The 115,343-nt window shown below is 35.0% G+C and carries 104 protein-coding genes and 1 tRNA gene (2 of these 105 only partly in view); 42 read left to right on the top strand and 63 right to left on the bottom strand.

Annotated features, from left to right (window positions below; genetic code table 11):
• The 3 genes in view from ACFSQS_RS10350 to ACFSQS_RS10340 are tightly spaced (at most 35 nt apart) and all read right to left on the bottom strand, a layout consistent with a single transcriptional unit that may run on beyond the window.
• Window positions 1–443 carry the 5' portion of a DUF4252 domain-containing protein gene (locus ACFSQS_RS10350; RefSeq protein ID WP_388018091.1) on the bottom strand. Its footprint begins 118 nt before the window's first position, so 443 of the gene's 561 nt are visible here — the first part of the coding sequence; its start codon is at window positions 441–443; the stop codon falls past the left edge of the window.
• A 35-nt stretch (window positions 444–478) separates the two neighbouring features.
• The gene (locus ACFSQS_RS10345) at window positions 479–955 is read right to left on the bottom strand and encodes a hypothetical protein (protein WP_388018088.1); all 477 of its coding nucleotides are present in this window, start codon (window positions 953–955) and stop codon (window positions 479–481) included.
• On the bottom strand, window positions 942–1,451 hold the full coding sequence (locus ACFSQS_RS10340; RefSeq protein WP_388018085.1) for an RNA polymerase sigma factor: 510 nt from the start codon (window positions 1,449–1,451) through the stop codon (window positions 942–944). Before ACFSQS_RS10340 ends, ACFSQS_RS10345 begins: the two co-directional genes overlap by 14 nt.
• Window positions 1,452–1,815: 364 nt before the next feature.
• Between ACFSQS_RS10340 and ACFSQS_RS10335 the strand changes: the two genes are divergently transcribed.
• The 4 genes from ACFSQS_RS10335 to ACFSQS_RS10320 all read left to right on the top strand — a co-directional run bounded on the left by ACFSQS_RS10335 (window position 1,816) and on the right by ACFSQS_RS10320 (window position 6,873).
• Window positions 1,816–3,315, top strand: coding sequence for a S41 family peptidase (locus ACFSQS_RS10335; protein WP_388018082.1), 1,500 nt, complete (start codon window positions 1,816–1,818; stop codon window positions 3,313–3,315).
• Window positions 3,308–4,024, top strand: coding sequence for a Dph6-related ATP pyrophosphatase (locus ACFSQS_RS10330; RefSeq protein ID WP_388018079.1), 717 nt, complete (start codon window positions 3,308–3,310; stop codon window positions 4,022–4,024). Before ACFSQS_RS10335 ends, ACFSQS_RS10330 begins: the two co-directional genes overlap by 8 nt.
• Window positions 4,025–4,174: 150 nt before the next feature.
• Window positions 4,175–6,352, top strand: a complete 2,178-nt coding sequence (gene scpA, locus ACFSQS_RS10325) for a methylmalonyl-CoA mutase (RefSeq protein ID WP_388018076.1) — start codon at window positions 4,175–4,177, stop codon at window positions 6,350–6,352.
• A 149-nt stretch (window positions 6,353–6,501) separates the two neighbouring features.
• Window positions 6,502–6,873 carry a DUF2200 domain-containing protein gene (locus ACFSQS_RS10320; protein WP_388018073.1) on the top strand — a complete coding sequence of 124 codons (372 nt, stop codon included), beginning with the start codon at window positions 6,502–6,504 and terminating at the stop codon, window positions 6,871–6,873.
• Window positions 6,874–6,970: 97 nt separating this feature from the next.
• Here ACFSQS_RS10320 and ACFSQS_RS10315 read toward each other — a convergent pair whose 3' ends face one another.
• Complete coding sequence (locus tag ACFSQS_RS10315; protein WP_388018070.1) at window positions 6,971–9,238, bottom strand: aconitate hydratase; 2,268 nt, start codon at window positions 9,236–9,238, stop codon at window positions 6,971–6,973.
• Window positions 9,239–9,531: 293 nt separating this feature from the next.
• On the opposite strand from ACFSQS_RS10315, the gene ACFSQS_RS10310 reads away from it, so the two are divergent.
• A complete protein-coding gene (locus ACFSQS_RS10310) occupies window positions 9,532–11,226 on the top strand; it encodes an LIC_10190 family membrane protein (protein ID WP_388018067.1) in 1,695 nt (564 codons plus the stop codon).
• 52 nt (window positions 11,227–11,278) lie between these two features.
• Here ACFSQS_RS10310 and ACFSQS_RS10305 read toward each other — a convergent pair whose 3' ends face one another.
• From ACFSQS_RS10305 to ACFSQS_RS10290, 4 genes are read right to left on the bottom strand one after another with little or no spacing between them, the layout of a single operon-like run.
• Entirely contained in the window at window positions 11,279–12,232 is a 954-nt protein-coding gene (locus ACFSQS_RS10305) for an AAA family ATPase (RefSeq protein WP_388018064.1), read from the bottom strand.
• Window positions 12,233–12,235: 3 nt separating this feature from the next.
• Window positions 12,236–13,669, bottom strand: a complete 1,434-nt coding sequence (locus ACFSQS_RS10300; RefSeq protein ID WP_388018061.1) for a peptidylprolyl isomerase — start codon at window positions 13,667–13,669, stop codon at window positions 12,236–12,238.
• Complete coding sequence (locus ACFSQS_RS10295) at window positions 13,653–14,507, bottom strand: peptidyl-prolyl cis-trans isomerase (protein ID WP_388018058.1); 855 nt, start codon at window positions 14,505–14,507, stop codon at window positions 13,653–13,655. Before ACFSQS_RS10295 ends, ACFSQS_RS10300 begins: the two co-directional genes overlap by 17 nt.
• Before the next feature lie 3 nt (window positions 14,508–14,510).
• Window positions 14,511–16,463, bottom strand: a complete 1,953-nt coding sequence (locus ACFSQS_RS10290) for a peptidylprolyl isomerase (RefSeq protein ID WP_388018055.1) — start codon at window positions 16,461–16,463, stop codon at window positions 14,511–14,513.
• A 146-nt stretch (window positions 16,464–16,609) separates the two neighbouring features.
• Between ACFSQS_RS10290 and ACFSQS_RS10285 the strand changes: the two genes are divergently transcribed.
• On the top strand, window positions 16,610–16,855 hold the full coding sequence (locus tag ACFSQS_RS10285) for a hypothetical protein (protein WP_388018052.1): 246 nt from the start codon (window positions 16,610–16,612) through the stop codon (window positions 16,853–16,855).
• A 206-nt stretch (window positions 16,856–17,061) separates the two neighbouring features.
• Here the strand turns inward: ACFSQS_RS10285 and ACFSQS_RS10280 are convergent, their stop codons facing one another.
• From ACFSQS_RS10280 to ACFSQS_RS10250, 7 genes are all read right to left on the bottom strand, one after another.
• The gene (locus ACFSQS_RS10280; protein WP_388018049.1) at window positions 17,062–17,364 is read right to left on the bottom strand and encodes a monooxygenase; all 303 of its coding nucleotides are present in this window, start codon (window positions 17,362–17,364) and stop codon (window positions 17,062–17,064) included.
• Between the two features lie 101 nt (window positions 17,365–17,465).
• Window positions 17,466–18,221, bottom strand: coding sequence for a LytR/AlgR family response regulator transcription factor (locus tag ACFSQS_RS10275; RefSeq protein ID WP_388018046.1), 756 nt, complete (start codon window positions 18,219–18,221; stop codon window positions 17,466–17,468).
• Between the two features lie 298 nt (window positions 18,222–18,519).
• On the bottom strand, window positions 18,520–18,849 hold the full coding sequence (locus tag ACFSQS_RS10270) for a 2TM domain-containing protein (protein ID WP_388018043.1): 330 nt from the start codon (window positions 18,847–18,849) through the stop codon (window positions 18,520–18,522).
• A gap of 17 nt (window positions 18,850–18,866) precedes the next feature.
• Window positions 18,867–19,163, bottom strand: a complete 297-nt coding sequence (locus ACFSQS_RS10265) for a 2TM domain-containing protein (protein WP_388018040.1) — start codon at window positions 19,161–19,163, stop codon at window positions 18,867–18,869.
• 14 nt (window positions 19,164–19,177) lie between these two features.
• The gene (locus ACFSQS_RS10260) at window positions 19,178–20,518 is read right to left on the bottom strand and encodes a histidine kinase (RefSeq protein WP_388018037.1); all 1,341 of its coding nucleotides are present in this window, start codon (window positions 20,516–20,518) and stop codon (window positions 19,178–19,180) included.
• 23 nt (window positions 20,519–20,541) lie between these two features.
• Window positions 20,542–21,165: a tetratricopeptide repeat protein gene (locus ACFSQS_RS10255; protein WP_388018034.1), complete on the bottom strand. Its 624-nt coding sequence runs from the start codon at window positions 21,163–21,165 to the stop codon at window positions 20,542–20,544.
• Between the two features lie 12 nt (window positions 21,166–21,177).
• The gene (locus ACFSQS_RS10250) at window positions 21,178–21,603 is read right to left on the bottom strand and encodes a DUF2141 domain-containing protein (protein ID WP_388018031.1); all 426 of its coding nucleotides are present in this window, start codon (window positions 21,601–21,603) and stop codon (window positions 21,178–21,180) included.
• A gap of 159 nt (window positions 21,604–21,762) precedes the next feature.
• On the opposite strand from ACFSQS_RS10250, the gene ACFSQS_RS10245 reads away from it, so the two are divergent.
• Window positions 21,763–22,164, top strand: coding sequence for a hypothetical protein (locus ACFSQS_RS10245; protein WP_388018028.1), 402 nt, complete (start codon window positions 21,763–21,765; stop codon window positions 22,162–22,164).
• A gap of 68 nt (window positions 22,165–22,232) precedes the next feature.
• On the opposite strand, the gene ACFSQS_RS10240 is transcribed toward ACFSQS_RS10245, so the two are convergent.
• Window positions 22,233–22,961 (bottom strand): energy transducer TonB, encoded by a 729-nt coding sequence (locus ACFSQS_RS10240; protein WP_388018025.1) that lies wholly within the window; start codon window positions 22,959–22,961, stop codon window positions 22,233–22,235.
• Between the two features lie 466 nt (window positions 22,962–23,427).
• On the opposite strand from ACFSQS_RS10240, the gene ACFSQS_RS10235 reads away from it, so the two are divergent.
• Complete coding sequence (locus ACFSQS_RS10235) at window positions 23,428–23,724, top strand: DUF721 domain-containing protein (protein WP_388018022.1); 297 nt, start codon at window positions 23,428–23,430, stop codon at window positions 23,722–23,724.
• 130 nt (window positions 23,725–23,854) lie between these two features.
• Entirely contained in the window at window positions 23,855–24,046 is a 192-nt protein-coding gene (locus ACFSQS_RS10230; protein ID WP_034044451.1) for a cold-shock protein, read from the top strand.
• Window positions 24,047–24,233: 187 nt separating this feature from the next.
• Here ACFSQS_RS10230 and ACFSQS_RS10225 read toward each other — a convergent pair whose 3' ends face one another.
• A complete protein-coding gene (locus ACFSQS_RS10225; protein ID WP_388018018.1) occupies window positions 24,234–24,653 on the bottom strand; it encodes a nucleoside-diphosphate kinase in 420 nt (139 codons plus the stop codon).
• Window positions 24,654–24,741: 88 nt separating this feature from the next.
• On the opposite strand from ACFSQS_RS10225, the gene ACFSQS_RS10220 reads away from it, so the two are divergent.
• From ACFSQS_RS10220 to ACFSQS_RS10200, 5 genes are read left to right on the top strand one after another with little or no spacing between them, the layout of a single operon-like run.
• Window positions 24,742–25,761 carry a DHH family phosphoesterase gene (locus ACFSQS_RS10220; RefSeq protein ID WP_388018015.1) on the top strand — a complete coding sequence of 340 codons (1,020 nt, stop codon included), beginning with the start codon at window positions 24,742–24,744 and terminating at the stop codon, window positions 25,759–25,761.
• On the top strand, window positions 25,754–26,302 hold the full coding sequence (gene gldI / locus ACFSQS_RS10215; protein WP_388018012.1) for a gliding motility-associated peptidyl-prolyl isomerase GldI: 549 nt from the start codon (window positions 25,754–25,756) through the stop codon (window positions 26,300–26,302). Before ACFSQS_RS10220 ends, gldI begins: the two co-directional genes overlap by 8 nt.
• 30 nt (window positions 26,303–26,332) lie before the next feature.
• Window positions 26,333–27,448, top strand: a complete 1,116-nt coding sequence (locus ACFSQS_RS10210) for a peptidylprolyl isomerase (RefSeq protein WP_388018009.1) — start codon at window positions 26,333–26,335, stop codon at window positions 27,446–27,448.
• 50 nt (window positions 27,449–27,498) lie between these two features.
• Window positions 27,499–28,428 (top strand): prolipoprotein diacylglyceryl transferase, encoded by a 930-nt coding sequence (lgt, locus tag ACFSQS_RS10205; RefSeq protein WP_388018006.1) that lies wholly within the window; start codon window positions 27,499–27,501, stop codon window positions 28,426–28,428.
• A gap of 27 nt (window positions 28,429–28,455) precedes the next feature.
• Window positions 28,456–28,995, top strand: coding sequence for a DUF192 domain-containing protein (locus ACFSQS_RS10200; RefSeq protein ID WP_388018003.1), 540 nt, complete (start codon window positions 28,456–28,458; stop codon window positions 28,993–28,995).
• A 37-nt stretch (window positions 28,996–29,032) separates the two neighbouring features.
• Here the strand turns inward: ACFSQS_RS10200 and ACFSQS_RS10195 are convergent, their stop codons facing one another.
• The 3 genes from ACFSQS_RS10195 to ACFSQS_RS10185 form a co-directional block, all read right to left on the bottom strand.
• Window positions 29,033–29,836 (bottom strand): lysophospholipid acyltransferase family protein, encoded by an 804-nt coding sequence (locus tag ACFSQS_RS10195; RefSeq protein WP_388018000.1) that lies wholly within the window; start codon window positions 29,834–29,836, stop codon window positions 29,033–29,035.
• 64 nt (window positions 29,837–29,900) lie between these two features.
• Window positions 29,901–30,542, bottom strand: coding sequence for an NUDIX hydrolase (locus tag ACFSQS_RS10190; RefSeq protein WP_388017997.1), 642 nt, complete (start codon window positions 30,540–30,542; stop codon window positions 29,901–29,903).
• Between the two features lie 14 nt (window positions 30,543–30,556).
• On the bottom strand, window positions 30,557–31,345 hold the full coding sequence (locus ACFSQS_RS10185; protein ID WP_388017994.1) for an alpha/beta hydrolase: 789 nt from the start codon (window positions 31,343–31,345) through the stop codon (window positions 30,557–30,559).
• A 256-nt stretch (window positions 31,346–31,601) separates the two neighbouring features.
• On the opposite strand from ACFSQS_RS10185, the gene ACFSQS_RS10180 reads away from it, so the two are divergent.
• The 4 genes from ACFSQS_RS10180 to ACFSQS_RS10165 all read left to right on the top strand — a co-directional run bounded on the left by ACFSQS_RS10180 (window position 31,602) and on the right by ACFSQS_RS10165 (window position 35,761).
• Entirely contained in the window at window positions 31,602–32,270 is a 669-nt protein-coding gene (locus tag ACFSQS_RS10180; protein WP_388017991.1) for a peptidylprolyl isomerase, read from the top strand.
• Window positions 32,271–32,705: 435 nt separating this feature from the next.
• On the top strand, window positions 32,706–33,782 hold the full coding sequence (locus tag ACFSQS_RS10175; protein ID WP_388017988.1) for an iron ABC transporter substrate-binding protein: 1,077 nt from the start codon (window positions 32,706–32,708) through the stop codon (window positions 33,780–33,782).
• 151 nt (window positions 33,783–33,933) lie between these two features.
• Entirely contained in the window at window positions 33,934–34,992 is a 1,059-nt protein-coding gene (locus ACFSQS_RS10170) for a FecCD family ABC transporter permease (protein WP_388017985.1), read from the top strand.
• Complete coding sequence (locus tag ACFSQS_RS10165) at window positions 34,982–35,761, top strand: ABC transporter ATP-binding protein (RefSeq protein WP_388017982.1); 780 nt, start codon at window positions 34,982–34,984, stop codon at window positions 35,759–35,761. Before ACFSQS_RS10170 ends, ACFSQS_RS10165 begins: the two co-directional genes overlap by 11 nt.
• 269 nt (window positions 35,762–36,030) lie before the next feature.
• Here the strand turns inward: ACFSQS_RS10165 and ACFSQS_RS10160 are convergent, their stop codons facing one another.
• The 5 genes from ACFSQS_RS10160 to ACFSQS_RS10140 form a co-directional block, all read right to left on the bottom strand.
• Window positions 36,031–37,359, bottom strand: coding sequence for a saccharopine dehydrogenase C-terminal domain-containing protein (locus ACFSQS_RS10160; protein ID WP_388017979.1), 1,329 nt, complete (start codon window positions 37,357–37,359; stop codon window positions 36,031–36,033).
• 8 nt (window positions 37,360–37,367) lie between these two features.
• Window positions 37,368–40,688 carry an FG-GAP-like repeat-containing protein gene (locus tag ACFSQS_RS10155; RefSeq protein ID WP_388017976.1) on the bottom strand — a complete coding sequence of 1,107 codons (3,321 nt, stop codon included), beginning with the start codon at window positions 40,686–40,688 and terminating at the stop codon, window positions 37,368–37,370.
• Window positions 40,689–40,794: 106 nt separating this feature from the next.
• Window positions 40,795–42,315, bottom strand: coding sequence for a RagB/SusD family nutrient uptake outer membrane protein (locus tag ACFSQS_RS10150; protein WP_388017973.1), 1,521 nt, complete (start codon window positions 42,313–42,315; stop codon window positions 40,795–40,797).
• Between the two features lie 16 nt (window positions 42,316–42,331).
• Window positions 42,332–45,409 (bottom strand): SusC/RagA family TonB-linked outer membrane protein, encoded by a 3,078-nt coding sequence (locus ACFSQS_RS10145; RefSeq protein ID WP_388017970.1) that lies wholly within the window; start codon window positions 45,407–45,409, stop codon window positions 42,332–42,334.
• Between the two features lie 268 nt (window positions 45,410–45,677).
• Window positions 45,678–47,372, bottom strand: coding sequence for a tetratricopeptide repeat protein (locus ACFSQS_RS10140; RefSeq protein WP_388017967.1), 1,695 nt, complete (start codon window positions 47,370–47,372; stop codon window positions 45,678–45,680).
• 221 nt (window positions 47,373–47,593) lie between these two features.
• On the opposite strand from ACFSQS_RS10140, the gene ACFSQS_RS10135 reads away from it, so the two are divergent.
• The 3 genes from ACFSQS_RS10135 to ACFSQS_RS10125 are packed head-to-tail and all read left to right on the top strand — an operon-like array spanning window position 47,594 to window position 55,788.
• Window positions 47,594–49,618 carry an MGH1-like glycoside hydrolase domain-containing protein gene (locus ACFSQS_RS10135; RefSeq protein ID WP_388017964.1) on the top strand — a complete coding sequence of 675 codons (2,025 nt, stop codon included), beginning with the start codon at window positions 47,594–47,596 and terminating at the stop codon, window positions 49,616–49,618.
• Window positions 49,619–52,645: an aminotransferase class III-fold pyridoxal phosphate-dependent enzyme gene (locus tag ACFSQS_RS10130; protein ID WP_388017961.1), complete on the top strand. Its 3,027-nt coding sequence runs from the start codon at window positions 49,619–49,621 to the stop codon at window positions 52,643–52,645.
• An 11-nt stretch (window positions 52,646–52,656) separates the two neighbouring features.
• Window positions 52,657–55,788: a glycoside hydrolase family 2 TIM barrel-domain containing protein gene (locus ACFSQS_RS10125; protein WP_388017958.1), complete on the top strand. Its 3,132-nt coding sequence runs from the start codon at window positions 52,657–52,659 to the stop codon at window positions 55,786–55,788.
• A 284-nt stretch (window positions 55,789–56,072) separates the two neighbouring features.
• Here the strand turns inward: ACFSQS_RS10125 and ACFSQS_RS10120 are convergent.
• A tRNA-Pro gene (locus ACFSQS_RS10120) sits at window positions 56,073–56,147 on the bottom strand.
• Window positions 56,148–56,599: 452 nt separating this feature from the next.
• Here ACFSQS_RS10120 and ACFSQS_RS10115 point away from each other — a divergent pair.
• The 14 genes from ACFSQS_RS10115 to ACFSQS_RS10050 all read left to right on the top strand — a co-directional run bounded on the left by ACFSQS_RS10115 (window position 56,600) and on the right by ACFSQS_RS10050 (window position 67,593).
• Window positions 56,600–57,346, top strand: a complete 747-nt coding sequence (locus ACFSQS_RS10115; RefSeq protein ID WP_388017955.1) for a LytR/AlgR family response regulator transcription factor — start codon at window positions 56,600–56,602, stop codon at window positions 57,344–57,346.
• 334 nt (window positions 57,347–57,680) lie between these two features.
• The gene (locus tag ACFSQS_RS10110; protein WP_388017952.1) at window positions 57,681–58,025 is read left to right on the top strand and encodes a hypothetical protein; all 345 of its coding nucleotides are present in this window, start codon (window positions 57,681–57,683) and stop codon (window positions 58,023–58,025) included.
• A gap of 107 nt (window positions 58,026–58,132) precedes the next feature.
• Window positions 58,133–58,495, top strand: a complete 363-nt coding sequence (locus ACFSQS_RS10105) for a hydrogenase maturation nickel metallochaperone HypA/HybF (RefSeq protein ID WP_388017949.1) — start codon at window positions 58,133–58,135, stop codon at window positions 58,493–58,495.
• Complete coding sequence (hypB, locus tag ACFSQS_RS10100; RefSeq protein WP_388017946.1) at window positions 58,476–59,177, top strand: hydrogenase nickel incorporation protein HypB; 702 nt, start codon at window positions 58,476–58,478, stop codon at window positions 59,175–59,177. The genes ACFSQS_RS10105 and hypB overlap by 20 nt, the downstream gene beginning before the upstream one ends.
• 49 nt (window positions 59,178–59,226) lie before the next feature.
• Entirely contained in the window at window positions 59,227–60,126 is a 900-nt protein-coding gene (locus ACFSQS_RS10095) for an urea transporter (RefSeq protein ID WP_388017943.1), read from the top strand.
• A gap of 95 nt (window positions 60,127–60,221) precedes the next feature.
• A complete protein-coding gene (gene ureA / locus ACFSQS_RS10090) occupies window positions 60,222–60,524 on the top strand; it encodes an urease subunit gamma (RefSeq protein ID WP_388017940.1) in 303 nt (100 codons plus the stop codon).
• Window positions 60,525–60,543: 19 nt separating this feature from the next.
• A complete protein-coding gene (locus ACFSQS_RS10085) occupies window positions 60,544–60,870 on the top strand; it encodes an urease subunit beta (protein ID WP_388017937.1) in 327 nt (108 codons plus the stop codon).
• 29 nt (window positions 60,871–60,899) lie between these two features.
• Entirely contained in the window at window positions 60,900–62,618 is a 1,719-nt protein-coding gene (gene ureC / locus ACFSQS_RS10080) for an urease subunit alpha (protein WP_388017934.1), read from the top strand.
• A gap of 503 nt (window positions 62,619–63,121) precedes the next feature.
• On the top strand, window positions 63,122–63,634 hold the full coding sequence (locus ACFSQS_RS10075) for an urease accessory protein UreE (protein ID WP_388017931.1): 513 nt from the start codon (window positions 63,122–63,124) through the stop codon (window positions 63,632–63,634).
• 3 nt (window positions 63,635–63,637) lie between these two features.
• Window positions 63,638–64,324, top strand: a complete 687-nt coding sequence (locus ACFSQS_RS10070) for an urease accessory protein UreF (protein WP_388017928.1) — start codon at window positions 63,638–63,640, stop codon at window positions 64,322–64,324.
• Between the two features lie 50 nt (window positions 64,325–64,374).
• On the top strand, window positions 64,375–65,007 hold the full coding sequence (ureG, locus tag ACFSQS_RS10065; RefSeq protein WP_388017925.1) for an urease accessory protein UreG: 633 nt from the start codon (window positions 64,375–64,377) through the stop codon (window positions 65,005–65,007).
• An 86-nt stretch (window positions 65,008–65,093) separates the two neighbouring features.
• The gene (locus ACFSQS_RS10060) at window positions 65,094–65,897 is read left to right on the top strand and encodes an urease accessory protein UreD (RefSeq protein ID WP_388017922.1); all 804 of its coding nucleotides are present in this window, start codon (window positions 65,094–65,096) and stop codon (window positions 65,895–65,897) included.
• Between the two features lie 12 nt (window positions 65,898–65,909).
• On the top strand, window positions 65,910–66,611 hold the full coding sequence (locus ACFSQS_RS10055; protein WP_388017919.1) for an urease accessory protein UreH domain-containing protein: 702 nt from the start codon (window positions 65,910–65,912) through the stop codon (window positions 66,609–66,611).
• 94 nt (window positions 66,612–66,705) lie between these two features.
• Window positions 66,706–67,593 (top strand): hypothetical protein, encoded by an 888-nt coding sequence (locus tag ACFSQS_RS10050; RefSeq protein WP_388017916.1) that lies wholly within the window; start codon window positions 66,706–66,708, stop codon window positions 67,591–67,593.
• A gap of 61 nt (window positions 67,594–67,654) precedes the next feature.
• Here the strand turns inward: ACFSQS_RS10050 and ACFSQS_RS10045 are convergent, their stop codons facing one another.
• From ACFSQS_RS10045 to ACFSQS_RS09980, 14 genes are all read right to left on the bottom strand, one after another.
• Window positions 67,655–70,609, bottom strand: a complete 2,955-nt coding sequence (locus tag ACFSQS_RS10045) for a response regulator (protein ID WP_388017913.1) — start codon at window positions 70,607–70,609, stop codon at window positions 67,655–67,657.
• 473 nt (window positions 70,610–71,082) lie between these two features.
• Window positions 71,083–72,669, bottom strand: coding sequence for a hypothetical protein (locus tag ACFSQS_RS10040; RefSeq protein WP_388017910.1), 1,587 nt, complete (start codon window positions 72,667–72,669; stop codon window positions 71,083–71,085).
• A gap of 18 nt (window positions 72,670–72,687) precedes the next feature.
• Window positions 72,688–73,335, bottom strand: a complete 648-nt coding sequence (locus ACFSQS_RS10035; RefSeq protein ID WP_388017907.1) for a hypothetical protein — start codon at window positions 73,333–73,335, stop codon at window positions 72,688–72,690.
• A gap of 880 nt (window positions 73,336–74,215) precedes the next feature.
• Complete coding sequence (locus tag ACFSQS_RS10030) at window positions 74,216–75,457, bottom strand: hypothetical protein (protein ID WP_388017904.1); 1,242 nt, start codon at window positions 75,455–75,457, stop codon at window positions 74,216–74,218.
• Window positions 75,458–75,537: 80 nt separating this feature from the next.
• Window positions 75,538–76,872 (bottom strand): OFA family MFS transporter, encoded by a 1,335-nt coding sequence (locus ACFSQS_RS10025; protein ID WP_388017901.1) that lies wholly within the window; start codon window positions 76,870–76,872, stop codon window positions 75,538–75,540.
• 381 nt (window positions 76,873–77,253) lie between these two features.
• The gene (locus tag ACFSQS_RS10020) at window positions 77,254–78,675 is read right to left on the bottom strand and encodes a sensor histidine kinase (RefSeq protein ID WP_388017898.1); all 1,422 of its coding nucleotides are present in this window, start codon (window positions 78,673–78,675) and stop codon (window positions 77,254–77,256) included.
• Between the two features lie 498 nt (window positions 78,676–79,173).
• Complete coding sequence (locus ACFSQS_RS10015; protein WP_388017895.1) at window positions 79,174–79,641, bottom strand: hypothetical protein; 468 nt, start codon at window positions 79,639–79,641, stop codon at window positions 79,174–79,176.
• A 50-nt stretch (window positions 79,642–79,691) separates the two neighbouring features.
• Window positions 79,692–81,503, bottom strand: coding sequence for a V-type ATP synthase subunit I (locus tag ACFSQS_RS10010; protein ID WP_388017892.1), 1,812 nt, complete (start codon window positions 81,501–81,503; stop codon window positions 79,692–79,694).
• The gene (locus tag ACFSQS_RS10005; protein ID WP_388017889.1) at window positions 81,500–82,111 is read right to left on the bottom strand and encodes a V-type ATP synthase subunit D; all 612 of its coding nucleotides are present in this window, start codon (window positions 82,109–82,111) and stop codon (window positions 81,500–81,502) included. Before ACFSQS_RS10005 ends, ACFSQS_RS10010 begins: the two co-directional genes overlap by 4 nt.
• Window positions 82,101–82,682 carry a hypothetical protein gene (locus ACFSQS_RS10000; RefSeq protein ID WP_388017886.1) on the bottom strand — a complete coding sequence of 194 codons (582 nt, stop codon included), beginning with the start codon at window positions 82,680–82,682 and terminating at the stop codon, window positions 82,101–82,103. Before ACFSQS_RS10000 ends, ACFSQS_RS10005 begins: the two co-directional genes overlap by 11 nt.
• A 3-nt stretch (window positions 82,683–82,685) precedes the next feature.
• Window positions 82,686–83,273, bottom strand: a complete 588-nt coding sequence (locus tag ACFSQS_RS09995; protein ID WP_388017883.1) for a hypothetical protein — start codon at window positions 83,271–83,273, stop codon at window positions 82,686–82,688.
• Entirely contained in the window at window positions 83,263–84,597 is a 1,335-nt protein-coding gene (locus ACFSQS_RS09990) for a V-type ATP synthase subunit B (protein ID WP_388017880.1), read from the bottom strand. The genes ACFSQS_RS09995 and ACFSQS_RS09990 overlap by 11 nt, the downstream gene beginning before the upstream one ends.
• Complete coding sequence (locus ACFSQS_RS09985; protein ID WP_388017877.1) at window positions 84,578–86,323, bottom strand: V-type ATP synthase subunit A; 1,746 nt, start codon at window positions 86,321–86,323, stop codon at window positions 84,578–84,580. Before ACFSQS_RS09985 ends, ACFSQS_RS09990 begins: the two co-directional genes overlap by 20 nt.
• A gap of 21 nt (window positions 86,324–86,344) precedes the next feature.
• Entirely contained in the window at window positions 86,345–87,484 is a 1,140-nt protein-coding gene (locus tag ACFSQS_RS09980) for a universal stress protein (RefSeq protein ID WP_388017874.1), read from the bottom strand.
• Window positions 87,485–88,026: 542 nt separating this feature from the next.
• Here ACFSQS_RS09980 and ACFSQS_RS09975 point away from each other — a divergent pair.
• The 4 genes from ACFSQS_RS09975 (at window position 88,027) to ACFSQS_RS09960 (ending at window position 94,285) form a co-directional block, all read left to right on the top strand.
• Window positions 88,027–88,680, top strand: coding sequence for a succinate dehydrogenase cytochrome b subunit (locus ACFSQS_RS09975; protein WP_388017871.1), 654 nt, complete (start codon window positions 88,027–88,029; stop codon window positions 88,678–88,680).
• A 7-nt stretch (window positions 88,681–88,687) separates the two neighbouring features.
• Window positions 88,688–90,595, top strand: a complete 1,908-nt coding sequence (locus ACFSQS_RS09970) for a fumarate reductase/succinate dehydrogenase flavoprotein subunit (RefSeq protein WP_388017868.1) — start codon at window positions 88,688–88,690, stop codon at window positions 90,593–90,595.
• A gap of 29 nt (window positions 90,596–90,624) precedes the next feature.
• The gene (locus ACFSQS_RS09965) at window positions 90,625–91,368 is read left to right on the top strand and encodes a succinate dehydrogenase/fumarate reductase iron-sulfur subunit (protein ID WP_388017865.1); all 744 of its coding nucleotides are present in this window, start codon (window positions 90,625–90,627) and stop codon (window positions 91,366–91,368) included.
• 496 nt (window positions 91,369–91,864) lie between these two features.
• Complete coding sequence (locus tag ACFSQS_RS09960) at window positions 91,865–94,285, top strand: T9SS type A sorting domain-containing protein (protein ID WP_388017862.1); 2,421 nt, start codon at window positions 91,865–91,867, stop codon at window positions 94,283–94,285.
• Between the two features lie 304 nt (window positions 94,286–94,589).
• Here ACFSQS_RS09960 and ACFSQS_RS09955 read toward each other — a convergent pair whose 3' ends face one another.
• Complete coding sequence (locus tag ACFSQS_RS09955) at window positions 94,590–94,787, bottom strand: hypothetical protein (RefSeq protein ID WP_084176766.1); 198 nt, start codon at window positions 94,785–94,787, stop codon at window positions 94,590–94,592.
• Between the two features lie 224 nt (window positions 94,788–95,011).
• On the opposite strand from ACFSQS_RS09955, the gene ACFSQS_RS09950 reads away from it, so the two are divergent.
• From ACFSQS_RS09950 to ACFSQS_RS09940, 3 genes are read left to right on the top strand one after another with little or no spacing between them, the layout of a single operon-like run.
• A complete protein-coding gene (locus tag ACFSQS_RS09950; protein WP_388017859.1) occupies window positions 95,012–95,767 on the top strand; it encodes a hypothetical protein in 756 nt (251 codons plus the stop codon).
• A 2-nt stretch (window positions 95,768–95,769) separates the two neighbouring features.
• Window positions 95,770–96,192, top strand: a complete 423-nt coding sequence (locus ACFSQS_RS09945) for a DUF5675 family protein (RefSeq protein WP_036123991.1) — start codon at window positions 95,770–95,772, stop codon at window positions 96,190–96,192.
• Entirely contained in the window at window positions 96,170–96,412 is a 243-nt protein-coding gene (locus ACFSQS_RS09940) for a hypothetical protein (protein WP_036123994.1), read from the top strand. The genes ACFSQS_RS09945 and ACFSQS_RS09940 overlap by 23 nt, the downstream gene beginning before the upstream one ends.
• 121 nt (window positions 96,413–96,533) lie before the next feature.
• On the opposite strand, the gene ACFSQS_RS09935 is transcribed toward ACFSQS_RS09940, so the two are convergent.
• The 22 genes from ACFSQS_RS09935 to ACFSQS_RS09830 form a co-directional block, all read right to left on the bottom strand.
• Window positions 96,534–97,523: a hypothetical protein gene (locus ACFSQS_RS09935; protein ID WP_336069713.1), complete on the bottom strand. Its 990-nt coding sequence runs from the start codon at window positions 97,521–97,523 to the stop codon at window positions 96,534–96,536.
• 476 nt (window positions 97,524–97,999) lie between these two features.
• The gene (locus ACFSQS_RS09930) at window positions 98,000–98,437 is read right to left on the bottom strand and encodes a DoxX family protein (protein WP_084176770.1); all 438 of its coding nucleotides are present in this window, start codon (window positions 98,435–98,437) and stop codon (window positions 98,000–98,002) included.
• A gap of 23 nt (window positions 98,438–98,460) precedes the next feature.
• On the bottom strand, window positions 98,461–98,925 hold the full coding sequence (locus ACFSQS_RS09925) for a ferritin-like domain-containing protein (protein ID WP_388017855.1): 465 nt from the start codon (window positions 98,923–98,925) through the stop codon (window positions 98,461–98,463).
• Window positions 98,926–98,932: 7 nt separating this feature from the next.
• On the bottom strand, window positions 98,933–99,373 hold the full coding sequence (locus tag ACFSQS_RS09920) for a MarR family winged helix-turn-helix transcriptional regulator (protein WP_036124002.1): 441 nt from the start codon (window positions 99,371–99,373) through the stop codon (window positions 98,933–98,935).
• 32 nt (window positions 99,374–99,405) lie between these two features.
• Complete coding sequence (locus tag ACFSQS_RS09915; RefSeq protein WP_036124004.1) at window positions 99,406–99,819, bottom strand: organic hydroperoxide resistance protein; 414 nt, start codon at window positions 99,817–99,819, stop codon at window positions 99,406–99,408.
• Window positions 99,820–100,600: 781 nt separating this feature from the next.
• Window positions 100,601–101,635 carry a DUF4238 domain-containing protein gene (locus tag ACFSQS_RS09910; RefSeq protein WP_388017851.1) on the bottom strand — a complete coding sequence of 345 codons (1,035 nt, stop codon included), beginning with the start codon at window positions 101,633–101,635 and terminating at the stop codon, window positions 100,601–100,603.
• A gap of 31 nt (window positions 101,636–101,666) precedes the next feature.
• The gene (locus ACFSQS_RS09905) at window positions 101,667–102,695 is read right to left on the bottom strand and encodes an RES family NAD+ phosphorylase (RefSeq protein WP_388017848.1); all 1,029 of its coding nucleotides are present in this window, start codon (window positions 102,693–102,695) and stop codon (window positions 101,667–101,669) included.
• Between the two features lie 2 nt (window positions 102,696–102,697).
• On the bottom strand, window positions 102,698–103,633 hold the full coding sequence (locus ACFSQS_RS09900) for a sce7725 family protein (RefSeq protein ID WP_388017845.1): 936 nt from the start codon (window positions 103,631–103,633) through the stop codon (window positions 102,698–102,700).
• On the bottom strand, window positions 103,594–104,499 hold the full coding sequence (locus ACFSQS_RS09895) for a sce7726 family protein (RefSeq protein WP_388017842.1): 906 nt from the start codon (window positions 104,497–104,499) through the stop codon (window positions 103,594–103,596). The genes ACFSQS_RS09900 and ACFSQS_RS09895 overlap by 40 nt, the downstream gene beginning before the upstream one ends.
• Window positions 104,500–104,582: 83 nt before the next feature.
• The gene (locus tag ACFSQS_RS09890) at window positions 104,583–105,266 is read right to left on the bottom strand and encodes an ATPase (protein ID WP_036124016.1); all 684 of its coding nucleotides are present in this window, start codon (window positions 105,264–105,266) and stop codon (window positions 104,583–104,585) included.
• 78 nt (window positions 105,267–105,344) lie between these two features.
• On the bottom strand, window positions 105,345–105,881 hold the full coding sequence (locus tag ACFSQS_RS09885; RefSeq protein ID WP_036124019.1) for a hypothetical protein: 537 nt from the start codon (window positions 105,879–105,881) through the stop codon (window positions 105,345–105,347).
• A gap of 147 nt (window positions 105,882–106,028) precedes the next feature.
• On the bottom strand, window positions 106,029–106,307 hold the full coding sequence (locus ACFSQS_RS09880; RefSeq protein WP_036124021.1) for a helix-turn-helix domain-containing protein: 279 nt from the start codon (window positions 106,305–106,307) through the stop codon (window positions 106,029–106,031).
• A gap of 147 nt (window positions 106,308–106,454) precedes the next feature.
• Complete coding sequence (locus tag ACFSQS_RS09875) at window positions 106,455–107,162, bottom strand: RteC domain-containing protein (RefSeq protein ID WP_388018305.1); 708 nt, start codon at window positions 107,160–107,162, stop codon at window positions 106,455–106,457.
• A 137-nt stretch (window positions 107,163–107,299) separates the two neighbouring features.
• Window positions 107,300–107,914: a TetR/AcrR family transcriptional regulator gene (locus ACFSQS_RS09870; RefSeq protein ID WP_388017838.1), complete on the bottom strand. Its 615-nt coding sequence runs from the start codon at window positions 107,912–107,914 to the stop codon at window positions 107,300–107,302.
• Window positions 107,915–107,928: 14 nt separating this feature from the next.
• Entirely contained in the window at window positions 107,929–108,810 is an 882-nt protein-coding gene (locus tag ACFSQS_RS09865; RefSeq protein ID WP_388017836.1) for a lysophospholipid acyltransferase family protein, read from the bottom strand.
• A gap of 148 nt (window positions 108,811–108,958) precedes the next feature.
• Entirely contained in the window at window positions 108,959–110,194 is a 1,236-nt protein-coding gene (locus ACFSQS_RS09860; RefSeq protein WP_388017833.1) for a Pycsar system effector family protein, read from the bottom strand.
• A 15-nt stretch (window positions 110,195–110,209) separates the two neighbouring features.
• On the bottom strand, window positions 110,210–111,868 hold the full coding sequence (locus ACFSQS_RS09855) for an ABC1 kinase family protein (RefSeq protein WP_388017830.1): 1,659 nt from the start codon (window positions 111,866–111,868) through the stop codon (window positions 110,210–110,212).
• A gap of 35 nt (window positions 111,869–111,903) precedes the next feature.
• Window positions 111,904–113,010: a mechanosensitive ion channel family protein gene (locus tag ACFSQS_RS09850; RefSeq protein ID WP_036124031.1), complete on the bottom strand. Its 1,107-nt coding sequence runs from the start codon at window positions 113,008–113,010 to the stop codon at window positions 111,904–111,906.
• Window positions 113,011–113,055: 45 nt separating this feature from the next.
• A complete protein-coding gene (locus ACFSQS_RS09845; RefSeq protein WP_036124034.1) occupies window positions 113,056–113,583 on the bottom strand; it encodes a DUF4833 domain-containing protein in 528 nt (175 codons plus the stop codon).
• 37 nt (window positions 113,584–113,620) lie between these two features.
• Entirely contained in the window at window positions 113,621–114,385 is a 765-nt protein-coding gene (locus tag ACFSQS_RS09840) for a patatin-like phospholipase family protein (protein ID WP_036124035.1), read from the bottom strand.
• Between the two features lie 52 nt (window positions 114,386–114,437).
• Complete coding sequence (locus ACFSQS_RS09835; RefSeq protein ID WP_336069735.1) at window positions 114,438–115,049, bottom strand: hypothetical protein; 612 nt, start codon at window positions 115,047–115,049, stop codon at window positions 114,438–114,440.
• A 29-nt stretch (window positions 115,050–115,078) separates the two neighbouring features.
• Window positions 115,079–115,343, bottom strand: the final stretch of a protein-coding gene (locus ACFSQS_RS09830) for a TolC family protein (protein ID WP_388017825.1). Its footprint extends 1,016 nt past the window's final position; 265 of the gene's 1,281 nt are visible here — the last part of the coding sequence; the start codon falls outside the window, past its right edge; it ends in the stop codon at window positions 115,079–115,081.

The following is a 115,343-nucleotide window of genomic DNA, read 5'->3' as shown; positions in this document are numbered from 1 at the left end:
TCTTTTCCGTTAATTTCAATTTTGTCTTCCATGACTTGGTCTATCCCGTTTACAAAAATTAAAAGCTCTTTTACGTGGTCGGCATCTTTTCCTTCCTTTACATAAAACTTTACTTCGGTGCCATCGTCTTTCACTTCCATTAATTCTTCCAAACCACCGGAGCGCGATTTAACCCATTTTGAAATATCGGCAGATATGGCTTTATTATCGGTTACAATAGTTCTAAAACTGGTAATGCTTTTTACCATGTCCATATAAGCTTTAGCTTCGGGATCGTCAACATTAATGCCCATTTTGGCTATCATTTGAAACATTTTGGGTTTAATGTTTACATAAGTAACATCGTTGTTGTCGCTATATTTATCAAATATATTTTTCTGCGCCATTGCGGTTATTGGCATTAACATAATGGCCATTACGAATACTATTAATTTATCTTTCATTGTTCTTGTTTTTAAGTTATTTGTGTTCATTAATTCTAATTATTTTTAAAAATTATACGTGTTGCGTTATCAATTTCGTTAAGATACCCAAGTGTTGCAGTGCCTTTGTTTACTTCATTTAAATAGCCAACGGTTGATGTGCCTTTATTTAAACTTTGGGAAATCATTTCCATAGATTTCGAAAATTCGTTAAAAGCCAATTGCGGGTCGTCATAAGTACCTAAATCATTCGCATTGAACGATTTGCCAAAATAAAACCCCAACATAAGAACCGCTACGGCGGCAACAGAAATCCACTTGTAGTTAAATACTTTTTTAGTTTTTAGCGGAACGTCTTTAGTAAATTGTTCTTGTTGATTTACCAAAAAATAGTCGAACATGGGTTTGTACATTTCCAAATGTGGCGCTACTGTGTCGCTGGTAAAATAGTTTTTCAACACTTGCTCTTCCTTTAGCGATGTCTCACCGTTCTCGTACTTTTCTAGTAATTTTTCTATATTATTTAATACCATAATTATGTGTATTAGTCAATTTTTCTCGTATTGTTTTTCTTGCTCTCGATAAGTTTACACGAACCGCCGTATTATTCATATCCAGCATTTTTGCAATCTCATCGTAATCGTATGCCTCTATATCTCTCAGCTGAATAATCATTCGTTGCTGCTCGGGCAAATCCTCAATAATCTTCGCCACCCAATTCACGCTGTCGTTTAATTCAACCTGTTTTTGTAACGCCGTTTCTTTGGCTTCGTAATTACTGTGCACAATTTTTAAATTCTGCGCCTGTTTAGATTTTAACTTGTCAAAACAAAAATTCTTCGTCATTGTCATCGAAAAGGCCTCCACGTTTTTATACTCGGCAATCTTCGATTTATTCTTCCACAGTTTCAACAAAACCTCTTGCGTTGCATCCTCAGCTTCCTCAGTCGATATCAGCAAGCGTTTCGCCAATCGAAATACTTTATCCTTAAAAGGCATTACAATATTTAAAAACTCTGTCTGAGTCATCTGTGGTTTGGTTTAGTTAAAACGGCTTAGTTAGGGCTGTTTAATGTTACGACGAGCATCTATTTGTTTTGTTACATCACAAATAAAAAAATAAATATTTGGGCGTAACCCTGCGCTTCGACTCCGCTCAGCGACCGTCGGGTCGGGCTTTCCGCTACAAGTCCTCGCTCGTACCTCGCTGTGGGCTTTCCACTGCAATCCCTTACGCGGGCATACTTGCTTAGTTTCTGTAAAACGCTATGTTCCATCCCAATTTACAAAAGCCACACCATAGCAGCCAACGAAATTTTAAGCGTTTATTTTTTATTATACAATAATGTAAGTAAATTTAGGGTTTTATAGACTACTTATATAAAATAATGCTATGCGACATTTAAAAGCCCTAATGGTACTATTTATAGTTTCATTTTTTACGGTAAGCTGTTTTGAAGATAACGACGACATACAAGTTACGGCCAGCCAAATAAACGACTTTGTTTGGAAAGGCATGAACGCTTTCTATCTTTATAAAGACGATGTGCCAGACCTTGCCAACAACAGGTTTACCTCAGATGGCGATTATGCCAACTACCTAAACACATTTTCTGAGCCCGAAAGCTTATTTGAAAACCTTATACACGAACGCAAAACCGTTGACCGTTTTAGTTGGATTGTTGATGATTACATTGCTCTAGAACAGCTTTTTAGCGGAATCGTTATCAGCAATGGCATGGAGTTTGGCACATTTCGCTTTTCAGCAAACGATACAAACATTTATGGCTTTGTACGCTATGTACTACCAAATACAAGTGCCGAAAGCCAGGGTATAAAACGCGGCGATATTTTTTACGGCATAAACGGCACACAACTTACCTTAGATAATTGGAGAACGCTGGCCAGCGCAGATAACTATATTATTAATTTAGGAACATACAACGATAACGGCACACCACAAACCAACGACGATACAGTTACCCCAACACAAGAAACCAAAACACTAGCCAAAATACAATACACAGAAAACCCAATATTACTTAGCAAGGTTTTAGATGTTGCCGGCACCAAAGTCGCCTATTTAATGTACAATGGTTTTACAGGAACAGATCAATTCAATACCGAATTAAACGATATTTTCAGTACTTACAAAAGTGCCAATGCCACCGAATTGGTACTCGATTTACGATACAACCCTGGTGGCTCCGTAAATACGGCCATACTATTATCCAGCTTAATTACAGGGCAATTTACAGGAAGTGTTTTTAGCACAGAACAATGGAATACAGAATTTCAGCAAGCTTTTGAGAACGAAAACCCAGAATTATTAATTAACAGATTTGTAAACAACAACGATGGCGCAGCATTAAACAGCTTAAAACTAACAAGGGTTTTTGTGCTAACAACTAGATCGAGCGCATCGGCAAGCGAGTTGGTAATAAACAGTTTATCGCCCTACATAAACGTGGTGCAAATAGGTACTGCTACGGCAGGTAAATACCAAGCGTCCAGAACCCTGTACGACTCGCCAAATTTTAGTCGTTCGGGTGCAAACCCAAGTCATACTTACGCTATGCAACCGCTTATTTTTAAATCGTTAAACGTAAACGGCGTAACAGATTATTTTAACGGACTGTCTCCAAACCCAAATAACATTTTAAGCGAAAGCATTAGAAATTTAGGTGTTTTGGGTGATAAAAACGAACCTTTACTGGCAAGAGCGATTAGTATTATTGATGGCTCGGGGAGGTTTCCAATTACCAAACCTACTAAAAGTGAAAACCTTATAGATATTACAGGTAGTAGTAAAGATTTGCTTCCGCTTTCAAACGACATGTATGTCGATAAAGAGATTCCAGACGAATTGATTAAAAGAATACGGTTTGATTAAACACAAAACCTATTTTAACTGGAGCTCTGGCAAAGACTCTGCTTTAGCACTTTATCATTTATTACAAGACGAGCGTTATGCTGTCGATGAATTGATTACAACAATAAACAGCCATTACAATCGGGTATCGATGCATGGTTTGCGGCAAGAATTATTGGTTGCCCAAACCCATGCCTTAAATATTCAGGCCAGTTTAATTGAGCTCCCGGAAATGCCAAGTATGGAAGTTTATGAGCAAAAAATGTTGGAAACCGTAACACGATTAAAAAAAGCCGGATTTACACACAGTGCTTTTGGCGATATTTTTCTTGAAGATTTAAAAACATATCGCGAAAAACAACTCGCCAAACAAAACCTAAAAACCATATTCCCACTTTGGAAACGAGACACTAAAAAACTCTTAAATGAGTTTATAGATATAGGTTTTAAAACCATTGTGGTTAGTGCCCATTCTAAATATTTTGATGAAGATTTTGTAGGTACAGTAATAGATAAAAACTTTATTGATATTTTACCCGAAGGTGTTGACCCTTGTGGTGAAAATGGAGAATTTCATACTTTTTGCTTTGACGGACCTATTTTTAATAATCCAATTGATTTTAGCATTGGTGAAAAAGTATATCGCGAATACGACAATCCGAAAACAGAAAACACCACTTACGAAAACAAAAAATATGGGGTTTGGTATTGCGATTTAATTCCCTGGTAAAGAAAGGCTGTCCGGTTTTTAAACCTTAGCACTAAACCCATGCAATACTCAAATTTACAAATACCATGCATAAGTTTCTTATATTTGCTTATAGCACAGATAAGACATAGGGCCTGAAAATTAAATCCAACGGCTTAGCAGAGTAACCAAATGCGAAAAAACATCCAAAATATCAATTTAAAGCCCGAAGCAAGAAACTGTAATTTAAAAACTTCAAAATTCTTAACTGCTGAAGGTATTCCTGTAAAATCAAATTATTCTAAAACCGATTTACAAACTATCGAGCACCTTAATTTTGTTGCCGGCATAGCACCATATCTTCGTGGACCTTACAGCACCATGTACGTACGGCGTCCTTGGACCATTCGCCAGTACGCCGGATTTTCTACCGCAGAAGAAAGTAACGCCTTTTACAGACGTAATTTAGAAGCAGGACAAAAAGGCCTATCTGTGGCTTTCGATTTGGCCACACACCGCGGTTACGATTCAGACCACCAACGCGTGGTTGGCGATGTTGGTAAAGCAGGTGTCGCCATCGATTCGGTTGAAGATATGAAAACGCTTTTCAACCAAATTCCGTTAGAAAAAATGTCGGTTTCCATGACTATGAACGGTGCTGTGTTACCTATTATGGCATTCTATATCGTAGCTGCAGAAGAACAAGGCGTTAAACCAGAGCAACTGGCCGGAACCATTCAAAATGATATTTTAAAGGAGTTTATGGTGCGCAATACCTACATTTACCCTCCAAGGCCTTCAATGAAAATTATTTCAGATATTTTTGAATTTACCAGCAAAAACATGCCCAAATTTAATAGCATTAGCATTTCGGGCTACCATATGCAAGAAGCTGGTGCCACCTGCGATATTGAACTCGCTTATACGCTGGCCAATGGTTTAGAGTATATTAGAAAAGGGTTAGATGCAGGCATGGATATAGATACCTTTGCACCCCGGCTTTCCTTTTTTTGGGCCATTGGCATGAATCATTTTATGGAAATTGCCAAATTGAGGGCAGCACGTATGTTATGGGCAAAATTGGTAAAACAATTTAATCCAAAGAATGAAAAATCGCTGGCATTACGCACCCATTGCCAAACCAGCGGTTGGAGTTTAACAGAGCAGGACCCTTTTAATAACGTTGCACGAACAACCATTGAAGCGGCGGCAGCAGCTTTTGGCGGCACGCAATCTTTACATACCAATGCGCTAGACGAAGCCATTGCCTTACCCACAGATTTTTCGGCACGCATAGCAAGAAACACGCAACTGTTTTTACAAGAAGAAACTAAAATTACCAAAACTGTCGATCCTTGGGCGGGTAGTTTTTATGTTGAAAAACTAACCCACGATATAGCTCAAAAAGCATGGGCTTTAATTGAAGAAGTTGAAGCACTTGGAGGTATGACTAAAGCCATTGAAACTGGTATCCCGAAAATAAGAATAGAACAAGCGGCAGCACGCAAACAAGCACGCATAGATTCAGGACAAGACATTATTGTTGGCGTAAATAAATATAGATTAAAAGAAGAAGCCCCTATTAACACCTTAGAAGTCGATAATCAAACGGTTCGTAATCAGCAAATAAGCAGTTTAAACAAGATTAAATCAGAAAGAAATAATAACAGTGTTAAAATGGCTTTATCGAAATTAACCGAAGCTGCCAAAGCGTGGTATAACCCAAACACTTCTAAAAAAGAAACCCCAAGTTCTGTTTTAAAAGATTCTCCATTTCATGAGAATTTATTAGCTTTAGCTGTTAAAGCTGCCCACAAAAGGGCTACTTTAGGCGAGATTAGCGATGCTCTAGAGGTTGTTTTCGGGCGCTATAAGGCACAAATTAAATCTTTTTCTGGCGTGTATAGCAAAGAAATAAAAAACGACGATAGCTTTAAAAAAGCAAAAGCACTAGCCGATGTTTTTGCCCAACAAGATGGGCGACGACCTCGAATTATGATTGCTAAAATAGGGCAAGACGGACACGATCGTGGCGCCAAAGTTGTGGCAACGGGTTATGCCGATTTAGGGTTTGATGTAGATATTGGCCCCTTATTTCAAACCCCGCAAGAAGCCGCCAAACAAGCCGTAGAAAACGATGTGCATATACTTGGGGTTTCATCGCTTGCTGCAGGACACAAAACATTGGTCCCACAAGTAATTGATGCTTTAAAAAAATATGGACGCGACGATATTATGGTTATTGTTGGTGGCGTAATACCAAAACAAGATTACCAATATTTATTTGATGCCGGTGCTGTGGCAGTATTTGGCCCAGGCACTAAAATTAGCAATGCCGCGATTAAGATTTTGGAGATTTTGATTGATTAGCTCATCTTCATTCTAAATGCAAAAAAACCATCTTCTTTTAAGATGTATTTTAATTAACTTTGATGTACCGTTGGCTATCAGGATTTATTTCAGTAAAAAAACTGGGTTTATAGACTTGAAAGCTTCAGCCCCACTAAATAAAGGCAGAAATGAAAGTTACAGACAAACACAATGAAAGAATCGCAAAAATAACGTTTGCCTCTGTTTACCCTCATTACTTGACAAAGGTATTAAAGAAAGGCAGAACAAAGGAAGAACTCCACCAAGTGATAGAATGGTTAACAGGTTTTGATGATTTGATAATTCAAGATCTTATCGATAAAAAGTCAAGCTTTGAAACATTCTTCCAAAAGGCAAAATTAAATGCGAATGCTCACCTCATTAAAGGCGTGATATGCGGTTATCGAATTGAGGACATAGATAATCCGTTAACTCAACAAGTCAGGTTTTTGGACAAGTTGGTGGATGAATTAGCCAAAGGGCGAAAAATGGATAAAATATTACGAGAAGAAATAAAATAAAACAGGCACCAAAAAAAGCAATAAAAAAAATCCAGCTAAAAAACTGGATTTTTTCTATTACGACCTGCAAGATTTCGCAACCTTGCCGATAAAAAAATTATGCATTTTGTTTCTTAATTAAATTAAGTGCCGAACCGTGATTGTACCATTCAATCTGAGCTTGGTTGTAAGTATGGTTCAATTTAATGGTATCTTTAGAACCATCGGTATGAACGGCTTCCAATGTTAATTGCTTTCCAGGAGCAAATTCGTTTAAATCTGTAAAGTTAAATGTATCATCTTCTTGAATCAAATCGTAATCGCTTTCTTTATCAAAAGTTAAGCCCAACATACCTTGTTTTTTAAGATTGGTTTCGTGTATTCGTGCAAACGATTTTACAATAACAGCAGCAACGCCAAGGTGTCTTGGTTGCATAGCTGCATGCTCGCGCGATGAGCCTTCTCCATAGTTATGATCGCCAACAACAATGGTTTTAATGCCTGCTTTTTTGTAGGCACGCTGTACATCTGGCACACCACCATAATCTCCTGTTAATTGATTTTTAACAAAGTTTGTTTTTTGGTTAAAGGCATTAACAGCACCTATTAAGGTGTTGTTTGCAATATTATCTAAATGCCCTCTAAAACGCAACCATGGTCCCGCCATAGAAATATGGTCTGTGGTACATTTGCCAAAGGCCTTTATTAATAATTTGGCCCCTGTAATGGTGTTTCCTATAGGCTTGAAAGGTGTTAATAATTGCAGGCGCTCTGAATCGTCTTTAACAGAAACTTGAACGTGGCTTCCGTCTTTTTCTGGTGCCAAATAGCCATTATCTTTTACATCGAAACCTTTTGGTGGCAATTCCCATCCTGTGGGTTCGTCGAACATCACTTCTTCACCATTTTCGTTAATCAACTTATCTTTAAGCGGATTAAAATCCAATCGTCCCGCAATAGCGATAGCTGCGGTTATCTCTGGTGAAGCAACAAAAGCGTGAGTGTTTGGATTACCATCGGCTCGCTTTGCAAAATTTCTGTTAAAAGAATGTACAATGCTGTTTTTTGGTGCATTTTTAGGGTCTGAATATCTTGCCCATTGCCCAATACATGGCCCACAGGCATTGGTGAATATTTTGGCGTCCAGCTTTTCGAAAACCTCAAGAATACCATCACGTTCTGCGGTGTAACGTACTTGCTCAGAACCTGGGTTGATTCCTAATTCAGATTTCATTTTCAAACCTTTATCCAAAGCTTGTTGTGCTATGGATGAGGCCCGCGATAAATCTTCATAAGAGGAGTTTGTACAAGACCCTATTAATCCCCATTCAACAGTAATTGGCCAATCGTTAGCCTTAGCTTTTTCGGTCATTTCACTACCAACAGTAGTTGACAAATCTGGAGTAAAGGGCCCGTTTAATAATGGGCCTAATTCAGAAAGGTTAATGTCTATAACCTGATCGAAATATTGTTCTGGGTTATCGTAAACCTCAGCATCGGCTGTTAAATGCTCTTTTACTGCGTTAGCAGCATCGGCAACATCGGCTCTATCGGTGGCGCGTAAATAACGCTCCATAGATTCATCGTAACCAAATGTTGATGTGGTTGCTCCTATTTCTGCTCCCATGTTACAAATGGTGCCTTTTCCAGTACAGGACATAGCAGTCGCTCCAGGCCCAAAATATTCAACAATAGCACCTGTTCCTCCTTTTACGGTAAGAATTTCGGCAACTTTTAAGATCACGTCTTTTGGTGCCGTCCATCCAGAAAGTTTTCCGGTTAATCTCACACCAATTAGTTTTGGAAATTTAAGTTCCCAAGCCATTCCCGCCATAACATCTACAGCATCTGCACCACCAACACCTATGGCCACCATACCTAATCCGCCTGCATTTACAGTGTGCGAATCGGTACCTATCATCATGCCTCCGGGAAAGGCATAGTTTTCTAAAACCACTTGATGAATAATGCCTGCACCAGGTTTCCAAAACCCGATACCGTATTTATTCGAAACAGATTCCAAGAAATTGAAAACTTCACTACTAACATCGTTGGCGTGTTTTAAATCGGTTACGGCACCGTCTTTTGCTTGGATTAAATGATCGCAATGTACTGTTGTAGGTACAGCTACTTTAGCTTTTCCTGCTTGCATAAACTGTAAAAGCGCCATTTGTGCTGTTGCATCTTGACATGCGATTCTATCTGGTGCAAAATCCACATAATCCTTACCCCTTGCAAAGGCTTTGGTAGGGTTGCCGTCCCATAAATGAGAGTACAATATCTTTTCGGATAAGGTTAAGGGTTTACCCACAATCTCGCGTGCTTTGTTTACACGTTCTGCCATTTTGGTGTAAACATCTTTTATCATATCAATATCGAATGCCATATTTTTTATGTTTTTAATTGTTCGGTTTTTTGAAAGTCTTGCAAAAATACAAATAATAGCAGGCTTTAAAAAATTCTAATCAAATCTATTATATTTTTGAATAATTCTTAACAACAACAATTAATTTACCATAAAATATAATGATTCGGTAAAAATTACACTTCAAAATTTTCAAATCAACAATAAATTATAGTTTTGATTTACATTACATATTATTGAAAAAAACTATTTTGGAATAACAACTGGTTATTTATCTACTTAATAATATTAAGTTTGTAACAAACAACTAGGGCATGCTACTTATTTTTTTAAGTTGGATTTACATCTTCTTTACAGCTAAAAACTTTGGAATCCTTTTTACAAAAATATTTAACATAAAGACTTGCAACTGTTTTGTTGTTATAGCTTTAGGGCTTTTATTTTATACGATAACTACAAGCTTTTTTGCTTTTTTTATTAGAATAAACATTGAATATTACCTACTTGTTTTATGTTTAAATCTGTTGCTTGCATACCGGTTTAAAAACATTATTATAGACTATTTGAGTTCTACATTTAAAACTTTTAAAAGCTTAAATATTCAACACAAAATTCTTTATTTATTTCTGTTTACTATTCTATTAGCACAAAGTAGCACCAAACCCTATTTAATTGATAATGAAACTTATTACATTCAAACCATAAAATGGATTAATGAATTTGGCTACGTAAAAGGATTAGCGAATGTACATATGTTTTTAGGACAAAATTCGTCGTGGCACACATTGCAAGCAGGGTTTAATTTTCCGTTTTTTTCAAATTTTCATAATGATATAAATGGTTTTTTGTTTGTTGTGTTTAGCATTTTCGCCGTTGAGAAATTGAGTAATAATAGTGAAAACATCCAAGATTTTAGTTTGGGATTGATACTCCTATTTTCGCTTTTCTTAATGCAATTTGTTAATGCGCCTTCGCCAGATTTAATTATCTTTTTAATAACGCCTTATATATTCTATCTGTTTATTGTAAATTATAAAAACATCAGTAAAAACGACTTTAAAATCTTTTTAAGCTTGGTGCTTTTCTTATGTTTTGTTAAAGTAACCATGGTGGTTTTATCAACATTAATATTAATACTTTTCTTAAATAATTATAACACTTTAAAAAGCCAATTGTGGCAATATTTATTTTTTAGCATTACTGTTTTAGTGCTATTTATCTCTAAAAACGCAATTGTTTCAGGGTATTTACTTTACCCCATTACACAAATCGATTTAGTTGACTTTGATTGGAAAGTACCCAAAGAACTTTTAAATTTTTATAAACTGGGCACCTATTTAGAAGGCATGAGCAATATGGATGTGTCGCAATTAGGTTTTTTAGAAAAAGTAAAAGTATGGCTAACCCTACCTAAATTAGATGGTTTATTCAACAAAGCATTTATACTTCTGTTAATTGTTTTTCCGTGGGCTGTTTACAAGAACAAAGACAAATCCAGTTTATTTATAATCTTTATTTTGGCCATTATCCAACTTGTATTATTATGGTTTACATCGCCACAGTACCGATTCTTTTTTGTGTTTGTTTCTTTTTTGGGCATTCAGGTATTTTTAAGGTTTTCAGCAATCAGAAAAGCTGGGCTTTACTTAGTTTACCTATCGGTAATTTTAAGTGCTATTCCTGTTTTTATAACCATTGATTTGAATGCGTTTACCAACAATAATTTTGCTATGGAATTAAATACGTTCAAACTTAAAAACATTATTATCCCAGAAGCAAACACTAAAACCGAAACTAAATATACCATGCATAATATTGATGGTTTTGAGTTTTATTCACCAAATGAAGATGTGTTTTTTTGGGCTACAGGAGATGGCAATTTGCCTTGTGTGAATAAAAAACAAATAGACTACATAAGATACTATTATAATTACGTGCCGCAAATGCGAACAGATAATTTAAAAGATGGTTTTAAATCTATTGCTATTGAAAAAACAATAAAAAACTAGATTTCGAGTGCAGTTCGATTACGCCGGTCGCTCAATTTATAATAAAAATAAACTAAAAAAGACTTTTAATAACTTGTTCTTCTGAAACACCTTCGGCTTCAGCCTTGTAGTTTTTAATAATGCGATGTCTTAAAATACTATGGGCCACGGCCTGAACATCCTCAATATCCGGAGAAAATTTACCGTGAATGGCAGCGTGGGTTTTAGCTGCCAAAATTAAGTTTTGTGATGCTCTCGGGCCTGCGCCCCAATCGATGTAATTTTTAACCAAATCGTTTGCCGCATCGGTATTTGGTCTCGTTTTTCCAACCATGGCTACGGCGTACTCAATAACGTTATCGGCAACGGGCATACGACGAATAAGCTGCTGAAAATCGATAATCTCTTGAGCAGAAAACAAGGCATTTACCTGTACTTGCTTATCCGTTGTGGTAGCTTTTACAACCTGTACTTCTTCTTTAAAGGAAGGATAGCCTAAATTTATGGCAAACATAAAACGGTCCAATTGGGCTTCGGGTAACGGGTAGGTACCTTCTTGCTCAATGGGGTTTTGTGTAGCCAATACAAAGTACGGCAAACTTAATTTATAATGATGCCCCGCAACGGTAACAGCACGTTCTTGCATGGCTTCTAATAAAGCGGCTTGGGTTTTTGGTGGTGTACGGTTAATCTCGTCGGCTAAAATTATATTGGCAAAAATAGGGCCTTTAATGAATTTAAAATGACGGTCTTCGTCTAAAATCTCACTACCTAAAATATCACTGGGCATTAAATCCGGTGTGAATTGAATGCGTTTAAAATCCAGCCCCAAAGCCTGTGCTATGGTATTTACCATTAAGGTTTTTGCTAGACCAGGAACCCCGATAAGCAAAGAGTGACCACCAGAAAATATTGAAATTAAAATTTGATTTACAACCTGGTCTTGCCCAACAATGACTTTGGCTATTTCGGTTTTTAAATCTTTATATCGTTTTACAAATTGGTTAACGGCAGCTACATCCGACATATTTTATTGTTTTAACCAGTTACTAGAAAAATTGCACTCTCTGTGTTTTCCGCTAATTTTAATATAAGTATCTAATATTTTTTCTTTTTGCCATTTTTCTATAGCGATAACTCGTTTTTCGTTTAAGGCTTGCTCTTTTATTTTTAGATAATCGCGTGCGTAATCTGCTTCGTGCTCATCTATTCTATCTGTAACTGTTAAAATTTTAAACTTTACTTTTCCTCTTCTATCTTCTTCTCTAAGCACCAAACTTACCTCGTTATCTTTTAGGTTTTGAATTTGGGCGTACAACTCGGGATCCATTCTAGTTAACTCAAAATTGTAGTCTTGAGTTTGCGGATTAATTAATTGTCCGCCATCAAATTTTGTTTCTTTTTCGTCACTCGATTCCCGTGCGGCCTCGGCAAAAGTAATATCGCCGGCTACAATTTTTTCCCTTACTTTTTCAAGGCGTTCTTTGGCTTCTTTAATAGCATCGTTAGAGACTTTAGGAATCAAAAGAACATGGCTCACATCGTATTGCTGCCCTCTTATTTTTTCGAGTTTAATAATATGAAACCCAAATTCTGTTTCAAAAGGATCTGAAACCTCTCCTTCTTGCAATGCGAAGGCAACATCTCTAAATTCTTTAACCATTCTAGGTTTTTTTCTATCTAAAGTATAGATATAACCAGACTCTTTCATTCCTGGGTCTTGACCATATAACACAACTTTAGATCTGAAACTGGCGCCATTTTCTACAACATCGGCTTTAAACCCTTTTAGGCGATCAATTATTTTTTGCTTTTCATCTTCAGACACTTTGGGTTCTGCTACAATTTGCGCCACTTTTAATTCGGTACCGAAAATGGGTCTTTCGTCTTTTGGAATGTTGTTGAAAAAAATTCGAACCTCATCGGGGGTAATATCAACATCTTCAACAATTTTAGCTTGCATTCTTGAAGCTAATTGATTGTTTTTTATAATCTCGAATATTTCATCTCTATAGCTTTTTTCGTCTTCTTTTCTGTGAATTTCCAGAAGCTTTTCCATAGAGCCTCCCGTTTGTTGCAAAAACTGCTGTATGGTATAATCTACCTGTTGGCGAATTTCGGCATCGGACACCTGAACACTGTCTTGAACGGCGTGGTGCGCATACAATTTATTCTCTAAAAGCTTGCCAAATAACTCGCAGGGTTTTATAGCTTTAATATCTACACCTTGGGCTTCTAATTGTTTGTATTCTTTATCCAAATCAGATTCTAAAACAATATAATCGCCCACAACGGCTGCAACACCATCTACTTTTTGTGCTTTAAAATTGTTCTTTACAGTATCTGTTTTTTTTGCTGTTTCTTTAACTTCGTCTTCAATAATCTCTTGCGCAGACACAACATTTACAGCGAGTAAGGTTATGCTTAAAATAAATATATGCTTCAAATTAATTGTAAATTTCAAATTGTTTGTTTTTAATAGCATCTTTTGTTATGTCTTTTTTTAATTCTCTAATAAGTTCCAACTTCCTTTTATTGATAACGATTTGCTTTATGGTGGGCTTTACATATTCCAAAGGTGCAGTATCGTTACGCAGCAAAACGTCGTTAATTTGCATCAAATATACTCCTAATGAATCTTTGAGTTGTAAAAAATTAGATTTTTTTAACAGTTCGTTTTTATTTTCGGGGTTAATTACAGCTATTTTACCCATAACCTGACTAACCCTAACCCAAATGGAATCGTTTAACGAAAACGATTTAAATTGAATGGACATAGAATCCAGTGCTTTTTTATCGTCTGGTTCGAAGCGTTTAAACTGCTCTTTAATGGTCTTGTAGTTAATCATGTTTTCATCTACATGCACATAGCGCAACTTTATCAGTTCTTCATTTAACTTAAAGGCTTCTTTGTTTTTTTCGTAATAACTCTGGGCCGCTTCTTTTGTAAGCGAGGTATCTAGGTTTTGCTTTACCAGCCCCTCTATGTAGGCCTTGGTAAATAAATCGGCTTTGTACTGCTCTACCAGCCTGTTAAAGGTTTCTTGTTCTTCTTCCCTTAAATTAAGCATGGCACCATCAATAAACAGTTGTTGGGTTGCCCAACGGTTAATAAAATTATTAACCAACAAAATGCTGTCTTCTTGGGTAGTGGCATTGGTAGTTAAATCTTTAATATCATCGTAATATAAATAGCTTTGGTTAACCCTTGCAACGGGCACGCCATTTTCTGTGGTTTTAAAAAAATTACAGGATGTAACCAATAGGCTTACCGCAATAATTATTAGGGTTTTTAATTTCAACTGTTAATTTTTAATTTGATTTTTAACTTTATTTAGCGCATTTTCATTAATTACTACGCTATACTTTTCTTTTAGCTGATTAACCCAGTTTTTTTCTTTAAAGGCTTGGTAATCGCTTAGCACCAAGCCTTTGGCTTCATCGAGGGTTTTTAGTTGTTTTGGGAAAACGGCGTTTACTTTAGCGACTATAAATGCTTTGTTGTGCTTGTAAATTTTTGAAATGCCCTTGGCAAACTGAAAATTATCGGGTAGCGCTTGATGGTTGGCATCCATTGTACCCGATGTAAAAACTACGTGCACTTTGCCATTATTGTTCACTAATTTTTTTATAACGTTTAAATCCATGTTTTCGTCTAGTAATTTGGCTACTTTTTTTAACACCCTTTGTTTGGCAGACGATGCCACTACAGCATCAATACGTTTTGGCAACATATACTTTTCTTTATTGGTGTTGTAGTAATCTTGAACCCCTAAAGAATCTGTTTTTGCGGTATTCCAAATGGTACTTTCCATTAAATCAAACAATAACAAGCCATCTCTATACTCGTTAACTATATGGGCAAATTCTTGGTTTTCTTCTTCTAAATGATTTTCTTGATATTGAATTAATCGTGTATTTAAAAAGGTATCGTATTTTTCTGAAACGATGGTTTTTAATGTAGATTTCGGATTAGCACCACGTTGTGTTTTTTCTAAATAATCACCAAAATCTTTAAATGTAAATGATGTGTTTCCTATTTTAATTAAAGACGAATCGCCTTTAAAGTTTGATGGTAGCTTCCAAGTGTTTTTAAAATAATCATTATTTAAAATCGACTCAAAATAGGCTAGTGCCGGTTGTTGGTCATCAATATTGTACTTCGTTTTTAGCTTATGGTGCAGGGCCGCATCGATTATTTTAGAGCGCGAATCTCGCTTTACCTTGGCTTCCAACTCCGATTTTATAACTTCAAATGGTGGGGTTAATTTTTTTGCGTGCAATTTAACAATGTGCCAACCGTATTTGGTTTTAAAGGGTTGAGACACATCGCCAACTTCTTTCAAATTAAAAGCGACGTCTTCAAATTCTGGCGAACTTAATTTACCACTGGAGAAAGCAGCCAATAAACCGCCTTTTGCTGCCGAATTTTTATCTTCTGAAAACTGTTTTGCCAAGGCTTCAAAATCTTCACCTTGATTTAACTTTTTGTAAATATCCTGTATTCTAGTTTCTGGGTTTTCGTTTAAAGTATCATTTTGCTTAATGCCTATCATAATATGTGCTACGGTGCGCTCGCCTCTAGATTTTCGCTTATCTAAAACGGTAACGATATGATAACCAAAACGGGTACGAAACGGTTGCGAAATTTCGCCAACTTTTGTATTGTAAGCAGCGTTTTCAAATTTATAAACCATTCTAAATCCAGAAAAATAACCTAAGGCTTCGCCAAAAACAGATGTTCCGTTGTGCACTTCTTTCCTAACCTTTTCAAAGCCTTCGTTTAAAGCTCTATCTCGTAATTTGCTAATCTTATTAAACGCCACCAAAGTATCTTGCGGGTTTGCGTTTTCTGGTATTTTTATTAAAATATGGTTGGCATTTACTTCGTAAGATATTCTATTGTAAGCCTCTTTAACCAAAGCATCGGTTACTTTATTATCGTAAATAAAATTTTTTGCGAGTTGTTTTTTATATGTGTTTAGCTCTCTTAAATACGATGGTTTTTTATCCAGCCCCAAAGTTTTGGCTTCTTTTAACTTTAATTTGTAAGCCGTAAAAAGCGATAAATATTCATCGATATCTTTTTGAGATTCGTCTTGAACCAAATCGAGGTTTTTATTATACACCCTTATAAATTCCGAGACATAAACCGGGTCGTTATCTACTGTAAAAAGCACCTCGTTAGTATCAGATTGCGCATTAATGTGCAACACCGTTGCTGTAAATAGTAGTGTAAAAAAATGTTTAAATTTCATGGATAAAAAATTTTTCGGACGGTTACAAAAATACTAATATAAAGCTATAATACAAGCTGCTTTAACAAACGTTTAAAAAGTAAAAATATTACTCCATTTATACTAAATATGGTTACTTTTAAACCTGTTTTTAATTAGAATAAACAATGCGCAAACTAAAACTTATTTGGGATTTTCGGGGTGCCGATGCTCTAAAAATTGCCGAACATCACGAAATACATTTAAAAGACTATATTAAATTGGAAAAGCTAGAGCCAAACATTACTGGTTTCAGGGCTATCTCAGGTTTTCACGCCATTGCTTTTATGGTTGTAACCGAAGCTAACATGAAACCTGTTAGAGATGCTTTAAAACCGCATCGCGGACAAGTTTACACAGAGCAACATGGCTAAAAATACGATGATGTTGGAATAGATTATAATGTGACGAGAAAAACAAACGATTATCTTGTTGAGCGATCAAGGCCGTGGAAGTATTAAACAAAAAACAGAAGCTTTAGGCTTAACCGAAAATTGAATTGATGCTGTAAAATATTGAATAGTATAAAAATATTGAAATAAACTATCCCCGAGGCAAAGCCTCGAGGTTTTATTTTAGGTTAAAAAGGAGCTTTACAAATTTTTGAGAGTTCTTGGTTTATTTCAAAAACTTTACCTCTAATATTGGAGTATCCAAATTTGGCCAGTCTTTCTGAGTGCATTTTAAGATATTTCTCGGCGTTTTCGCGAGAATCGAACATATAAACGCCTCCTGCCATTTCTTCTGTTTTGTTTTCTGTCCAGAATTTCCAGATAAAACCGGGTTCTGTGGTAATGCTGTTTGCAAGCTCTTCCATTTGAACCGCCATTTCTTTTCCCCAAATGCCTTTGTGCGGAAAATCTACATGCATAATTACTGCCATAATATTTCGTTTTTTTAAAATGAAATGCAAAGTTAAATATAAAATGATTGTTTTTAAAACTTATGCCAGCTTTAGTGGCATTGTTTAAAACACTTTAAAACTTACTCCAACCAAGCTTTAAAATCTTTAACGCGCTCGCGTGCCACAATTACATCTTGTTGGTTGTAATGGTTTAGTTTTATTTGCAAGCGTGAGTTGGTATAGCTTACCATATCTTTTATGGCATTAATGTTTACAAAGAATTTTCGGTTTATACGATAAAAGGTTTGTGGTTCCAACTCGTTTTCCAGTTCTTCCAAGGTGCTATCCAACAGGTAGTTACGCCCTTCGTTGGTGTATAAATACGTGCCTTTGTTTTCGCTGTAAAAACACTCTATATCGTCTATATTGACAAGCTTTAAATGCTGCCCCACTTTTACCGAAAAACGCTTTTTGTATGCTCTGTCGATGGGGTTTACAAGGAGTTTTTTAATATCGTTAAAATCGAGGGTTACGGCTTTTTGTTGGGGTGTGCGCTCTTGGTATTTTTTTACGGCCGAGGCCAAATCATCTTCGTCTATGGGTTTTAACAAGTAGTCGATGCTGTTTAATTTAAAGGCTTGCAGCGCATACTCATCGTAAGCTGTGGTGAAAATAACGGCGCTTTTAATGTTGATGGCTTCAAATATTTCGAAGGATAAACCATCGCTTAATTGGATGTCTAAAAATATTAAATCTGGATGTGGGTTGCTTTGAAACCAGTTGATGGATTCTTGGACGGAATGCAGCATGGTTTCGGTTTCTAAATTTAATTTTTGAAGCATGCGCTGTAAACGTCGTGCTGAGGGCTTTTCGTCTTCTATGATTATTAGGTTCATTGATAAGTTATTTTTTTTCATTTCCTCGAAGGAGGAAATCTTTTTTATTTTGCCTTGAATTTGCTGTTTTTTATGTACTGGCTTTTTTAAATATTTTTTGGTTGCGACCGATTACTGCCAACTGCTGACTTGCCCCGCGTTAGGGATTGATACGGCATCCTTTTTTGTGCTTAACTATAGGTTTGTGTTAAAACGTATTTATAATGTGGGAAACAAACCTTAGGAGTTACTGTAACAAGTTAAGCACAAAAAAGATATAGTGGAAAGCCCGACCCCTTTTTTTGGGGTAACGCCCTAATTATTTCCATTGTTTTTTATCTTTATCCATATATTCCCTGATTTTCCGATTTTCCCAAGATTTACTAAAAACCAGGTTTTTGCCAAAAACCCCTAAGGCATGAAAGCCCAGGCCTATGCCCCAAAAAATGGCTGTTGAAAAGGTGCCAAAGTGCCACAGATGGCCATTATTGGATACGATTATGGTTATAATGAAAATGTTAACCACAACATACCAGAATGCGTGCCAATAGAAACCTTTTAGTTCTTTAACGCGTTTTTTTGCTCGAACATAGGCTTGTTCTTTTTGGTAGTTTTTGTTTTGGTAGGGTTCTAATTTATTTGTTTGCATGGTGTTTTGTATTAATTTCAACGGTTTTCTTCTTTGCGCATCAATTCTTCAATTTTGCGGGCTTCCCATTGGCTTCCAAAAAAACCTTTTTTAACAAAAACCGACAATGCATGAACTGCCACGGCAATGCCCCAACCTATTACCGAAAACCAAAACCATTTATAGTCCCAGTAGGTTTTGTAGTTAATAAAAATGGTAAACGGCGTAAACAAACAATATGCGAAAAGATGCTGGTAAAAGCCTTTAATGGCTTCAACACGTTTGCGGGCTCTTAGGGCTTTTTTATTGGTTTCTGAATCTGCTATTCTTTTCATGGAGGTTTGTTTTTTTAGTCCCAATTGTTTTTTTCGTTTTTCATAAACTCTTCCATTTTACGTTTTTCCCATTTCCTGCCAAAGGCGCCATCGTTAACAAAAACCTTAAAGGCTTGTATGGCTATACCTATGCCCCAACCAAACATAGGGAACCAAAACCATTGGAATCCCCATGAGGTTTTATAGTTTATAAATATTAAAAACGGGATGACCAAACAGTACGATATTAGGCTGTAGTAAAAGCCTTTAAGTTCGTCAACATGGTCCAGGGCACGCATGTAACTGTCGTTTAGTGCGGGTTGTGTTTCTTGGGTTCTCATAATAGAAGTTTGTTTAGTAAGCATTGGTATGGCTACTGCAAAACGGTTTGCTTGTTTGTTAATGTTTATTTTTCGGTTGGTTAATAAATCGTAGCGTTGCATAATATTGCCCAAGCCCACACCACTGCTTTTTTTTAAGATTTGTTTGGGCTGTAAATTGTTTTCGACCACCAGATTGCCTTGGTCTTCGTAAATTTTAATATGCAAGGGTTTGGTAGATGTTACCATATTGTGCTTTACGGCGTTTTCCAATAGTAGTTGCAACGCTAGTGGCACTACTTTGCTTTCTGGGTTTTTTGCTTTTTCGGGCATAGTGAATACGATACTGTCTTCAAACCGCATTTTAAGCAGCGACATATAGGTTTTTGCGAATTGCAATTCTTCATCTACTGTTACCAATTCTTTGTTTTTCTGTTCTAAAACATAGCGATATACTTTGGATAGTGCTGTGGTGAACTTTTGTGCGCTATCTGGATTTTCTTCAATTAAACTGGTTAATACATTTAAGCTATTGAATAGAAAATGCGGATCCAACTGATTTTTTAAGGCATCGAACTTGGCACTTGCCGTACCTGCAATTACCTTTTGTTCTTTTATTTTGTTTTGCTGATACTTATTATAAAAATAAACAACATGAAAAATGATAACGATGGTTAAAGTTACCCATAAACCAAATTGGTAGTAATGAAGCTTTTCGTTGGCCAAAAAGTGCCCGAATGTTCTGCCCGAATAAAAAACCGCTGTAGAAGCCCTTAAAAGAAACAAGCCTATAAGCGTAATAATAGTAGAACCTAAAACACTAATTACTATGCGTTTTATGGTGTCTTCTCGTTTCCAGTGGCGCCTTCCTATAAGGTCGAAAAAATACATATTGGAGTAGCCCAAAACAAAAGCGTACAATTGGTAAAATGCAAAATTTATTAAAAAATCGTTTAGGCTTTCAAAATCGAATCCGTTAAAAATAAAGTTGGCCAATACAAATACAGCACACCCAATAACGAAAGTAATAATGATATTTTTAACAGATTTTGCCATGGTGTGTTTTTAGTGTTCCAAATTTACTCTTTACAAGATTTAAGCACTTGTTCTGCGCGCGATTTGCCCCAATTTGGGTGAAACGGTGTTTCTGGCTTAAAGTTAGCAAAAAGTTGAATAGAACGTTCTATATCTTTACAAAATGGCGTGGTATCTTGCCCAAAATAACGTGCGCCCCCCATGTCCCATTCTGCTTTGCTAAACACCACACGTGGGTTTTTTGGTGCTATTTGCGCTGCTTTTGTGTATAATTCTACTACTTTTCCCGAAAGCGTCATGCCGTAAGTTGCGCCATCGTAAGCTACCCAAGCGGTGTGCAATAAGGCCTGAAGCACTAGTATTTCAGCATTATCCTTCGATATAGCAGTGGCATCGTTAATTAAGTTTTGTGCTTTTTTTAGTTGTGCCGAAAGTTTTTCTTCGTCTTTTTCGCCAAAACTCTTTACAATATTTATTTGAGCTGCATAATACAAGGGCAACCAATTGTCTGGTTCTGCTTTTGCAATGCGTTCAAATAAATTTGCGGCTTCGGTGGGTTGGTTGTTTCCCCAAAGCTGAAATGCTTTTTGCATCCCTTTTTCGTAATTGGTTTGAGCAGGCATTAATGCAGAAACCATAAGAGCTGCGATAATAATTAGATGTTTCATAATTTTGGTTTTTTAAAGTTTAATGTGTTGAGTGATTGATTCGTTATGAATTTTAAATTTAGCGTCTTCCCATTTTGGTGGCCCCATAAAGCCTTTAGCGTTGTTCGAGCAAGCGTAATCTTCTTTGGGAATGCCAAATAAATTGGTGTCCATTTTATTGTTTTCGTTTTCATCATGAAACAAAGAAATGGCATAGGTGCCGTTAGGGATAGCTTTAAATACTACTTTACAACTGTTGTTTTTTATTGTGGTTTTGATGGATTTATATCCTTTGTTTAGAAAGCTTACTTCAGAATTGTAAATGGCTACAAATACATTTCCTTTGTTGCTCTTTAGGTTTGAGATGTTTACAACAACTTCATTATTGTTGTCGTTTTGAGAAAACCCGATAGCGGTATTTAATAGCAGTAAACAGATTATTGTGGCGAGATGTTTCATGTATTTAAGGTATTTGAATTTATTGATGGAACAAATATCAAGCATAAACCCAACCTTTAAAAAAGCAACTTACCGAATTGTTATTTTTTACAGATGAAATGTTAAACTATAGGTGTTGACTAAGAATAATTATTACATTTAAGAAAATAAAAAGCTACTATGAAAAAACCAATTTTTATAACGATTTTGCTGAGCTTTTACTTTGCAACAAGCCAGCCATCTAGCTCTGTTTCTATAATAGATTTTGTACAGGTTTTAAACAAAAACAAAGCCGAAGCACTTTTTTACTACCAAAACAATTGGCTACAGTTACGCATTAAAGCCCTAGAGAAAGGCTACATTGCTTCTTACCAATTGTTGGAAACCCAACCCACAGCCAAAACACCCTATACTTTTATGCTTATTACAACCTATAAAAACAATGCGCAATATAAGGCCAGCGAAACACATTTTAATGGTTTGATTGCAGCCAGCGATGGCCTAAAACTTTTAAACGAGAAAAAACCAAACACATTCAGAAAAGTAATATTAAACCACGATGCCGTAAAACATTGGCATTAAAAAAGGCAACCTAAAACTTAGGCCACCTTTTACTGTGCTTATTTTAAAACCACCAAACCAGCCCAATCTTACCCCTCTTGGAGCTTAAAAAATATAGGGACGGCATAACTTACTTTTACAGATTTACCACGCTGCTTCCCTGGCGTCATTTTTGGTAAAGCGCCAATAATACGTTCGGCTTCTTTCTCTAAAATTCTATCTGGGCCTCTTGACCTTACATTGGTTGTATTACCTTTAGAATCTATAACAAACACTACAGATACACGCCCTTGAATACCCATTTCCAGAGCGGTTTGCGGGTATTTAAAATTCTTTTTAACATGCTCTTGTACTTTTTTTTGAAAACAATCCTTCATTTTATTTTGTGGCAAACCTTCGCAACCGGGAAAAACCGGAACGTACTCAATGGCAGCAAAAGGCACCTCAACATCTTCTTCTACCTCTTCAACATCTACATCGCTTACTTCCACAATGCGCTCCTCTACCGCATCAGACTGGTTGGCCTCTGTACTTTCAATTATGGTCTCTTCTACTTCTTCAACATCTTCAACAATGGTAATGGCTTCTTGCACCACAGGGGGGGGCGGTGGCGGTGGCGGTGTATTAATGTTTAAAACAGGAATTTCTTCCTCTAACTCTTCGTCTATTTGCAGTACATCAATGGCAGAAAGGTCTTTATCGTAAGTTTTGTACTCTAGCGCTTGCCAAGACAAAAAAAGCATTACATTTAAACCTATAGCAAAGTACAGGCTGCTGTTGCGTCCTATCTCTAGTTCTGGGTTTTTTTTGGCTTTCATAACTCATGCATTTTATAACATTAAAAGTAATTTATAAGTCAATTATATACTATGATATTTATCATATTTGAGTGGTTTTTGAATGTGGATCTTGGGATTTGATTTTGTGCGAAAAAAATTGATATATTTGTTTAGTGTTGAATATAAATCATTAAAACGGATAGATATTCTAAAAAACATTAAACGTACCTTTACGAAAACAAAATAATTTTAAAATTTAAGGCAGCAAATAATTGCGTTAGGGGTTAGCCCGAAGTTTCGGGCACATCCTTTTTAAACTTGATCCAGCAATAACATTGAGCTAACTCAAGTTTAGCAGATTGCCTGCTGCTTCGTACTCCCATGGCGCAAAAAAATATAACCCAAAGCCCGAGCTGTTACCCTGGCCCACTTGTGTTTAACAGAGTAGAAGTAAGCCTAAGGGCAAAGGTAACGCCCAAAATAATATAAAAAATACGACAGTTTTATGGCAAAACGCAACAACGAACATATTAGCATACAAGAAGCCTTAAAGGAATTTGTAGAGACCAACAGACTGGAAAAAGGCCTTAACAAGGTAAATGTAGCCGATGCCTGGGCTAAACTTATGGGCAATGGCGTAAACCAATACACGAACGCCATTAATTTAGAACGCGATACGCTTTACGTGCAATTAAGCTCTAGCGTTCTTCGTGAAGAGCTAAGTTACGGCAAGCAAAAAATAATGGACATGCTTAATGAAGAATTGGGCAAAACCATTGTTAAAAAGATTGTTCTTAGGTAAGCTAATTAACTACCCACCAAACACTTAACATGCAATTAATTGAATTTCAATAAAATAAATTTAAAATAATCTGAAAAACTAGATTTTTTTACATTATCTTTGTAGCTTAATTATTTTAATACAAATTACAATGAGTAAAGGTACCGTAAAATTCTTCAATGATTCCAAAGGTTTTGGATTCATCACTGAAGATGACAACAACAAAGAACATTTCGTACACATTTCAGGACTTATCGATGAAATTCGTGAAGGTGATGCAGTAGAATTCGATCTACAAGAAGGTAGAAAAGGATTAAACGCCGTAAACGTAAAAGTAATCTAAGCATATACTTTTAACAATTACAACTAAAAGTCTATCATTTACTTGATAGACTTTTTTTGTGCGTTAAATTAAAGGCCGGGGCATTGCGCCCCTAAAGTTTGGAAAGGCCAACCAATAGCACCAAAAAAAATCCCGTAACAGCTGTGTTACGGGATTTTGCGACTGGAATTGTACATTTATGTAACGCTTAAAACATTTCCCTGCCAGAGAAATGGAATGCGCCTTCGATTGCGGCGTTCTCATCACTATCACTTCCGTGCACTGCATTTTCGCCAATAGAGGCTGCGTACAACTTGCGTATTGTACCTTCGGCGGCATCGGCAGGATTTGTTGCACCAATCAAGGTTCTAAAATCTTCAACTGCATTGTCTTTTTCTAAAATCGCAGCTACAATTGGGCCTCTGGTCATGTACTCTACCAACTCTCCAAAAAACGGGCGTTGGTTGTGTATCGCGTAGAAGGCCTCGGCATCAGCCTTGGTCATTTGGGTTAATTTCATTGCTACGATTCTAAAACCTGAAGCCGAAATTTTTTCTAGTATTGCGCCAATGTGCCCTTTTTCAACAGCATCTGGCTTAAGCATGGTAAATGTTCTATTTGTTGCCATTTTGTTATTTTAAATTTTGTGCAAAAGTAATACATTTCCAGTTAAAAACAAGCGTATCAAATTTTAAAAAATCGTATATTCGCTACCTATGACAAAAACCGATATACAAAGCATTAAACAACTATTGGCCACACCAAAAAACATAGTTATCGTGGCGCATAAAAATCCTGATGGTGATGCCATAGGCTCTACCTTAGCCTTATACCACTACCTAAAAAAAAGCAAACACAACACCACGGTAATAATGCCTAACGACTTCCCGGAGTTTTTAAAATGGGCTCCAGGAAACGAGGATATTTTAAAACACGACTCGCAAACCCAGGTTTGCGAGGGTTTTATCAAGGCTGCCGATATTTTGTTTACTCTAGATTTTAACGCCTTTCACAGAACAGGGAACATGGAAACCGTTTTGGCAAGCAGCAAAGCTCTTAAAATCATGATAGACCACCACCAATTGCCAGACAATTATGCAGCCTACAAGTTTTCAGATGTTAGCATGAGCTCTACCGCAGAAATGGTGTATCATTTTATAAACATGTTGGGCGATTCGCAAAACATCGATTATAATATTGCCACCTGTATCTATTTGGGGATTATGACAGATACCGGCTCCTTTAGATTTCCTTCAACAACAAGTAAAACGCATCAAATTATCGCTCAGCTTATAGACAAAGGCGCAAACAATGCTGAAATACACAATAATGTTTACGACACAAACAGTTACCAGAGGCTGCAACTTTTGGGCTGTGCACTAAGCAATCTAAAAGTCATTGAAACCTATAAAACAGCCTACATAACCTTATCGCAAGACGAATTAAATCGTTTTAATTACAAAAAAGGCGATACCGAAGGTGTTGTTAATTATGGCCTATCGCTACAAGATATTGTTTTTGCGGCTATTTTTATTGAAGACAAACAAGAAGGCATCATAAAAATATCGTTCCGCTCTAAAGGCAACTTCTCTGTAAACGAATTTTCTAGGGCACATTTTAACGGTGGCGGGCACAACAATGCCGCTGGCGGTCGAAGCGAATTAACATTGCAAGATACCGTAGAAAAATTTATTAGTATATTGCCCAGTTATAATAAAGCCCTTAACGATGACTAAACAATTAACCCTAATACTTGCGTTACTTTTTTTATGGAGCTGCAAAACCCCAGAAGCCCGCAAACCCATTTCTGTTAAAACGGGCTCTTTTATTGATGCTTCTGTTAAACGTAATAAACAACTAAACGCCAAAGAGCAAGCAAGCATAGAAAAGCTTATGGCACTAAAAAAAGAGCATGACTACATCGCCTCAGAAAGTGGCTTTTGGTATTACTACAATACAAAAACAGAAAACGATACTTTAAAAACCCCTAATTTTGGCGACATTATTAACTATAACTATACCGTTAAAGATTTAAACGGCAGGGTAATCTATACTAAAGAAGCCATAAAAACACAAACCTATGCCATGGACCAAGAAGAATTGTTTACAGGTTTGCGCGAAGGTTTAAAACTAATGAAAGCCGGCGAAACCGTAACCTTTTTATTTCCATCGCAAAAAGCTTACGGTTATTATGGCGACCAAAATAAAATTGGTACCAATACGCCATTAATTTGCAAGGTAACCGTAAACTCCATCACTCAAAATCAATCCAATTAAATTAACAACACTTAATAAATTTTTTAATACATGAAAATTATTAAATTTTTAGGCTTAGCACTATTAATAAGCTTAACGTCTTGCAAAGCCCAATACCCCGAACTTGAAGATGGCCTATATGCAGAATTTAAAACCAGCAAAGGCATCATGGTTGCTAAGTTAGAATACCAAAAAACACCTGTTACAGTAGCTAATTTTGTATCGCTGGCAGAAGGCACAAACACTATGGTTGACAGTATTTACAGAGAAAAAAAATACTTTAATGGCTTAATATTCCATAGGGTTATTAATGAGTTTATGATTCAAGGCGGAGACCCCTTGGGCAATGGCACCGGTAACCCAGGCTATAAATTTAATGATGAATTCCATCCTGATTTAAAACATAATAAACCCGGTATTTTATCTATGGCAAATTCTGGACCTAACTCTAACGGAAGCCAGTTTTTTATAACCGAAGTACCCAAGCCAAACCTAGATAATGTACACAGTGTTTTTGGTGAATTGGTAATAGGTTTGCATATTCAAGATTCAATTTCAAATGTAAAAACAGCATCAAGAAACAAACCCATTACAGATGTTGTTATTAAAGAATTAAACATAATTAGAAAAGGCAAAGAAGCCAAAAAATTTGATGCCCCAAACATATTTAAAAACCATTTTGCCGAAGTTGAACGTTTAGAAAAAGAAAACGCTGCAAAAGCCCAAGCCATTATAAAAGCCACTAGAGCCAAATTTAACCAGCAAAAACAAAAAGCCAATACCCTGCCATCTGGTCTGCAATATGTGGTTACCAAAAAAGGCAATGGCGAAAAATTAAAAGAAACCCACAAGGTTTTAACACATTATGCCGTATATTTTGAAAGCGGCAAACTGCTAGAAACAAGTAGCCTGGAAATAGCAGAGGCCTTAAACGCAGTTAACCCCAAACGTAAATTGGCCAACCAATACCAACCAATTACCGCCAATTTAAGCCCCGATGCAAGAATGATATCGGGCTTTAAAGAAGGTTTACAACAATTAAATGTTGGCGATAAAGCAACCCTGTTTATCCCGTATCATTTAGCCTACGGAGAAGCAGGAAACAGAGGAATTCCTCCAAAATCAAATATTATTTTTGAAGTCGAAATTTTAGAAATTGTTAAATAGCACCCATAAACCTCTAGCAAACCTTATATTTACGCCGAAAAACTAAACCTATGCATTTTTTAAAATTTAATTGGAACCCCATAACAGGAATTGATATTGCCGGCAATTTTAAACTCCATTTTTACAGCCTTATGTGGGTTATCGCGTTTGTAGCGGGTTGGTATATTATGAAGCGTATTTTTACCAAAGAAAAAGTATCGCTCACCTATTTGGATCCTTTGTTTATTTACACGGTTTTAGCCACTATGCTCGGGGCTCGTTTAGGGCATGTTTTGTTTTATCAATCCGAATTGATTTCTGAAGATTTTTTCAGCATATTTCTACCTTTCAAGTTTAAAGGTGGATTTGAATTTACTGGATTTCAAGGACTTGCAAGCCATGGTGCTGCCATTGGCATTATTATAGGAATGTACCTGTACAGAAAAAAATACAACTATAAATCTTTACTTTGGATTTTAGACCGGGTTGTAATATCTGTAGCCTCTGGAGCGGTTTTTATTAGGATTGGAAATTTTATTAATTCTGAGATTATTGGAAAAGTAACCGATTCTGCTTTGGGTGTTCGGTTTATTCAAGATTACTATTACAAAAGTCAAATTACACAACTTACCGGTATAAAAGATGCAAAAAAAGCTTATTCAGCGGTTACCAACAATCCGCAATTTGCTGAATTGTTAGAAGCTGTTCCGTACAGGCATCCGGCGCAATTATACGAATCGTTTTGCTATGTTTTCGTATTTTTAATTTTATGGTATTTTTATTCCAAAACGCCTAAAAAAGACCAAACGGGCTTTCTATTTGGGCTGTTTTTAATTTTATTATGGACAGTTCGTTTCTTTATAGAATTTACCAAAGAACCCCAAGGCGACGAGTACATTAACTGGTTTGGCCTAAACACAGGGCAATGGTTGAGCATCCCGTTTATAGCTATTGGCCTCTATTTTATGTTTGTTTACAAACCCAAATCTGCAAACAGGTAAAACCAAGGAAAAGAAACCAAAAAAACAATGCGCAAATTTATACTGCACGTAACATTTAACAACATGCATCTTAAAAACAATACAGTAACTGCTGTTTTATTTTTGAATCTTTTTTTACTTGCATTTACAGGATGTAAAAAAGATAATAAAACTATTAAACCAAACTTGGTTACATTTACCAAAGAAGGCGAACTTACACTCCATAAAACTACAACAGACTCAACAAAAGTGGTAATTGATATTGAAATTGCCGATAACGAATACGAAACCCAAACCGGTTTAATGTACCGCGATTCCATGGAAAAAAATCAAGGGATGCTGTTTGTTTTTGATGATCTTGAAGAGCGCTCTTTTTTTATGAAAAACACAAAAATACCCTTAGATTTGATTTTTATTGATGATAAAAAAACCATTGTAAGTTTTCAAAAAAACGCAAAACCTTTTGATGAAAGCTCGCTACCATCAAACGCTGCAGCCAAATATGTATTGGAAGTTAATGCAGGTTTGGTAGATTTTTGGAAACTTGCCGTTGGAGACCGCATTAGCTACACAAAATTAAATCAATAATTTTTTTTTTTTCACTTAAATAAAAATCCAGCAAAGCTTAAGCTTTCCATTTGCGTTTATTATTTAGTGCTTCTTGTGCTTCAATTTCTTTTTGCGGAATCACTTTTAAGAACGATGGATGCTGTTCTATGGCATACTCTATCTTTTTTACAATATCTTCGGTAGTTTCGTTATCGTAATCGATATCCAGGGGTTCTTTAATCTCGAAGGTTTGCAGTATGTTTTTCTTTTTAATACGCAGTCCTTTTTTATCAAAAGAGCGCCTAAACCCGTCAATAACAATAGGCACGACAATAGGTTTATAGCGTTTAATTATGTGCGCGGTACCTTTGCGAATGGGTTTAAAAGGCGTGGTTGTACCTTGCGGAAATGTAATAACCCAACCGTCGTCCAGCGCTTTACCAATATTCGAGATATCGCTCATTTTAACCTGTCTGTTCACTTCTTTTCCTTCAGATCGCCATGTGCGCTCAATACTAATAGACCCCACATAAGCCAATATTTTTGGCAGCAAACCCGCTTTCATGGTTTCTTTTGCCGCCACATAATAGATGTTGAGTTTGGGGTTCCAAAGATAGCCTACGTTTTTTATTGAATCTGTACGGCCGCTCAAACTTGCGTTAAACACATGAAACATAGCTACAACATCGGCAAAATAGGTTTGGTGGTTTGAAATAAACAGAACATTGGTATCTGGCAAGGTTTTAATAACTTCAGAGCCTTCAATTTGTAGTTCGTTAAAACCACGAAAACGTCTGTGCGTCATAGCTCCAAGAATTCTAATAAGCCATTTTTTTACAAAAAGGATATGGCCGAATGGATTTCGTTTAAATAATCCCATAAATCGCGCGTCAAAAAAAAAATATTGGTTAGTTAAAGTACGCAAATGTAATAAATATTGCAAACTACAGCATTTGTTTTAGCAGGTCTTTAATTTCGCTTAGCACCATTGCGGTAGCTCCCCAAACCACATAATTGTTCAAATTAAAAGCAGGCACCTCAACCTCAACACTATACGAGGTAGAAACTTTTTTTGTAACAAGTTGTTTATCATCTAAAAAATGTTGAAGCTCTACTTCTATTATGCTGTCAACCTCTTTGTCTTGCTTAATAAAATCGGGTGTTTTATAAGATATTCCAACAAAAGGATGGACAAAAAAATTACTTGGTGGTATATAAACTTGGGTTAGTGGCTTTACAACTTTAATGTCTTGTATGGGCACGCCTATTTCTTCAAAGGTTTCCCTTATTGCAGCGTCTTGTAACGAATTATCATCGTCTTCCAACTTACCTCCAGGAAATCCTACTTGTGCCGAATGCACACCATTATACGTTTTTCTTAAAATTAAAACCAATGTTGTTTTTTTGGTTTTATTGGGGTAAAACAAGGCCATTACGCCTGCTTGTTTGGCTTTTGTAATAGCTTTTTTTTGTTGGCGCAGTAATTCTTGACGAAACGGTGGCACCATTTTAAACTGAGACGCTTCGGCTGGAAGCGGTATATTTTCTATTTTTGATATGGATTTTAAAAAATCTTCGAAATTCATTTAGATAAAAGTCTTTATTTAATGATGTTTTTTAACCACTTTTCGGCTAAAACCGGCCATGTTTCTGCAGCTATGTTTCCTTTTCTTAAACCATATCCATGTCCGCCAGAATCTAATATATGTAGTTCTATAGGTATCTTAAAATCTATAAGTGCTTTTGATAGCACCAAAGAACCTTTGTTTGAATAAGCATCATCAGCAGTTGCGAATATAAACATGGGAGGTGTTTGTTCTGTAACCGTTAATTCTGGCGTTATTGTATTATTTTTACCTTTATTTAAATAGGCCGGATAAATAAGTACTGCAAAGTCTGGTCTGCAAGATACTTTATCAATTTCATCTAATTTTTTATAAGTTGATTTATTAAAATTGGTAGATGCCCGTGCAGATAAACTCCCGCCTGCAGAAAACCCTAAAACCCCTATTTTATATGATTTTACATTATATCCTTTTGATTTGCTTCTTACTATTTTAATAGCTCTTTGCACATCATTTAATGCTCCAAGATGGTTTTCTGGAACTCTATACTGCAACACAAAAGCAGTAAAACCCAATGTGTTTAACCATTTTGCGATTTCATAACCTTCCAAATCAATTGCTAAAATTTTATAGCCTCCTCCTGGACAAATAATAACACTTGCACCATTATTTTTAGCAGCATCAGGTCTAAAAACCTCTAAAATAGGATTGGTAACATCTGTTAACCTAACAATATTATTACTTGTATCTGGTGTTTTAACAGCATATTGCTTTTCATTTATTTCGTTTGGTACTTGGTTAGTCCATAGGTAAAGGGTTTCCATAGTTTGAGCAAAATTTTGTAACACGAAAAAGAGGCTGATAATACTTAAAAAAAAAGTTTGTTTTTTATTAATTTTCATAGAAACTTTATGCAAAAATATCTTTATTAAATGCATTTTAACAAAAGTATTACAAGATTAAAATTCTTCAAATTGTTTCATGTTTGTATATTCTTTACTTTTGATTTCGATTTTTAAAATCATCAAAAATTCATTTTAAATGCGCTTTAATTTATTCCTTTTGATTTTTTTACTTTTTATGAATTGTGAAGATAAACAATCTAAACAAAAAACCATTTCTGAACACAATCAAACTAGTTCTACAAAAAAAGCAGATAAACCTGTTGTTATTAATGAAGAAGAGGAACGCGAATACCCAAAACTAAATAATAAAAACGCCATGTTTTTCTTTCAAGAATACGATAAAAAGCATAAAGAAAACAAAGTGCGCATAACCACAGATTTTGGCGACATTGATATATTATTGTTTAACGAAACCCTATACCACCGCTCCAACTTTATTTTTTTAACAAAACAAAAGTATTTTAACGGTACGCAATTTTACCGTGTTATCGATAATTTTATAATTCAAGGTGGAAATAGCGATGATAGAAAGACCGCCAGAAAACGGGCCGATATTGGAAAATACTTACTACCAACCGATACTAAAAAGGGCTTTAAACACGAGCGAGGTGTTATTTCGATGCCTAGTGGCGAAATTGATAATCCGCATAAATTGGCATCGCCTTTTGAGTTTTTTATAGTTTGCCAAAAAGGTGGTGCACATTTTTTAAATGGGGATTATACCGTTTTTGGGAAAGTTATTAAAGGCATGGAGGTGGTCGATAAAATTGCTGCTGTAGAAACCGACGAAGGCGATTGGCCCGATAAAAACATTTATATACGTAATGTTAAAATTTTAAAATGAGTTTGGGCTGCCTTGTCTAGAAAAAAAAGGAAAGGCATAAGAAGTGATGCTAATGCTAGTTTTTTAAATACGTAATACCCGTTGTACATTTTGTAAAAATTCTGTTAATTCTTTAAAGTTAACTTATTCCAGTAAATATTTAGATTAAAATGAGTAATCCCGAATTTTTCGGTTGTATTGAAAACAAGGATTTTTAACCATAAATGGGTTCTCTATACAATTTTTGGTTCCTTAAATTTTTTCGAACTCAACTATTGGAATTATTTTCATTCAAAATGCACAATGGGTAATAGAAAGATTATCTATATTAGCCAAATATTACGAAAATACGTGAAAATATTATTTAACTTGTAGTCTGCTATTACAAATATAACAGCATTTTACTGGGGTTCTCCAAGAGCATTTTCTGGTGTCGTTAAAATAAATTTTTAAAAAATGAAATTAATTAAATTCACAATTTTACTATTTGTGGTTCTCGTTTCTTTTCAATGTAAAAAAAACACTAATACCAAACAAAAAGAAACTATTACAGTTAAAGATGTTTTAGGCCGAATGGTAAAAGTACCCAAAAACGTAACTAAGGTAATTGGTGTTAATGCGGGTTCTATGCGATTTTTAAGTTATTTTGATGCCATACCCAATGTTGTGGGCATAGAAGAAACAGAGCGAAGAAGCACAAGACCCTATAATCTAGCTTTTCCAGAAATTAAGCAAATACCAGTAATTGGCCCACAACCCGGTGGCGATGCCGAATTAATTATGAAGGCAAATCCAGATGTCATTTTTATTACAGTACCATCGGCAAAACAAAAAGTGGACGATTTACAACAAAAAACTGGAATACCCGTGGTGGCTATAGAAAATGGTGAATTAGGCTCAGAAAACGATAAAATTTATAATACCATTACAATTGTAGGCAAAGTATTAGGTAAAAATGAACGTGCAACCCAACTCATTAATTTTATCCAGAATGAAATGGACGAGATAGAAAAAAGAACGAGCACCGTAGCCGAAGAAAATAAACCAACGGTATATGCAGGTGGCCTTTCTTATAACGGCTCTCATGGCATCACATCTACAAGAACCGATTTTACGCCATTTGTTTTAACCAATTCTAAAAATGTGGTTGCTGGCTTGGAAAATGGTCAATTAAGAAACCGACCAATAATGGTAGATATCGAGAAAATAATAGAATGGAATCCAGACTATATTTTTATAGATTCTGATGGCTGGAATTTGGCCGAAAAAGAAATGCTGCCTAATACATTATTGCACAACACCTTAAAAGCAGTTAAAAATGGCAGTGTTTATATAATACCCAGATACATTAATAATAGTGTAAGTTACGATTATGCAATAATAAACTCTTGGTATGTTGCTAAAACCTTGTATCCTGAAAAATTTGAAGATATAGATATTGATAAAAAGGTAAAACAAATTTTAGAAAACTTTTATTTAAAAGATATAGATTTAAATAATTTTGATATTGTTTATAAACAGGTTTTAAACTAAAAAAAAAGATTAGAAGAACATTATGCAAATGCATTCTAGAAAATACACCACAAAAAAACTCAACAATATTCATTAGAAAAAGAAGTTCTAAATCGGTAATTTAATACGTAATTTAGACGGCTAAATAAAAAGTTTACAGAACGTAGTTTGTATGAAACAACAATTTGTTAAAGACTATAAAAAATATAATAGAAAACGAATTTTAATTATTTTAGGATTGGTTCTTATTACTTTTTTTGTGGTTCAAATAGCCATGTTGTTAGGGTCTTTTGAGGTAACTTGGGAGAACTTAAAAGAATTTTGGACAGGTGATGAAGATAGCGTAACCAGCCAAGTAATAACCAGAATACGCTTACCAAGAATTATTGCCGCTATTATAACGGGTACGGCCCTAGCTGTTTCTGGAGCTGTTTCTCAAAGCTTATTAAGAAACCCTTTGGCATCGCCATTTACATTAGGTATTTCTTCTTCTGCTGCTTTTGGTGCGGCTTTTGCCATTATGTTTTTAGGCGCAGGAAGTACATTTAGTAGCGCCGCAGATGCGGTTATAATAGATAACCAATACATTGTTGCAGCTTCAGCTTTTATTTGGAGTTTGGCAAGTATAGCTGTTATTGTTTTATTATCAAGAATTAGGCAAGCTAATCCAGAGGTAATCATTCTTTCAGGGGTAATTCTAAGCTCGCTTTTTAGTGCTGGCATATCGGCCTTACAATTTTTTGCAAACGATGTACAATTGGCATCCATTATGTTTTGGAGCTTTGGCGATTTAGGTCGTGCATCTTGGGATGATATTGTGTTAATTTTAATATTTTTAATTCCTGCGTTATTATATTTCTTAAAAAACAGTTGGAGTTATAATTCGTTAAAAACAGGAGACGATTATGCCAAAAGTTTAGGGGTAAATCCTGAAAGAATACGTTTAGTAGGTATGGTAGTAGCCTCTTTAATAACCGCCTTTACAGTGGCTTTTTATGGCATTATTGGTTTTATTGGGCTAGTGGTGCCACATATTATGAGACGCATTATTGGCAATCATGAGGCGTATTTAATACCGGCATCGGCAATATTTGGTAGCTTGTTATTACTATTGGCCGATACTTTTGCGAGAACAATTATTTCGCCGGTTATTTTACCAGTAGGTATTATAACTTCTTTTATAGGTGCACCACTATTCATTTTTTTATTAATTAAAGGCTATGGAAAATAAATATAATATGACGGTTTCAATAAACGAGTTAGAGTTTTTTTATCCGAGTGCTCAAATTTTAAAAGGGGTAACCACAGAAATTAATCAAGGTGAATTTGTTGTGCTGTTTGGCCCAAACGGATCAGGAAAAAGTACCTTGATGAAATGTATGAACAAAATACTAAATCCGCAAGTGGGTTATGTAGAAGTTGAAGGAAAACCAGTAGAGCAATATTCGCATTTAGACCTTGCCAAAAGAATAGCCTATGTGCCACAAAACGAAGTTAAAGTAACTGGAATTAAAGTTTTCGATATGATTCTTTCAGGAAGAAAACCTTATATTTCTTGGAAACCATCAGACAAAGACTACGCTATCGTAACAGAAGTTATAGAATCTTTAAAGCTAGAAAAAATAGCCATGAAAGACATTAGCGCATTAAGTGGTGGCCAACAACAAATGGTTTATATAGCTAGAGCTATTGCTCAAGAACCTAAAATTTTACTGCTAGACGAGCCCACCTCTGCCCTTGATGTAAAACATCAACTAGAAATTATGGAGTTACTAAAATCATTATCAGATAAAGGCATTACCATTATAGTTACACTTCACGATATTAATTTAGCAACAAAGTATGCAGATAAATATTTAATGCTTCAAGAAGGTAAACTATATGCCGAAGGTTGTAAAAAGATTTTAACAGAACATCATTTAGAAATGTTATACGGTGTGAAAATTAAAATTTTAAATGATAAGGATGACTTTTTTGTGGTGCCTTATAGTTTAAGTTAAGTTATAATTAACAAAACTACTTGATTATAGTGCAATAAAAACCAATTGAAGTTTTATACTAAAAAAAATAAAGCGGCCTAAAAAGTCTATAGAATTTAATTTGTTAGGTTGAGCTTGTCGAAACCGATATCTTGATTATCAATATTCGACAAGCTCAATATAACATAGAATTAGACTTTTAAAACCGCTTCATTCATTGAAACTCTCATTAACACCCTCCTTAATTGATCTATAACGAGGATGGTTTACTACAATAAATTCGCAAAAAATTAATTGGATTTGAAGCATTTTTCCTCTTTGGTTTCAACCATAGAAATACCCAAAGTTTTTAGTTCTTTTAAAATTGGAGCATAAATAGATTTCTTTATGGGTATGTGCACACCGGTATCGTTAATTTCGCCATTAAGAATCATTTTTACACCTATAGCTGCCGGATAAGCAACGGTTCGTGCAATTGAAGTGTATTCAGAATTTCCGTAATCTAACATTCTGGAAATTATGGTTTCTTTTTCGCCATTAGACTTGGTAATATTGAAAATATGCTGCATAATTACCATATCTCTTTCAGACTTGTCCATCATCATTTTTTCAATCATTAAATCAGATGTTAGATCGAATGTAGAGCCTGAATCTAAAGGCACCTGTTTTTCATCTAAAACGCCTAGCCATTCAATGGCTTTTAACCCAGTGTGATCATCATCAATATTAAATTTAGATTTTATATTTTGTTTTAAATCACTCAATTCAAACCCATTAACCTCGGCAGTTACTTGCGCATAGGTTTTTCCTTTAAGGTTTAATGTTTTATTACTTGTTAGGTTTAGCGATTTTAGCAAATCGAAAGCGGCACACCAATTTTGATACCTAAACGTACCTCGGTACATGGTTTTAACTTCAGGGACTCCATAAATATCGATATATGGCAACGAATCGCGATTTGGATAGACATGCATTTTTTCGACCTCAGGAAAATCTATTTCCAATGGGTTTTTAAACAAATCTGCGGTATCAATAGTTACTGCTTCACCGTCTTTTAAATATTGTGCGTTGTTATTACTTGCCATAACCACACCTTTGGGCGACCATGAAAATTTGTACCTAAACGGATTGTTTGAGGCCTCTGGTGCACAAAGCGCACCACATAACGAATAAAACTCGTCTATCTTTCCGCCTTGGTCGTGGACTTTATCTATAATTTCCATGGCCGTCATGTGGTCGTAACCAGGATCAACACCCAACTCGTTTAAAATAATAATTCCAGCCTCTTTTGCTTGTTGGTTTAGCGCTTTCATTTCTGGCGAAACGTAAGATGTAGTTAGCATATTTGTTTTATGCGCAATACAGCGTTTTGCAACCTGTACATGATAGGTGTAAGGTAACAAGCTTACCACAATATCGTGGGTTTTAATAAGTGTTTCTAAAGTTTCTGTATCATCAACCGTCCAAGATATGGCCACTCCGTTTTTACGGCCATCAATTATTCTTTCTGCTTTTTCTTTGGTTCGGCTTGCCAGTGTAACTTTAAAATTATTATCTAATAAATAATGCGCTATGGGTTTAACTACCATTCCTGCGCCTAAAATCAAAACGTCTTTCATTGGTATTTTTATTGAGAATTTAATTTATAAACAACTAGTGTATCGTTGTTTCTGTTAATAAGTATTTTTTCTGTGTTTTTTTGTTTAATGGTGTTTATGTCTTTTACCATGCCTTTAATATTAATACCACTTTGCAATGCTGGTATTGCCGTAAATTTATTTTGTCCGCTGTTTTTTAAAAGCAATCCGTAACTGGCATCGTTTCTTGTGGTTTCCACTTCGGACTGATATAGGTTACCTGCAAGCAAAACATCGTTTAAACCATCGGCATCGAAATCTTTTATTAAAAAAGTATTTATTGAAGAAAACTGCGCCTGTTTTGGTAATTCTATGGTATTAAATTTACCGTTACCCAAATTCTCCAAATATACCGATGCAAAGGTTTTTGCCTTTAAATGTAAGGCAGTGCTTAATTTTTCTGCACTGTAAACATCGGTAAGTTTGGCAGATCCAAAGCTATGGTAGGTTGGGAATTTTTCTTTTATAAAAGGCATTTGGTTTGATGAGCATTCTCGCCCGCGAAGCGGATACAAATCTTGGTTGTTGTAATAGCCCAAAACGATGTCGTTGGTGCCATTATCATCAAAATCTGTCGAAAAAACTTCAAAAGGTTCGTTTACCGTAGCTTTATATTTGTAGTTTAAACCGAGGTTGCCCACTAAATAATCGGTATCGCCATCGTTGTCGAAATCGGCACCTGCAATAGTGTTCCACCAACCGCTTGAATTTGGCAGTATGTTTTCTTGAAGCACCAATTTGCCATTTACATTTTTAAAAAAGTTGATTGCCATCCACTCGCCCACTACTATTAAATCGGTTTGGTTGTCGTTATCAAAATCGGTCCAAATGGCATCGGTTACCATGCCTGCTTCAGATAATTTAGAAGCCCTTTCAATAGTTATATCCTTAAAGAATCCGTTATTGTTCTCCAACAAATAACTTGTACCGGCATACGGATAGGTTTGTGCTTTTAGGCGACCGCCAACAAAGAGGTCTAAATCGCCATCGTTATCAAAATCAAAAGGTTTTACACAGCTTCCGCTGGAGCGTATTTCAGGAAGTTTTGTATTGGCTTTTTTAAAATTGCCATTGGCATTTATGTAAAGCCTGTCTTGGTACATATTGCTATTGGCTTTCCATTCGTTGCCCCCGCTAACTACATACAAATCGAGATCGTTATCGTTATCGGCATCAAAAAAAACGGCATTTATATCTTCATATTTTTTATCAGTTTCCCAAGTGGATATATTGGTTAGGTAAAAAGTACCATCCTGATTTTGTATGTACATGGCTGCGGGATATCCTTTTGATCCACCTGCAAAAAAATCGTCTAAACCATCATTATTTACATCGCCAACGGCCAACGCGGGACCAAACTGCGACATTTTATGAGGCAACAAACTTTCGTTTTTAAAATCGTTATAATCGTTCTCAATATGATTATGATTTATGTTTGCGGATTGGGTTACGTTTTTAAATACTGTGTTTTGTGTTTTTTTATTAAAATCTTTACCGGTTGCATCATTATAATTAAATGTTAAACGCTGATTGGTTTTAACATTTTCTAGAATTTGATGCTTTCCATTGGGCCAAAAAACGTTTATGGTTTCAACAGATTTTAAATGGTTTAAGCCTATATGTAAAATAGGCTCTACGGCCGATTGATACCCGCGCGTAGGATAATTTTCTACAAACTGTGATCCGTTTTTGGTTTTTACCTCAACACCAACACCAACACCAAAAGGGTTTTTAGGGTTACCTTTAAATTGAAATTGAAGGTAGTTTTTATTAGAATTATTTTTAAGTACAGTTGCAGGCTCGTCTATATTGTTTACTACCAAATCCAGATCGCCATCGTTATCTAAATCGGCATAGGCGGCACCGTTTGAGAAGCTTGCTTTGTTAATGCCCCATTTTATTGAAGCTTTAGTAAAGGTTAAATCGCCGTTGTTTTTAAAAAAATAATTGCGTGTTTTACGCTGTGGCGTTTGTTTTACCAACTCTTCTATTACAAGTGCCATGTTCTCGTTGTTTTTCTGGGCCTGTGCTAATCGTTTTAACTTGTGGTTTTTAAAATCGTTATTTCTAAAATCTCGTTTTAATCCGTTAGAAACAAACAGGTCTTTGTGTCCATCGTTGTTAAAGTCTGCAAATAGCGGGCTCCAGCTCCAATCGGTATTTGAGACTCCTGCGAGTTGAGCAATGTCGCTAAAATTCTGGTTGCCATTATTAATTTGCAAGGCATTAAACATGTATTGGTAATGAAAACCAGCATTAACGGCATGGTTAAATATTTCGGGATTCATACCGCTCATACTGGTTTTAATGCTGTAATTATCTTCGGCAACCATATCCAAGGTCATAATATCCAACAAACCATCGTTATTAAAATCGGCTATATCGGTACCCATTGAAAAATTTGGAATGTGTTTTACCGATGCTTTTAAGTCTTCGGTAAATGTGCCATTTCCATTGTTATAATAAATGTAATCGTGCTCTACATAATCGTTTGCCACATAAATATCTGGCCAACTATCTTGATTTAAATCGCCCACAGAAACGCCCAAACCAAAACCTAACGGATTACCAATTATTCCTGCTTTTTTTGAAATATCTATAAATATGCCATTGTCGTTTCTATATAATTTATCGCCTGCCCATTGATCTTCTTTAGTCTTAAAGTTTTCGGGATTGTTGGTGTTTACAGGAGTTACGTTGTGGTTAAGCAGGAACATATCTAAATCGCCATCTTTATCAAAATCTAAAAAGGAGGCTTGTGTGCTGTAACCAGAAAAATTCAATCCGTATTGTGCTGCGGCTTCAGTAAATGTGCCGTTTTTATTGTTTATATAAAGTTCGTTTTGTCTGTTTTGGGCTTTTCCCTTTCCGGATTTACAGAGGTAAATATCTAGCCAACCATCGGCGTTTACATCGGCCATGGTAACACCAGTTGTCCATCCAAAAGTTCCTTTTACACGGGCTTTTTCAGTAATGTCTTCAAATTTAAAATCTCCCTTATTCAAGTATAGCTTGTTGTCTTTTAAGTTAGATGTAAAATATATATCTGGTAAATTGTCGTTGTTTATATCGCCAATGGCCACACCACCACCATTATAAAAATATTCGTAAACCATACTGTTCATGGCACTACTTTCGGGTATGTGGTTTATAAAGTTAATACCGCTTTTATCTTTGGGGATTTCAGAAAACAAAACAGCATCAACATCTTCAGTATTTAATGTATCTCTATCCGAATCGTTTTTACATGAATAGGTAAGCAGGCTTAAAAAAAACAACGAAGTTTTTATGAATGTGCAGGGTTTAATCATTAAAAATGTATTTAACATATATAAAACAAGAAACACCTAGGCATATAATTTATCCCTAGGTGCACTCAGTTAATAAACTAAAAAACTAACTCTATTAATCAAATTTTTACCAACCCGGATTTGGATTTAAATTGGAGTTGATATTTATTTCTTGCAGCGGAATAGGGAACACAATGTGTTTATCCTGAAAATTCTCTGCAAACGGTTTGTTATGGTTTTCAAGAGTGGTTTTAATAGACTCTGTTGCAGTGCTGCCACGTTGCCACCTGTATAAATCGAACCAACGAATACCAAATTCCATAGATAATTCTACGGGGCGCTCATGGTGTCGTATTTGTGTACGCAATTGTTCTTTTGTCATAGTCTCCAAAGGTGCTGCACCACCACGTTGTCTTACTAGATTTACTTGGTCTATAGCTAGTGATGTTTTGTCGTTTTCATTTAAAGCTTCGGCGTACATTAACAACACATCGGCATATCGAATTACAGAAATATTTGTACCGTTATAGAAATTAGTATCGGCATTATCAGAATATTTTTTAAAGTACTTAGGGTGGTTTAAATCTCCCGCAACGCTAGCATAAGTTTCGTTTTGCTCTGAGTCTCTGCTGTACATTACCGAGTTGGGGTCGTCAAAGAAAATGCTTTCGTAAACACGCTCGCTAATGTCGCCTTCTGATGTTAAATCGGTTTTCATTTGATCTACCAACCATTGCGACGGATAAAACAATTCCCATCCACCAAAGGCATAAGGAGATACTTGAAAGTTTAGCACTTGTCGTTCGTCGTTTCCGTTGGAGCGGTCTCCGGTAAATTGAATTTCAAAAATACTTTCGCTACCGTTTTCGCCCAACCCGTTAAAATTATCGGCGTAATTTGGTAATAGCGCATAGCCCATACTGGTTACTTCTTGCAGTTTCGTTTCGGCGTTGCCCCATTTTTCTTGGAACAAATAGACTTTTCCGAGTAATGCTTTTGCAGCACCCCTAGTAGCTCTCCCTTTCCATTCTGAAGGGTAGCTGGTTGGTAAATCGGCTTCGGCTTCGCTTAAGTCTGATTCTATTTGTGCCCAAACTGCAGAAGGTGCTGCTTGACTTGGGAATAAATTATCAAGATCTGCACTAAACGTGGTAACAAGTGGTACGTTTTCAAAACCGGTTACAAGCCAAAAATAGTAGTAAGCTCTTAAAAATTTAGCCTCGGCAACCAATCCTTTTTTAGTGTCGGCCGAAAGCGCTTCCATAGCTGGAACTTGTTGTATTATTTGATTGGCACGACCAATGCCGGCGTAACTTGCCTGCCATACGTTATATGGGCCACTTTCTTCGGTAGTGTTGGAAAAACTTGCTAAAGAACGCCCGTAAGTCTCACCTGTATTATTGGTAACATCGTCTGCCCTGTAAGCTAACGAGGTGTAAATTTCCTCAAAAAACGCCCATTTGCTTCCGCTTGCACTTTGCATGGCACCGTAAGCAGCGGTTAAGGCTTGCATAGCATGATCTTCGGTTTGCCAAAAACTGTTATCGGTTAGAACTTCTTTGTTTTCTACATTTATAAAATCGTCGCTACACGAGTTTAACAACCCTAAAAAGCCTACCGTTAAAATTATATATTTTATTTTTTTCATTGTTCTTTTTTTTAATTTATAATGATAGATTTACTCCTAAAATAAAGGATTTTGTTAAAGGATAAAACCCTCTGTCAACACCTCTTGTAAATGTGCCTCCATTTGCAAGTCCTGGATCGAAGCCCGAATAGTCTGTAATGGTAAACAAGTTATTGGCCGTTACATAAATTCTAGCGTTTGATATGGCTAATTTGGTTGAAACAGACTCTGGTAAAGTATAACCAATTTGAATGTTTTTAAGTCTTAAATAAGAACCATCTTCTAAGAAATAGCTTGATGGGCGAATGTTGTTGTTAGGATCGCCAAACGCATTTCTAGGGATGTTGCTTCCTGTGTTTTGTGGGGTCCAAGCATTTAATAAATCGGATGACATATTATTTCTATCGGTTCGGTACAACCACATTTTTACACCGTTGTAAATTTTGTTGCCTTGCGTACCTTGGAAGAACACACTGGCATCAAAGTTTTTGTATCGGGCGTTAAAATTCAATCCGTATTCAAAATCCGGAAGCCCGCTGCCCATGTATTTTTTATCTTCGTCTCCTAAAGAGCCGTTACCGCTTATATCTGTAAACCTTAAATCTCCAGGTACTGCATCTGGTTGCACACCGTGGGCATCGATTTCGGCTTGGTTTTGAAAAATGCCATCGGCTTCAAATAAATAAAAGCGCCCAATTTCGCCACCAACTTCTGTTCTTGTGGTAGGGAAGTTATTAAACTCTATAAAACCATCGGTAAAAGACTCATTAGCAATACCAAGTTTGGTTACTTTGTTTTTTGAGCTACTAATGTTTGCAGAAACATCGAAAGTAAAATCCTTATCGGAATCGCTACTGTAACTAAGCGACAAGCCCCAACCTTTATTCTCTAAATTACCACCATTGGTTAACGGGAACGATGTTATTCCTGATGAAGCTGGAATTGGCACAGATACCAACATATCTGTAGTTTTAGATATAAAATAATCGAAGGTAGCTTTTATACTGTTGTTTAAAAGTCCTAAATCTACACCAATATTGGTAGTTGCTGTTTCTTCCCATTGAATATCTGGAGTTGGCAACGAGTTTGCAATGGCACCTACCAAAACATTCTGACTCACACCTTCGCCAAAAGGATAGTTTAACTGTTGCCCGCCAGAGCCTATTCGAGCTAAAAACAGATGCTCTCCAATAAGTTGGTTACCTAAAGTACCGTAACTAAACCTAGGTTTTATTTGGCTAAACAAATCCGATTCGAAAAAATCTTCATTATGCACTGCCCAACCTAAAGACAACGAGTAAAATGTACCATATTTATTGTCTGGCCCAAATCGCGAAGATCCGTCGCGTCTTACACTGGTCTGCAAGTAGTATTTTTTATTGAAATCGTAATTAATTCTACCAAAATAAGATTGTAATGTATTAGTTGAATTAAAGCCGTAAGCCGCTTCGTCTCCAATACCAGCGCTTAAAGCTTGTAACTGGTCTGAAGCTAAGGTATTGTTTGAACCTCCAACCGATCTAAATTGGCTTTTTTCTCTTGATACACCTAATAAAACATCTACATCGTGATTACCAAACTTTTTACGATAGTTTAAAGTGTTATTTAAGGTCCATTCGTTGGTTCTCGATCTAGACTCCTCTAAAAAAGGATTGTCGTTGGTTGACTGCGGCCCGAAATTATAAGTGGGCAAGAAAAACGAAAAATGGGTATTCTCTACATTTGCTCCGTATTGAAATTGGTAGTTTAAGCCTTCAATAATTTCTAAGGTTGCAGAAATATTAAACTGCATATAATCGTCTTGATCGGTTCGATCTGTAATACTGCCCTCGCCTATTGGGTTGCCAGAACCCAGTCCGCTAGCTGGAGTAGCAAAACCGTTTAAAGAATTGGCATCGTAAATAGCTTTGTGCGGTAATTGGGAATACACATTTAAAAATGGAGAAAAACTGGCATTTCCACCTCCAATGGGCTCAAATATACCGCGTGTGTTTTCTCTGGTATAACTTAAACCAGGAGATACTTTAAGCCTATCGTTAAGCAGCTTGAAGTCCATGTTAAACCGTGCATTAAGCCTGTCGAAACCTGTATTGACAACGGTTCCTGAATTATCAAAATAGCCGGCAGAAAAATTATAGTTCATTTTTTCGGTTCCTCCAGAAATTCCAATATCGTGTTTTTGCTCAAAAGCATTTCCAATATACTCGCCTACCCAATCCGAATCGGCAAACTGTGCACCACTTGTTAAATAAGGCGCTGGAGTAACCCCCACATTGCTATAGGCTTCCAGTTTAATTTGATCGTGCTGGCTCTTATTGGCCACACTTACGTTATTGCTAAACGAATGGGTGCTTATATAAGAGTTGATGGTTATTTTAGGCTCTCCTATTTTACCTCGTTTTGTTGTAACTATTACCACACCATTTGAAGCTCTAGAACCATAAATGGTGGCTGCCGAAGCATCTTTTAACACGCTTATATTGGCAATATCTGCTGGATTGACATATGAAAGGTCTCCAGGTATCCCATCTATTACAAATAACGGATTGTTATTTCCAATGGTCCCCAAGCCTCTAATGCGTATTACCGGGTTACTTCCGGGTGCGCCAGATGCCGTAGAAACATTAACGCCAGCAGCCTGCCCTTGTAAAGATGTAGCTATATCAGCAGTAGGTATTTTTTGAAGCCCAGCAACATCAACCGATGTGATAGCTGCAGTTACCTCTTCTCTTTTTTGGGTACCAAAGCCTACCAAAACAACTTCATCTAAGCTTTCTGCGCTTTCTTCTAAAGCTACATTTATAGTGGTTTGGTTACCCACTGCAACTTCTTTGGTTAAAAACCCTAAAAAACTGTAAACCAACACAGTTTGCTGGTTTGGCACAGAAATAGAATAGTTGCCCTCAAAATCAGATTGTGTACCTTTGCTCGGGTCGCTTTTTAATGTAACAGTAGCTCCCGGAAGCGGCACTCCAGCATTGTCTGTAATAATTCCGCTCACTTCAATACTTTGCGAAAAAGCATTGTTGGTAAACCCAAAGGCAGCAAACATAAAAAGCAATAAAAGCATCCTGTTTAAAGCATGGCTTTTGTTTTTTGATTGTTTTTTCTTCATTGTAATTCTTTGTTTGTTAGTTATGTATTGCCCTAATTGAAGGCATACATTGTTTTAGTTTATCAAAGATTACTTTATTTTTAGATACTACCATAAAAAACACCTTTACTTAACCTTTACAATACTATTAAAACCCTTTTTTTATGGGTCTTAGGATTAACAACCAAACAATACCTACTCGAACATGGCACAGCTTTAGGTAGAGCCAAGCACTATTGGTATGTTGTTAAAAAACAGGCGCAGCAACACACTCTAAAACAGACATAAATTAGATGTTAACCAAAAAATTAACAAGGTTTTCTTTTTTATCCAGCCCTAATTTTTTTCGCAATCTGTGTCTTCCAATCTCAACAGAATTTAAAGAGATGTTATTAATGTTGGCTATTTCTTTTGAGCTTAGTTTAAGTTTTACCTGAACGGCCAACTGCACCTCTTTATCTGTTAGGTTAGGATATTTTTTTTTGATTCTGAATAAAAAATCGCTCTGAAGGGTTTCTATATTTGTATGGAATTTTTGGATGTCTTCGTTGAAATTAAATTTAAAGGTATTTTCTTTAATAAGCGTGTTAATATCTTTTTTAAGCTGATTTAAGTCTTTGAACTTTAAGTCCTGTAAAGATTTTGTAAGATCTTTGTAGATGGATGTTCTTTGAGAAATAAAAAGGGCAAGATTGGTTAGTTCTTTTTTTCGAAACTCCAATTTATGCTCAAGGTTTTCCCTAAGTAAAGATTGGGTTTTAAGCTTTTCTTTGGTTAATTTTTCGCTTTGCTGATAAAGTGCTTTTTTCTTTTTTATATTATTAAACAACGATGCTATTACGAGAAATGCAATAATTACAGATAATATAGACCCTATTAATAACAGCTTTCTTTTCTGTGCCTCTAGGTTTTTTTGTTGCTCTAATAATTTAATTTCAGACTCCCTTTGCTCTGCTTCGTAAAGAATTCTCATTTCAGCTAATTTTTCACTCTTGTTGCTCGAAAAAATCTCAGACTCGCCTTGAATGTATTTTTTATAACTAGTTAGCGCATTTTTATAATCTCCGATAGCAAGATAATAATCAGACATGATCCTGTCGTTCTCAACAACCCACTCTTTATTATCTATAAAACCGTCCATTATCAATCGGGATTTTTTCAAAAGCGCATAGCATGCATCGAATTTACCTAGTTTTAAATTAACAATAGCAAGCTCGTTAAGGATATGTACTTTATTTTGATCGTCTTTAATTTGATTGCTAATGTCTAGTGCAGAATCCAAAAAGGTTTTAGCAGAATCAAGGACGTTGATTTTACGGTAACAAACCCCCATGTTTTTCATGGTTTCGGCTATCCTGTCTTTGTTGTTGAATGCTTTTTTCAATTCCAACGATTTCTTAAAAAAAGACAATGCCAAAGTGCAGTTTTCTTTACGCTCATGTATTAACCCTATGCTATTGTAGCTGTAAGCAATGCGTTGCTTGTCGCCTAATTTCTCGTGTATTTTCAAGGTTTCTGTATGGTACTGCAATGCTTTATCGTAATACCCAATATCGTAATACAACCAACCTAGGGTACGTAATGTGAAGGCCAAATCGTAATCGTTACCTATTGCTTTTCTAATCTCTAACGACTGTAATCCGAGTTGCAAAGCCTTGTCGTAAAAATCGTTGAACAAGTAACCTTGGCAAAGATTAATTAATGCCAAACCTTCCTGCTTTTTATCCTGATACGCCTTAGACAGCTCTAAAGCTTCATTGGCATATTCTATGGTTTTATTGGGGTTAATGGACCAGTAAATTTCGGCAACTCTATTTAATAATGGTATTTTTTCTTGAGCTTCAGAATACGGTATAATAGCCAACAAACTATCTAATTCTGCTTGCGAATCCCTTGGGTTTTCGTCCCAAATATTTGTTTGCGACTCTACGTTAAAACCTGTAAATAATGTTATAAAAAAAATAAAAACTATCGCTGTTTTCATGCATTTAAGTTTATAGGTTAAAAAAAAATGTTAGCGGCATAAACAACTGTTACCAATTGGTGCATTTACAAATATCGGTATTCTTGTGTAATATACTATGGTTTAAAAAAAATGAATTTGAAAGGTCATGTAAAGGTTATTTTTTAATTATTTGATAAAAAAAATCGAACTTTGTTTGTGCTTGCTTTTTTAAGTAATCAAGCTCTAAAAACTATTAAGAAATGTACTTAAGTAAAACAATAAAATTTACAGTTGCAGTTGTTTTTTTATACTGTTTGGGCTGCAACCAAACTAAAGATAAAGAATTAACAAAAAACCAAGAAAAAAACAGCTTTCTTAAAGTTAGCCATAACATTTTAGATTATAGTATTACCCCAAAAGACTCGGTTGATAAATCGGGGCTAATGTTTTCAGACCAAGGTGCTTGGTTTGCATACGGCTTGTCTAAAGAGCCTAACGAATCTATGGGCTTTTCCGGCCCGTTTTTAATGACTCAGCAAAATGGCGTTTGGCTCAGCCCGTCCTTTATAAATGCTTTAATTAAGGTGGACAACAACCAAGAACCATTAAAATTAACAAGTGCAAATAGTTACGCAAGCCACTTAGAAAAAAGCTATACGAGCGATAAAATTTTAGTTAATAAAAAATTGGTTTTTAAAAACGGGCATACCGCTTTATTACAAACTAAAATAAAAAATTTAGGCAATAAAAATATCAATTTAGACCTTTTATGGGGCCATGCTCCTATTTTTATAAACAGTGTTTCTCTATCACAAAACAACAACATTATCAAGATTAATTCTTCTAAATCTACCGCAAAAGGCTATGTAAGGTTTCCAAAAGACACGGATGTCGAGTTAGTTGACAGCTTACAATACAAAGCAAAAAACAGCTTCAACTTAAAACCCAACCAAACCAAAGCTATACTTATCTCTCAAACCTTTATTTTTCCCGAATATTCTTGGGAAGAAGAAAAAAAGCAAATCCAAGACACAGATTTCGAATCGGTTTTAAACGCCCAAAAAGAAGAAAAAAATAAACAGCTAAAAGCAATTACAGAAAATAGAAAACCACAATTTAATGAAGATAAATACGCTGAGGTTTTAGCCAAAGCTCATTTAACATTGCAAAATAATTGGCGGATTCCAGCGGGCGAACTTACCAACGAAGGCTTATTCCCTAGTTATCATTATAAATGGTTTAACGGCTTTTGGTCTTGGGATTCTTGGAAACATGCCGTAGGACTTTCATATTACAACACCGGTTTAGCAAAAAAGCAAATGCGGGCCATGTTCGATTTTCAAAGCGAAGACGGCTTTATTGTCGATTGTATATTCCGAGACACCCTGATCGAGCCTCACAATTACCGCGATACCAAACCACCACTTGCAGCATGGGCAGTTGCAAAAATCTATGAAAAAGACAAGGATGTCGAGTTTGTTAACGAGTTCTACCCAAAACTAAAAAAATACCACCAATGGTGGTACAACAAACGCGACCACGACCAAGACGGGTTGTGCGAATACGGCTCGACAGACGGCACCTTAATTGCCGCCAAATGGGAAAGCGGTATGGACAATGCCATCCGTTTTGATGACTCTAAAATACTAAAAAACAGCGAAGGCGCTTATTCTTTAGATCAAGAAAGCGTAGATTTAAACGCTTATTTATACGCCGAAAAACTATACCTAAGCCATCTTGCTGAAATATTAAATAATGTAAACGATGCCAAAAGCTATAAAGCTGAAGCTGAAAAATTAAAACTTACCATACAAAAGCAATTCTATGATGATGAAGATGGCTGGTTTTACGACACCAACCTTGAAGGAAACACCTTTATAAAAGGCGAAGGTAGCGAGGGCTGGACCCCACTTTGGGCAAAAGTTGCAACACAAGAACAAGCTACTGCTGTTAAAACTAAGCTGATGAACCCTAAAAAATTCTACACTAAAGTACCATTTCAAACCATGAGTGCAGACCACCCACGTTTCGACCCATTAGAGGGCTATTGGCGCGGGCCAAATTGGTTGGACCAAGCGTATTTTGGTGTAAAAGGATTACGTAATTATGGCTTTAACAAAGAGGCCGACAAAGCCACTATTCAAATTATTAACGGTGCCAACGGTATTTTAGGCAAAGGAAAATCTATTAGGGAAAATTACCACCCCTTAACGGGTAAAGGCCTAAATGCCGAAAATTTTAGCTGGAGTGCCGCTCACCTTATCATGTTATTGCAAAACGATTAAATGAAATACAACGACATAAAAATAGCGATACAACAAGCCGAAGACATTCTTTTAAAATTATACAACATAAAAGGAAAGGCTTCTGAGCTACCCGGGGAATTGGATTTTAATTTTAGAATTAAAGTAGCAAATTCTGGAGGCTATATTTTAAAGATTTCGCGACCTAACGAAAACGAAAACTACCTCGATTTTCAACAAAAACTATTGCAACATGTAGAAACCAACGGGCAAAAGCTTACGGCTCCAAAAGTAATTTTAGATAAAGATAACCAAGCCATTTCTGAAATTAACGATGCCTTTGGCAACCCACGAAAAGTACGCTTATTAACATGGGTATCGGGTCGGGTTTGGAGCACTGTAAATCCACAATTAAACAATTTACGCTTTAGTTTGGGCGAACAATGCGGTTTACTAACGCAAGCACTACAAGGCTTTACTCATGCTGAAGCGCAACGCGAATTTGAATGGGACATAGCACAATCACTATGGACCAAAGCGCACACAGCATTGTTTAAAAACGAAGAAAAGGAAATTGTTGAGTACTTTCAAAATCTATTTGAAAAATCAGAAAAAAACTATTCGACATTAAGAAAATCTGTAGTACATAATGATGCGAACGATAATAATGTTATTGTTTCTCAAGATTTAATAAACCCTAAAGTACAAGCTGCCATAGATTATGGCGATGCCGTACACACACAAATTATTAACGATGTTGCCATTGCATGTGCCTATGCCATTATGCATCACAACGACCCGATTGAAGCCGCTTTACCCCTTGTAAAAGGGTATCATTCTACATTTGCAATACAAGAAAAAGAGTTAATCCATTTGTATAACGCTATTGCCATGCGATTGGTAATATCGGTTACAAAATCGGCCATAAACAAAATTGAGGAACCCGATAATAAATACCTTTTAATTAGCGAAAAACCAGCTTGGGAAGTCCTAAAAAAATGGCGAAACATTAGCCCAGAACTAGCACATTTTAGCTTTAGGGAGGCTTGCGGATTTGAGCCACACCCCAATAAAAAACAATTCGATAATTGGGCAAAATCACAGCAGTTAAAAGTTTCGGATATTTTTCCTACGGTTGCAAAAAGCAAAATATTTAACCTCGATTTAAGTGTTTCTAGCAAGTGGATTGGGCATGAAGAAGATTTTAATAATTTAGATGTTTTTGATTTTAAAATCAATCAGCTTCAAAAGAAAAATCCAACTAAAATTATTGCTGGTGGCTATTTAGAACCCCGACCTTTTTACAACTCTTCTAGTTATGAAAAAACAGGAAATTACGGCAAAGAAAGCAGAAGCATGCACTTAGGTATCGATTTTTGGTTACCAAGCGAAACCCAAGTTAACGCTTTATTTGATGGCGAAATTGTTGTTGCAATAAACGATGCAGGTTACAAAAAATACGGCGGATTAATTATTTTAAAACACCAAACCAACACTTTTGAATTCTATACGCTTTACGGACATCTATCGGTTAGAAGTGTTACCAAAAACAAAGTAGGCGATACCATTAAAAAAGGCGACCTAATTGGCTATTTAGGCCATTCGGCAGAAAACGGAAATTGGGTACCACACCTGCATTTTCAAATTATGCTTTCACTTTTAAATTATAAAAACGATTTTCCCGGTGTTGCCTATTACAATCAAACAAACGTATGGAAAAGCATTTGCCCAAACCCAAATACACTCTTCAAATTTGAAACACTTCAAAATAACTCAGAAAATTCTAACGAAGATTTAATTAATTATCGAAAACAACATTTAGGCAAAAGTTTAAGCCTTCAATATAAAGTACCCATTAAAATGGTACGTGGTGCGGGCCAATATTTAGTGGATCAATTCGGGCGTAAATATTTAGATACGGTAAATAATGTAGCGCATGTAGGGCATGAAAATCACCATGTTGTAAAGGCCGGACAAGAACAAATGGCTTTAATTAATACTAACTCGCGCTATTTACACGACAATATTAATGATTTAGCAAAAGAATTGATTGAAACATTACCACCGGAACTTAGTGTGCTTCATTTTGTAAATTCTGGTAGTGAGGCCAACGAATTGGCCATTCGAATGGTAAAAGCTTATACCGGTGAACGCGATATCATTGCTTCCGAGGTGGGTTATCACGGAAACACCAATATGTGTATTAATATAAGCTCTTATAAGTTTGATGGCAAAGGCGGACATGGCGCACCAGAACACACCCATATTTTTCCGTTGCCAGATGCTTTTAGAGGCAAACACAGAGGCGATAATTGTGCCGAAGAATATGCCCAAGAAGTAAAAAAACAAATCGATAACATTCACAAAAAACAACGCGGCGTAGGTGCATTTATAATCGAGCCCATTATAAGTTGTGGCGGACAAATAGAACTGCCGGAAGGATTTTTGGCAAAAGCCTACCAACGAGCTCGGGAAGCTGGTGGACTTTGCATTTCGGACGAAGTTCAAGTAGGCTGTGGCAGAGTGGGAAAAACATTTTGGGGCTTTCAGTTACATAATGTTATACCAGATATTGTTACTATTGGCAAACCTTTAGGGAATGGGCACCCCATTGCCGCTGTTGCTTGCACACAAGACGTAGCTAACAAATTTGCCAACGGTATGGAGTACTTTAACACCTTTGGCGGAAACCCAGTATCTTGCGCCATTGCCACAGAAGTCTTGCGCACCGTAAAACGAGAAAAACTGCAAGATAACGCCTTGGAAATAGGCGAATTCTTAAAAGCAGAATTAAGGCAACTCTCTAAGCAATTTCCTATAATTGGCGATGTGCGCGGTCAAGGCTTGTTTTTAGGCATCGAGCTGGTCGATCTGGAACTTAATCCACTTGCCGCACAAACTGATTATGTAGCCAACAGAATGAAAGACCACGGTATTTTAATGAGCACCGACGGCCCCGATTATAACGTGCTCAAAATTAAACCGCCCATGGTATTTACTAAAGAAAACGCCAAGGAACTTATTTATTACTTAAAAAAAATATTTGCAGAAAATTTTATGCAACTTTAAAAATAACACCCATGAGATTAATCTTAATTAATACACTACTTTTTTGTTTGGTACTAAGTTGTACAAAAACTGAATTACCAGAAGTTAGCTCGCAAACCTATCATTACAACCATAAAATATTTGAGGAAAACAAACTACCGCCAAGGGCTACGTATTTTGGGTTTGAATCTGAAGCAATTTCAGATAAAGAAAACTCGAAACGTTTTGTAAACCTTAACGGATCGTGGAAATTCAATTGGGTAAAAGACCCAAAAGCAAGACCCACAACGTTTCATAACATAGATTTTAATGACAAGGATTGGACCAATATTACCGTACCCTCTAATTGGGAAGTCGAGGGCTTTGGGCATCCTATTTACTTAGATGAGCGTTATCCGTTTACCACCAAATGGCCCTATGCACCAACAGATTACAATCCCGTAGGCACGTATAGAAAAGTAGTTACTTTAGATCAAAGTTTTTTATCTCAAGAGGTTATTTTGCACTTGGGCGCAGCTAAATCGGCGTTATACGTTTACATAAACGGCAACTATGTAGGCTATTCACAAGGCAGCAAATTACCTGCAGAATTTAATATTACCAAACATTTAAAAGCAGGCAAAAACATTTTAGCCTTGCAAATATTCCGTTGGAGCGATGCTAGTTATTTAGAAAGTCAAGACATGTTGCGCATAAGTGGAATAGAACGCGATGTGTATCTATATAGCCAGCCAAAAGTGCACGTATCTGATTATCATGCTTACACAAATTTGGACAACGATGATACAAACGGTATTTTAAAGAACACGGTAACTCTAGTTAATCAATCTGAAAACACAGCTAAAAGAAACGTAACTATTGAAGTTTTAGACGATAAAACATCAATATTCAAAGATGTTAAAACAGTTGATATTTCTGCTAACGACAGCTTAGGCGTAGTATCTGAAACCCTAGTAAATAACGTAAAACAATGGTCGGCAGAACAGCCCCATTTATACACTTTAAAAATAACTTTACAAGATGAAAACAACACAAAAAACAATCAATACATCACAAAAAAGATAGGTTTTAAACGTGTTGAAATAAAAAATGCGCAAGTATTAATTAACGGCAAGCCTATTTACATTCGTGGTGTAAACCGGCACGAAACCGATCCGTTTACCGGCCACGTGGTGTCGCGGGAATCTATGGAAAAAGACATCCAATTAATGAAACAAAATAATATTAATGCGGTTCGTTCTTCACACTACCCTAACGATCCTTATTGGTTAGAGCTGTGCGACAAATATGGATTGTATGTTGTTAACGAAGCCAATATAGAAAGCCACCCTTTGGCCATAGACGAAAACACTCAAATAGGCAACGAAATGAGTTGGCTGCCCGCACATTTAATGCGCACCAAACGCATGTATTACCGAGACAGAAACCACGCCTCTATTTATTCGTGGTCCTTGGGCAACGAGGCAGGTAAGGGAGACGTTTTTAGAGCCACATACAACTGGCTAAAAACCAATGACGATAATCGTATTGTACAATACGAGCCCGCAGGAAAGGATGATTACACCGATCTTTATTGCCCCATGTACCCCAAGCCGGAGTATTTGATTAACCACGGAAAATCTGATTCGGACAAACCATCCATAATGATCGAGTATGCCCATGCCATGGGGAATTCTGTTGGCAACCTGCAAGATTATTGGGATATTATTGAAACCTACCCCAACCTACAAGGTGGTTTTATTTGGGATTGGGCAGACCAAGCCCTTGAGTATAAAGATGAAAACGGCAAACCTTATTTGGCCTACGGGCACGATTACCATCCAGATTTACCAACCGATGGCAACTTTTTAAACAACGGTTTGGTTGATCCGTACCGCAACCCACATCCGCATTTAACCGAAGTAAAAAAAGTTTACGAACCCGTGCAGTTTAACCATTTGGGAAGCGGTATAATTGAGATTGAAAACAAAAAGTTCTTCAGCGATTTATCCGATAAAACATTGGTTTGGAAAATTTTAAAAGATGGGAAAGCCGTTTTTAAAAGCGATAACATTAAAGTTAACGTAAAACCTCAAAATACTTTAAAACTAAAATTAAGCGACTTCCCTAATACGTTATCTTCAGAGAGTGAATATATTCTACAAGTAAGCTTAATTCAAGATAAAGATAAAAACCTAACCCCTAAAGGACATGAAGTGGCTTGGGATGAGTTCCTGCTTCAAAAAGCAAAACCAGCTAACCTGCCTTCCTCAAAAGAAAACAACTTGAACATAACAGAAGTTGATGGTACAATAAACATCAAGAACGATACCGTAGATTTAAAAATAAATGCCGAAACCGGTGAAATTAAATCGTGGACAAACCAAGGTAAAACAATAACCAATCAAGCCATCCGCCCCAATTTCTGGCGTCCGCCAACCGATAACGATTTGGGCAACAACATGCACAAATGGGCTAAAATATGGCAAGACGCTACGTATAACTACAGTTCCGAATTGGTTAAAAAGCCCACTAAAACTCCCAATAATGTAGCGTACAAAGTGCGTTATTTATTACCTAACAATGAAGCAAAAGTTGAGATTATGTATGCTTTAAGGCCAGATGGAAGCCTTAATATTGAGTACGGGTTTTCTCCAAATAAAACAGATCTGCCAAACATTCCTCGAATTGGTATGTACTTAACCCTACCCAAGGAATTTACAAAGGTAACTTGGTACGGTAAAGGTGAAACCGAAAGCTATTGGGACAGAAAAACCGGTGTAAAAACCGGAATCTATTCGGGAACAGTAACCAATCAGTTTGAACGTTATTTACGGCCACAGGAAACCGGCAACAAAACCGATGTGCGCTGGGTTAAAGTAGCCTCGAACAACTTAACACTAAAAGCTAAAAGCACTATTTTATTTAACACCAGTGTATGGCCTTTTGATATGACAGAGATCGATTTTAACAGTGGCGATGCCAGTGAATCGGCCTCTGGTTTAGTACCCGTAACCAAAAAGCACGGAGCAGACATTAAAATTGGCGAGACCGTACAGTGGAATATTGATTATTTGCAAATGGGTGTTGGTGGCGACACCTCTTGGGGCAGATTGGTGCATCCGGAATATACCATTCCTGCCAATAAAACTTACAGCTATACTTTTACTATAGTGCCATTTTGAATAATTGTTTAAGAAACGTTAATAGTAAGGCACTTAAAATTTTTTAATGGATTTAATACTGAAACATATTAGCTAAATGTAGCCACTTAAGCCTTGTAATTAATTAACTGCTTTTTATTGTAAATCCAGTTGAAAACATACACGCTAATATTCGGAGATAAAAAGTAGCATTAATAATTTACCTATTAAATGTAACTTAGTGAAGGCATTAAAAAAAATCAAATAAAACAACTACAACAAAAGTAACGTTTATTTGATTTTTTTTCCTCATCTAATTAGATTTGTCGGGGCGAGAGGATTCGAACCTCCGATCTCTGGTCCCCCAGACCAGCACTTTAACCGGACTAAGCTACGCCCCGAATTTAAAAACAATCTTTCACCTATAATTTACAATATTAAGGTATTATAGAAAGTGTAAAGTTATCTAACTTAAAATTACAGTTTGCAAAAATATAAATATTATTCAACATTACTATAAGTGCGCCCTAAAATTTATAAAAACTAAACATTAATCTTTCCTTAAACTGTTCAAATTAGGCCAGATTAACTAATCGTTTTAGCTTAAAAAAGCCTGGGCAAATGGCAAAAGCCTCAATTTTTAAGGCGGCTACAAATTATGCATTACAATAACACAAGGTTAGCCAAAACAATTAACTTTTTAATATTCAGCAATATGTACTACATTTAACTCGCCAAAACAAGCCTATAAAATAAATGCAGAGCGTTAGATACAATTAATATTGGTTTAATGAATTTAATTTTTATTTTTGTTCAGCATTAAAAGTATTCAAAACATACAATCCAATACATAATGATAGAAGCGTTAATCGTTGATGATGAGAAAGAAAATATAGAGCTTGTAACACGTTTGCTTAAAAAAAATTGTCCGTCTATAAATATTCTTGGTAGTGCTAACACAAAAAAAGATGCGGTCGAGCTGATAAACAACCTAAGCCCGAACCTAATATTTATGGACGTTAATCTAGACGGCAACCATACGGGTTTCGATGTATTGGAAGAGATAGACCAATTAGACGCCAAGGTTATATTTATTACTTCTTTTGATAAGTATGCCATAAAAGCTTTTGACTACAATACAATTGCTTACATTGTAAAACCCATTAAGAAATCAGATTTAATCGTGGCCGTAAACAAGGCCACCCAAGAAATTGAGCGCCAAACCTTTACAGACGGCAACCAAATAAACGCCCTGCGCCATACTTTGGATTCGCCCCAAATTATTGCCATACCCACAATTAAGGACATAGAATTAATTAAAATAAAGGATATTGTTTACCTTTCGTCGGACAGCCGATACACTAATTTTTTCTTAACAGGCGAAAAGCGTATTATGTCTTCAAAAAACTTGGGCAAATACGAAAAATCCATTCAAGGGAACTTCTACAGAATACACTCAAAGTATTTCGTAAATTTAGATTACCTTAAAAAAATCCACAAAAGTGCCGGCTCTTCTTATTGTGAAATGGAGACCGGAGATTTACTGCCCATTTCCCAGCGGAAATACTCAGACTTTATGAAATTTCTTCAATTAAAGTAAAACCCCGTCATTTAACCGCGCTTTAACGCATTATTAACAATACACAGACTTGCTAATTTAAAAAAAATAAATTAGCTTTGAGACTGTAATTTAAGGCATTATACCAAATTGGTGGTACATGGCATTTTACAGAGCAAGTCTCAATATTGTAAGAATTTTAAAATGCTTTTTGAGTGTATTTACGATTAAAACAATACTTCAAATTCATTTGTTGCCAATTAAATGTACATTATTGACAAATAAGAGCCGTTTATTACTTTAACCTATACTTTCATTGATATAATTTATATCTTTGATGGAGCATAAAAAAACTTAAAAACAGACCATACCAAAAGTGAAAGACTCAGTAACAAACCCTAACTTAATAAGAAACAGCATATTGTTGGTTTTTGCAATGGGGATATTTGCCGATGTCCAATCTAAAAACCTTCCTGTTGAAGACAACAACGAGTTTGCTTACGTCGATTTTCAAGACAAATCGCTTAAATCCTATACTGCAATAAACAGTTTTACCACATCTAAAACCAACACCTGCACTACAGAATCCGGTTTTAACACCAAAACTACCAATACAATCTTTACTTTTGAAACAGCTCAAAATGTAAAGCACTTAAAAACAGGACTGAAAGTTAGCCTGTTCATTCTATACTCTTCCCTTAAAATATCTCCATTAATCTAGCTCGTTACCTAACCTAACTAATTGTAACATTTACTTTACCACATTGAAAATTTAAAATCTATATAAACCATTTGGGTTTAAATTTTAATTAACCAATAATCAAATTAATGCACGAGATATATTTGATTCGAAGTACTTTCGAGAGAATTGAAGAAGAGTTTCCAGAGAAATTTGAAAGAGTTTCAGAAATACATTTAAAAGTTGGCTTGCTAAGCAATGTGCAGCCCATATTAATTACAAATGCGTTTAAGGCTTTTGTAATGGAATTTCCACAGTATTACAACACTAAATTAATTGTAGATACACTACCGGTAATTATAGAATGTAAATGCGGTGAGAGAACAGAAGTAGAAAAAAATCGCTTTGTTTGTGCAAGTTGCAATTCGCCTTGCAGAAACATTGTACAAGGAGAAGAATTATATATTAACGAAATAAATTTTAAAAACGAAAATGAATACAACGAAGCCTAAATCTTCCAAAATTACAGCTGGGAGTATCGATACCGAAAAAGTCTCGTTAAACCTGTTAAGAGCCAACGATTTTGTTGCAGAAAGAATTAGAGAACAACTAAAAGATATTTTAGTTATCAATGTGTGCTCTTCTCCCGGAAGCGGAAAAACCACACTCATGCAGAAAACAGGCGAACTGCTTAAAGACAAGCTTAATATGGCTGTATTGGTAGCAGATCCAGAGACCGATAGAGATGCCGTAAGAATGAAAGATGTTGGCATAAATGCCCTGCAAATAGTAACAGGCGGTATGTGCCATATTGAATCTCAAATGATCCTGCAGGCCATAGACGTAATAGATCTTGAAAACACAGACGTTCTTTTTATAGAAAACGTGGGTAATTTAATGTGCCCGTCTTCATTCGATTTAGGAGAAGACTTTAGGGTAACGCTAATCTCTACCACCGAAGGCGATGATAAACCAAGTAAATACCCAAAAATGTTCTTGACAAGCGAACTCATGTTGGTTTCAAAAACAGATTTACTGCCCTACTTACCTTTTTCGGTTGATGCCGTTGTTGAAGATGCCAGATCCGTAAACCCCGACATTGATGTACTGGAAATATCTACAATTAAAGGTATAGGATTAGAAGAGTGGACAAATTGGATCCTAAAAAAACATAAAGAGAAAAAAGAAAAGTAAACAATAAATATAATAATTAAACAATCAAAATTAACCAAAACAATTTATAATGAAGTTTATTAAAACCAGCTTTGTAGGGGTAGGTCAAATATTTCTACAAGACAATGGATGGGCGGGAGTGCTTATCACAATTGGTATGTTTTTTAGCCATTGGGCATTAGGCGTAACCTGTATTTTAGGTGCTATTATTGGCACATTAACAGCCAAAGTATTAAAGTATAAAGAAGAAGACATTCTTTTTGGCCTTTATGGCTTTAATGGTTCTTTAGCCTTTATGTGTGCTATTTTTACTTATGGTCTAGTAGATGCATCTAGTCCTATTGTATGGATCATTGGAGCAGTATCTGCTGTAATTTCCACAATTGTTATGAACCTTTTTGTAAGAAACGGTAAAGTAGCTTACACCTTTCCGTTTGTGGTAACCTGTTGGGTAACCTGTTGGGGCTTTAGCCATTTTGGCGTTATGGGCTTAGAGCAAACTACGCCTGCACTTCCAGATTACACATCAACCGTAGCCGCAATACAATCTCCATTTTTTGGTTGGGCAGAAGTTAACTTTGGTGCCAATTTTATAACAGGTATCTTAATCTTTTTAGGTATTGCAATTGCTAATCCGGCAGCGGCAATGTACGCTACTGTTGCAGCTACTGTAGGTACCCTGTTTGCACATTACATATTGGGTATAGATGCCAATACACTTGCTAACGGTATTTATGGTTTTTCTCCAATATTGGTAGCTTGTGCATTTGTAGGGCCTAAAATTGCAGACTTTATCTATGTTATTGTAGGCACACTGCTTGCTATTTTAATACACTATGCATTTAGCCAAGTAATGGCAACATACACCATAGGCTTTATTATAGCCAGTTGGATCATGCTATCGGTAAGAGCTGGAGTAGATAAATCTAACCCAAATACATCAAAATTAGTAAGAATGATGAATCCTTAACAAGGGATATCTCAACAAAAAATAAAAAGTATTACAGAAATACTTATCAAATTTATTACATAACAAAAATTATTATTCATTTAAATTATTAAATTATGCAATTAGTACCAAGAGAACAAGAGAAATTACTGCTTTATTTAGCTGGCACTGTAGCCGAAGACAGAAAAGCTAAAGGTTTAAAATTGAACTACCCAGAAGCTGTTGCTTTAATAGCAAGAAGGCTTATAGAAGGGGCACGCGAAGGCAAATCGGTAGCGACCTTAATGGAAGAGGGCACTACTTACATTAGCCGTAAAGACGTTATGGATGGTGTTGCAGAAATGATACACGATGTACAAATTGAAGCAACATTCCCAGACGGATCTAAACTAGTTACAGTACACAATCCTATTGCCTAACCAAAAAAACAAAAACATTATGAGTGCAAAAAAAAATAATTACGTTGTTCCTGGGGAGATCATCTACGGGAAAGGAGACATTGAATTAAATGCCGGAAAAGAAGTAACTAAAATTAAAGTTACAAACACTGGTGACAGACCAATACAAGTAGGTTCTCATTTTCATTTCGCTGAAACAAACCCAGCTTTAGAATTTGATAGAGCTGCCGCTGAAGGAAAAAGATTAGCTATACCTGCAGGTCTTTCTGTAAGATTCGAGCCAGGTGAAACAAATGCTGATGTAGAATTAATACCATTTGGAGGTATTGGTAGAGTTAGAGGCTTTAGCTTAAGACACAAAAAATAATTCAATAAAAAAATCTAAAAAATAATATTATGAGTAAAATAGATAGACAAAAGTACGCCTCAATGTATGGCCCTACAACTGGAGATAAAATCCGTTTAGGTGATAGTGACTTATTTGCTGAAATTGAAAAAGATTTCACAGTATATGGTGAGGAAAATAAATTTGGTGGAGGTAAAACTCTTAGAGATGGTATGGCACAATCTGCAACGCACATTCGTGACGAAGGCGTTTTAGATTTAGTTATTACAAACGCCGTTATTATTGACAGCTGGGGTATTGTAAAAGCAGATATTGGTATTAAGGATGGTAAAATCTCTGGTATTGGTAAAGCGGGTAACCCTAATACTATGGACGGTGTTACTCCAGGTATGGTAATTGGTGCTTCAACAGAAGCCTTAGGCGGAGAAGGCGCTATATTTACTGCAGGTGCATTAGATGTGCATATTCACTTTATTTGCCCTCAGTTAGTTGATACTGCATTATACGGTGGTATTACAACCATGATTGGTGGTGGTACAGGACCAAACCACGGTACACTAGCTACTACGGTTACTCCTGGTGCATGGAATATTGAAAAAATGCTTCAATCACTAGACGATATGCCATTAAACTTTGGTTTATTTGGTAAAGGTAACTCTTCTTCTGAAGCTGCAATTATAGAGCAAGTTGAAGCAGGTGCTTTAGGCTTAAAACTTCACGAAGACTGGGGTTCTACACCATCAGCAATTGATACCTGTTTAACCGTTGCCGATAAGTACGATGTACAAGTAGCAATCCATACAGATACCTTAAACGAAGCTGGTTTTGTTCAAGATACTGTTGAAGCTATTGGTGGTAGAACAATCCATACCTTCCATACTGAAGGTGCAGGTGGAGGACACGCTCCAGATATTATTACAATTTCTGGATTACCAAACATCTTACCATCATCTACAAACCCAACAAGACCATTTACTGTTAACACAGCAGATGAGCACTTAGATATGTTAATGGTATGTCACCACTTAGATAAAAACGTAAAAGAAGATGTAGCGTTTGCTGATTCTCGTATCCGTAAAGAAACAATTGCTGCTGAAGATATTTTACATGACATGGGTGTGTTCTCTATGATGAGTTCAGATTCTCAAGCCATGGGTAGAATTGGTGAGGTAGTATGCCGTACTTGGCAAACTGCTGATAAAATGAAAAAACAATTTGGTGCTTTAGAAGAAGATAAAGGTACAGGTAACGATAACTTCAGAATTAAAAGATACGTTGCTAAATACACTATTAACCCAGCAATATCTCATGGTATTAGCCACGTAGTTGGTTCTATCGAGGTTGGTAAAATGGCCGATATAGTAATGTGGAGACCAGATATGTTTGGTGCTAAACCAGAGTTAATTATCAAAGGTGGTATGGTATTAGGTTCTAAAATGGGTGATGCCAATGCTTCTATTCCAACACCACAACCTGTAACTTATCAGCCAATGTTTGGTTACTTCGGCAAAGCCATGAAAGAAACCTCTGCACTATTCGTTTCTCAAGTTTCTATTGACAAAGGAATTGTTCAAGGCTATGGTCTTGAAAAACACGTTATGCCAGTTATAAACTGTAGAGACGTAAGTAAAGCAGACATGGTTCTTAACGATGCTACGCCTAACATTGAGGTTAACCCTCAAACTTACGATGTAAAAGTTGATGGTAAATCAATTACTTGTGAGCCTATAGACGTAGTACCTATGGCACAGAGATATTTCATGTTCTAAAACAAGAAATAAACCTATGTTTAATTATAAAGTACAGACACTTACCTATACCTTATAATTATAAATTTAGCAGCCATATTGAATACTTATAAAACTGTATTTGATATGGCTGTTTTTTTAAAATGATCTTGTTATAGGTTAATTAAATTTTTGAATAAGAAAACAAATCAAGAAACATTTCTCGCAACCAAAACACCGTAAAATTAAAAAACTAAGAAACGCTAAATTTCAAGAAAGCAACACTATGCACATTTAAGTTTACAAGCGGTTGAAAACCGAAAAAACTAAACAAGTAAAGGCACAAAAAAAAGGTAGCAATCAGCACAAAACCCTTTCGGTTTTTATAACAAAACTTATTCAACCTAACAGCCTCATTAACAAACATTTTTAACAAAAAAGCCCTTAAAAATCAAAGTAAATTACTTAAATTTGCAAGGCTCCAAAAAAATAGAAAACAACAACTGGATTTTAAAAAAAACCAAGTTTTAAACATATCGTTTTAAATGAAAATTATTTCTGAAATTTTATACAATGCCAAAGACAAAGATCTATCGACAAAAAAAGTAGATTACTTTGATATTGAATGGTTTGAGACAACAAGAAAAGTACTGCGAAAAGTAACAAATAACGGAGAGGAAGTTGCCCTAAGGATTTTAAAGGAAAATTTTAGAATTAAACACTTCGATGTTTTCTACGAAGACGACCACCAAATAATCCTAGCAAACGTACTGCCCGCAGATGCTGTTATAGTGCAGCCCCAAACCATGATGGAAATGGGTACTGTATGCTACGAAATAGGCAACCAACACATCCCTATTTTTATAGAAAACGACGAAATTATCATCCCGTACGAAGATCCTATTTACAACGTGTTAAATAAATCGGGGTACAACCCAATAAAAGGAAAAAGAATTTTTGAGAATATGCTAAAAGCAACTCCAGAACATACCGTAACAAATGATACGCTTATTGATATGGACAGCCTTTTTAGTAAAATTTTACCCAATAAAAATTAATATATGAAAACAAATACGCTATTAAGTCTATTGCACGTTTCAGACCCCAATTTACCAATTGGCGGCTACTCACATTCTAACGGTTTAGAAACCTATGTTCAAAAAGGTATTGTAACAGACCCCGAAAGCACACTGGTGTTTTTACAGAACATGCTAAACCACAACATATTACACAACGACGCTTCTTATGTAAAACTGGTTTATGATGCATTGAAGAACAATGATTTTAAACAAGTAATCGCTCTAGACTCAGAGTGCACAGCCTTAAAAAGCCCAAAAGAAATTAGAGAAGGAAGCCATAAACTTGGTGCTAGACTATTCAAGATTTTTAAAGATAAAAACGACCATGCCATCCTAAAAGATTTAGGAAAATACTTAAAAAACAAAAATGTTGGCAACTATGCCGTTGTTTATGGTGTTGTTTGTTTTGCTAGCGATATTGCTCTAAACGAAGCACTATCTGCTTTTTATTTCTCTACCGCAGCCGGCATGATTACCAATGCGGTAAAACTGGTACCACTGGGGCAAATACAAGGGCAAGAAGTACTGTTCAGCATCCAAAAAGATATTGAAAACATGGTTGAAAAAACAATCAATTTAGATAGAGAATTGGTAGGTCTAGCCAGTGTAGGTTTCGATTTACGCTCTATGCAACATGAAAAACTGTATTCAAGACTGTACATGAGCTAAACGCACAAAGAAATAAACAAAAAAATAAAATTTTTTAATCACAATTAATTATGAGAAAATATGTAAAGATAGGGGTGTCTGGCCCTGTAGGAGCAGGTAAAACTGCATTGATAGAGATACTATCAAGAAAAATGGCGAAAGACTATTACATAACCGTTATAACCAATGACGTATATACCAGAGAAGATGAAAAGTTCTTACAAAAAAACAGCCTTTTAGATGCCGATAGAATTGTAGGCGTAGAAACCGGAGGATGCCCACACACCGCTATTAGGGAAGATGCCAGTATGAATTTGGAAGCCGTTGATGAATTGGCTGAAAGACACCCAGACATGGAACTTTTATTTGTAGAAAGTGGTGGTGATAACCTATCGGTTACCTTTAGCCCAGAATTGGTAGATCTAACTATTTTTGTTACCGATACCGCTGCCGGAGAAGACATACCAAGAAAAGGAGGCCCAGGCAACACCAGATCGGATTTATTGATAATAAACAAATTCGATTTAGCTCCTTATGTAGGCGTAAACTTAGATAGCATGAAAAAAGATGCTCTAAAAATGCGCAACGGCAAACCGTTTGTTTTCACCAATTTAAAAACTGGCGAAGGTGTCGATACCGTTATAGGGTGGATTAAAAAATATGCACTACTAGAAGATGTAAAAGAACCTGCTTTTGCAAAGTAAAAATTATAACCAGTTAAAGCCCAAGAAAATGTAGTAAAAACAACTGTGCATCTTACTACATTTTCTTTAACACAAAAAATAAACGAATGAAAAAAAACTTATGCGAATTAAAATTATCAACAGGTATTGTTGATGGATACCACCGCTTAATAGATAAATACACCACAGTACCTTTTGGACTATTGCGCTTTGACGTAAGAACTCCAAGCGATCCGTGGTTAAGATACATGATTCGTAGTAACTCCCCAGGTATGTTATCTGGAGATTTTTACGATATGCAAATAAACGTAGCCGACGATACCGCACTTGGACTAGAAACCCAAGCCTACCAAAGAATATACGAAATGGACGAAGGCGGGAAGGCATTTCAAGAGGTAAAAGTAAATGTTGGCGAAAACGGGTTGTTCCACTTTGTACCCCACCCAACGGTACCGCACAGAAACTCAGATTATTTTGCTAAAAACACAATTCATTTAAAAAGCTCCTCAAAATTGATTTGGGGCGAAGTCATAACTTGCGGAAGAAAATTATATGGCGAAACTTTTGTGTTCAAACGTTTCTTAACTCATACAGAAGTTTTTGTTGATAACGAACTTATCTTTAACGACAAACTGCTTTTTGAACCTGAAAAACTAGACGTTAATACCATGGGACAGCTTGAAGGCTATACCCATCAGGCTACATTATTTGCATATCAAAACGATTTAAGTGAAGATGAGATATACGAAAGCCTTCTGGAAAACGCAGAATTCGAGGAAGATATCGAGTTTGGTTTAAGTACCACCATAAAGGATGCGGTAGTAATAAGAATTGTTGGCAACAGCGGCGAACAGCTTTACAAAATCATTAAAAAGATTGAAGACCATATCCTTGCGGCCTCAATTGCATAACCAACATAGTTAATGGATGCTTTTCCGCTGTTTACCGGTATTAGTGCTGCAATATTACACGTTATTGCAGGACCAGACCATTTGGCGGCGGTAGCTCCATTTGCCATTGAAAGGGTAAAAAAGGCTTGGAAAGTAGGATTACTTTGGGGCATTGGGCATTTATCTGGCATGCTAATAATTGGCATGCTTTTTCTATTTTTTAAAGACCTAATACCCATTGAAAAAATATCTGTGCACAGCGAAAAATTTGTAGGTGTTATTTTGTTTTTATTAGGATTGTGGATACTTGTAAAAATTTTTAGAGCCAACAAAAAAGTGCATAAGCATTTACATGTGCATGCAGACGAAAATGTAATAATCCATAAACACGGGCACCAGCACGAAGGCAAAAAAAACCATGCCCACAGCCACACAAATATCAAGCAAAGCAATATTTCAACCCTTTTTATTGGTTTAGTACATGGTTTGGCGGGTATAGCTCATTTTTTATTGTTTTTACCTGTTCTGGGCTTTACTTCTAAAAGTGAGTCGATTTATTATATTGGTGGTTTTGCTATTGGAACTTTGTTAGCCATGAGCGCTTTTGCTTTTGTAATGGGGCAAATAGCATCGTTTTCTAAAAAAGACCATAACGATTCGTTCTTTAAAGGTATTCGCATTGCAAGTGCGTTATTTGCCATGTTATTTGGTGTGTATTGGATAATTGCCAATTAAAAAAACTACTCTCAAAAGACAATATCCTCGATATTTTTATCTTAATTTGATAAGATTTAATATTGGGGATTTTTTATTTAAAACCTTAAAAAAAATGACAACATCTATATTCAAAACCAGCGGTAAGATTTTTGACATACTAAAAAAGGCTTACGAAAATAAGTTGGGCAACAAAATAATAAGCTCTTCATTGGTTGCCTTATTTATTGTAACCTCTATACTTAGTTTTTTGGTACAAAAAGGCTACATCTATCTAGGCAGCTCGAATGTGTACTTTCAAAATCCGTTTTTTGCCATAGAGGTTGCCTTTATAGCTTTATTGACTTTTGAGCTTTTTAGCTTAATTTTTGTATTGCCCAAATCGGTATCGAGATCGGTAGGCAAACAGTTGGAATTACTTTCGTTAATATTTATTAGAGGGGCTTTCAAAGAGTTTAGCCATATTAAAAACTTTACCCTGAATTACGATCTTGTATGGCGCGATTTACCCGAACCTGTAATTAATATGATATTTTATGCTATGGGCTCGTTAGCTATTTTCACACTTTTAGGTTTTACCAATAAACTGCGTAAGCACAAACCCTTAACCCATATAGAAGCTGATACCAATAGTTTTATTTTAGCAAAAAAACTATTGGCATTAGTTTTAATAGTTGCTTTTACAATAATTATAATTTCAGATGTAAGTACGCTTTTTGCAACGGGATATTATTTGCCTTCGTTCCATACGTTTTATACCATGATAATTTTTAGCGATATTTTAATTGTACTAATAGCATTAAGATATACCATGGATTATTATAAAATATTCCGCTACTCATCTTTTGTTGTAGCCACAATATTTATACGGCTCGCACTATCTGTAAAACCGTATTATGATGTTTTAATAGGTGTTTTTGCAACTGTATTTGTATTTTTAATAACACTAACCTACAACTACTTTTTAAAAGATGAGCCTCCTAGTACTAATGTAGAAAATTAAGCCTTAAAATTATAAATATGAAGCTCTGATAATTTGAAATATCATGCAATAAAGCCTTCTGTTAAAAGGCGTAATCAGACGGGGAACAACCAAAATATTGCTTAAAGCAGGTTGAGAAATATGCGGGTTGATTAAACCCAACCGTGTATGCGATTTCTGAAATGTTTACACCGCCATCTTTTAGGAGTTTGGCTGCAAGTTTAAGCCGTTGTATCCTGATAAATTCTGTGGTTGAAAATCCGGTAAGGGCTTTTAGTTTTCGGTGTAAATGCATTCGACTTAACCCAATCTGGTCGGAAAACACTTGTGCTCCAAAATTTGGATCCGTTAGTTGGTCGTCAAGCAGGCTCTGAATTCTATTGAGTAACTTGGAGTCAATCGGTGTGAGTTCCATGTCTTGAGGTTTAAGAAAGACTTGCTGGCTAAATTTATCCTGAATAGTGGCTCTAGATGCTATCAGCTTTTCAATAATCACTCTTAGTTTTTCTTCCTTAAAAGGTTTTATCATATAAGCATCGGCACCAGTTTTAAGCCCAAGTAATTCATCTTCTTCTGCCGATTTTGCCGTTAGCAGCACTATAGGAATATGGGAGGTTCGCTCATCAGCTTTTAAGGTATTACTTAAGTAAATTCCGTCTTTAACAGGCATCATAATATCAGAGATAATTAAATCTGGAATGGTCTCAAGCGCCTTATCTATTCCTTCTTTTCCATTTTTAGCTTGTAGAATACGATAATCATTTTTTAGTAATGATTTTATAAAAAGTCTAATTTCTTCGTTGTCATCAACAATTAATAATAGCGGAAGGGATTCGCCTGTTGTGTGTGCTATATCCTCGGGTTCTAGTATGAGTTCCGTATTAAGTTCTGTTTCTGTTTTTTCCAATAGATTAGTTGTCAAGATGAAGTCTTCCTTTGCAAAGACATCCTTCGAAATAGGCAAGGTTACCCTAAATCTCACAGTTCCTGAGCTGGGCTTATCTGCTTTAACTTTTCCATGGGATAGAAGGGACAATTCTTTTACCAAAGACAATCCAATACCAAATCCTTCGTTTACCGAGTTATTTTGATAGAAACGATCGAACAGTGTGGGGAGCTCTTTTTCGGTTAAGCTCGAGTTTTCGTTGGTAACACTGATGCAAACCTTGGCGTTTACCATTTCTGCTCTAAAATCAATGTGCCCGTTTTGCTCACTATATTTAAGTGCATTGGAAAGGAGGTTGCTCACAATTTTTTCTATTAGATCACGATCAAACCAGGCTTCTTCAGCAACATTAATGGCACTGTTAAAAGTCAAGCCTTTTCGGGTAGATTGATAGCTAAAGGGCTCTACAAGATGTTCAAGAAACAAATTCAAATTTCCTTTGGATATTTTTAGTTTTCTTCGTCCAGCCTCGATTTTAGACAAATCTAATAGTTGATTTACAAGATTTAATAGTCTATTGGCATTCCTGTCTATTAAATTTAGGTCGGTTTTATCTTCGGGAGTCAATCCCTTTTTAGAAAGTTGGTGTGCAACGGGACCAGAAATAAGGGTGAGTGGGGTACGGAATTCATGAGAGATATTGGCGAAAAACCTGGATTTAGCAGACTCTAACTGTCGCAGTTTGCCGTTGGTTTTTTGTTTGTTTCTAAAAAGGATATAAAGTGCAATTAGAGCAATGCCCAAAATTAGAATGCCCACAATAAAAAGCGTTTTCTCATTTTCGGATTTTTGCTTTTTCAATTCGGCTTGTGAGGTTAGCAGCTGTATTTCTTGTTCTTTTTTTTCTGTTTGATATTTTTTTTCAAGTTCTTCTACCACCAAACGGTTTTGATACCTTTTAATACTATCTTCTATAACCACTTTTTTTTCATAGGTTTTAACAGCCGATTCAAAATCATTCAATGCGGTATATGCTTTTATCAAACCTTTGTGTGCTGCTAAAGCATTCAGCCCTTCTGCTTTATCATTCTCAAGACCACTAGTAATTTGAATTGTTTTTTTATAATGAGCGATGGCCTTTGTATATTCTTCCTTAGCATTATAAAGATTACCGAGAGCGGTATTATTGGAGGCTAAAAGAGTAATTTTCTTAGAACTCTGGGCAAAACTATTACTCTTTAAAAGATATTTTTCAGCTTCTTCAATATTTTCTTTTAAATAGCAATTGCCTAATCTCATATAAATTTCTGCAAGCATGCTAGCATCTTTATAGGCCTCGTAAAAATCTTTAGCTTTTATTAAATATTGTATGGCCGTTTTGCAATTGCCTTGAATTGCATAATGAACGCCTAAAGCCATTTTTCCGAAGTGCACACCTTCTCGATGCCCTAGTTTATGGTAAATATTAATACTCTTTTTTAGATATCGAATTGCAAGCGAATCTTTTAGTTCGGTGTATATGAACCCAATGTTTGAGTATGCTGCAGCCAAAGATTTATCTAGACTATTATGAGTTGTGTAAATAGAATCTGTTTTTAGATAATAAGATAATGCTTCAGGATATTGTGTGAATTGAAAACTCCGATTACCAAGTGCCACATATATAGAGGATAGCAGCCGCCAGTCGTCTGTGTCTTTTGCATTTGCTAAAGCCTTATTGATGAATTTTAGCGATAAGGAATCTTTTCTCCAAATATCATAGATAATCGATATTTTTTTATAATTATCAGCCATAAAGGCTTTATTGCCTAGCGTTTCAGCTATATTAGCTGCTGTTTCTATATGGAGTAGTGCACTATCAAGATTGCCTTTGGCAAAATAGTATCTACCACTCTGGGAGTTATAAAAATAATTACCTTTAGTATAAGAATACTGCTTTGAAATTTGTCCGATTTTTTTACGGTAACGATCTGCTGAATCTAAAGATGTGTATAAATACGACTCGAAAAGCGCCTTTGAAATACTTACGGTTTTGGCTACGTCCTTTTCATCATTAAGAAGCCGCTTCAACGAATCTATTTGCGAAGTTTCTTGGCTAAAAGCGAAGTAAGGTACTAATAAACTTAAAAAAAGATAAAGTCGATTTTTCATATTAGATAAATCTTACTTAAGTAAGATACAAAATTTTCACTTTTAAAAAGCATGATAAGTAACTTGTGTTTTGAATCTTGTTTACACTGGGCTATTGAAAATCTCTTAACCATCAAGATCTTTAATGGCTACTATTGAGTGAATTCATTCTTTTGCAGCGTGACTAAAAATGTTCCCAAGACAAGCCGTATAAATTTTTAACTATTCCAGATTTTCTAAGCTTGTGTTTTATCAAACTCAAATGAGTTTTTATTTATTGAATTCGACATCGGAACAAAGGACGTAAGACTCTCGATTGATGAAAATTCGATTCATCGATTAATCCCAAATAATAAACTATTATCACAAGTATTTTAATCTTGTGTTCTAAGTCATAAAATCCTAAGTCCTGTGTCCTGCATATCGAAATTTAGTTTCCAAAATATTCGTGGTAGAACCATAAATGTTTTTGTAGTTGTCTTGTGTTCTTGAGCTTATCGTTTTGCAACGAAGGTTTTTTTCTTATCTGTAAATCTGTGTAATACATTGTGTTTAGTACCTTTCTTATAATAGTCTCCAACAGCTTTTCCTCCTTTACATGCTTCAATATGTATAGCGTTCAAGTTCCAATTGTCTCCACCTGTTCCTCCCTTAAACGTGGTTTGGAGTACTACTTTAGAGATCTCAGAAATATTGACGATGTTGGTATTAAGGGTAATATCAACCGAGTTTACACTTTTATCTTGCCAGCGCGTTCCTTTATTTACATTCTTTATAACCTGTTGTTTCCCGTTCTTATAATGAATCACAATATTTAGGTTGTCGTTGCCACCCCTTAAATCATCATCGCCGGTACGTATCCAAAATCGTAATTTATCGATTTTCTTTCTGCTTAAAGGGATTCGTTTACTGGCATTTCCAGCTGTTCTGTGATTGGCTGGCTTACGAGTTAGTATGGGTGGATTGGCATTTATAAGAGCCTTATAACTTTTGTCTTTTCCTGTAAAACGCTTTAAAGGTGCTCCTCGTTTGTCGTATATCTGTTTGTTCACAAGGTGTCCTCTGGCATTGATTCGTAAGGCATTTAAATTAAAATTGTCATTTCCCGATACGGTATTTAACTGAACTGATTTTATTCTATTCAAAGCTACGGGAGATTTTAGCGGAATGGTGATATACTGCGAATAGTTGTCTATCCATTTATTTCCCTTGTTAATGTTATATACCCTTTGTGTAGCGGCACCATGATAGTTAATGCTAAGGTTTAAGTTATCATTACCTCCGCGCAAATCATCTTTTCCAACAGCAAATTCAAATACAAGCTCATGTATTTTTTTGTCCTTTGGATAATCTCGAAGTGAGATGCGCACTGGTGTTTTAACGCTATAGTTTTTATCCACAAAATAGGTTCGCCATCTTTTTTTTGGATTTTCCAGGTAGTAAAATGTCTCTTCCTTAAAGTTTGGAACCATGGTTTTTGTTTTTCCATTAAAATTGGGGTCGTAAACATAAATTCTCATTTTACGTTTATAATTCCCATTGGAAATATCTTGCGGTGTACCAAAGTCGTAACCAATTGCCAATACTTGATGGTTGCCTGGATCGGAATCTTTTTCGCCCACACTTTGCATTCCCAAGGGGACTGGAACGCCCCGATCTATGTAAGCTCGTAATTCGTTTATTCTGCTCCCGGTCTTGTTTTCTATTCCCCAGTTGAAGAACTCACTATTGCGAACTCCATCTGGGTTAAAACCAATCTCGCCCCACTTATCGAGGTTTGAAGTCAGCGAAGTTACTTGGCGGTCATACAAATATTGCTGTAAGGGACTGCCCTCGGTAGGTCTATAGGCCGTTTTAGGTATCGATCTTCCGCGTGTGTTGTAATAATCCAAGGCTGAATATACCATGCCTCCGCATAAGCCTCCTGTCCTCCAGTCTAGGGCGTCTATAAAAATGTTCTTGAAGGTATTATCAAACTTGAAACCATGTTGTTTTGGCTCAAAAGCGGTCATTTTTTTAGTTTGTCCTATACCTTGGAATCCCCATAGTATTAATGTGCCTAATAAAATTAAATTTTTCATCTGATTTGCGTTTAGTTATTAATCTGGAATATTATAAAATGCTTTTACAGCTTCGTAGTTGCTATAATCCAATGGCGATTTTTCGTTGGCCTTGTTCGAAGATGATTTTCCGCCAGCGTTTATATTTCCAGGGATTATAACATAACGAAGTCTATTGTAAGTAATCCCGTCATACTGTCCATAAGTATCCCGTATTTCAAAATCTCGATCGTACCTTCTGATGGTTATCCATACATCGCCAGAGCCGCCTCTAATATTCATGGACCTAGAAATAATTAATGCCCCAGTACTTGTGCTATATGTATTCCATGGCACTAGAAAAGTAGAACCGTTATTGGTAATCCAATAAAATAAAATAACGCCATCATCATAATTCTTACCAAACTCTGGGTTTTTAACAACCATTCGCTTAGCTCTTGGTGTATCAAACTCATTCCACACCGGATAGAACCAATCGGAATAAATAACATTGGCATTTCCATCTTGCCCATCTGTTCCGTCGGCTCCATCTTGTCCGTCTGTTCCATCTTCTCCATCCACTCCATCTATTCCATCTTTTCCTGGTTCGCCTTGTGGACCAACGGCTCCATCCTCGGCTGAGCATCCTGCTAATCCAATTAATAAAACGAATAATAATAGTTTTGAAATTCCTTTTAATTTTTTCATGATAGTTGATTTAGTATTAATAAATTATAAATGTTTGGATATTTCTGAACTATTGAATAGTTCCTATAAAGCGATAAAGTATCCAAATAACAAGACAAAAGTAGTTTGGGTTGCCTAGGCTTCAATTTTGATATGTAACATAGACTTTTGTATATGTAACATATAGCTGCTATTTATAGAAAAGAGAATAAAGCAGGATTGAAAATATTGTTGGAGATAAATTCTGCTACTTTTGATAAATGCATCAATTGGACTTGATTTTGAAATCCATATAATTTACAATATGGCATCATCTTGCATTTGTGTTGGTAGAATTTCTATTAAAATAATTGATATTTTACCCTTAGGTATTTATAAAAGGGGGTCGATGTTTAAATATTCAATCTGAGTTCCTGTATCGAGTGCTCTACAACAGGTTGGTAACATTGCAAAGCAAGTCTGTTTAGCCATGGTTTTCTTTCTCCAAACCTTATGTTTGTTGAAGTGTTCTGTTGTTTCTTTCTTGGCTTCCACAGTAATTAAGTTTTGCATTATAAAAGTACAAATCAAAAAAAAAATTATCTGGGGCATGATCAGATTCTATAGTGTTAACTTATAAATCATCTTTAACGTGTGTTTCGGGATTCAGAAAAAAAAGAATAGAAAAAGCCCTATAGGTTTAGGGTTTATAACCTAATACCTGGGTTGATTGCTTATGCTTTTTTATACTATTGAGCCCAACGTCAATATTGGTAGATTACAAAGAATTGGATATGTTTTATAAGAACTCACGTTAAATTATGCAACCCATTGTTACATTTACCATGACGTTTTTAAAAAAAAAAGAGGCTATCTTTTCAGACAGCCTCCTTGTTATAATGATTTATTTTCTGTTTATTTTCTAGAAGAAAAATGTTGCAGAGAAAGCACTTCTAAAGTTGCCCACTTCATCAATACCTGTTGTGATAAGATCACCACCATTGGCATCAATTCCACTTGCATATTGAGCAGTTGTATAACCTAGCTCAACACCTAGTCTAACTTTACCAACTGTATAATCTAAACGTGGAGAAATTCTATAAGAATTCTCAACACCAGAACTTGTTATAACAGAAACGTTATCTTCTCCAAATCCACCATCTTTAGTGTATCCAGCAAACAGACCCCAAGCTAATTCGTTATTGAATTTACCACTAAATTCTGTCCAAGCAGATAATACTTTACTATCTAAAAGATCTCCGTTAGCTTCTCTTCCATAACCACCAAACATTAGTTGCTCTGTAGTGTTACCACCGTACTGACCGTAAACTTTCCAAGTTACGCTTTCAGATAATTGAGCTTTGGCATAAGCCATAAAAGATAAACTGGTAATGTTATCATTTTCAGCTAACTGCCCATTTAGCCTGTCGTTTAAATCAACCGTTTTAAGAGTTGTTCCAAAACCACCTACAAAATTGTCATCACTACCAAATTGTAATTGGGCGTGTAACGTAGGTATACCAGCAAATCTAACAGCAGCTCCGCCATAACCATCGTCTCTACCACTAGCTGTAGTAAAATCTCTTTCAGTTAACAATGCAGCAGTAAAACGTACATTACCTTTCGTACTAAAACGAATCTGAGGAGAACGATTAAACGGCTGGTAAGGAACACCTGCATTAAAAGCGTGCGTACCTGGAGATACATTGGTTACAAAAGTTGGATGCCAGTACTGACCAAATAACCACTCTACCTTATCGTTAGATAATGTAAAGAAAGCATGCCTTAATCCAAGGCTGTTAATGTCTGCACCATTTGCACCAAAAAAGTGAGCTTCAATAACACCTGCTGTTTTCATTCCTAAAAAATCAGGCCCTGTAAAACTCGCTTTTAAACGAGACTCAATGGCAAAACTGTTGTATCCAAATTCTGCATTACGGTCATCGCCATTAGCATCAAGATCTTCACCTAAAGGAATTACTATGTACTGACCTTCTCTGGTGTCATTAAGTCTACGGGTGTCTAAGATATAATCACCTTTAACGTAACCATTCCATTTAACAGTAAAATCCTTTTCCTTTTCAGTTGCTTCTTGAGCTTCAACTGTGCTGAACGTTGCTAATGATACAGCTAGTACCATTAGCATTAAAAAACCTTTTTTCATAATTTAAAATTTGAGTATAATAATTTGTTTTTATTTTATTTTTTTGATAAATTATTTTCTAAGTAAAATAATTTTATTGTTTAATCTACTATTTGTTCAGGCTTAAATTTAGGTTGTTTTAACATTGTTACAATGATTGCTGAAACAACAATTAAAGCAACGGCTATCAAGAAAGCATTTTTATATAAATCAGCTCCTTCTAATCCAGCCTTAAGCCCTTCGTTTTTAACATATTGAGCAATTGTTGGGCCTATAATTAAAGATAATCCCCAACCGTAATATACTAAACCATAGTTTGCACCGTAGTTCTTTAATCCAAAGTAATCTGCTACAATTGTAGGCGTTACAGATAATGTTGAACCGTAAGTAACACAAGCTAAAGTAATACCTATTACAACCAATGTTGGTGTGTTGTACACATAAGCAAAACCTAACATGTTTAAGGCAGCAATGGCGTGCATTAACCAATATGTTTGTTTTCTACCTATTTTATCTGAAATAATACCACCAGAAGCTCTACCAATTGAGTTGGTAACCGAAGTTAAAGGTACCATAAGTCCTAATATGCCAAGGATTGTAGCTGCATATATTCCTGTTTCACCACCATCTGGTACAACTCGCATTAAATCTGTAGCATTCGAAATTACTAAAGCTCCTGCAGAACACATAAATGCATAAATTACTAAAAGCATCCAAGCCTGTGGCGTTCTAGCTGTAGTTGCTAAAGACACAGATGGAGATTTTGCTGCTACTTTCGATTTGCTTGGGTCGTATCCTTCTGGAGTTGGAGGCACATATCCTTTTGGTGGATCAATTACATTCATTGCGCAAGGAATACCTATTACCAATATCAATCCTCCTAAAATCATCAAAGTTGTTTCTAAAGAAAGTCCTAAGCTCTCTAATAAATATACTTCTACAAACCCTAACCATAAGGCACCTAAACCAAAGCCTGCTACTACCAAACCATTAATAAGTCCTTTTTTAGAAGGGTGAAACCATTTCATTGCGGCTGGACGAGGACAATCATATACAAAAGCTAAACCTGCACCTAAAACTACACCAAACGTAATGTAAAAAAGTATTGGTATATGCACAATTAAACCTGAAACAATTGTGCTTAAACCAACCATAGAGATTCCTAAAATCATTACTTTTTTAGGTCCTATTTTATCTTGTAATCTTCCTGCAAAAATTAGGAAAATGGCAAATACCGCACCACCAATAGAGTATGGCATATTTAATTGGGAAACGTCCCATGCAGAATATAATCGCTCTCCTGTGGCAGGATCAAGGGTATATTCAATTGCGTCTTTTAAATTACTCCAAGTGTAAAGAATACCTACACTCAGGTTAGAAAGAAATCCAGCCAATAATACCTTCCGGCCTTTTCTTTTTGCTTCTAATGCATCCATAAATTTTTGTTTAAAATTAGTTAATGTTATGTTTTTAAGCGTTTAAATTATTTTATGAATAGTTTTTACTAATATAATTGGCTATAGTGTTTTAGTGTTAAAACTATTATAAAATGATATTAATTTTGCGCAAAGAAACGGAAAAAAAAGAACACTTTTAAAACAAAGTAATAAACGATGCGTTTATTGGCAAAAGTGCAGATGTATTGTTGGAATTAAAAACCAACCAAACATACAAAAGACTCATTAAAAACCTTTTACAATAAACCAAGGGATTTTAAAGAAACAAAATGCTCCATGTTTTTTTTTAAACCTAGAGAATAAACAATTAGGGCTATAGAAAACAAAACATAAATTACTTATTGGCAAACTATTAAACAATTATGCAATTGGTATGGTAAAGATAAAGGTAGATCCTTTTCCCAACTCACTTTCAACCCAAATTTTGCCATTGTGCTTATCTATAAAATCTTTTACAAGTATAAGCCCGAGACCGGTACCTTTTTCTCCATAAGTGCCCAAGGTTTTCTGCGAATATTTTAATTTAAACAACCTATCAACGTTTTCTTGGGAAATTCCTACACCATTATCGCTAACAGAAACTTTTACCGTGTCATCCTCAATAATGCAACTAACTTTAATGGTTCCGTTTTCATGGCTGTATTTTATAGCATTTGAAATTAAGTTTCTAAGTACGGTTCTAATCATGTTCCTATCTACAAAAACCATAAAACATGTATGGGAGACCGCAGTTATAATTTCAATGTTTTTCTGTCTGGATTGAATAGTCGATATATTTAAAACCTGGTCTAAAATCTTATTTAGGCTAACATATTCCCTGTTAAACTTTATCCTGCCGCTTTGCATTTGGGCCCATTCCAATAAGTTTTGCAATAACTCGAAGGTGTTCTCTGAAGCTTTTTTTATAATGTTAACCGTGTCCAGCAATTCTTTGTTTTTACTTGCCTTTACTTCATCGAACATAAGGTTGCTAAACCCAATAAGCGAGTTAAAAGGCCCTTTTAGATCGTGCGCTATTATTGAAAAGAAAAGGTCTTTAGATGTATTTAGATCTCTTAATTCTTTGGTTTTCTTTTCTACGGAATCCTGCAGTTGGTTAATGGTGTCTTTTTTTAGATTTAGCGTATCGTAAATTATAAGCAAAATACCTATCAGCAAAAAGAAAAATATTATAGATACCAAAATTATCTTGCCGCTTATTTTGGCGTTTAGGGCATTTATGTTTTTATTGGTTCTTGTTTCCAACCATTCGTAGGCTTTGTTCAAATCTTCCATGATTAGTATAACCTGCTTATGGTAATGCTCAGAATTTACCATGTTTATGGCTTTTTTCTGGTTTTCTTGTTCATCAATTATTTTATCGCCATGTTGCCCATCAAGAGTTGTAAAAGCTTCAATTTCAATTCGGGTTAGTGCAAGAGAATTGTTAAGCGCCCGCATAATTGCTTCTTCTTCCTTGGGATCGAAATCAGATTCCTTAATTAGCTCACGAGCTGATTTTTTTATAGATTTTGCAAATGGTGGCTGTTTGTCTTTTGTGGTTAATACGTTCCAATAAACCCTGTTAAAATAATGAGGGCGCGGAGACTGCCCCTTATTTATATTTAAAACTTCAAAAAATTGGTTTCTGTAAAGAGTGTCTTTGGTGTTTGTGTACAACCTAGCCAATCGGGTAAGGTTTTCTGAACTTTGCCGGATTTCGTTTATAATTTTTTCAGATTTAAACTTATTGTCTATTATCTGGGTATAAGTATTTTGCTCTTTGTAAATCTCGTAGAACAAAAAAATAACAATAAAAATCAAAATAGATAAACTGACTATCTTAACTGTTAACGATATATATCTATCATTGAGAAAAACACTTTTTACAAGCCTCATAAAGTTAAAACTAATTCAAGTAAATTTGTAAGATCACCCTACGTAAAAATAACCGTGCAATTTACATAATCCTTTTATAAAAACCCGCCCCTTGCAAGGAAAATCGGTTATTATTAAAATTTGGCTTTTTTAAGGCTTAAAGAAATTAAAATTAAAACCGGTGTTTACACAATTAAAACGAGCCTTAAGCTTTTTATTTTAGTATAGAATATATGCTACAAAATACGGAAAGCGGCAGGCGTAGCGCATTGGTTTGCTGCATCTTGGAAATTGGCTAAAAAAGCACCTTTATTTTTTGTTGGATACATAGAGAATCAGATACTAAACTTAGCAAAAAACAGTATCACAGTGGCTTAGGCACATAAAACACCATGTACACCCAATAAGCCAACAAGTTTTCTTTTATACCGTTGGCAATCCTGTCATTGTAAAAATCATTACAAATAAAGCAACGGTTTCTACCACGCCAATAATCATTATATATTTTGCGGTATCATTAGCTCCTGCTGCTATGGCATCACAAGCTCTGGCACCTGTCTTTCCTTGAAAAGCTGCCGATGCAGCCATGGCTGCACCAGCAGCCAGCCCAATAATAATTTGCCACACATATGATTCTGGACTAAGATTAGCATCTGCTATGGCGTTTTTAAGTATCATTCCGTAGATAACTTGAGATAAAGGCGCGCCAACAAATATTAATAGCGCCGTGGCTGCTTTTTGGCCACTGGTTATCATTTTTTTCCAAGCGCCAATTGCTGCCATACCAGCAATACCGGTACCAATTGCAGAACCCACAGCGGCTATACTTAAAGACAGCCCCATATCACCTAAACCCTGTACTGATGTTTCAATAAATGCTAATATTCCCATAATGTATCGTTTTTGTGTTTTCTAAATATTTGTTTTTATGTTGCTTAAAATTATTTTTCAGAACGTTTTAGTTTAAAAGGTTTGTAGGCTTCACCAGAGAATTCCACTCCTAAATGGCCTGCAAACTCCAACATGTTTAAACGTATGCCATGAACCAAAACCGCCATTAATGCCAATGCAATGTTTAAAGTGTGCCCTAAAAGCAGTGCAATTGCTGCCATTGCCAAATCTAAAATACCCAATCCTGCAACGCCGTCTGGTAATGCCATATTGTTAAAACTAGAAGCTACGGCTGCGGTTGCCATTCCTACGGCAAATAAGCGAACATAGGATACAATATCTGAAAAACCGCTAATTAAGCTCAAGGGCAAATTGCCAATGGAAGCGCCCATACTTTTTAAAAAATTTGTGCTTTCTTTAGAAAATAAAATAACCAATGTAGCACCTACTACAAACAGCCAGATGTACCAACTTGGTGCCGGATTGCCCAAAACCAATTCTTCTGTGATAATAAATAAGCCCCAAACCAACAGTATCCAACCTATTTCGCTTAGCACCTTAATTGAATTAATAAATTGAACTACACGAATACCGTGGGCTACCGTTAAATGAATGGCACCTATTAAAAAGGATAAGTGCATCATGAAATTAATATTATCTACACCAAAACTGGCAATATTAGGAATAACCAAATCTTTTAAAAATGGTAGTTGTGCAATTTCTTTGGCTCCAAAATAGGTGCCACTTAATACGCCCCAAATTATTGTAGAGGTACTAAGCACTATAATAAGCGCATAGAGCTGCTTTGTCATTTTTTTTCTGAAAACAAAGGTAAAAATCAAAAAGATAAGTCCGTAACCGGCATCGCCAACTAACATGGCAAAAAACAATGCAAATGCGATTAAAAAGTAAATGGAAACATCTATTTCTTTATAACCCGGTACAATATCTATAAATTTCATCATAGGATTTATAATACTAATCCATTTTGGGTTTTTTATATAAACCGGAACCTCATCTGCATTTTTAGGCTCGGTAACAGAATAGCCCCAATGTTGCTTTTTTGCCACTAAGGCTAAGTTATTTAAAGCCTCTACGGGCAAGTACCCTTTAAGGTATTTTACCTTGCCCTCGATATCGCCCATGCCTTTATATACGGTTTCAGAATTAAAACGATCTTCTAGGGTCTCTAAATACGATTTTAAAACTGCTTGATGTTGCTTTTGCTCGGTTAAAAACACTTCTATTTGCGATAACTGCCGTTCTTTTCGTTTTATGTTTTCTTCTATTAATTGTAAAGATAAGCTTGGAAAAACCTCTTGCTTAAATACTAATTTATCGGCATGGTTTTGCGAAAACAAGGCTACAGGGATTTTACCTTCTTTCTCTGGAAACACCACAACGGTTTTATCTTTAGGCACAAGCTTTAACAGTGCTTTTTCAATTAGATACAAGCTTACGGAAACACCTTTATCTTGCAAATAATTGAGGTCTTTTAAATTTAGGGTTCTGCCCCAAATAGTATAAAATTGTTGTTGTTTATATAAGTCGTCTAGTGTGTTTTTTAGGCTTTGTTCAATCTCTAAAGACTTTAATACCCTAGCAGTAATACGCTTTGGGTCTTTGCAATTTGGGTTGGCGGGTTTATCTGCGGTTTCGGTTTTTGGCGGTTTATGGTTTTTTAGTAAGGCAAGGGCTTTTTCAGCATATTCAATATCGGCCAAACAACGCTCTAAAACAGCACCCGTTGGTTTGCTTACCTGTTTAACATCTATAACACCAAGCTTACCAAGCTTTTCTATGGTGAAATCGACGGTTTTGGCACTGGTAAATAGCAGTATTTCCTTCATCCTTACAATCATACCACTTCGTTTTTTAGTTGTTTTTTCTTTTTTACCAATTTGGCACAACCAATGGCGAGACGCTCGACATCGCCCAAGTAGATTTCAATTTTACGGATATTGTTTTGGGTTTCTGGGATAAAAACTTCTTTTAGTGCGTTTTTCATTCGGCGTGCCTCGGCTAATTCTTCGCGAACGCTTTCTAAATTTTTCCACTCTAAAGTCAACATTTCTTGGTTTGTCTTTTGGTCTTCAATAACCTGAATGGCAGCATCTACCCAAAGAGGAGTTAAAAGGTAATCAATATCTTGTTCTTTAAAACTAATGGTTTCAAACTGCTCTATAACTACACCTGCAACCTCTCGTGTTTTGGTTTTAAAATCTGATACAGTAACTAAACTAGTTAAATCAATGGTTTCTTCAGCCATTACGGCTGCCCAAGATTTTACTTCGTTATTGGTTTGCTCAATAGCTTTTTTTAATCGTGTTACAGTATTTTCTATAGAGCGAATCACTTTTTTAAGCTGCTGCTCTTTCATCTCGAACACCGGCAAAGCGGTTTTGTAACCCTTAAGCTCATGCTTTAGGGCCGCCAATGTGTTTTTATTCATTAAAATTTTATCTGCCATAAACCTCTGTTTTTAAGGTTTGTTGAAAGGCTTCAAATCCAACCGATTCATTAAAGCTCCACCAGCGCAAAAGCACTTGCAGTTTTAATTTATATAGGATTAATGCTGAAATATTTGCATAATGACCAACAGATAACATGTCTAGTTTTTGCCATTGTAATTTAAGCAATTGCAACTCTGCATCTAAAGGATTATTGGGTAAATCACCAATTAATTTATAGCTATTTTTTCCGATGGCTTCATCTGATTTTCTGGCAATTCTAAATGTTTTTAGTTCTTGTTTTAGTTGATTAATAAAGATTGAAAATTCTGAAACCACCTTGTTTTTATGATTCTGAAAACAGCTTTGATGAATGGCATTTAATTGAATCTGCTTGAAGTCGCGACATTGTTTTTCAGACAGGTATTTTTCTGCTTCTTCATGTAGCAGATCAACTAAATGGGTTGGCGCATCTGTAAGTAATGCGTATTTTTTGAATAGTGAAGTTACCTCGTGCTGTATGGCTTCCGAATTACTGAAGGTTAAATTCGGGAGACTAGCCATTACATATTCAAGGTTTCCTGCAAGCATCTGTTATGAGTTTAAAATTGCTACCCATTTCTTGCTTAAGTGCTGGCTTAGAAGTGCCGCAACTTCTTCTGCCGTAATATCGTAACTCCAACCTTCGTTGGTTTTAGCAACAGACAAACCCGAAAGCAACTGCTCGCTTTCAATAATTTTAATGCTATTGTTAGATTCGGCTACTTTTTTCCTGATGGCCTCTACCATTTGGTTTTCTATACTTGCCGGTAGTGTAATTGCTAGGTTATTTCCAATGCTTTTGGTTATTTGTAAAATTACTTTGGTGTAAAGCTCTATGGTAAAAGTGCCTTTAACCTCGGCCTCTAAAACAGATTTAAAAAGTTTAAGTAAATCGTTTTTTACGGTAATGTGTACATCTCTAGCAGCCTGTTTTAATGCTATTTCCCCTTTGTTTAAAAGGGCTTCCGATTCTTTTTTGGCAGCGTTAAGCAACTGCTGTTTTTCGGTTTGGGCATGGTTTAATAATTGTGCTGCTTTTTGTTTAGCCTCGTTTATAATACGCTGCGACTCTTTTTCAGCATTATCGATAGCCTCAGATTTTACCTTGGCAATTAATTCGTCTAAGGTGTTATTTTGCATTGGTCGTGTTTTTTAAAATCTTAAATTCTCCTTTTTCTGGCCAATAAGCCGTTACAAGATCTGATGAAAGGCCAACTTCTTCTTTCTTAAAATGATTGGCTAAGATATCCCAACATAAATCGAGCGCACCTTCTAGTTCGAGGTATATAAATGGATCCATCAATTCCCGCTGAAATGTTTTGCGATACTCCAGCAATCTTAGGGAATAATCGTCTTTTACCGATCCGAATTTCTGGGCTTTTACCCGTTCTTCGGCTTCTGAAAGCAAACGCGCCATGGCATTCATAATACTACGGTGGTCGTCTCGGGTTTTATCATTTACCTGTTGTTTTAATCGGCTTAAAGAGCCAAACATTTCCAGATACCCATCTTTCATAAAAAACTGCCCCTCGGTAATATAGCCTGTGTTGTCTGGCACCGGATGTGTAACATCGTCCATTGTGGTTACGCCCAAAATGGTTAAGCTACCAGAGCCATCAATATCTGCTGCCTTTTCGTAGCGGCTTGCTAATTGCGAGTACAAATCTCCGGGGTAACCTTGGTTGGCAGGAATTTGGTCTTGGGCGTTGGCCACTTGTCTTAAATAATCGGACCATTGGGTCATATCAGACAAAAGTACAAATACGTTTTTGCCCTGAAGCGCAAAGCGTTCGCCAACTGCTAGTGCCAAATCGGGCACCATTAAACCTTCTACAATAGAATCTCTGTGGGTATGTACAAACATAATGGTTTTGTTCTTGCTTCCCGCTTCCTCGATACGTTCTTTAAAATAATGGTACTCGTCGTATTTAAGGCCAACGCCTCCAATAATTATAACGTCGGCATCGGTTTGGGTTGCAATATTGGCAAGTAGCCGGTTATAAGGCTCGCCAGCTTTTGCGAAAATGGGTATTTTTTGTGAGCGTACAAGAGTGTTAAATACATCTATCATGGGTACTCCGGTACGAATCATATTTTTTGGAATGAGTCGTTTTACAGGATTAATGGAAGGACCTGCCACACGCGTTACATCTGACACCAATTCTGGCCCACCATCAATAGGCTGCCCGTTACCGGAATAGACACGACCCAACATCTCGTTTGAAAACCCTACCTGTACAGGGTGGCCTAAAAAACGTACTTTGCAGTTGGTTGAAACCCCAAAACCGCCACCAAAAAGCTGTAGCGTTACTTTGCTACCGTTTAGGGCGATTACTTGGGCAAATGCCTTGCGACCATCTGGATAGATAACTTCTGCCAATTCTTTATTATGCACATCTTTAGCATCAATGGTAATGATTGCTCTACCAATACTATCTATATTCTCATACGTTTTCTTTAACATTTGCTTTTTGTTTTACGAGATTTAAGATTTTAGATTTCTGCTTATCGAATTGCGGGTCGTTTAGTTTCAGGTAATTCCAATCAATAAAAGCTTGACGAACAAAATTAAAGTGCGACCTAATATCGTCTTTAATTTCAATATTTACGGGTGTTTCAATAATATGCCTAAGCATATCGAACATTATTCTCAATCGCTCAGGGTTTGTAACACCATCGACATCATGAAAACTATTTTGCTGTAAAAATACGGCATCCAATAATTCGGCTTTTTGATAGGTTATGTAAGCTTCATTGGTAATACCGCGTTCGCCCATAAGCAATAAATTAGATGCTATGGTTTTTCCTTCGCGAAGTAATTCTTTTAAAAACAACACCTCATCATCTGTAATAAGTGACGGGTATTTCGAGCTACTTTCAATACGGTCTATGGCTGGATATTTTCTGGCATCTGATAATTCTCTTGACAACCCTAAAAATGCACCTGTACTTAGCAAGGTGGCTTGAGTTACGGGTTCATCAAAGTTTCCGCCTGCGGGCGATACGGTTCCTAAAATGCTTAAGGAGCTTTTTGTTCCGTCGGGCAGTATTTCAACTCCCGCTCTATCATAAAACGCTGAAATTAAAGTGGATATATACATTGGAAAGGCCTCGGGCCCGGGTATTTCTTCTTTTCTTCCTGAAGTTTCCCGAAGTGCTTGTGCCCAACGCGAGGTAGAATCGGCAAGAATTAGCACATTTAAACCTTGTTTGCGGTAATACTCGCCAACAGCGGTTGCCATATATACCGAGGCTTCACGTGCAGCTACTGGCATAGACGAGGTGTTGCCCACAATATAAGTTCTGTCCATTAAAGACTTGCCCGTTCTTGGGTCTATAAGTTTTGGAAAATCTTTGAAAACCTCTACGGCTTCTCCGGCGCGCTCACCACAGGCGGCCATTATTACTATGTCTGCTCTGGAATGTTTTGCAATACTGTGCTGCAGCACTGTTTTTCCGGCACCAAACGGCCCTGGGCTACATGCGGTTCCGCCATAAGCAATAGGAAACAAGGCATCTAAAATACGCATTCCTGTTGGAAGTGTTTCTGTAGGCACTGAACGCTCGTTAAAAGGCATGGGTTGCTTCACAGGCCAATCGAATGCCATTTTAAAATTTAAAGTCTCGCCAGATGTGCTTGTTGCTTTGGCAATGGTATCGGTTATCGTATAGTCGCCTTTTTCAACAATATGCGTAATGGTATAATTTTCGCCAAGCGAAAAAGGCACGAATATTTTATGCTCAAACAGTTTTTCTGGTACGCTGCCTAAAGTAGATCCGGCACTTACCACATGGCCTATTTTAACCTTTGGCGTAAAGGTCCATTTGGTATCTGTATCAAGAGGCTCTACCACCATTCCCCGCTCTAAGAACCATTCTTCTTTAGCCAATTCGTACAATGGGTTTTGAAGACCATCTGTAACCGAACCCAAAATGCCCGGTCCCAACTTTACCGATAGCGGCAAACCGGTAAACTCTACATCGTCTCCAACCCGCATCCATGAGGTGTCTTCAAAAACCTGCAAATAGGTTAAATTGCCGGATTTTACATCAATTACCTCGGCCTTTAAACGCTTAGCGTTTTCTATGGTAATGTAGGCCACTTCGCCATTTATTACGGCACCACTAATGGTTTTTACACCAACCAGAGACTCATTAACACTTACGACTTTTCCTTTTGATTTTTCCAAACGATATGTAATTCTATAGGGTTAACTGCTTCTTAATTTACGTACTTCTTCTTCTATTTTAGAGTACCACATCCTGTTTTTTATTTCCTTTGCGCTCTTTCTGTACATTGCTGCTTTTTTTGGGGCTTCCATTTTTTCAAAAACCTTGGCGATTGCCTCATAGGCGGGAACGTGCATGTTATTAATGTTTAAAGATGCCTTGAATTGCTCAATGGCTTCTTCATAAAATCCATCTTTAGCAAGTTGAATGCCTTCTTCAAATAGCTTTTCAAAGTCTTTTATATCGGATTGCAATTGAAGGTTGATGACATCTTCTGATTTTAAGGTAACGAACGAACAGGGCACTTCGCGAATTACTTTTTCGGTAACGCTTCCCATAATCATACGGTTAAGCCCAGTGCGCCCATGGGTACCCATAACCATTAAGTCTATCTTTTTTGAAGCTACGGTTTTTAATATTTCTTGTGCTGGATTTCCCATTTTACTTTCCTTGGTAAAATTAACATCGACAAGATTGAACTTTTTCAAGAACGTTTCGTAGTCTGTGGCATGCTTTTCAAAACGTACTTTATTTTCTTTATCCAGATATTCTTGCGAACCAAACCATGACGAGGTCTGCTTTTCGCAAACACTTAAAACAACAAGCTCTGCATTGTAACGTCTGGCCATAACAATGGCATTGTTTAGCGCACGTTCAGATGAGTCAGAAAAATCTACAGGGCACAAAATAGTTTTAATATTAAGGTTTGTATTTTCTTTAATAACCAATACTGGCTTGTCACTGTTTTGAATAATGCGCTGCGTTGTTGTGCCCAAAAGGAATTTACCATCTTCGGGGTGCGCGCCAGAGCCCGCCAAAATTAAGTTTGCGTTAACCGCTACCGCAGCTTTAACAATAGCTTCGTGTGGCGAACCGTACCTGATTAAAGGCGCATCTACCTCTACGCCATGTTTTTTTAACCCATCGCTTGTTTTCTGCAAGTGGGCCAAGGCAGACTCGCCCACCTTGTCCTTGACCTTAGAGTCTAGCAAATCGTCTGGCAAGACATGAATAGGGATTAATTTAGAGTTGAAAGTTTTGGCTATATCAATAGCCGCGGATTCTAGGTTTTTTGAAGAATTGAAATCTTGAGCAAACAATACCTTTTCTAATATTTTCATAAGCTGTTACAATTTACTTTATTTAGCTAATTAAAACCAAGCGCCTTACAGTCGTTAAGTAAGATTTTTTTAACAAAATAGGCGTTTTTCGTTTATTCAAATTTAAGATAAATCTATTAGAAAACATAAAAAAAAGACAAGATTTACGACTTAAAACACACTATTAAATTAGTCCCGTTAAAAATAGATAAAACGGGTATGTTTTTAAGTTTTATTATTTGTAAGATACAATATGTTGGCCTATATTTAAGTCTTTAACCAATTGGCGGTTTTAAAAGACAGATTAAGTTTTTCCTGTTATATAAAACACTAGCAAATGCAAAAAAAATAGTCAATTAATTGCTTTTAAATTTAAACTTTTAGCAATGGTTTTTTTAAGTTTTTAAAGAAAAAAGAGAGACACATATTAAAACATCTAAAAATAAAAAATTTATTGCGGATTTTTTGCCCTAGCCCTTTTTACAGTACAGCCAATTGCAAAGCTTAAAATAAAACCAATAGTTAACTGTAACGAATATTAATGCCATTTAAAAACAATAAGTATGTATTTTAAAAAATCTATTATCGCACTTACTGGCTTATTTCTATGTATTTTTTTAATCGTGCATCTTTCTGCAAACTGTATTTTGGTATTACCAAAAGATACTGCCAGAACTCTTTACAATGCCTATTCTACTAGCTTAAGAGAAAGTTTTGCAATAAATATTATAGCCTATGCGCTTTACCTATCTATTATCTTACATGCGGTTTACGCCCTAATAATTACTTTAAAAAACCGAAAAGCAAAATCGCAACGGTATTTGGTAAATCGATTTAAGGAAAACAGCAGTTGGACCTCTCAAAACATGGGCCTTATTGGGGTTATGATTCTTTTATTTATAGTCGTACATTTAGCTAATTTCTGGGCTCGTATAAAACTAGGCATGGGAGAAACCGTTCCTTTAGACACCCATGGCAACAAGGATGTTTATGAAGTTACATACAATCTTTTTCAGAACCCTTATTATGTGATATTTTACACCGTTTTAATGATTCCTCTTGGGCTCCACCTTAACCATGGTTTAAAAAGCGCTTTTAAAACCTTAGGGTTCTATCATAAAAAAAAATTACGGCTATTATCCAAAATATCATTGATTTATGCCGCAATTATGGCTGTAGCCTTTGGCAGTATCCCATTTATTGTATTTTTAAAATAGACGCAACATGCTAAATCCTAAAATTCCAGACGGCCCATTAGAAAAGAAGTGGCGTAATTATCAGATAAAATCTCAACTGATTAATCCTGCCAACAAGAAAAAACTAAACGTTATTGTAGTTGGCTCTGGTTTAGCTGGTGCCGGAGCTGCCGCGACATTAGCAGAATTGGGCTACGATGTAAAATGCTTTTGTTACCAAGACTCTGCGCGAAGAGCACATTCCGTGGCTGCCCAAGGCGGTATTAATGCTGCAAAAAACTATCAGCACGACGGAGATAGTGTGTGGCGCATGTTTTATGACACCTTAAAAGGAGGTGATTTTAGATCGCGCGAAGCCAATACATATAGGTTAGCAGAATTATCGGCACCACTAATAGATCACTACGTACAACAAGGCGTGCCCTTTGCTCGCGAATATGGCGGTGTACTGGTAAACAGAAGCTTTGGAGGCGTACAAGTACAACGCACGTTTTACGCACGCGGACAAACGGGACAGCAACTTTTACTGGCAGCCTACTCACAATTATACAAAATGAAACGGGCTAAAAAAGTACAAATGTTCGCGCGACATGAAATGCTAGATCTGGTCGTTATAAAAGGAAAAGCCAAAGGCATAATTGCCAGAGATTTGGTTTCTGGAGAATTAAAACGATTTGCAGCAGATGCCGTAGTTTTAGCAACAGGAGGCTACTCGAGGGTGTTTCGGCTCTCAACGTTGGCTATAGGTTGCAACGGTAGCGCTATTTGGAAAGCCCATAAACGTGGTGCGTATTTTGCAGCACCAAGCTTTACCCAAATACACCCTACGGCACTACCCCAAACCAGCGAAGCACAGTCAAAATTAACGTTAATGTCTGAGTCGTTAAGAAACGATGGGCGGATTTGGGTGCCCAAAAACAAAGACGACAACCGAAGCGCCAACAACATACCAGAAAACGAAAGAGATTATTACCTAGAGCGCCGTTACCCAAGTTTTGGAAACTTAGCACCACGAGATATTGCTTCTAGAGCAGCCAAAGAACGAATAGACGCAGGTTATGGCACAGGGCGACTTAAAAATGCCGTTTACCTTGATTTTAAACACGCCATAAAACGCCTTGGCTTACAAACCATAAAAGACAGATATGGCAATCTTTTTAAAATGTATAAAAAAATTACTGGCGTAGATGCCTACCAAGAACCAATGCAAATATCGCCTGCCGCTCACTTTTCTATGGGAGGACTCTGGGTAGATTACGAATTAATGACCACCATACCAGGGCTATATGCCATTGGCGAATGTAACTTCTCAGACCACGGCGCCAACCGCTTGGGCGCCAATTCTTTATTGCAAGCAAGTATAGACGGCTATTTTGTGCTGCCAAACACCATTAACAACTATCTTGCAAGTGCCTTAAAAGAAGAGCAGCCCTCTGTGGCGCATCCTGAATTTGATAAGGTTGAAAAAGAAATTGAAAAGCAAATTGAAAAACTACTCACCATAAAAGGCACTAAAACCGTAGATCATTTTCATCGAGAATTAGGCAAGGTTATGTGGCAAGAATGTGCCATGAGCAGAAATAAGGAGGGCTTGAAAAACGCCATTTCTAAAATTAAAGACATACGAAAAGCCTTTTGGAAAGAAGTCTGTGTTACCGGAGGCCACAAGGAAATGAATACCGAACTGGAAAAGGCACTACGTCTGGCAGATTTTATAGAGTTGGGCATACTTATGTGTACTGATGCCCTGCAACGCGAAGAATCTTGTGGCGCACACTTTAGAGAAGAATACCAAACCAAAGATGGAGAAGCCATGAGATTAGACGATACGTTTTCATATGTATCGGCATGGGCTTATAACAACGGTGATTTTAAACTTTATAAAGAAGAGTTAGAATTTGAACATATAAAACCTTCTGTAAGAAGCTACAAATAATTGCAATAACAGCTAAATTTAAAAGACCAATGCGAGTAACATTCAAAATATGGAGGCAAGACCATGCTAATGCAAAAGGCAGCTTTAAAACATACGAAATCGATCAACTAACCGAAGACATGTCTTTTTTAGAAGCTCTAGATCATCTTAACGAACAGTTGGTAACAAAAAAAGAAAAGGTAATTGCTTTCGAATACGATTGTAGAGAAGGCATCTGCGGCCAATGTGGTGTTTTTATAAACGGCAGAGCCCATGGCCCACACAACAACATAACTACCTGCCAATTGCACATGCGTAGTTTTAAAGACGGCGAAACCATTATTGTTGAACCTTGGAGAGCCGCAGCTTTTCCTGTAATTAAAGACCTTGTAGTGGACCGATCTGCACTAGATAGAATTATAGAGCATGGGGGCTATATAAGTGCAAAAACAGGTACAGCCGCAGAGGCCAATGCTATTCTTATTGGTAAAGATATCTCTGACAAGGCTATGGATGCCGCTGCCTGTATTGGCTGTGGTGCTTGTGTTGCCACCTGCAAAAATGCTTCAGCCGCCCTTTTTACCTCTGCAAAAATAAACCACCTTAACAGTTTGCCCCAAGGCCAACCGGAAGGTACAACACGAGTTATGGAAATGACCCAACAAATGGAACTTGAGGGTTTTGGTAGCTGCACGTTTACAGGAGCCTGCGAAATAGAATGCCCTGAAAATATATCAATTTTAAATATTGCCGAAATGAATGCCAAAAGAATTAAGGCTAAATTATTTAGTTAGGCTGCTATTATTAGTAATTTATCGCATCTGCTTTTTAAAATTAAAAAACAGAGCCTAATTTAAAATATAAAAACTATTTGGAAAGATTGATGATTTACTCAAATCCTTTTTATTCTGAACCCATTATCATGCAACAATAAAAAAACTCCGGTTCTCTGTAAAACCTTGTCTTTACTAGTAGCAGAAATTCAACTCCAAGCAACCGCCTAAAACTAACTTGAAAACATAACCGGGTGTAGTTTTTTTGGTCTATTTTAACAAAGCCGTGTACGTAATTACGCTCGCTTATTTAGTAATTTGTCACTCAAACAAAATACACAATTATTATTAAAAATCAATTTTATTTTCAAAATAAGGCAACCCCTAGTACTCGCTTACAAATCTACAAGACTATATAAATCGCTTAAATTGTTTTAACTGATATTTATCATATTGCAATTCAATACGAAGGAATATTTTTATATCAATTTATTTTTTTTTAACTAAAACTTAATCCATGTCAAAAAATTACATTTCCCTCGTTTTTTTATTTTTATTTTATTTTAACAGTATAACAGCACAAACTGTAGTAAACATACCCGACCCTAATTTTGAACAGGCTCTTATTGATTTAGGTATAGATTCTGATGAAACTTTAAATGGAAAAATTCTGTATTATGATGCATATTCTGTTAGTAGCTTAGATGTGTCTAACAAAAATATAAGCGATTTATCAGGACTAGGTAGTTTTGAGAATCTAACATATTTAGATTTAAGCAATAACAACTTTGATCGTTTGGAGTTAGACATGCCGAACCTTGTTTCTTTAAATATTGATAATAACCCCTTAGTTTTTTTAACAATACGGAACTCAAATCTTTCAAATTTAAATATTAGTACTAATACCAAGTTAAAACAATTATTGCTATACAATAACCCATTAACGAGTATAGATCTTAGCCAAAATATAGATCTGGAATTAATAGATATTATGAATTCTCCAATAAACTCAATAGATATTAGCCAAAACCCTAATTTATTGTTTTTTAGCAGCATAAACAATAGTGAGCTTACGTATGTAGATTTAAGAAATGGCAATAACAACCTATTAACTAGACTAGATGTAGTTAATAGCCCTTTATTAACCTGTATTTATGTAGATAATGCCATAGCGGCTAATGCAGGGCAAGCACCCTACACAGAATGGCGTAAAGATAACATTGCCACATATAGAACGGAGTCCTGCGATTACGACATAGCACTTTCAGTAGATAAAACGACACTATTAGAAAATGGCGAACAAGCTACAATAACAGCAACCCTTAACGAATTCAATCCAACCGAAGATGTTACAATAAACCTTACAGTATCAGGAACTGCAGCTATTACAAACTATACTTTAAGTTCAAATACAATAATAATACCTTCAGGTCAACTTACTGCATCTGTTACCATTACCGCAAATGAAGATGAAATGGATTCTGACAAAACCGTAATTATTGATGTTGAATCTGTAGAACAAGCCGATGAATTAACAGAACAGCAATTGATATTCACTATAAAGCATATTAATGATGCGCCTACAGATATTACTTTAAACCCCATGTCTTTTGAAGAAAATAATATAATAAACGAAATATCTACAATAACCGTAACTGATATTGATGATGCATCTCATACCATTACATTAGTAGATGGTAATGGAAGTGATGATAATAGTTTTTTTAGTATTTCTGGAAATACACTTTCAAAAAATGTGGTTTTTGATTATGAAGCAAAAAAAGAATACTTTATTAGAGTAAAGGCCGAAGATGCCGAAGGTTTATTTATTGAGAAAGCGCTAATAGTATCTGTAATTAATTTAAATGATATTGTTATTACTGGAGATGCATCTTATACTTATTGCGGAAACGATGAAATAGGATCTATACAAACATCCATCGAGCAATATGTGCCACCATTATCCTTTAGCTGGTCTTCAGGTGAAACAACCCAGAATATTACAAATAAAACAAGTGGTATTTACACTTTAACTGTTACAGATGGAGCAGGTATGGTTTTGGCAAAAGATTTTGAAATTGAGACAAGGCCTATTTATAACAATTTAAATATTTGTTATGTAACGAGCGACAATGTTGATTCTGATTATAACAGAATATTTATAAACAACAAAGATGCCTATAATATTGATAAAGTCCAGATACTAAGAGAAGGCAGTGTAAGTAACGAATATGAAATCATTGGAGAAATTAATCCCGATGAAGAATCATACCTTGACACTACTTCAGACAACAGAACAGTTAGTTATAACTATAAAGTTAGGTTTAAGGATAAATGTGGTAATTTATCAGAATCAAGTCCATTACATCAAACCATATTATTGCAAGCCAATAGAGCAGCTGATGGCAGTATTAATTTAAACTGGAGTGAATATGCTGGATTAACCTATAGCACATATAATATTTATAGAAAAGAAAACAACAACGAGTTTGAATTAATAACATCCCTTTCATCAAATAATTTAGCCTATAATGATAAAGACGCTAACTCGAATACTATATCATACACTTATTTTATTGGCATTAATTTAAGTAACCCCTGCGATTTCACAATATCTAATAAGAGGTCAAAATCTTTCATTACTAATAATCTTATAAAATCTAATTTTAAAAGTTTCGATTCAACCCTAAGCGACAATGAAGCGTTAATTGAAAAAACCAATTCTATCTACCCAAATCCAACAAATGGCCTGCTTTATATTAAAGGCAACATTTTTAAAATAAGATCTATAGATGTGTATTCTACATTTGGCCAAAAAGTTTTGCAGATTAAAGATAATTTCAGAGAGATTGACTTATCCAATTTGCAATCGGCTTTGTACTTAATTAAAGTAAATACAGATCAATCAACAACGACTTATAGGGTTATTAAAAAATAAATTTAAAATTCAATTGACTTAATAATAGTCTATAAAATAAACCAAAAAAGCCGTCTTATTTATCTAAATGAGACGGCTTCTTATATTTAACCAAGTACAAAATACTCGTTGTCGGGGTGGCAGGATGATAACTAAACTGCCACTATGTAGTAAAATTAATACTTCCAGAAGCAGACTAAAACAGTGTTAACCGAATTGTAGACCTATCTGTTAGTTTGAAATAGTATTATTTATCTGAACGTCTTACTACAAATTTACAATTTTAACTCCATTAAAACCAGTCAATTTGTATCAAATATTATGATTAATCTATTAAATATTTGTTGACAATTTCCTCTTCTATTCCGCTGTATTCAACAAACTCTTTTATTGTGACGAATTGGTAGGATTCTTTTCCAAAGTAGTTTCTAATATCATTTAAAAGCTTACGCCCATAGCGTTCACTTCGTCCTGTGATACGCTGAATATCCTTTGGGTATATGCAAGCTCTTTTTGGGGTCATAATACTTTATCTATGCTTTATCCTTACACCATCCATACTTCATTATTTTATGATTATGGTGATGATGATGCGTTGTTAAAATGTTGGAAATCCCGATAGGGTTTTCAATATTTTAATGACGTTTTTGGTTGTATCGGAATGGATGACCGAAAACGGCATTTGATTTTTAACAACGTGCTATAAAATTACGTGATTTGGTTTCATTAATCAAAAAACGAATTATTATGGCAAAACAAACTGGTATTATTAAACTGAAAGGAACTATCGGTGGTATTTCCTTTTACAAAACGACTGACGGACATCTAGCACGTGAAAAAGGCGGTGTGGATGCCAATCGTATTGCTAACGATCCTGCGTTTCAGAGAACACGTGAAAATGGGTCTGAATTTGGCCGTGCCGGTAAGGGTGGTAAAGTATTACGAAATGCTATTCGTATTCTTTTACAAAATGCAAAGGACAAACGTGTGGTTTCACGTTTAACTAAAACACTTGTAGCGATTACCAAAACTGACACCACTAATGAGAGAGGATCTAGAACACTTCAAGATGGGAATTTAAGCTTGTTAGAAAACTTTGAATTTAATCTGAATGGAAAGTTAGGCACAACACTTTTCACCCCGTTTACGAATGCTTTTGACCGTGTTTCTGGGGATGCAATTGTGAACCTTGATGCGTTTTCTCCAACGGTAAGAATTGCAGCTCCAACTGGAACAACCCATTTTAAGGTGGTAATGGGTGCTTCTGAATTGGATTTTGAGAATGAAACCTCAACTTTTGAAAATGATGAGACTGCCATTCTTCCATATACAGCTGATGATACTGCTGTTATTGCCTTAACAGCTTCTTTGACCGCTAACTCAACTTTACCTGTTGTTCAGGTGTTGGGAATTGAGTTTTACCAAGAGGTAAACGGACAGATGTACGAGCTTAAGAATGGTGCTTACAACGCTTTGGCAGTTGTTATTGTAGATACGCCGTAAGTATGGAATTAGTGCTGCATAGAGCCTATTTTAAAGAGGGCACCAATGGTGCTCTCTTTAATTCTGGCAAGTTTCTTTGTCATACCATTGAACTGCCCTGGAACAATAACAAGCGAAACATTTCCTGCATTCCTGAAGGTACTTATGAAGTTGAACCACGTTTTTCAAAACGGTTTAAGCATCATTTGATTTTGAAGGCTGTAAAAGGTAGAAGTTTTATTCTCTTTCATCCTGCGAATGATGCCTTAAAAGAGCTTCAAGGTTGTATTGCTCCAGTAACTTATTTGAGTGGTGTTGGAAAAGGGATTTACTCTAAAAATGCTATGCAAAAACTGTTGTCTTTGGTATATCAAGCTAAAGACAGAAAAGAACAAATCTTATTAACTATTAAATCACAAAATCATGAACATCTTAGAACGTTATAAAAAACCAACCCCCAAATTTTTCAAGACTTTACGCAATATTGGTATTGCATTGGCTACTGCAGGTGGTGCCATCATAGCTGCACCAATTTCGATGCCTGCCATTGTGGTAACTATTGCTACTTATATGACCGTTGCTGGAACTGTGGCAACCACAGTAAGTCAAGCAGTTGTTACTAATGATGAAAACACTGAAATTGATGAGAATGACGATGGATTATAACACCAAATCTGCCATTATCGGCGGTACTTTCTTTTCATCAATCGTTAATATTGGTGTTGAGGATTTGATTACTACCATTATTTTGGCTGTTGTGGGTGCTACTGTGAGTTTTATAGTGTCATTATTGCTTCGGTTTTTGACTAAAAAACCTAAATCTTAAATTTTTTAATTGAACGATAAAGGAAAAAGGTCTATTGATTTTAGATGCTTTTTCCTTTTTTTCTTTGTTAAATGAATTTGAAAAATCATTATGCTTCTTATTTTCAGCTTCAACAATTTCCCTAAAATTCAATAATGATTCTTGACTAACATAATACTTATTCTGATTCAATAATCTTTCTTCTTCGATTAGCGCTTTTTTTAATGATATTCTTTTCCACATTAGTTCATAATACAAATTAACCCTGTCATCAATTTCAGGAATATTCTCTGGAATAAAAGCAGGGAAATACCTACTTTCAATTGCTATAATTTCACAAAGAATATTTATGATTGAAAACATTCTGTTACATTCGGAAATGGAATAATAATTATCATTGCCTAGACTATGGCTGATATAGTGTCTATTTAAATTTGAAGATTCAAAATCAAAACTATTTGTATTTGCATAAAACCAATTATGAAGGCAGTTTTTTAAAGAATCGTTATAAAGTTTTCTCAAATGAGGTCTAAATTCGCCTTCTTTTGCGCATATATTTTCAACTAATTCCTTTAATGAAGGTTTTCTTTTGCCTTCATCTATTGACCAATTGTAGTATGATAACAATACGCCCTCAATTACGGGTGTTAAGCAATTAATTGAAGACAGTAAATCCTTTTTAAAATAATGAAAAGTTGCTTTATCGACCAAATGAGAAAACTTATTCAAATGAGGTAAAATTAGAAACCTATAATTAACAAATGCTCTTGAATAAGGATTAAATATTATAGGACTTAATAAATAATTGATTTTTTCATTACAATTATCTTTATCATAATTTTTAGACTCTATTTCTTCACAAAGTAATTTTATCCTTTCGAAATCTCCGCCGATTATTTCACCATTGATAAACCACCCATATTTTGAGAGTACTTGACTAACATATCTGTATTTAGCTAAATAATCATCCATTAGACAAAACTAATTCTTTTGGGGCAAAGTGTTGTAGGTGGAAGTGATTATTGATGTTGAGCGGTTGGAAAGATAAATAAAGGGCATTTTCTAAAAAATGCTCTTTTTTTATGCGCGGTGTTGAGGTGGGTAAATGAAAAGAGTGATACCCTGATAAGGGATTGAGCGAATGTAATGCCCCCTACCGCAGACACAAGGGAAACATTAATAATTGCTGTAACCTACACCGTTGAAATGGGTGGTGGGGAAAAGATGGAAAAAATTGTATGCTCTAAATTTCAATGCAAGTACGGAATTGAGCGGTTTTGTGTAAGCGTCAGTAACGGGAAAATGCGCGTCCCTAAACCTCGGGATTCCGCTGACGCACTAAAGATAGCAAAACGAGTGAATTACCGATGAGGAAATTCAGCCGTTATTGCGCTTACACGTTGTTAGCGGCTGTGTTGCTCTCAAATATATACTGTTGTTTTAACTAATTATTTTTTATAGAGGTTAGTATTCCTCAATCCAATTGTTTTTCTATTCTTCCAAGCACCTGTACTCCACAACGCCCAAACAACTAAGACGGGTTGGAATAAAAGGCGGACAAATCTTGCGGTATCTGAAGTGATGATAAAGTCTGTTTTATTTACATATTGAGCAATGTTTCCTGGAAATATCAAAACATAAAAAATTGCCAAAGCCCAACCAACATGAACTTTATATTTTGTTAAAAAAATCATAGATAGCCCCAAGGTGAGTTCAACAATGCCTGATAGAATCACAACTAAATTCTTGTCCATAGGTACCCAATTGGGAACTTGGGCTTGCCACTCCACTCGCAAAAAGGTAAAATGTCCTATTGCGGCGAAGACCATAGCTGCTCCAAGAATAATTCTAAAAATGTCTTGAACTTTTGTTGTTGGTGAGTACATGCTTTTCATTGTTTAATATTTACTTAGAGTTGGTGGCTCAAATAATTTTGAAGCCCAATTGTTTCGATTAAGGAAACCTGCTGTTTAAGCCATGATAGATGCTTGTTTTCATCTTGCAAATAACTTGTCAAAAGCTGTTCAGTAACCTTATCACCTTTAATTTGTGGAAGAACTTTATTTAGCCAATCCATTCCTTTTATTTGTTCTTCCAATTCCATTTTAAATTGTTCTTGCACTTCATAAAGCACTTCTATATTGAGAGATTCCACTTTTGGCACATTGCCAAGTTCCAATAGTCTGGCAGTAAATTTTGCTATTGTAGTAGTTTCCTCGTTATACTCTTCTAACATTCTGTCAGCAAGTTTGACAAATCCCTTTTTTCTATTGATAATAGAGTGTAAGAAATGCTGTTTGGAACTACAGATTAGACCAGAAACTATGTCTTGTAAAATTTTAATGCTTTTATCGTTTATTAATGTAGTAGCCATAGAATTTTTATTTTGACAAATGAGAAATAATCGAATGCAAATTATCTTTCAGAATCATTAATCGTTCAAGCCCTATGCCCGTTCCAAGAATGCGTTCAGCAATACCCTCTGGAATGACATGAGCCTTTTCTTTTAACTGCTTGCCGTTAGTAGTTAGGTTTACGATGACCTTCCTTTCGTCTGTCATAGACCTTTCCCTTTTTACAAAACCCTGTTGCTCCAATCGTTTAAGCAATGGTGTAATGGTGTTCGTATTTAAGATAAGTTTCTGAGCAATGGTATTAACCAACATACCATCCTCCTCCCACAATACCAGCAACACTAAATATTGAGGATAGGTAATGCCCAATTCTTTAAGAAAGGGTTGGTATTCCCTTGTTATCAATCGAGATGCTGCATAAACAGGAAAGCAAAGCTGATTTTCCAGTTTTAAATAATCACAGGTCATTGAGTTATAAGTTTTAAAAAATGAGTAAATAATTAGACCAAACAGATTTCTTGTTGAATATTACCTTTAGTAGCTTGTGAATACGGACAAATCTCGTGGGCTTTATTGATAATGGTTTGTGCCATTTCGCTTTCAACACCATCAATCTTTGCTTCAATTTTAACTGCAAAGTTAATGCCTTTGGCTGCTTTCACTACGCTTACCGTTACGGTAGTTTGCGAAGAAACTTCTTGTTTCATTGCTTTAGCAATATGAATAATGGCATTGTCAAAGCAAGCCGCATAACCTGCTGAAAAAAGTTGTTCAGGGTTTGTATATTTTCCTCCTTCGCCTCCAAGTTCTTTTGGAAGTTTAACTTCTAAATCTAGAATTCCATCGTCACTTTTAACATGACCATCACGTCCACCAACTGCAGTTGATGATGTTTGATAAATTGTTTTCGTCATAATAATTTAATTAATCTTGTTAGATAATATCGTTCGCGATACAAATATATAAGTTTAATTTTATATCACAAGCGATATAAAAAAATAATATCGGGAAACTGGGGCAAAGTGTCGTAGGTGGAAGTGATTATTGATGTTAGGCGGTTGGAAAGATAAATAAAGGGCATTTTCTAAAAAATGCTCTTTTTTTATGCGCGGTGTTGAGGTGGGTAAATGAAAAGAGCGATACCCTGATAAGGGATTGAGCGAATGTAATGCATCCTACCGCAGACACAAGGCAAAACATTAATAATTGCTGTAACCTACACCGTTGAAATGGGTGGTGGGGAAAAGATGGAAAAATTGTGTGTTCTAAATTTCAATGTCAGTTCTGAATTGAGCGTGGGGAATGTCGGATATTTACTCGCTTCATTTCTATTGTTTTTTATGGTGCTCGTGAATAACCCTCATTTTAATTTGAGAACGTATTTGAGCTGTGGATAAGGGGCTATTTTACATAATGGCGTTATAGTACAGAAACTAAATGAATGCTACTATAACTACCCGTTATGTAAACATAGCTTTGGGTAGTTTTTGGTGAGAGGGTTGGAAACAGCTCTTTGCTTTTTTGCTGTACCAATTTTGAAAATAATTCCTATAAGCAAAATAAGCAATGTGCTGTGTGCGTGTTGGCAGCCAAAAACTACAATAGCGTTGGCGAGCGGAACAAACCAAAAGACAGAGGGTTTTTGCTTTTGCAACAAACTGGGTTTTGGTTTGTGGGGAATTAATAAACTATAAGTTAATCACTTCTCGTATCTAATGATGGGTGTCTCAATGGTGCTATTTCTCCATTAAAATCCTTTGGGTTTACTTTCAATTTGAAAAAATCTAAACTTAAATTTATATGTGGGTCTTTTGAACTCATAAAGAAAAAATTTCTCCCTTCTCTTGTAAAAGCCGTATTAATATTCTTAAAATCATTTCTGTAGCTTTCATTTCCTTCAAAAAGTAATTCAGCATATTCTTTATTGACAAAATCATTAAAGAAAATTTGAGTATCACTATTGATTATTTGTAAAGAATTTAACTGATGAACTTCGTCGATAGATTCTGTTGAACCGCAATCATTTTCCCCATTATTAAACTCATATACATTGGAATCGTACAAACATATCATTAATCTAGGGTGAATTGGATAAAACACTTGCAACCCTTTTGCAACCAATCCAGTTGCACCAATATAATTACCAGCTTTTTCCATTAACTGGTTATATAAAACAACTGGCGAATCTGACGTAACAAATGGTAAAAGAGAAAGATTTACAACAAAACCAAAATCGAGAAAATCTAATAGTTTTTCATTTTCGATTGCACCTATTAATGCCTTCAGAACCGGATTATTAAAACCAATAGTATTATCTTTTAGTTTTTGCCACAAGTTTGGTTGGTATGCTTTTAGCATTGTTTTCATACTTTCATTGACACTATCTTCTATTTGTCTTCCAGAACTAGGCGTTCTATTGGCTTGATAAATTATAAACCTTTTTAGTAGTATATAGCCATTTGTACCTTTTGGTGGCGGATATAATAACTTTTCTTCAGTCCAATAATAAAACATTTTAGCAACCTCACTTTCCATTTTGGCCAAAGCATTTTCGATTACCTCATCTTCTCCATATAGATAGTTTTCACAACCTTGGTGTTTTATTGGTGCTGCATTGATGAAAATTTTATTCTTATGATTGTATAAGCTTATGTTTTTACCTGTTTCGCCAATGGAAAACCTTTTTAAGTAAAATCTTGGGATATAATGGTGCTTCTTCTTTCTAGACATTATAAACTAAAAGTAAAAAGATAAGGACAGATTAATCTATTACCTTATGATGCAAATCCATACCTTCTATCTCATATACTTCTGTTTGAATACATTCCAATTTTTTAGGATTGAAAATTGCTAAATTGTAACCACTAGAATATAGTGAACTTTGATATTCAACACCATCAAACCCCAATGATTTTATATATTCACAAATATATTGAGAAGGTATATAGTCTAATGATTTATCTTTTTTCCTTATTGGTAGAGATAACTCTTTTTGCAGAGTGTATATGAAAGGTAGATACTCAATATAATTTTTAATATCTTCTCTTTCTGACCAATAAATAGGGTCAGTAGCAATGTTTCTAAAACTGATGACTTCAATTTCTTCTTTTACTATAAACTTACCTATGGTTACATAATCAAAAATGGTACTTCTTGTTTCATATAATGCTGTCTCAATAGAATCAGCTATGTATAGGTAAGAAATACCTCTTGGGTTTGCTCTACCAGCAGAAGCTAGTTCCGGTAATGGTGGATTCCCCATATTTTCTTTTATGAATCCTTTTTTGTCAGAAATTCTAGACCTAAAATAGAATTCTCCTTGATAAACTTTTTTGGTTAAACTACTATATAAAATAGATTTAAGAATTTCAAAATTTATAGAGTTACTAGCAAAGTAGCGATTTGAAAATTTAATCTCTTTTTTAAAATCATTCCAAATATTGTGAATTTTGACTTCTTCATTGATAATTTCAGAAGATACATTATTGTTAAACAAATCTTCAAATTCCTCCATTTCGTCAGTAAAAATTGCTTGAAAAAGTTCTTTAGAATTTGTTACTTTATCTGTAATTAAGTTAAAATCGTTTTTTAATGATTGAGCTAAATCGAAATTAGAATAAGAATCTACAGTATATAGTGATAAAAAATTCCTAAAAAAATCAACTAATTTTGAAGCTTTAAAAATAGATACATCAACAGAGTTACAGAAATTACAATTACCGACTCTATCATCTGCATTTATAATACTAATGAGATAGTCACTGGTAAAGCAGTTAACACAACAATTCATAACTATATATTATTAATTACCAGCTCTATATGGTTCATTACAGATAGTTTTTTAAGAGTTCCTAGACCAGGAAAATGACCTCTTTGTTGCAAGTCCCTAAAAATTTCTACCGCTCGGGTATGAATGTTTTGTTGATTACACCAAGCCACTAATTTATCTAAAGCTTCAGCGAACTTACCTCCGATATCTGAAGTGTCACCATTTGAATCTGAAACAAAATGTTTTACCTTAATTTTACCTGTGCCATCAATATAGGATAAATGAATTGCTACAGCTCTTGGTAAAAATCCAGAATCAGAATAATTGTCACCTATTGTGATAAAGTCACCAAATCCTACAAAACCGTCTTCTTGATAGTATCTGTATTCTTCAGAAAAACTACTTTCTTGGTCTAAATAATCAGCATTTTTAGATAACTCCTTAAAATAATCATCAAGAGACACCCTTGTATTTTGTTCAAATTCTCGGTAATATCTTCTACTTGTTTTAGAGAAGTAAATTAAATTATAAACAACATTTAGGCTTGAACTTAACAACTCAATGTTTTCTGTTGTTGTTTCAGCATTATGAATCAGAGTTACGCCATTATAATCTAGGTTTAAACCCTCAATAAATGGAATTAAAGTATCTAATTGTCTTGATGAAAAAGCATCGATAATTACAGCTAATTGATAATTTTTGTAATGATTTAGATTTTCAGTAAGAACATCAATTATTACTTGACGGTTGTTTTTTAAATCTCCAACTCTAGGGTTAATAACAACATTAAAGTTGACATTTTTAGAAGCCAGTTCCTTTAAAGAAGATTTTAATGTGGAAGAACTCTTCACAGGTTCTATTACTGGTGAAGTCTTTAAAATATCGTTTGGAAATAAGCCACATAAATCTCTTAATGCGATTAACTCAAATTGTTTACCTCTGACATATGGGAAATACATACTTTGCTTTTTTGTGATAAGAAATATTCTAATTGTTGGTATTCAATATCTGAAAAATCCAAAGAATAACAAATATGCTTAAGCGATTCTGGGATTTGTCTTTCTTTAAAAACTTCCGGATTAGAAATGTTCCTATATTTTAATTTTTGTACAACTAATTTTTGAAATTCTAAAATATCTATTTTTTTTGACATCTTAAGACATTCTCTAAAAATTTGGGTATTAGGAACATCAGGCACAAATTTAAAATAAGATCTCATCAAACTAATGTATTCATCTTTTCGTAATGTCTTGAAAAGAGCATCGTGCTTGAAAGTAAAGGTGTTTTTTTTAGCTTCTTTTACAGTTTTTAGTGCATTTCGTTGAGTTAACTCAATTATACCAATATTAGAATTATAATATTTCATTAATAGGTTTGGTATATGCTTTGAGCTTGTAACTATATAGATTTTATCTGCAAATTTTTCGTAATCAGATAACTGTTTATCTAACTTTTCCAGACCATCAAGTTCAGTTTTGATTTCATATATACGAGCTTCACCGTTTAAAAGAACAAAGTCAGCAATTGAATTACCTATTTTAAATTCATTTAATGCTATAGTGCTTTTCAAACTATATTTTCTCAATAAAAGCTTATTGATAAGAATGTTCTTATAAACATACTCATTTTTATAATTGCGAAGTAAGGATTTGTAAATTTGATTTAAAACCTGAAGATTAGTAGTACTCTCTTTGACTTTTGTATATCTATCGACACGATAAAATGTATCAAAATAATCTTCGTCTCTCACTATTTTTTTAAAATTAGCGGTAGAAAAAATTTGAGCTAAACTCCTAATTTGATTTAAATCTTTTGTTATCTCCATATATTTTACAAATCTACAAAATTCATATAGAAGTCGTAATTCTAACGACTTTTAGGTTTTTTTATTGGGTATGCGACTTTGTATCAGGTTCTTTTGTCTTTACTTTCCTTATCAAAAGCAATCAAATTGAATAGTTGTCGCATTCTGGAACGTACTCTGTTCCCGTAACGTTCTTCCAATTCTTGGGCGTTTAAGTTTGTAGTTGCGTGGGTTTTGACCCCTCGACTGCGCTCGGGGTGACAGGTTCTTACAAACAAATCGTAACGAGATAAAAGGATTTCGCCCATAACATTACAGTCTTTACCAAAATGTCTTCCAGTTGTTTCTACTCCTAAATCATCAAAGCAATAGAAATTACTACTTCCATATTCTTGAATGGTTTTGTAGCCAATATTGTTGAAAGCAAACGTGATGTTTCTTGCTGGAATTAGTTCGTAGGATTTTTGGTGCGGTACAATGTGCCTCAAAAGTTTCATTAAACTGGTTTTACCACAACCAACAGGACCCGATAATAAAATCCCTTTGTTGGGGTCTATATTTAATTTTGCACAGGCTTCAAAATCACGAATGAAATAAATGCATAGTTTATAAAGCACAACTTCATCTTCTTCATAAATCTTGAAGTTTTTGCCAAATAACAACTTTCCTTTTGCATCGAGGTAAATGAGTATGCTTTTGAAATCATACTGAATACAATTGTCTTTTAACTCGCCAAGTTTGTATTGGACTCCTTTTTCGATGATTATGTGAGGTTGATTTGTGTTCATACTTGTATTTATGAGATTGCTTCACTTTGTTCGTAATGACGATGAGATCCTGAAACAAGTTCAGGATGACACAATGTGTCAAAGAGGTTCGTTGTAGTTTTTATTTTTAGTTGTCTTAAGGTTGTCCATATTTGGGACACTACTATTTTGTTTTAAATCATTTTCAGAATCGTTAAAATCTAATTTTTTTAAATTTTTCTGTTTATTACTGTTTATGTTTTCTATAGTTTGTATATGTTTATATATAGGTACCAGTGCTTGTCCAGTACTTGTCTCGATTTGAGTAGAGTTGTGTCCCACTACTTGTCCAGTACTTGTCCCAAATTTGAGCATCTTAATTTTGCTCCCTCTATACGGATTGTGAGATGGGAAATACACGATATATTTCCAATGGTTTAATTCCTTGATGCATCTGTGATAGGTAGATTTTGAACCTATTTTAGATAATTGCATAACCTCATCACGGTTTATAAAGAACTCTTCTAAAAATCGGTTTAAATTCCATAACTGAAATAAGGCTATGTATAGGCTTATGTGGGTTGGGTTTAATCGACTGTCTTTAGAAAATTGACTGAAAACTGCGTTGAGATGTTTGATGTAATTTATTTCTTGCATAAGTTGACTTCTCGATACAATTTTGTGAAACAAAATCACTCGAAGTGACGTTACCTTTCATTTTTATGAGATACTGAAACAACCTTTCGACTGCGCTCAAGGTGACAGTTTAAGTTAGCATTAATGAGATTCCCGCCTTTGCGGGAATTAAAACTTATTATGAATGCGGTTTTCTTCCATTACTTTAAGGATTTCTTCGTAGTCGTAATAGATGACTCCACCGACTTTTGTGTATGGTAATGTACCATTTATGCGAAGATTTTGTAATGTTCCTGGTGAGATACTTAAAAGGTCTCTTACTTCTGGTGATTTGAGCCATTTTTTAGGTGCAAAACCTGATTGGTGGTTAATGATTGCTTTAATATCTTCCAGTAATTCTTCTTTAAACTCTCGAAGATCTTCGGTAGTGATAATTGTTGCTGCCATAGTAAAGTTTTTAGTTTAAAATAGCTACCGCTTTGAACATAACATTCGCAGCAGTAGCTATTAATGTGATTTGACTTTCGTTTGGCAAATATGAAGTAGATTAGTTAAGTTTATTCACAACGGGGATTGTGTTGTGAACGATTTTACCTAAATCCCTTCATCAGTATCTTCCATTCGTTTTAGCAATCCTTTATTTAATGTGGTAAGAAATTTTGCTCTATCGGCTTTCCGAGTCCTAATTTCAAGGAATGTACGACGGTATTGCCCTAAATCTATTTCAAAAATATGTTCAAAATATTCTGCAATATCTTTTAAATCAGCAGCACCATTATTAAAGACACCTTCTGTGTGTAATGCATAAACCAGCTCAATTAAGGCTACTTTTGGGCTTGTCCAAATCATTTTCAAGTTCGGTTTGCGTTGTGATTTTTCGCCATTGTCTTTATTACCAATTAATACTAAATTATTTTCTAAATACAATTGAATTAAATCGTTGGCTAGTATCTTAGCTACTTTATAATCATGTGAGGTTGAAAAGTTTGTATCTGCTTCAAAGTAGTAGCTAGATAACGACATTTTAATGTCGAACTTGCTACGTAAAAAGTATTTATGATCTAGGTAAGTACTACCTGAACGGTAGTATTTATAAAACTCCAATTCGTTATCAAAAAATGCTTTTAGTTTAACCAATTCATTGTTATAATACTTTTTTACAATTCTGTTTCCTCCATTAGGTCTTTTCATTTCGATTTTGAAAATTGTGTTATAGTATATTAGTTTAGAAGTGAATTGAGGTTTAATTTCTTTAAAGAATTTTATCTCTTCTGCATCTGTTTTAAACTTTGTTTTTAACAAAACGCCTCTTAATGAGTCTATAGTTTTTAGAATGATTTCTATTGCTTTTTCACATCGAGTAGATTGATTATCGATTTCTAAATCTATGAAGTTTAATTGATCATTAAGATTAGTTAGTAGGTTATTTATTTTTGAACTCAAATAGTTTTATTTTTATTAAACTCATTTAACATTTCTAATCCTTTTACCGACACCAACCTATGTAAAAACAATGAGTTTAAAAACTTAAGCGTATTTTGCTTTGTTCCTGGATTGTAGAAAAAACCATCCAAAAAAATGATTTTAGAAATATCATTAAAAGATTCACAAATTTCTTCTGTGTTTATATCCATTTTATAATACCCTTCTTGTTTACCCTTAATGATATTTTCTCTAAGAAAAGGTATTACTATAATATTTTTGTGTTTAACAACTTCTAAGAAAATTGTTGGATAGTATTTTTTTAATTCTTTGCCAAATGAAGCAGATATGTTAAAAGAAAGTTCATTTATATAATCAAAAAAAAGTATTAATTCTTGTAATGCATTTTTGCTTATTTGTTTGTTTTCAAAAATTTCTTTTTTCAGCTCTTTTATTTGTAATTCTATAACTTGATGTAATAAATCGTCTTTATTTTCAAAATATTTATAAATTGTTTTTTTAGACACACCGCATTTTTTTGCAATATCATCCATTGTAATATGCTGGATTCCATAATTAAAAAACATATTGGCAGACTGTTCTAAAATCATTTTTTTTCTTTTAAAAGCCATACTCTATTTTTTTGTTATGATAAATTTCCAATCCATCGTCTTTTATATTCATCTTTATATTTTCGTTTCCAACGTCTATGACTCCAGAGGTAGTTTTCGGGGTTTTTATTTATTGATTCTTCTAATTTTTTGGCATAGAATTGTGTAATTAATCCAACTTGATATTGTTCTGAAAAATTAAAAAGAGGTGTTATAACAAATTTGTAATAACCTCTATCTAAACGAATAATGTTTGCAAAAAAAGAAGTGGTTTTGTTTGATGCCGTATAAAGTTCAGCTCCGCTTAAAAAGGCTGTTTTTTGGTTTAAAAAATTTGTCCAATAACTTTTTATTGAAATTTTTGGGGTTTGGTCTGCAACTAAAACTAATACATGTGGATTGTCCTTGAATTTTTCAATCTCTCGTTTTAATGTTTTTGATGAAACCAATTTTGAACCAAATCGGCTCCTCATTTTCTTCATTAAGCTATTAAATTTTTTATTTTTTATAGGTTTATAGGCAACTATAACATTGTCTTCTAATACACTTGAAATATGCAAATTCGCCCATTCCCAATTAAACTGATGTCCTAAATAAATATGGCAATTTTTATTTTGAGATTTTATGTTTATTAATTCAGAGTAATCTACAGAGATCCTGCTATGCAATTCTTCTTTTGATATCGACAATAGTTTTAATGTTTCTATAAAATTATCGCAGAAATTTCTGTAAAATTTTTTCTCAATAATTAGCCTTTCTTTTTTGTTTAGAGTGGTAAATGAATGCTTAATGTTTTCTGATACTGTTTTTCTACGGTATTTCACAACATGATACAACAAATAATAACAGGCATCAGATATCAAATACAATAGTCTTAACGGAAGAAGTGAAAATATATATGATATTTTGTAAAGCATATAGTAGAGTGTAATTTAAAGGTGTTTAATATTTAAGAAGTATATTTTGCAACTAAAACCCTTGTTATTAAAATGTTATAAAATGATATTTTTACTATTTTTCTTCATATTTAAAATTTTTAAAGAATTTGTCTTGCTTGCATATAAATCATAACCAATGGATAATAAAATGAGAGGCTATTGCTGCTACCAAACCTATTAGAAATGAATACAGAGATATTCTAATTAGCTTGTTTTTTACTTGCAAGATTTGACCTTGATAGTAGAAATCTTTGATCATTGATGTGTACAAATAATCTTTATCTTGTAAGAGCTGTAAAAAAGCCCATTCAAAATCACGATAATGCATGTTATGAAAGTTTCCGAAATAGAGTAAGTTTCCTTTTTTACTTCTTATATCTTCTTCGGTAAAGTTTCCTTGTGTTTTATTAGGTGTTATAGAAATAATAGCAAATGCTATGGATATTAAATTAGTTACCGCAAAAATGATTGAAGGAATATTTAAAACTACTTCATTAGAAGATTTACCTATAATACCTCCTAATATTAGAGATAGTATAATTGAGTTTATCGTAATCATTATACGTGCTTTTCCATCTACCATCTTATTTAAGGTGTAATGGTTTCTTGAGGTATTTCTGAATAAAGTTTGAATGCCTCTATCATCTCTACCCTTAATTTTACCTATATCTTTTTTTAACTTTTTAATTTCTTGATCACTAATTTTTAACTCTTTTTGTAAAATTAAATTTGTATGATTTTTGTGATCCTTTCTTTCTTTTCTTAAAGATTTGTAAAGCTTATCTATTGATGGCTGTACATGGGTTTGACCAAAATGGGTAGTTATTCTATAAGCATCTAAAATACCTATAAGCGTATCGTACCAATTGCTTTTAGATAGTTTAAAATCTTTTAAAATCATCTGCTCATACATTTTTTTTAACCTATCTCTTCCTTGATTGCCAGCAAAATCCATGATGTTAGCATCTGAAATGATTTTAGACTCTAATAATTTTGTTTCATTAAAAGGAAATGATTCTATAATAATTGTCTTTACTCTATTTACAGTTTCACTATTTAATTTGAATTTTAATCTAAGACTATCTAATATTTCATTTATTGATGTTTCGCTGTCCTTAAAATTTAATGTATTAGCTTTTGTAGTGGCTTGTTCTATGTTTAACACATAATTAGCTAGGTATAAACAATCTATATCAATATTTTCAATTTTATCCTCTTTAATTATTGTGTTGATATTTTTTTCAATCCTATACACTCTACTAATTGTAGTGTATAAATTTTTATCAGATTCTTTATCTATAATTTCAAAAGTATAATCCTTAATGTTATTTACTATTTGAGATATGTTGGTATTTACTTTCATAAGATATATACAATATTAAACCGATGATTTACCCTTTTTCAACATTGAAATAACTATGTATATCCCTAGAAATAATGAAATTGTAAAACCTAAAAAACCTAGAACAGGTATGTTGTAAATTTTAGGGGGCATGTCTGCTAATACTAGTATTGCAGAACCAATTGAAAGTGCTGCTAAAATTATTGCTATTACTAGACGATCTACTGTACTTGCAACTAACTCAATACCTTTTATCTTGTGCGATACTTCTATATCGTTCTCTTTAATTTTGTGAACTAGAGATTGTATTTCATTAGGTAAATCCCCTAGAAGTTCTGAAACATTTTGTAGTCTTTTTATACCTTTAAAAAAGTTATATTTTGGGGAAAGTTTTTTTTGGATAACTTCAATAGCATATGGTTCTATTATTTGATAAACATTAATATTTGGGTTTAATTTTCTACCAATCCCTTCAATTAATGCAATCCCTTTCATTAAAAGATAAACGTAATCAGGAAACTCTACTTCATTTTGTTTAAATATTTCTTTTAATTTTTTTATAATTACGGTTAAATCAATATTATTTAATGAAGACTCATCCACAATTTCAAAAATTTGATAAACATCTCGTTCTAATTGTTTTTGATTTTTTACAGAATATGATACCGCTATTTTTTTTAGCGTAGATATTAATTTTTTAGCATCCTTATTTATAAGATATTGTAAGAAATCTTCGATATGCTCGATATCTGAAGGCATTAACCTTCCCATAATACCAAAATCTATAAAAGAAATCTCTCCTTTGTATGTTACAAAAATGTTTCCTGGATGTGGGTCTGCATGAAAATAACCATTCTTTAATACTTGTTGCATATACATATCAAAGCCTACCATAGCTACTTGATTAGTATCAAACCCTTGATTTTCTAGTGAAGATATGTCCGTAATCTTAATGCCTTCTATAAATTCTAAACACAGAATATTATTATTAGACAAATGCTTAAATGTTTTATGCACATACAAGTTTTCATCTTCTTGAAAATCTTTTCTGAAGCGTTCAATATTATCGAATTCTTGCAAGAATGAAAGTTCTGTATGGATTGATTTTTCAAACGTATGAACAATTTTATATAAATTTATCTTCTTACTTTCTGCATTATAGTTTTCGAGTATTTTGGCAAGGTCTTTCATTATTAAAAGATCTGCTTCTATTGTTTCTTGAATTTTTTCTCTTTTTATTTTTAAGACTACTTTTTCTCCTGTTTTTAATTGCGCTTTAAAAACTTGGGATATTGAAGCTGTTGCAAAAGGTTTTTCATCTATAGATTCAAAAAAATCATCTGGGTTAATTTGTAATTCTTTACCTATTTTTTCTCTTACATTTATAAAATCTTCGCCAGCATTATTTTGAAGTTTTTTTAATTCTGCGGTAAGTTCAGAGGGTAATAAATCATCTCTATCACTAAATAATTGCCCTAATTTTATATAAGTTGGTCCCAAATCTGAAATAGCCATTCTAATACGTGCATAAACAGAAAGTGATTTTATTCTATCTATTTTTTCATTTGCATGAATAAATTTCTTAGGTATTATCTTGTCGATACTACTATGTGAAATAATATCTTCGAATCCATATTTTGAGAGTACCGAAGCTATTTTAATAGTTCTAGTTATTTTATTAGTATTATTTCCCATTATGATTTATATGTTTTGTTTTGCCTATTATAGATTTAACTTGAGCTTTGTGTTGTTTGTGAGACCTTATCTTTAAAAACCAAAGTGCGATGTGGAAACGGTATTTCTATACCTTCTTTATCAAAACGTTTTTTAACACTTTCGTAGAGATCACATTTCATTGCAAATGCTTCTTCAAAATTGTTTGCCCAAGCCCAAGCTCTTAAAGTAACCTCAGAATCATTTAAACCAATAACACGTACCTTTACTTTTTTTTCATTATTATATTTATCTAATTCACTTCTATTGTCTATCAAATATGGATGGCTTTCACATTCTTCTCTTATGATATGTTTTGCCAAATCGATGTCGCTGTCATAAGAAATACCTATTTCAATCCATTGACAACACTTGCGTTCCCCTAAATCATAATTGACTAATTTTTCTTTGTTTATAATGGCATTAGGAATTACTATCATCTTATTTTCATAATCTCTAATTACAGTATGGCGCAATGTAATGTCGGTAACGGTACCTATCATGGTTTGATCTACCTTAATAATATCTCCTATCTTAAAAGGCTTAAACGAAACAATAAAAAAACCGCCTATAAGGTTTGCTAGTGCTTCTTGAGAAGCAACTCCAGCTATAATAGCAATAATACCTGCTCCACTTAAAACGGTTTGAGCTATATCTCTTAATGATGGAAAAGCTAGTATTGCTAATAATGTTCCAAGAAAGTAAACACAAACAATTGCTACATACCTTAAAAACTTATAACTTGTAGCATCTTGTTGTTGTGCTGTCTTTTCTTTTATTTTTTTAGAAAACCATAATTGCACAAAAGAGGCTATTACTAGGGTTAGCACTGCAATAACACCCAAATACAAGACAAGGAAAAAATTGGTTGTGGCCGTCTTATAATGTTCTTCATCGATAAAAATAAAAGCAAGAGCCATAATCCCTAAGACGATCCAAAGTGCATTTAAAATACGTTTGGTTAAATGGATTGTTTTTGGGTCTTCATTAGGGTATTTTTTAAGCGCTAGCTTTTCAAGTTTATTGTGCAATAATTTTGTTAAAAAACGTAAAAACACCACCACAGCAATTACGATAAACATATAAAAAATGGACTGCTTATAGTTGTTGTAAAATTCTATCATATGGTTTTGTTATTATGTCTTAGATAACTTCATAGAATTTTGAAGTTATTTTACTATTAATTTTTCTACTACATTTTCGCCGGTAATAAAATCTTTTCCTGAGAACAAAACATATTTAGCTTTTGTTTTTAGGGAAGTTGAACCTTCTTTAAGTTGAACAAACATGCTATCTAAGTATAGTTTACACTTGTTTATAGTTACATAAACTCTAGGTTTTTCTTTATCACTAAAAGTGAGATAGAATTTTAACTTTGATGATGCTGCCAAATGCATTTCTATAAGATTTGGCGCAATTAATTTCGTAATCATTCCGTAAGCAAATTGCTTTTGAATTTTATTCAATGGTTTTTTAGCACCGTCTTCTGTATAGACTATTCTATACTCATTAATTGGATTCTCAGTGCTAATAAAATCTCCTTCCATATTTGCATCATATACATAAGTATTATAGTTATTACTATGTTGTATATAAAAAAGTCTTGATGCTGTTTTTTCAGGTACCGGGTAATTTTCCTGTGAAAAGAGGATGGAATTAATAAAAAAGCAAAAGAAAAAAGAAAAAAAAGTTTTCATACAAAATTCTATTTGTTTGTTTTCAATAGAAAATAAATTAATCAAGGAAACGTAACAATTCATTCTTTTTTTCTTTAGCATAAACATACCCAGTCTGGTATATTTCATCTGCTTTTTTGAAATCGAAAATTCCATAGTCTCTAATACTTGGTGGTTCTATATATACATCGCATTTATATTTTTGAGTTTCTACAGAGTTGCCAATTGCTATTTGAACTGTTCTTTCAATAATTTGTTTATAACCTATTTTACCTTCTATGGTGTTTATGCGATTTACATTGACGCCAATAATTTTATCGACTTTACCTTCTAAAATATTTACAGGAAAATTATTTAAAATACCACCATCACTAAGGTAGATTCCTTCAAATAAAACAGGTTGAAAAACCAATGGTACACAACAAGAAGCTTTTACAGCTGTGGCTAATGAACCTTCATTAAAAATTTTTAATTTTCCGTTATTCAAATCTGTTGCTGTGATAAATAATGGAATTTCTAATGACTCCAACGTTTCCTGAGCAATATGTTTTTTAATTATATTCTCGAATATATCTGTTGAAAATAATCCTACACCTTGTCGTTTAAATAGGCTTGAATAATTAAAGAATTTTTCAGATTTTCCTATTTTAAAAATTTGTTTAGGCTCAAAGCCTGCTGCATAAAATGCTCCAACTAAAGCACCTGCGCTTGTACCAGAAATAACAGAAGGTTTTATGCCTAACTCTGTTAAATACTGTAACACGCCAAGATGTGCCATACCACGAATACCGCCTCCAGAAAGTGCTAAACCTAGTTTACTCATTTTATTATTTTAAAACAACCCTTGACGTTTTAATGACAAGGATTGTTTTTTATTATAGAGACTTAAACGCTTTTTTTAAATGTTTGTAAGATTGTGATACTTCTTTTTTAAAGTTGTCCAACTTTTCTGTAGCCTGTTCTTTTTCCTCATCAAGTTTTGAAGCAAATTCTTTGAATTTTTCGGTAGCTGCTTCCATACTATTCTTATATTCTTGTGTTAGTTCAACTTTTTTTCCTGATATGTTTTTTTCCAAAAGTTCTAGTTGTAACTTGGATTTTTGAGAAATAGCATTAAATAATTGATTTGTTCTTTTAGTTTGAGGGCTATTTTTAATACTTTTCTTCGCATCATTAATAGCATTAACAATATTTTTCTTTTGCGTTTCAAAAGCTTCTTTTGAATAAGTAACATCTTCATCTAAGTGTTCTTCAATTTTTTCTAAATTGTTTTTTATAAACACCTCTGTTTCTTTAAGTTCGTGAGCTAGTTCAATTTTAACTTCATGAATATTTTTCTTTAAATCTGCTTTTGCCTTTTTAAATTCATCATTCATTTCTGCTTTACCAAGAGAAACTTGAACCGCTAAACGGTCTAATTCTTGTTGATCTTTTATTAGCTTTTCAGCTATTCTTACTCTAATTGGTTTTTGTGATTTTTTTTCCATTTTGTTTATTTTTTAAGGTTAATCTTTTTTTATTTAAAATCTCCAATTGCTTTTTTATAATTGGCTTCACTTATTCGATAATTTGCTATAGCATCAATAACGTCTGAATATGCTTGCTGCCAAAGCACTTGCGCTTCCAAAACATCTTTTCCCGTTACGGTTCCAACATCAAAGCGATCTTGATTTAATCTTAAATTTTCATCAGCTTGTTGTAACGATTTTTCTGTAATTTCAACTTTTTGTATTGCCTGTTGAAGCTCTAAATAGGCATTTTGAATTTGAAGTGACAATAAT

Source organism: Gelatiniphilus marinus (assembly GCF_042684345.1).
GTDB lineage: Bacteria > Bacteroidota > Bacteroidia > Flavobacteriales > Flavobacteriaceae > Gelatiniphilus > Gelatiniphilus marinus.
This window is presented reverse-complemented; position numbering and strand designations above follow the sequence as displayed.

Bases quoted from the DNA above. Each gene is read 5' to 3' on its own strand.
- ACFSQS_RS10345 (WP_388018088.1), bottom strand. From the start codon at position 955: ATGGTATTAAATAATATAGAAAAATTACTAGAAAAGTACGAGAACGGT.
- ACFSQS_RS10340 (WP_388018085.1), bottom strand. From the start codon at position 1,451: ATGACTCAGACAGAGTTTTTAAATATTGTAATGCCTTTTAAGGATAAA.
- ACFSQS_RS10335 (WP_388018082.1), top strand. From the start codon at position 1,816: ATGCGACATTTAAAAGCCCTAATGGTACTATTTATAGTTTCATTTTTT.
- scpA (WP_388018076.1), top strand. From the start codon at position 4,175: ATGCGAAAAAACATCCAAAATATCAATTTAAAGCCCGAAGCAAGAAAC.
- ACFSQS_RS10320 (WP_388018073.1), top strand. From the start codon at position 6,502: ATGAAAGTTACAGACAAACACAATGAAAGAATCGCAAAAATAACGTTT.
- ACFSQS_RS10315 (WP_388018070.1), bottom strand. From the start codon at position 9,238: ATGGCATTCGATATTGATATGATAAAAGATGTTTACACCAAAATGGCA.
- ACFSQS_RS10310 (WP_388018067.1), top strand. From the start codon at position 9,532: ATGCTACTTATTTTTTTAAGTTGGATTTACATCTTCTTTACAGCTAAA.
- ACFSQS_RS10305 (WP_388018064.1), bottom strand. From the start codon at position 12,232: ATGTCGGATGTAGCTGCCGTTAACCAATTTGTAAAACGATATAAAGAT.
- ACFSQS_RS10290 (WP_388018055.1), bottom strand. From the start codon at position 16,463: ATGAAATTTAAACATTTTTTTACACTACTATTTACAGCAACGGTGTTG.
- ACFSQS_RS10285 (WP_388018052.1), top strand. From the start codon at position 16,610: ATGCGCAAACTAAAACTTATTTGGGATTTTCGGGGTGCCGATGCTCTA.
- ACFSQS_RS10280 (WP_388018049.1), bottom strand. From the start codon at position 17,364: ATGGCAGTAATTATGCATGTAGATTTTCCGCACAAAGGCATTTGGGGA.
- ACFSQS_RS10275 (WP_388018046.1), bottom strand. From the start codon at position 18,221: ATGAACCTAATAATCATAGAAGACGAAAAGCCCTCAGCACGACGTTTA.
- ACFSQS_RS10270 (WP_388018043.1), bottom strand. From the start codon at position 18,849: ATGCAAACAAATAAATTAGAACCCTACCAAAACAAAAACTACCAAAAA.
- ACFSQS_RS10265 (WP_388018040.1), bottom strand. From the start codon at position 19,163: ATGAAAAGAATAGCAGATTCAGAAACCAATAAAAAAGCCCTAAGAGCC.
- ACFSQS_RS10260 (WP_388018037.1), bottom strand. From the start codon at position 20,518: ATGGCAAAATCTGTTAAAAATATCATTATTACTTTCGTTATTGGGTGT.
- ACFSQS_RS10255 (WP_388018034.1), bottom strand. From the start codon at position 21,165: ATGAAACATCTAATTATTATCGCAGCTCTTATGGTTTCTGCATTAATG.
- ACFSQS_RS10250 (WP_388018031.1), bottom strand. From the start codon at position 21,603: ATGAAACATCTCGCCACAATAATCTGTTTACTGCTATTAAATACCGCT.
- ACFSQS_RS10245 (WP_388018028.1), top strand. From the start codon at position 21,763: ATGAAAAAACCAATTTTTATAACGATTTTGCTGAGCTTTTACTTTGCA.
- ACFSQS_RS10240 (WP_388018025.1), bottom strand. From the start codon at position 22,961: ATGAAAGCCAAAAAAAACCCAGAACTAGAGATAGGACGCAACAGCAGC.
- ACFSQS_RS10235 (WP_388018022.1), top strand. From the start codon at position 23,428: ATGGCAAAACGCAACAACGAACATATTAGCATACAAGAAGCCTTAAAG.
- ACFSQS_RS10230 (WP_034044451.1), top strand. From the start codon at position 23,855: ATGAGTAAAGGTACCGTAAAATTCTTCAATGATTCCAAAGGTTTTGGA.
- ACFSQS_RS10225 (WP_388018018.1), bottom strand. From the start codon at position 24,653: ATGGCAACAAATAGAACATTTACCATGCTTAAGCCAGATGCTGTTGAA.
- ACFSQS_RS10220 (WP_388018015.1), top strand. From the start codon at position 24,742: ATGACAAAAACCGATATACAAAGCATTAAACAACTATTGGCCACACCA.
- gldI (WP_388018012.1), top strand. From the start codon at position 25,754: ATGACTAAACAATTAACCCTAATACTTGCGTTACTTTTTTTATGGAGC.
- ACFSQS_RS10210 (WP_388018009.1), top strand. From the start codon at position 26,333: ATGAAAATTATTAAATTTTTAGGCTTAGCACTATTAATAAGCTTAACG.
- lgt (WP_388018006.1), top strand. From the start codon at position 27,499: ATGCATTTTTTAAAATTTAATTGGAACCCCATAACAGGAATTGATATT.
- ACFSQS_RS10200 (WP_388018003.1), top strand. From the start codon at position 28,456: ATGCGCAAATTTATACTGCACGTAACATTTAACAACATGCATCTTAAA.
- ACFSQS_RS10195 (WP_388018000.1), bottom strand. From the start codon at position 29,836: ATGGGATTATTTAAACGAAATCCATTCGGCCATATCCTTTTTGTAAAA.
- ACFSQS_RS10190 (WP_388017997.1), bottom strand. From the start codon at position 30,542: ATGAATTTCGAAGATTTTTTAAAATCCATATCAAAAATAGAAAATATA.
- ACFSQS_RS10185 (WP_388017994.1), bottom strand. From the start codon at position 31,345: ATGGAAACCCTTTACCTATGGACTAACCAAGTACCAAACGAAATAAAT.
- ACFSQS_RS10180 (WP_388017991.1), top strand. From the start codon at position 31,602: ATGAATTGTGAAGATAAACAATCTAAACAAAAAACCATTTCTGAACAC.
- ACFSQS_RS10175 (WP_388017988.1), top strand. From the start codon at position 32,706: ATGAAATTAATTAAATTCACAATTTTACTATTTGTGGTTCTCGTTTCT.
- ACFSQS_RS10170 (WP_388017985.1), top strand. From the start codon at position 33,934: ATGAAACAACAATTTGTTAAAGACTATAAAAAATATAATAGAAAACGA.
- ACFSQS_RS10165 (WP_388017982.1), top strand. From the start codon at position 34,982: ATGGAAAATAAATATAATATGACGGTTTCAATAAACGAGTTAGAGTTT.
- ACFSQS_RS10160 (WP_388017979.1), bottom strand. From the start codon at position 37,359: ATGAAAGACGTTTTGATTTTAGGCGCAGGAATGGTAGTTAAACCCATA.
- ACFSQS_RS10155 (WP_388017976.1), bottom strand. From the start codon at position 40,688: ATGATTAAACCCTGCACATTCATAAAAACTTCGTTGTTTTTTTTAAGC.
- ACFSQS_RS10150 (WP_388017973.1), bottom strand. From the start codon at position 42,315: ATGAAAAAAATAAAATATATAATTTTAACGGTAGGCTTTTTAGGGTTG.
- ACFSQS_RS10145 (WP_388017970.1), bottom strand. From the start codon at position 45,409: ATGAAGAAAAAACAATCAAAAAACAAAAGCCATGCTTTAAACAGGATG.
- ACFSQS_RS10140 (WP_388017967.1), bottom strand. From the start codon at position 47,372: ATGAAAACAGCGATAGTTTTTATTTTTTTTATAACATTATTTACAGGT.
- ACFSQS_RS10135 (WP_388017964.1), top strand. From the start codon at position 47,594: ATGTACTTAAGTAAAACAATAAAATTTACAGTTGCAGTTGTTTTTTTA.
- ACFSQS_RS10130 (WP_388017961.1), top strand. From the start codon at position 49,619: ATGAAATACAACGACATAAAAATAGCGATACAACAAGCCGAAGACATT.
- ACFSQS_RS10125 (WP_388017958.1), top strand. From the start codon at position 52,657: ATGAGATTAATCTTAATTAATACACTACTTTTTTGTTTGGTACTAAGT.
- ACFSQS_RS10115 (WP_388017955.1), top strand. From the start codon at position 56,600: ATGATAGAAGCGTTAATCGTTGATGATGAGAAAGAAAATATAGAGCTT.
- ACFSQS_RS10105 (WP_388017949.1), top strand. From the start codon at position 58,133: ATGCACGAGATATATTTGATTCGAAGTACTTTCGAGAGAATTGAAGAA.
- hypB (WP_388017946.1), top strand. From the start codon at position 58,476: ATGAATACAACGAAGCCTAAATCTTCCAAAATTACAGCTGGGAGTATC.
- ACFSQS_RS10095 (WP_388017943.1), top strand. From the start codon at position 59,227: ATGAAGTTTATTAAAACCAGCTTTGTAGGGGTAGGTCAAATATTTCTA.
- ureA (WP_388017940.1), top strand. From the start codon at position 60,222: ATGCAATTAGTACCAAGAGAACAAGAGAAATTACTGCTTTATTTAGCT.
- ACFSQS_RS10085 (WP_388017937.1), top strand. From the start codon at position 60,544: ATGAGTGCAAAAAAAAATAATTACGTTGTTCCTGGGGAGATCATCTAC.
- ureC (WP_388017934.1), top strand. From the start codon at position 60,900: ATGAGTAAAATAGATAGACAAAAGTACGCCTCAATGTATGGCCCTACA.
- ACFSQS_RS10075 (WP_388017931.1), top strand. From the start codon at position 63,122: ATGAAAATTATTTCTGAAATTTTATACAATGCCAAAGACAAAGATCTA.
- ACFSQS_RS10070 (WP_388017928.1), top strand. From the start codon at position 63,638: ATGAAAACAAATACGCTATTAAGTCTATTGCACGTTTCAGACCCCAAT.
- ureG (WP_388017925.1), top strand. From the start codon at position 64,375: ATGAGAAAATATGTAAAGATAGGGGTGTCTGGCCCTGTAGGAGCAGGT.
- ACFSQS_RS10060 (WP_388017922.1), top strand. From the start codon at position 65,094: ATGAAAAAAAACTTATGCGAATTAAAATTATCAACAGGTATTGTTGAT.
- ACFSQS_RS10055 (WP_388017919.1), top strand. From the start codon at position 65,910: ATGGATGCTTTTCCGCTGTTTACCGGTATTAGTGCTGCAATATTACAC.
- ACFSQS_RS10050 (WP_388017916.1), top strand. From the start codon at position 66,706: ATGACAACATCTATATTCAAAACCAGCGGTAAGATTTTTGACATACTA.
- ACFSQS_RS10045 (WP_388017913.1), bottom strand. From the start codon at position 70,609: ATGAAAAATCGACTTTATCTTTTTTTAAGTTTATTAGTACCTTACTTC.
- ACFSQS_RS10040 (WP_388017910.1), bottom strand. From the start codon at position 72,669: ATGAAAAATTTAATTTTATTAGGCACATTAATACTATGGGGATTCCAA.
- ACFSQS_RS10035 (WP_388017907.1), bottom strand. From the start codon at position 73,335: ATGAAAAAATTAAAAGGAATTTCAAAACTATTATTATTCGTTTTATTA.
- ACFSQS_RS10030 (WP_388017904.1), bottom strand. From the start codon at position 75,457: ATGAAAAAAGGTTTTTTAATGCTAATGGTACTAGCTGTATCATTAGCA.
- ACFSQS_RS10025 (WP_388017901.1), bottom strand. From the start codon at position 76,872: ATGGATGCATTAGAAGCAAAAAGAAAAGGCCGGAAGGTATTATTGGCT.
- ACFSQS_RS10015 (WP_388017895.1), bottom strand. From the start codon at position 79,641: ATGGGAATATTAGCATTTATTGAAACATCAGTACAGGGTTTAGGTGAT.
- ACFSQS_RS10010 (WP_388017892.1), bottom strand. From the start codon at position 81,503: ATGATTGTAAGGATGAAGGAAATACTGCTATTTACCAGTGCCAAAACC.
- ACFSQS_RS10005 (WP_388017889.1), bottom strand. From the start codon at position 82,111: ATGGCAGATAAAATTTTAATGAATAAAAACACATTGGCGGCCCTAAAG.
- ACFSQS_RS10000 (WP_388017886.1), bottom strand. From the start codon at position 82,682: ATGCTTGCAGGAAACCTTGAATATGTAATGGCTAGTCTCCCGAATTTA.
- ACFSQS_RS09995 (WP_388017883.1), bottom strand. From the start codon at position 83,273: ATGCAAAATAACACCTTAGACGAATTAATTGCCAAGGTAAAATCTGAG.
- ACFSQS_RS09990 (WP_388017880.1), bottom strand. From the start codon at position 84,597: ATGTTAAAGAAAACGTATGAGAATATAGATAGTATTGGTAGAGCAATC.
- ACFSQS_RS09980 (WP_388017874.1), bottom strand. From the start codon at position 87,484: ATGAAAATATTAGAAAAGGTATTGTTTGCTCAAGATTTCAATTCTTCA.
- ACFSQS_RS09975 (WP_388017871.1), top strand. From the start codon at position 88,027: ATGTATTTTAAAAAATCTATTATCGCACTTACTGGCTTATTTCTATGT.
- ACFSQS_RS09970 (WP_388017868.1), top strand. From the start codon at position 88,688: ATGCTAAATCCTAAAATTCCAGACGGCCCATTAGAAAAGAAGTGGCGT.
- ACFSQS_RS09965 (WP_388017865.1), top strand. From the start codon at position 90,625: ATGCGAGTAACATTCAAAATATGGAGGCAAGACCATGCTAATGCAAAA.
- ACFSQS_RS09960 (WP_388017862.1), top strand. From the start codon at position 91,865: ATGTCAAAAAATTACATTTCCCTCGTTTTTTTATTTTTATTTTATTTT.
- ACFSQS_RS09955 (WP_084176766.1), bottom strand. From the start codon at position 94,787: ATGACCCCAAAAAGAGCTTGCATATACCCAAAGGATATTCAGCGTATC.
- ACFSQS_RS09950 (WP_388017859.1), top strand. From the start codon at position 95,012: ATGGCAAAACAAACTGGTATTATTAAACTGAAAGGAACTATCGGTGGT.
- ACFSQS_RS09945 (WP_036123991.1), top strand. From the start codon at position 95,770: ATGGAATTAGTGCTGCATAGAGCCTATTTTAAAGAGGGCACCAATGGT.
- ACFSQS_RS09940 (WP_036123994.1), top strand. From the start codon at position 96,170: ATGAACATCTTAGAACGTTATAAAAAACCAACCCCCAAATTTTTCAAG.
- ACFSQS_RS09935 (WP_336069713.1), bottom strand. From the start codon at position 97,523: ATGGATGATTATTTAGCTAAATACAGATATGTTAGTCAAGTACTCTCA.
- ACFSQS_RS09930 (WP_084176770.1), bottom strand. From the start codon at position 98,437: ATGTACTCACCAACAACAAAAGTTCAAGACATTTTTAGAATTATTCTT.
- ACFSQS_RS09925 (WP_388017855.1), bottom strand. From the start codon at position 98,925: ATGGCTACTACATTAATAAACGATAAAAGCATTAAAATTTTACAAGAC.
- ACFSQS_RS09920 (WP_036124002.1), bottom strand. From the start codon at position 99,373: ATGACCTGTGATTATTTAAAACTGGAAAATCAGCTTTGCTTTCCTGTT.
- ACFSQS_RS09915 (WP_036124004.1), bottom strand. From the start codon at position 99,819: ATGACGAAAACAATTTATCAAACATCATCAACTGCAGTTGGTGGACGT.
- ACFSQS_RS09910 (WP_388017851.1), bottom strand. From the start codon at position 101,635: ATGTCTAGAAAGAAGAAGCACCATTATATCCCAAGATTTTACTTAAAA.
- ACFSQS_RS09905 (WP_388017848.1), bottom strand. From the start codon at position 102,695: ATGAATTGTTGTGTTAACTGCTTTACCAGTGACTATCTCATTAGTATT.
- ACFSQS_RS09900 (WP_388017845.1), bottom strand. From the start codon at position 103,633: ATGTATTTCCCATATGTCAGAGGTAAACAATTTGAGTTAATCGCATTA.
- ACFSQS_RS09895 (WP_388017842.1), bottom strand. From the start codon at position 104,499: ATGGAGATAACAAAAGATTTAAATCAAATTAGGAGTTTAGCTCAAATT.
- ACFSQS_RS09890 (WP_036124016.1), bottom strand. From the start codon at position 105,266: ATGAACACAAATCAACCTCACATAATCATCGAAAAAGGAGTCCAATAC.
- ACFSQS_RS09885 (WP_036124019.1), bottom strand. From the start codon at position 105,881: ATGCAAGAAATAAATTACATCAAACATCTCAACGCAGTTTTCAGTCAA.
- ACFSQS_RS09880 (WP_036124021.1), bottom strand. From the start codon at position 106,307: ATGGCAGCAACAATTATCACTACCGAAGATCTTCGAGAGTTTAAAGAA.
- ACFSQS_RS09870 (WP_388017838.1), bottom strand. From the start codon at position 107,914: ATGGCTTTTAAAAGAAAAAAAATGATTTTAGAACAGTCTGCCAATATG.
- ACFSQS_RS09865 (WP_388017836.1), bottom strand. From the start codon at position 108,810: ATGCTTTACAAAATATCATATATATTTTCACTTCTTCCGTTAAGACTA.
- ACFSQS_RS09860 (WP_388017833.1), bottom strand. From the start codon at position 110,194: ATGAAAGTAAATACCAACATATCTCAAATAGTAAATAACATTAAGGAT.
- ACFSQS_RS09855 (WP_388017830.1), bottom strand. From the start codon at position 111,868: ATGGGAAATAATACTAATAAAATAACTAGAACTATTAAAATAGCTTCG.
- ACFSQS_RS09850 (WP_036124031.1), bottom strand. From the start codon at position 113,010: ATGATAGAATTTTACAACAACTATAAGCAGTCCATTTTTTATATGTTT.
- ACFSQS_RS09845 (WP_036124034.1), bottom strand. From the start codon at position 113,583: ATGAAAACTTTTTTTTCTTTTTTCTTTTGCTTTTTTATTAATTCCATC.
- ACFSQS_RS09840 (WP_036124035.1), bottom strand. From the start codon at position 114,385: ATGAGTAAACTAGGTTTAGCACTTTCTGGAGGCGGTATTCGTGGTATG.
- ACFSQS_RS09835 (WP_336069735.1), bottom strand. From the start codon at position 115,049: ATGGAAAAAAAATCACAAAAACCAATTAGAGTAAGAATAGCTGAAAAG.